Raw genomic sequence first — 93832 nt, forward strand, 5'->3', positions numbered from 1 at the left:
CCCGAGACACGACAGACGAAAAGCGTGTCCGAGTTGACACCCCTCCCTGGGCGCGGCGAGCGATCAGGCACGACTCGTGACGGGACCCACCCCACCAGCCCGGTATGCCAAGGACTGCTCGGCTGCGCCATCGCGTGCCTCGCTTCGCCTCGCCTTCGGTGACCCGTCCTATCATCCACAGTGGACAGTCTCGCCCCGAGTCCGCGTGATCGGTGCCCCTGGGACACGAACTCGCCCGAAGCGCCCGCCCCTCTGCCGGTGATCGTTCCCGTGGGACGGTGGGCGTGTCGCTCAACGTGAACCCGGTGGATGCGGCGGGTAACCCCGTTGGGTGGACGACGATCTGTGCCCCGGCATAAATCGCTCTCTGGGGTGAGATGTCGTCTGACAGCTTTCGTCACGGCGCTGGACCGCAATGATCTCACGGTGGACGTGGATTCCCACCTCGCCGCGGTGGAGCAGGCGCTGATCGCTGTGCGGCGCAGTCAGTCACGCCGGGCACTTGCCGAGTTGGCCGTGCCGGCCTTCGAGGTGCTGGACGTTGTCGAGATGGCTGAGCGGAGTGGTGCGCAGGCGACGGTTTCCAGTGTGGCGTCGGCGTTGCACGTGGATCAGCCGCGGGCCAGCAAGCTTGTCACGAGCGCGGTTGATGCTGGGCTGGTGTCGCGGGTTGCGGACAGGGCGGATGGGCGGCGGGTGTTGCTGGTGCGGACGCCTCGGGGGCGGGCTACGTCGGCTGAGCTGCATCGGGCGCGGCAGTCTGCCTGTGCTGCGGCCATGGCGGACTGGACCGATGAGGAGCGGGTGATGTTCGCGGAGTTGCTCACGCGTTTCGTGTCGGTGTTCGGCGGGCGATAATTCTGCTGTGACACTGGACGAGCTGATCGCCTACTGCGCGGGGAAGCCTGGCGCGGAGGAGACGTATCCGTGGGGCGACGCCGAGCTGGTGTGCAAGGTGGGTGGCAAGGCGTTTGCCTTCATCGGCCTCGACTCGCACACCGTGGGGCTCAAGTGCGGGGCCGATGCTGAGGCTGCGGCGCCGTGGCGCGAGCGGTTTCCCGAAGACATCACCGTCAGCGGGTATGTGGGGCGCTACGGGTGGAACACCATTGCGCTCAAGGGATCGGTGCCCGACGACGACCTGCTGGAGCTGGTCGACGGGTCCTACGAGGCCGTCGTCGCGCGGTTGCCGAAGCGGAAGAGGCCCGCTTAGCGCTCTTCTGGTTGCAGGATGCCGAAGATGTTGCCTTCGGTGTCCTTGTAGTAGGCGAGGAGGCCTACGCCGGGCATCTTGTCCTTGGGCAGCGCCACCGTGCCGCCGTTGAGGTCGATGGCGGCGATGGTGGCGTCGATGTCGTCGACGCCGATCGTCATGACGTAGCCGTGGACGGGTGCGTCGGGGGCCGGGTCGGGGCCCTGGCGCGGCAGCAGGCCGCCGTTGACGCCGGGCTGGTCTTCGTCGCCGGTCGTGATCACCCAGTAGGGGATGTCGCCCCACTGCTCGAACTTCCAGCCGAAGACGGACGTGTAGAAGCGCCGCGCGCGATCGGGATCTGCGGCGTGGATCTCGAAGTGCACAGGACGTGGCATGAGCCGGACGCTACTCCGGACAGTGGTTGTCCGCATTGGGTCTTACGGTTCGTTCATGGCAACCGAATTCCAGATTTCCTTCGACGCGAACGACCCGCCGAAGCTCGCCGGCTTCTGGGCGCAGGCGCTCGGTTACGTCGAGCAGCCGCCGCCTCCCGGCTTCCCGACGTGGGAGGAGTGGGCGACCAAGAACAACATCCCGTTCGAGTCCGCGGACGACTACGCGGCGCTCATCGATCCGGACGGCAAGGGGCCGCGGTTCTTGTTCCAGCGTGTGCCGGAAGGGAAGACGGCGAAGAACCGCATGCACCTCGACGTCCGCGCGGGGCTCGACTCGGTGGACCGTCTGGTCGCCTTGGGTGCCACGCGCGTGCGTGAGCACAACGACCAGACGGGCCACTGGGTCGTCATGCTCGACCCGGAGGGCAACGAGTTCTGCGTCAGCTAGTGATGTCCTTCGTCTTGAACCGGCGTGCCGCGAGCAGCGTGAAGATGCCGCCGTAGACGAGTGCGGAGAACGTTCCGCGCGTCATCTCCGACCAGTCCACATCGGTCGAGAGCAGGTCGGCCCACGCCATCGCGTAGTGCGTCGGCAGGTAGTTGCGGAGATCCTCGAGCGGTTGGATCTGGTCGAGGATCTGCGACAGGATCGACACGAGCACCGTGCCGCCCACCGCGCCGAGCGGTGCGTCGGTGGACACCGACAGGAACAGCGCGAGGCCCGCGACCCAGAACAGGTTGATCGCGATGTAGCAGACCGCGAGCGCGACGCCGAGCACGCCGTCGGCGAACGGCGCCGCCTCGCCGGTCGGGCTCACGACCTCGCCCGCGCCGTACCAGAGCACCCCGACGCCCAGCGCCACCGCGGGAAGCAGGGCGAGGGCGAAGACGCTGAGGATGCCCGAGGCGATCGCCTTCTGCCGCAACAGGCGGTGACGCGGGATCGGTGCGGCGAGCAGGTACTTGAGGCTCGACCACGACGCTTCGGACGCGATCGTGTCGCCGAAGAACAGCGCCACGATCATCGGCAACAGGAAGCTGCCGCTCACGAACAGCGTGAGCACCACGAAGTTGATGCCGCTGGCCGTCGCCAGGTCCACGAAGCCGCCGGAGCGGCGGTTCGGGCTGGCCTGACCGATCTCGAAGCTCAGCGCGAGGATGAACGGCAGCAGCACCAGAAAGCCCAGCACGAGCTGGGTGCGGCGCCTGCGGATCTGCCGTTGGAGTTCCACGCGGATGCGCAGCGTCTTGCGCGCCTTGTAGCCGACCGCGGAGCCGTCGGGGGCCACCTTCGTGTGCTGGTGGGCGGCCGCGTCGGTGAGCTCGGTGATCGCGCTGGGGTCGGTGTGGACGTCGTGCTCGTTCACCGGTCCACCTCCTGCCGGGCCGGCGCCTTCGTGCGGTTCGGGTTCGCGGTGAGGGCGGATTTGGCCGTGCGCGAAACGGTGTTGTGACGCGAAACGGTGTTGTGACGCGAAACGGTGTTGTGACGCGAAACGGTGTTGTGACGCGAAACGGTGTCGTGAACGGTCCGTTCGCGACGTGCTCGGCCCGGAATTGTCGGTGCCGGCTGGGAGAATGGAATCAGGGGTCCCCCTTGCCGGGTGGGCGGCGTGTGCTCGCTCGGCAAGGGGACGCCTGCGGGAGCGTGCTCGGTGTTCACCGGTCCACCTCCGCTCCGAAATTGTCGGTGTCGACTGGGATAATTGAGTCAAGGGGACCCCCTTCGCCGGCGAGCAACGTCTGCTCGCTCGACGAGGGGACCTCTGCCTCGGCCTGGGCGCCCGCCGTGGCGGACGCCGCTGCCATCAGGAAGTCATTCACCGACCAGCTCCAAGAACGCGTCTTCCAGCCTGCGGCGCGGGCCCGCCTGGTCCACCGCCACACCGGCTGCCACGAGAGCAGACAGTGCCGCGGCGCGCGGGACGCCGTTCATCGACGCGTGCACGGCGCCCTCGTCCTCGTGCACGTCGTGCACGCCTTCGAGGCCCCGCAGGACGTCGGCCGCCTTCGAGGGGGAGTCGACGCGGAACGTCGCCTCGCCGCCCCCTGCCGCGATGTCGGCCACCTCGCCCGCGGCGACGAGCTGGCCCTTGTGCATCACGACCACGTGCGAACAGGTCTGCTCCACCTCGGCCAGCAGGTGCGACGACACCAGCACCGTGCGGCCCGCCGCGGCGTAGCGGCGCAGGACCTCGCGCATCTGGTGGATCTGGGGCGGGTCGAGGCCGTTGGTCGGTTCGTCCAGGATCAGCAGGTCCGGGAGGCCGAGCATCGCCTGGGCGATCGCGAGCCGCTGGCGCATGCCCTGGCTGTACGTGCGCACGCGGCGGTGCACCGCGTCGCCGAGGCCCGCGATCTCCAGCGCCTCCTCGATGTGCGCCTCTTCCAGCGGCCTGCCGGTGGCGGCCCAGTACAGCTTGAGGTTCGCCGCGCCGGACAGGTGCGGCAGGAAGCCGGAGCCCTCGACGAACGAGCCGATGCGCGACAGCACGGGCGCGCCCGGCGTCACCTTGGTCCCGAAGACCCGGATCTCGCCCTCGGTCGGGTGGATCAGGCCCATCACCATGCGCAGGGTCGTGGTCTTGCCGGCGCCGTTGGGGCCCAGGAGGCCGAGCACCTGGCCGTGCTCGACGCGGAACGACAGATCGCGAACCGCGGTGAGGCCGCCGGGGTAGGACTTGGTCAGGCCGGAGATGACCAGCGGCACCTCGGACAACGACGGATCCGAGTCGTGGGCCAGGCGGCGGCGGAACAGCGCGATGACACCGGCGCCGATCAGCACCAGCAGCGCGATCACGATGCCCCACAGGGCGCTCGTCGGGAAGCCGGTCGTCACGTTGCGGCCGGGCACGACGGGCACCGAGACGCCCTCGGACGCCAGCGAGATCTTGTACGCGGCGGGCTGTTCGGCGTTCGCGAACGCCTGGTCCGTCGTCGACACGACCAGCGCCAGCTTGTGCGCGCTCTCGACGGGACGCACGGTCGGCGGCAGCGTCACGGTCACCTCGGTGGCCGAACCGTCAGGAGGCAACGCCACGCGGAACGGCGCGACGGCCGAACCCGGCAGGACGCGGGTGCCGTCCGCCGAGACGTCGTAGAGCTTCGCGAACAGGATCGCCTCGCCCGAGTTCTGGTCACCGCGGGCGACGCGCAGCCGGACCGTCGACGAGCCGGTCAGCAGCAGTTGCGACTCCAGGGCCTCCGAGGTGAACACCGCGGCCTGGCCCGGCAGGTCGATCGACAGGCGCGACGAGATCGCGGACGAGCGCGACAGCGCGGAACCGAGGCCGGGCAGGTTGCTGATGGCCGCCGGGTTGCCGCCCGCCGGGTTCACCGCGAGCTGCTCGCGTCCGCTGAGCTTCACCGTCCTGCGCTCGGTGGAGGCGCCGGACAGACCGGGGTACGAGGGCGCGACGACCGTGCGCAGCGACGGCGTGCCGGACGAGCGGAACGCGCCCTGCACCGCGTACTCGAAGCCGGTACCGGGGTCGGTTCCCTTGCCCTGCAGGTGGAACGCCATCCAGTCGGCGATCTCGCCGCGCAGCGAGGCGCCGGGGTTGCCGCCGTCGTGGCCGCCCGCGTACCAGACCATCTTCACCTTGCCGCCGGCCGCGGTGATCTGGCGCGCGGTCGCGTCGGACTGGTCGAGGCCGAACAGCGTGTCCTGCTCGCCCTGCACCAGCATCGTCGGCTGCTTGATCTGGTCGGTCACGGCGACCGGGGACGACTTGCGCAGCAGTTCCAGCGTCTGCTGCGAGGCCCGCCCGGTCGTGGCGACCTCCGTGTACGCGGCGCACACCTCGGGCGTGAAGCGGCCGCACGCGCCCAGCGAAGGCGTGGGTGGTGGCTGCGAGCCGGCACCCGAGTTGCCGGCCGGCTGTGGCTCGGTCGCGGGCTGGTTCGACTCCGTCTGCCCCATCTCCGGCGCCTCACCCGTGGGCGAGGCGAGGTCGATGGACGTCATGCCCGCGGAGAAGAAGATGCCCGCCCACGAACGCTTGAAGACGCCGTCCTCGCCGAACGCGGTGGCGGCGGGCGTGGTGTCCGAGCGCGGTGTCGCCAGAGCGGAGTTCGGCAGCAGTGCCTGCGCGAGGTCGTTGTAGGTGATGACGGGGACGAGCGTGTCGACGCGCTTGTCGACGCCGGCGAGCAGCAACGACAGTGCGCCGCCGTACGACGCGCCCGTCACGCCCACGCGCGGGTCGCCGCCGCTGTCCTTCTGCACCTCGTCACGGGTGCCGAGGAAGTCGAGAAGCTTCTGGGCGTCGCGGACCTCGCGGTCGAGCGAGTTGAGCGCGATCTGGCCGGTGCTGCGGCCGAAACCGCGCGCGGACCACGTCAGCACCACGAAGCCGCGCCGGGCGAACTCCTCGGCCTGGGTGTGCACGCTGCGCAGGCTGCCGCCGAAACCGTGCGCGAGCATGATCGCGGGCGCGGGAGTCTGCTGGGGGAGGTAAAGACGCGTCTCGATCGTCACCGTCTGAGTGCTGTCGGGGCTCTCGGGTGCGTCGATCTTCGCTTCTTTGAAGGGAACGGCCACGGGGTCGTCCCCGGATCGAGTGAAGTACACGCCGCCTGCGACGAGGGCGAGGACCACGATCAATGCGGGGATCGTCCACCTGCCGCGAAGGCGGGAGAGGCGGGACACATCGAAGACGATATGCGAGTTTTGCTGAGAACGACCTGTCGGGATCCGGCCGGGGTCTCAGCAAGAGTGGATCTTCAGCGGGCCTTCAGGTAGCGCCGGTTCCGGCCCGAACGACACGCTCCGTATTCCCGTTGCACCAGGTTGGGTGGGCATGCTCACCCTGTGTGGCGCTAACCGCACCTCGTGGCGCACAATATTCACGCAGCATGGAGGGGAGTACTCCCTAAGCGGCGGTGTCGTCAGTACGGAGCTCGGCGTGGAGCTTCCGGTGCCGTCGGTCGCAGAAGAGATCATCTTCGCGGCGGAGGAGACCTCCGGGTTTATTTGGCGTGCGCTAAAGGTCCCGGAGGTTGGGTTGTGAACGTCCCCGCATGGTTGTGGATCGCGACGATCGTAGGTCTGCTCGTTCTGCTCGCCGTCGACCTCGTGATCGTCGATCGAAAGCCCCATGAGGTGACGATCGGTGAGGCCGCCCGCTGGGTTGTCTTCTACGTGGCGGTGGCCGCCCTCTTCGGTCTCGGCATCTGGTACTTCTCCGGTGGTCAGTACGCCACCGAGTTCTTCGCCGGGTACATCACGGAATACTCGCTGAGCGTCGACAACCTGTTCATCTTCTTGATCATCATGACGACGTTCAAGGTGCCGGCGATCCACCAGCACAAGGTGCTGCTGATCGGCATCCTGCTCGCGCTCGTCATGCGTGGCATCTTCATCGCCCTCGGCGCGGCGCTCATCGCGAAGTTCAGCTGGGTGTTCTTCATCTTCGGCGCGTTCCTGATCTACACCGGCTGGCAGCTGGCGCGCGAGAACCACGACGAGGAAGAGGAGTACAAGGAGAACCTGATGCTGCGCATGGTGCGCAAGGTTTTCCCGGTGACCGACGACTTCCACGGCTCCAAGTCGTTCATCAAGCTCGACGGCAAGCGCTTCGTGACCCCGATGTTCATCGTGATGGTCGCGATCGGCTCCACCGACCTGCTCTTCGCGCTCGACTCGATCCCCGCGATCTTCGGCCTCACCAAGGAGCCGTTCCTGGTGTTCACGGCCAACGCGTTCGCGCTGATGGGCCTGCGCCAGCTGTACTTCCTGCTCGGCGGCCTGCTGTCGAAGCTCGTCTACCTCTCGATCGGCCTGTCGGTGATCCTCGGCTTCATCGGCGTGAAGCTGATCCTCGAGGCGCTGCACACGAACACCCTGCCGTTCCTCAACGGCGGCGAGCCCTTCCACGTGCCGACGATCGGCATCGAGGTCTCGTTGTCGGTGATCGTCGGCGTGCTGGCGATCACGACGATCGCCAGCCTCCTCAAGGTGAAGCGCGACCCGGAGGCCGCGAAGCACGTGGGCGCCAACCACTAGCTAGAGCACGGGGACGCCGTTCTGGTAGACGGCGCGGATGGCCTGCTTCAGCGTGCCGGCCTTCACGTGCTGCTCGGCGTCACCCTCCACGAGAACGAGATCGGCGAGCTTGCCAGGGGCGAGCTCGCCGAGGTCGTTTCCGAGGCGCATCAGCTCGGCGGCGGACGTCGTGGTCGCGTGGATCGCCTCGGCGGGCGACATGCCGTACTCGACCATCAGCGTGAGCTCGTTGAGGTTGTCGCCGTGCGGGCCGACACCGGAGTCGGTGCCCATCGCGATCTTCACGCCCGCCTGGTGCGCCTTCTGGAACGCCTGGAAGTGTTGCGCGACAACGGCTTTCGCCTTGTCCAGGATGACGTCCGAGATCGCCACGCCCGCCGCGGCCTGGTCGAGCACCATGCGCGGCGCCATCAGCGTCGGCACGAGCCACGTGCCGTGCCTGAGCATCTCCTCGACGCCCTCGTCGGTGAGGAACACGCCGTGCTCGATGGACCTGACACCGTTGCGCACCGCGGTGAGGATGCCGTCGCCGCTCATCGCGTGCGACATGACCGCGATGCCCGCGGCGTTCGCCTCCTGCACGATCATCGCGATCTCCTCGTCGCGGAAGTGCGCGTGCCGGGGGTTGCTGCGCGGTGACATCACGCCGCCGCTCGAAGCGATCTTGATGATGTCGGCGCCGTGGCGGACGAGCGTGCGGATGACCTTGCGCAGCTCCTCCGGGCCGTCGGCGACCGTGTTCGGCAGGCCGGGGTGCAACGGCGGCGAGATGTGCGCGCCGCACTGCATCCAGTCGTCGTTGTGGCCGCCCGTCTGCGACACCATGTTGATCGCGATCTGCATGCGCGGGCCTTGGATCAGGCCGCGCCGGACCGCTTCCGCGACACCGAGGTCGGCGCCGAGCGCGTCACGGACGGTGGTGATGCCGCACTCCAGCGTTGCCTTCATGTTCCCGATCGCCTCGTAGAATGGCAGCGAGAACGGCGTGTTCAGCGACCGCACCAGGTCGGCGCCGCTGAACATGAAGTGCACGTGACAGTCGAACAGTCCAGGCAGGACGGTGTGGCCGGTCGCGTCGACCACGGTGTCGCCGTCGAGTCCGATGCCCACGTCGACGATGCGGTCGCCCTCGACCACCACGTCACCCGGCTCGGTCGCCCGCCCGGTGAAGACCCTGCCCCCAGAGAACACGATGCGCGTCATACGCGGAAATCTATGCGGCGAGTCAATTTTTGTGATCGGTCATGTGACGAGCGGTGTTCATCAGGTTCTGGACGCTGCGCATTTAGTCCCAGTCGGTCCAGCCAGCGAGGCTTGATCTACCTCAGTCCAGCCACGTCTGTGAGACATGTGTGAGACGTCGGACTCTGGCGGCGGCTGATCGAGGCCTTTGGTTCCCAGGCGTTCGCCCAACCGAGCTTGGCGGCGAACGCCAGGGAGCCCGAGGGCAGATCACCCCTCGGGCTGGGCCCCTGTGTCGACCGCCGGCCGCTTCGGCGCCGGTCCCTGGCGTAGGTACCAACGCATGAAGGTGCGGAGCACCGTGGCGCGGTCGGCGCCAGTTGCCTCGCAGGCCTCGCCGAACTCGTTCCACAGTTCGTGCTCCACCCGGATGTTCTTGACCGGGGTCTTGCCCTCGCCGCGCGCCCTAGCTGCCATTGCCGCCTCCTGTGTCTTTACACGAAGATGCTATCGGTGCTTGACGTGTCATTACACGAAGGTCTAACGTGTCATTACACAAACAGGTACGGGCCAGGGAGAACAGATGTCGACCACCACCGCGCAGTGCGCCCGCTGTGGCCGGAAGCTCACCTCGGCCAAGGCGGTTGCGGAAGGCTACGGCCGCACGTGCAAGGCCAAGATCGCGAAGGCTGCGAAGGTCGTCGACCTGGCCGAGTACAAGGCGTTCCAGGTCGCCAAGGCGCAGGAGCTGATCGAGCTGCGCGCCATCGTCCGCACCGCCCCCGCGCTGTACCTCGCCGTCTCCTCGGACGGCTCCGTGAACTACGAGGTCAACACGGCCGCGCACAGCTGCTCCTGCAAGGCGGGCGAGCGCGGCCTCCGCTGCTACCACCTCGCGGCCGCCGACATCTTGGCCGCCGCCTGACCGAACGAAAGCGGCCCCGGCCGGTGCGGGAACACCGAGCCGAGGCCTTGACCCCAACCACCTGCACTACCAGGGAGTTGAGACCCAATGGCGAATCTTGCCAGCACGATCACCCGCGCCGACACCGCCGCCGTCGTCTACGGCCCGTACGGCGGCCCCCAGCCCACCCCCGCTGAGGCGGACGTGCGGCTGGAGTGCCTGCAGGGCTGCGACGACGCGCACAACCGCGGGCGCGGCAACGAGTGCCACGTCGAGCACGTCATCGGCACCACGAACGCCAGCTACGACGACGCCGAGCTGACCGTGCGCAGCTACTCGACGACCGAGGGCGCCCTGCGCTTCGCCGAGGTCGGGTTCCGCTTCGACGGCGACCACCCCGACTGCGAGCGGTTCCTGAACCCGGACGTCGCCCGCAAGCTCGCGCGGCTCCTGCTGGAGGCCGCCAACGTCGCCGAGCGCGTCGCGGCCGGCGGGACCCGATGAGCGGCGAGAACATCGCCGCCGTGCAGCCGGGCTGCTTGCCCGGCTGCACCACGCGGCACGCCACCACCGTCAGCGGCTGCGAGGTCACGACCAAGGTCGGCGCCGTGAAGGCGCTCGGTGAGCCCGACCTGGTCGTGCACAGCAACGTGGGCGCCGAGGGCACCTGGCGCTACACGGAGATCACCGTCGCGGTCGACGACCCGGAGCAGGCCGCGCCGCTGCTGGTGCTCGACGCCGACCAGGCGTTGGAGCTGGCGGCCCTGCTGGTCGCCGCGTGCGACCAGGCCGCGCAGATCACCGTCGACGTGACCGAGCAGCTGGCGGCGGGGGGCCCGCGATGATGATCGCCGTTCTGCCGACCGCAGACGACGTGACCGAGAACCTGGGCACGTTCGAGCAAGTCGACCGAAGCGAGCCCGCGGGCGAGGTCGTCGCCTGCTTCATCCGCAACAAGCAGACCGACGAGTGGGCGGGCTACGTCGAGGTGTGGCCGGTCGACGACAGCCGCAACGGCTACATCGTCGACCTGGAGAACGCCCGCCGTCTGGCGGCGATGCTCACGGCCGCCGTCGACCTGATCGAGGCGCAGGCCCGATGACCGCCGAGACGCGCACTCTTCACGGCGACGCCCTCGCGGACCTCATGGGCCTGTTGCGTGACGCTCTCCGGCAGGAGGGGGTGATCACCCTCCTGCCGGGCGGCATGCCCACCCAGAGAGGTAGCGACGTCCACCCCGGCGTGCTGCACCTGCCGGAGACCGCCGAGGGCGCCGAGCTTGCGCTGCACCTGGCACAGCGGCTGATCTACGTCCTGCGCGGACACACGTGCGACGGCAGCGAGGAGACCGCGGCCACGCTCGCCGAGGAACTGCTGTTCGGCGCGCCCGTGCTCACGCGGCCGTCGCTGCACCTGGTGCACAGCAACGCGGGCGGTACTTCGTGACCGCCGTCTTCCCGACCGGCAGACCGGCATCGGACCTCGTGACGGCACGGGACGTCGCCAGCGTCCGGCTGATGACCGTGCGGGACGGCGCGGGCCGTGAACGCAACCTCGGCGTCGGGACGACCGGAGACGGCCGCATCCCGTTGACCGCCAGCGGCCGACTCGTCGGCCTGCTCACCCCGAACGACGCCGCCGAGCTGATCAGCCTGCTCCGCGAGGCAATCAGCACCGCCGCACTGACCACTTCGGACTGACTTGAATCAGGAGAGCGTTATGGGCGCCAAGGGAAACGCTTCACCGTCGCTGCCGTTGAGCGCGTCGGCTCTGGACACCGTTCCGCATATGCCCGGCTGCGCCGGTCCGTGCGACATCACCGAGCACGTGCACTCCGGCGACGGACGCATCGAATACCCAGGCCGCTACCTGCTGCCGGTGCGGTTCAAGCGAGGCCGCAGCCCCCAGGTCGTGCACGTCCGCTGGTGCGTTCGTGCGGTGAGCGAGTCCCCCGAGGTGTGGATCGAGCGCCTGGCGTGGGCCGACAAGAGCGGCGTGCACGTCAGCCCGATCGAGATCGTCGTCAACGACGCGCCCGGCTCCACACCCGACGAGGTGCGCCACTTCGCGCGGCTCATGGAATCCACGGCCCAGCTCGCCGAGCAGATCATCGCCGCGGACCAGGTCGAGCGTGATGGCGCGCTCGACGTCGAGCTGCGCACGCTGCTGGAGGCGCAGCGGTGATCAGCGACGACCTGGTGCGAGCCGCCACCGGAGGTGATCGTCAAGCGACAGCCGAGCTGTTCGCCGCCGTGCGCCCGCTCGTAACCCGCTACGTCCGTCGTCGTGTAGCGCCGGACGCTGTCGAGGACATCACCCAGGACGTGTGCGAGCGCCTGTTCGCCGCGCTGCCCAGCTACCGCAACCACGGCCGCCCGTTCATGGCGTTCGTCTGCCGCATCGCGCTGAACCGGATCATCGACGTGCGGAGGTCGGCAGCGCACAACCTCGTGGTGCTCGTGGACGAGCTGCCGCCTGCCGCCGACGACGAGCCCGGGCCCGAGCAGCTGCTGCTGCGGGCCGAGCAGGCCGAAGCAGCGCGGTTGCTGCTCGACCAGCTGACCGACGAGCAGCGCACGGTCGTCGTGATGCGGATCTTTGGCGACATGTCGTTCGTCGACATCGCCACCGTCACCGACTCGAACGCTGGAGCCGTGAAGGCCCTTCAGCACCGTGCGCTCGACCACCTCCGCAAGCGCGTGGCTCGAAGCCAGAGGCGAGCCCGCGCATTCACCTCTCTGCCGGCAACGCCGTGCAGCACCTCGAAGGAGTCAAGGTGACCACGAACGGCACCAAGCTCGCCACGCTGAACACCATCACCGAAGGCAGCGCGGAGGAACGCCGCGAGGCGGCACGCCAGGTCTACCGCGCTTCGCTCGAACTCGGCGAACCGATGTCCGCGGCTGCCCTCGCGGAGATGCACGACAGGTCTCGCGCCTGGGCTCGGGAGCGCATCGACGAGGTTCGCGCGGCGGGCGGCATGCCACCCCTCGACGAGCCCGCAGCCGCGACGGGTGAAACCGCAGATCACACGGTGGCACGCCACCCCGTCGGGCAGGTACCCGAGCAGGCCGTTGCTGCGGTCGTCGACGAGCCCGTTGAGGAGCCGCCTGGGGCAGGTGGCATGCCGGGCACTGCCGAGCACTCCAAGGTCGCGGGTGCGTGGGGCATGTACTTCGTCGCGCTGATGGCCACGGTGATCAGCGCGAACACCTCCTACCGGTTCTTCGGCGAGCGGCTGAACATCAGCGGCATGCCGTTCACCGTGCCCTCGTTCGGGCCCCTGCCGGGCTTCACGCTCGACCTCGAACGCGTCGCCCTGTTCGGCGTGATGGAGGTCGCGCTGATCGTCTTGGCGTACGCCATGCGCGCCAACGTGATCCGCATCGGCCGGCCTGGTCCCGCGCAGTGGGTGGCCTGGGGCGTCTGTGGGTTCGCGGCGTTCGCGGCCTGGGAGCTGTCCGGTCCGGTCGAGGGCACAGCCCGAGTCATCCTGGGTCCGGTGTTCGGGCTGGTGATGCTCCACCTCGCGCTCGGGATCGAGGTCAAGGTTCGGCGCGGCCAGTCCACGGGCGTGTGGTCGCAGGCGGGCCGCGAGCTGCGCGAGCGGGTGCTGTCCCGCCTGGGGCTCGGCAACGACCAGCGAGACGCGCTGGCGCGTACCCGTGATCGGGCAGCGCTGCGGGCTGCCCGTCTCGCGGTCGAGGTGTCGGTGATGGACAAGGAGGCCGCGGGCTACGGGGCGAAGGTCGACAAGCTGCGCAAGGCCCTGCACGCCTCGAACCTGGCGCACGACCCGCAAGTGAGGGACCGCATGCTGCGGGAGCTGGCCACTCTCAAGCACGCGGAGACTCTCGCCGAGGTTGACCAGCCGTCGCCGTGGTGACTGTTCGTGACATTCACGGGTGAAATTCACTCGCGCTCAGGGAGGCGAGTCGGCGCCCAAGGCGCGCGGGCGCGCTCGCGCGCACGAGGCGGACGGTAACTGTGATCACGGGCAGTGGTCAACTCGGCGCCGCCCAGCAGGCACACGAACGGCGCGGCAGCGCTCCAACCAGCGGCTGCTCCGGCGTCGAACGAACCTGGCTGGCATGACGACAACACGCCTAGTCGAGGTAGCTGCTCGGCTGTCTGCTGCGGCGGAGGAGCTTGCGCTCGCGACCGCCGCACTGATCAACATCGTTGACGCCACTCAGACCGAGGAGAAACCGGTGGCCGATCAGTTGTGGCTGTCGAGCGCTCAAGCCTCAAAGCGGTCGCACCGGACGGCATCCACCGTCTCGCACGCGGCGGTGAATGGGCTTCTCCACGGTCACCAGGCGGTCCCTGGTGGCAGGTGGGTCTTCCACGCTGACGCGATCGACGCATGGCTGCGAGGGCACGACGCCACACGTCAGCGAGAGGCCTGCGGCTGCGACGGGTAAGCCTTCTCGAACGTCCCGCACCGTCGATAGGCTGGGACGCACATCCTCGCCGGATGTACTGCCCCCGGTTGGCCGCCGGGGGCGCCGGCGAGGACGTATCCGGCGAAGAGGTGTCGACGTGCCCAGTCACGACGGGATCGGCCGTACCGTGCGGCAGATCCGCCACGCGAAGCGCAAGAGCCTGGCGGTCATCGCAGGCCGCGCAGGGATCTCCGTGTCCTACCTGTCCCGCATCGAGTCCGGCGAACGCGCTCTCGACCGACGCTCCCTGATCATCGCTCTCGCTGAGGCGCTCGAAGTCGCGCCGAGCGAGCTGACCGGCGCCGGGTTGTCCTCGCCCGGCCTGCTCGACGAGGACGCCACGCTGCCCGCTGTGCGGCGCGCCCTGCTCGCTGTCTCGCTGGGCGCGCCGCAGGGGCAGGTTCAGCCCGCGACGCTGCTGGAGGCGCGAGTGGGCGCCCTGCTTGACGACCAACGGGACTGTCGGTTCACCGCGGTCGGTGAGACGCTGCCCGGCCTGATCCGCGACCTGCACAGCACTCTCGATGCCGGCCGCGACGTCGAGCACGTGCTGCGCCTGGTTGCACTGCTGCACGTGCAGGGCACCCAGGCGTGGCTCGGCGACATCGGCGCGAGCATGGATCTGGCGTGGCAGGCCGCCGCGCTCGCCCGCCAGGCCGCCGAGCGCCTCGACGACCCCGTGACATCCGCAGTGGCCGCGTTCGGCTCCGCGCACGGCCTGCTCGCCGCCGGAGCCGTCGACCTCGCTCAACGGCAGCTCAGCACCGCGCACCCCGGCACCGGCACCCCCGCGGCGCTCGCCGCGACCGGCATGCTCACGCTGACCTCCTCGCTCGTCGCCGCCACCGCGGGCGACCGTGCCGAGCAGGGCGCCGCGCTCGCCGAGGCCGCAGCCCTCGCCACGGCCGCGCCGGACGGCCTGGACGCGCTGTGGTTCGGCTTCTCACCCGGCAACGTCGGGGTGTGGCGCATGTCCGTGGCCAACGAGTTGGGCGAGCACGCCGAAGCCGCTCGCATCGGCGCGACGGTGAACGCCGAGACGCTGCCCTCATCGACGCGGAGGGCGGCGTTCTATCGCGAGTTGGGCAGGGCGTTCGCCCGGCTGCCCAAGCGCCACGAGCAGGCTGTGCAGGTGCTTCGCATCGCCGAGGACCTCGCCCCGGCCCGGATGCACCGGCACCCGTTCATGCGCTCGGTGCTCGCCGAGCTGCTGGCCAAAGCACGCCGCGACGCCGCCGGCCGCGAGCTGAGGGGCATGGCCTACCGGGCGGGGCTGCTCGGGTAGCCCGTCCGGGGGTGTTTGCCACACAGGCAAAAGTCCACACCGGACCGTTCCTAGCGTGCCGATCATGGCTGAACTGCTGATTCCCGCCAGCGCATGCGACCACCCGCGCGACAAGCTGCGCTGCGACGTTCGCAACGACGGCGACACCGTGCGCATCCTCGCCCAGTGCCTCCGGTGTACAAGCACCTGGAACGAGCACGACCTACCCGAGGACGTCGCGGACAAGCTCCTCGAGCTAGCCGAGATGGGCTGCTACCGCGAAGGCCGGCTGTAGTGCTTCCAGCGCAGGGACCGCCGCGCCCGGTTCCGGGCGTGTTCAGCTCGCTCTGGCACCTCGTCGACGCGGGTGCGTACGCCATCAACTTCGACGGCGCGCTGCTCATGGTGGCAAGGTGCGGCGCCATGACCGACCCCACCGCCCACCGGGGACGGCGCCCGTGGTGCCCGCGGTGCTGGCAGGAAGGCCTCTCGTGACCGAGATCCGCGCGAGCTACCTGATGACCGTCAAGGACGCCAAGGGCAGGCTCGTGAACATCGGCGCTGGTGTCGACGTACACGGCCGCGTCACGCTGATCGGCTCGGCGCTGCCCGTGCACCTCTCGCAGGACGAGCTCGACGAGTACATGAAGCTGATCCGGATGGCGCGGGTCAGCGCGGCAACGCTCGACCTTCGCGGGCGCGAGCAGCGCTGACGTCGGGCTAGCTGTAGCCAGCCTCCACCTGGCGTAGCCCTTCCCTGATCTTCAAGATCAGGTCGCGGGCAGCAGTGTTCATCGCAACTGGGTCGGTCAGGTCAACGATGCCGTTCACGTTGATCGTGATGTGGACGTCGCCGTACGTCGAGGTCCCTGCTGCAGCGGCCGTGGCACCAACGTCCACAGGTGTGGATGCCGCTGTGGGCAGGGTGGCACCGTCGCCGCCGACGAGTCCGTTGGTGACGGCGTTCGCCAGGCCCAGCGACGCGCGCCTGACGTCCTGGCTGCCGCCCTCCAGGCCGATCACCATGCCGGCGGGGACCTGGCTCGCGAGCTGCTCGGCGACCTTGGACGGCGACCTGATGTCGAGCGCCTGCGCGACCGGCTCCGGGATCACCCGCTTGACCCAGTCCCAGACCTTGTCGCGCAGCCACCCGCCCAAGGACGTGATGCCGTTCCACAGGCCACGTACGAAGTCCTGGCCCTTGCCGTACAGCGTGCTCGTCGCGTCGCCGATCGCGGCCGCGATCTTGCCCGGCAGCGCCCTGGCTTCGCCGACCAGCTCCCAGAACTTGTCCACCGCAGCCTGCTTCATGCGGCCGAGCCAGTCGCTCATCTTGCCGGGCAGTTCGCTGAACCAGTTGATCCCCTCGCGGATGAGGTCGACGTGCTCGCGGACCTTCGTCTTGATCCACTCCCAGGCGGCGGGGATCTTCTCCAGCGCCCACGCGATCGCCTCCGCGACCGGCCCGAGCACGGTGTTGTGCAGCTCGATCAACCCGGAGACGAACCACGCCACCGCGGGGATCACGACGCCCGCGACCACCGCCGCCAGCTCGATCAGCTGCGGGATGTGCGGCGCGACCGCCTCGACGATGCGCATGAAGTTCTGCGCCATCTCGGGCAGGTGCGGCATGATCTCGGTGATCGCCTTGGACAGCTGGTCAGCGAGCACCTCCGCGAGCTGCTGCACGGCAGGCCACATCGGCTCAAACGCCTCAAGCCACCGCACGATCAGGTCGACCAGCGGCGGCAGCAGGGCCGTCACCAGATCGGTCAGCGGCTCGGTCAGCTGCGCGAGCACCATCCACCACTCACCGAAGGCCTCCGCGAGCGGCGGCAGCAGCTCGCCGAGCTGGTCGCTGAGCAGCTCCGCGAGCGGCTGAAGGCAGTTCTCGATGATGTGCGTCAGCGCCGGGCTGAGCGCGTCGAGGATCGGGCCCGCCACCTTCAGCACGGCTTCGGCCAGGGACCGGACGACGGGCACCAGAGCGTCGAGCACCGGCGCCAGGGCATCGGCGAACATGCCGACCAGCTCGCCGACGGGGCCCAGCAGCTCGCCCGCGGCCTGGAAGACCGACCGCAGCACGTCGCCGATGGAGCCCATGTGCGGGGCGAGCGCGTCGAACATCGCGCCGAGCCCGTCGCCCAGGAAGTGCAGCCCGTCCGCGAGCGCGTCCGTGACCGGTCCGGCCTTCGAGCCAAGCTCGATCCAGTCCGCGAACAGCTGTAGCCCGACGTCACCGGCCGCCTTGACCAGGGGCATCGCGTTGGCGAAGTTCTGTGCGAGTTGCCCCTGGAACACGGGGTCTCGGAACAGGTCGCCGGCCTGGGCCGCGAGGTCGCCGATGACTCCGGAGATGTCGCCGATGCCCTGCTTGAAGATCGGGAACAGCGCCTCGGAGTCCTTGAACATCTTCGTGAAGCCCGGCAGCATCTCGCGCGCCGCCGTGGCGGCGAGGTCGTCAACGAGCGGCTTCATGCTGATCAGCTGCTCGACGAGCGCCCGCGCCTCCGGCGTGAGCTTCGCCATCGCGTCCGCGTACTGCGACGTCGCGCCACCGGCCGCGCCCGCCGACGCGGCCTGCTGCGCCTGGACATCCGCGAGGTGCTCGACGGCACGGGTGACGCGCTCGTCGGCCTGGCGTCGCCGCTCGGCAGCCTGCTCGTGGGCGTCCGCCAGCTCCTTCTGTGCGTCGGCAACGTCGCGCTCGGCGTCAGCGACACGCTGCCGCGCGTCGATGACGCGCTCGTCGCCCTCGATGCCCGCGGCGTTCGCCTCGTCGAGGTCGCGGCGCATGTCCGCGTTGTCTTCCTTGAGGCGCTGCAACCGGTTCTGCGCCTGCTTGACGTCGAACTCGGCGCGGCGTCGCTCCAGGTCGCTCGACAGCGGAGCGCCAAGCACCTCCTTCAACCGCTCCTGTGCGGACTCCAGCGCGAGCGTGGCGCCCTCTTCCGACAGCGCGGCGTCCTCGACACGGCGCCGGAGGTCGTCGAGCTGCTCGGCCGCCCGTCGGCGGGCGTCGGTGAGGTCGTCTTGGGCGTCGGCCGCCGACCGGTTCGCGTCCTCAACGCGCCGCTCGGCGGCGGTGATCTGGTCGGCGGCGTCCTCGTACGCCTCGACCTGGTCCCGCTTCGCTTCGGTGATCGCCCGGTTCGCGTCCCGGATCGCGATCGCGTCCGCGAGCTGGCTGCCTGCCGACGCGCCGGAGGCCGCCCCTGCTGCCTTCTGGTCGGCCGCGTAGCCCCTCAACGCGCCGATGACGCCACCCCAGGCCAGGCCAATGGAGGCGATGCCCGCAGCGGCGGCGAGAGCGGCCGGCGCGAGGGCTGCGATGGCACCCACGCCCGCGATCGCGAGCGGCGGCACGACGCCGAGACCGATCGCGGCGTACCGGCCGAGCGAGCCGAGGCTTGCGCTGGAGCGGTTCGCGGCGCCGCCCAGCTTGGACTCGAGGTCGCCCGCTGCGGCGCCGGTCTGCTGGCGGATGGCGCTCGCGGAGGCGCGCATCTCGCGCTCCATGTCCTTCGCCGCGTCGCCAACGGCGCTCTTCGCCCGGTTCAGCTTCGGCTCGTCGACCTCGACCGGGATCTTCGCCTTGACGGTGCGGGTGACCAGGTCGACCTCGTCGCGGACCTTGCGGCGCCACTCCGCGGCTTCGCCGACGTCGAGGGGGATCTCAGCCTTGAGGCTCTGCTGGATGCCCTGGACCTGCTCGCTGATGTGTCGGCGGATCTGCTCGGTGTCGGCGTCGACCGGGAGCTTGTCGAGGTCTCGCGCGGCGGCCCGGAGATCGGCGTTGACCTTGCTGCGCCAGGCCTCGTCGATCGGGTCCTTCAGCTTGGTCGGCAGTTCGACGGGGTCCTTGGCCGTCTGCTTCTCGGTCTGCTCCTTGTACCTCTTCTGCTCGGCGGGCGACGGCGGCTTCAGCGTGGTGGTCGCGGGCAGCTCGAACGGCTTCGAGTTCTTGATGCGCTCGCGCATCCGGCGCATGTCGTCGTCGGTGTGGTCGCGCAGGACGACGTCTACGAACGCCTCGGCGATGCGAAATCCCTCGGCCATGATCAGGCCGCCTTGCGCGACGGCAGCTGCGCGCCGGCCGGGGCGAAGAACGCCTCAAGTGGGACGTCGAGGGCGTGCGCTACCGCGGCGAGTGCGTCGGCGCTCGGCGTGCGGCTGCGACGCCACTTGTAGATCGAGCTGACCGAGCAGCCGGCGTCGGCGGCGAGCCGCGAGGCGGTCACGCCGCGCTGTGTGCACAGCTCGCGGAGGCGGGCGCTGGAGAACCGAAGAGCTGCCACGGCGTCGCTCCTGAACAACACGAACGCCGAGCGCCGGAGCAACATCGGGTTGCTCGCGGTGCTCGGCGTCGCGTGTTCGTCGCTGCGCGCCGTTCAGCGGTCGCTGCTGTTCTGGGGTCCGGACTACCGGTTCACGCTCGGTCCCTCGGGACCGGCTTCCCTTCAGCCAGCTCGCTTAGCGGTCGACGTTTCCGTCACCTTCAGGGTAACGCCGCAGCTCAGCGGGTGTCACCACGTAGATCAGCGATCAGCTTCCGCACGCTCTCTGCCGAAGGCTTCGCGCCATCCGGTACTTCGGCCTTGAGGCAGTCGGCGACCATGAACGTCAGGAACCACACGGCCACACGGAGCTCGTCGACCGACATGCCGTTGACCAGCAGCCCGACGCCCTCACTGTCCTCGTTCAGGACCGTTGCGACCAGCAAGTACGCCGAGGCCTGCAGCTCCGGGTGAAGGCCCGTCATCCCTGTCCTTCCTCGCTCTGGAGGTCGACCTGGTAAGTGATCACCGTGTGCGGCTGCCCGTGGCGGTCGGGCTCCTGCTCGTCGATCGACGCGACCGTCACGTCACCATCCGGGCGGAGGCCGCGCTGCTGCAACTCCCGTCGAAACGCGTCCGCGTTCGGCTCGTGGAACGGGGCGTCCTCCGTGACGCCGTGCCGTTCGACCGTGAACGTCCTGGTCGCCGTGCCGTCAACGATTTCGATCACAGCTGACTCCTTTTCGAAAGATTCAACGGAGAAAGACTCATCTCGCCGAATAATCTCCGGCACCGTTGGTGGTCGGCGGGATGTTGTTGCAGGCGAGCTGACGCTGCGCCGCCTCGCTCAAAGCTCGCGCTTTCCCGATGAGCTGCGGCAGCCTCTCCGCGTAGACACCGCTGGCGATCTCGGCGCGACGTTCCTCGATCGCTTCGGCGATCGTCTGTGTCGGCTCACCGCGGGCGGCGCGCACCATGTTGCAAATCGGGAGCGACAGCTCCAGGTCGCGGATCATCGCGTCGTCCAGCACGTGACGCGGCACGAACTCCTCAGCAGCAGCCTGAGCCCAGTGCAGGGCACCGTCGTGCGTGCTCATGACGCCGGGACCAGCGTGAGCAGGGCACGGGAGACGACCGCCGGCGCGGCTGCCTGCTGCTCGTCGGACAGCTGCAACTCGGTGAGGATGAGCTTGATCACCGAGGCGACCTGCTGCCCGATCGCCTCAGAGACCCGCACCCGGCGGTCGTCGAGCTGGAGCTTCGCCAGCACTTCGAGCGTTCGAGCCGCGGCGATCATCGACCTGCCGTACAGCTCGATCTCGACACGGATCGACTCCGCGCCCAGCGGCGACTGGCTCGTGATGGCGTCGAGGGCGTTGACGCGCTGCGCCCAGGCGTCCTTGTGGGCGAGCAGCTCTGCTGCGACACGCGAGAGCGCTTCGTACGGGTCAGCCACCCCGGAGAGACCCGCGTGCGCCAAGATCGCCGCTGCGTCAGCCTCAGCGGCCTGCACAGCCACCCGCTCGGCTGCACGACGCCGCACCTGGGGTGCCGCAGAACCGTGGCTGGCACACACGCTCGTGCCAGGCGTCTTGGGCTTCCGGCAGCGCGCACCGTTGTTCGTCGTGCTGCGGGCCGCGCACCGCTGCTCGTCGGGAACCTCGCGCATCGAGGACCTCCTTGGGTCCGGGAGGAGCCGTGAGCTCCTTGGGTCGTCGTGCACCGCCTGGCCGTCAGGGTCCCGGCCAGGGTCAGCCAGGCGGTGCGCACATGGGTCAGCTGGGGTCGGCTGCCCGCAGGTGCTCGTGGAGCGCCTCAGCCGCACTGTGAGCCGTGTGCACGGGCCCGGATCCGTCGTACCCGCCGACCCACCGGAACCGCGGTCCGTCGGCGATGCCCTTCTCGGTGCCGGCCAGCGCGTGATAGGTGCTGAGCTGCTCGATCAGCGTCCCGAGCGTTTTGATCAGCCGTGCGCGGGCCGCAGTGAGTTCCTTGGCGGTCACCCGAACCCAGTCGCCGTGATGGGCGGCGAGTGCACCGAGCAGGGCCTCGCGTGCGCGGCCTGGGGCCGCGTCGCGCTCGCGGGCGTCGACGATGAGCTTCGCGACCAGCTCCGCGTCTGCGTCGGGCGGGATCCGGTCGACGCGTTCGAGTCGCGCGGCCTCCACGGCAGCGCGGTACGCGGCCATGCTTGACGCGTACGCGTCGAGGGCGGCCGCGATGTGCGGCTCGACGACGCCGGCGCGGACGAGCTCGATCGTCGGGTTGAGGCTGCTGGTGTCGGCCGTGGGGAGAGGCACGTGTGCTCCTTCTGGGGTGTTCGAGTGGCTATGGGGTGGCCGTGCTGGTGGGGTGCGCGGAGTTCGGCGGACTCCGGCCGTGTCGGCGACGCACGATGTGGGCGAGGTGTGGCTTGCACGTCAGACACGGCACGGCACGGTCGTAGTCGATCCAGCCGTTCGCGCACCGCGGGTCGTGCAGCACGTCCGTGCCGGTCTCGGTGGGCTCGATCGGCTCGCCGTAGCGGTCACGGGGCATCGGGCACCTGCCCCGGCATGTCCGGGCCGCGCCAGCGGCGCAGCACGCCGTGGTGGCGCGTGGGGCGGGTGCTCGTGCCCCAACCGGTCTGGCGGATACGGCCTTGTCGGGCAGCGACGGCGATCACGGCGCTGATCAAGCTCGGCGCGGCGCGCAGGCGGGTGTCGTCGGTGAGCCGGGCTTGCAGGTCGTCGGCGGTGAACTCGGCCCCGCTGGCGATCAGCTCCTCGAGCACGCTCTCGATCTCGTCGCGGTAGCCGCGGTGCACGGCCTGGTCAGCGGCGAGGACGTCGGCGACGCCCGCGTCACGGAGCTGCGCGCCGGTCGGTTGTGGCTGGTTCATCGCGGTGTTCCCCTCTCTCCGTAGGCCTTGCCCGCCCAGACGCCGCTACGGCAGCCCTTGGGCAGGGCCTGCGAGGCGGCTCGGCACGCCGGCCGTGCCGGGCACGCGGTGCACACGGCGCGGCAGGCCTCAAGGCGCGCCGCACGGTCGGCGGGTGTTTCGCCGGGCACCACGTCGTCGAAGTCGGGCGCCTGCCCGGCACACCGGGCGCCGGGCAGGTCGACGCCGAGCAGCAGCCGGGTGAACCGGGAGCGATGTGCGTCAGGCGTCCGCCTCGCAGACTGCTGACGTGAGCCGGATGCCCGCCTCTCGGGTGCGGAAGGGGGGACCGTGGTCATCCCTTCCGCGCCTGCCGGGGCAACGACGAGTGTCGCGTCACGCTCCAGAGAGGCGTGACGCCGCAGGACATGCTCGCGGCCGTGCGGACCGTTGATCACGACGCGACTCCCCTGCGTGGATGGCATTGCGGGCAGCGAGCCGGGCGACCGTCGTCGAGTTCGACCTGCCGCGTGCGCTCGTCACACGTGCCACACCACCGTGTCCTGGTTCTTGCCTCCTTCAGCCCCGCCTCGACGTCTGGCGGGAATGCGGGCAGGTCCTTGCCGAGGGCGTTGACCAAGAACGTCGGGCTCTTGGCGCCGACGATCGCAAAGCGCAGATGCTGACGGACCTGGTCGAGGGTCCAGCCATGCTCAGCCACGACCGCGTCCACCGCTGATGCCAAGGCCTCGGCCTGCGGCAGCTTCGGAGACGGGCACTGACTCTGCGGACGCCACGGCAGCGATCGCACAAGCTCGAACGCCTCAGCGGAGTGGGGCTCGTCTTCTGTCCTCCCTCCCTTCCTACGGGTCGGGAGGACGGAAGACGGAAAGGGGTCTGCCACAACCGACCCTTCTGCGGCTGTGACCGACCCTTCTGCGGCTGTGACCGACCCTTCTGCTGGCACAGCCGACCCTTCCGTCCCAGAAGGATCGGCTGTGTCAGACCCTTCAACGCGTGAAGGGTCGGCTGACGCCAACCCTTTGCGTGGCTGCCTGCAGGCACGGCATGGGCATCCTTCGGGCGCTGGAAGCTCAGGAACTCGGTATCGGGGAACGCGGCCCCGGTAGGCGTAGACGGACCTGCCGTTCTTGTCCTCGCCAAGGGGTACGCGTACGTCGAGCTTCCGCTCCTTCGCCAGGCGTCGGAGCACATCCTGCACACCGTTGACCTTGAGCTTCATGCGTCGCGCCAGGTCCGTCGTGGAGCAGTCACATTCGCGGGCTTTGAGACGCGGATCCGCACCGCAGTACTCGGCGATCACGACTAGTAGCAGCACCTCGGCCGGAGTGAGATCAGCTGGCGCGTGGTCTAGCACTTCTTCGACGAGTTCCCACGCCATCAGCGAGCCCTCCTCCCTTCGTGCTCCTGGTCAGGGCACGCCTTGTCACGCTGCGCCGTGCTCCTTGGCGAGTGAGCGGGGGAAGGCAGTGGCCTCGGTGGAGGCCTGATCGTCCAGACCCAGGAACTTGAGCAGGTCGACCCGACGAACCTTCATGCGCGAGCCGACGAAGACCACGGGAACCGGAAGGCCTCCCGTCTTGGCCAGGGCGTAGACCGCCGCTTTCGACAGGTCGAGGTGTGGCGCAGCGACAGCAAGTCCAAACAGTGGGGGCAGCGTGCGCGGGTCCACCTTCGTGTCACCCATGGCGTGGTCCTTCCAAAAAAGAAGTTCGGGTCTTCCGGAATCGACCGTACCTCGCTAGACTGGTGGCGTCAATTCTGGACCTGTTAGCCTTCAAAAATGGAAGATTCGGCGGTGCATGGTGCTCCGATGCAAACCGTGATCAGTCGCATGAAGGCGCTTCGGACGCAGCGTGGGTTGACCGCGCAAGGTCTCGCCGAGGCAATGACGAAGGCGGGCGTGCCCTGGGAAGTGGGGGTGGTGACCAAGCTGGAGACGGGGCGGCGAAAGTCCGTTAGCGTCGCTGAGCTTTTCGGCTTGGCAGCGGCACTGCGTGTTTCGCCACTCACGTTGCTGCTGCCGGAGCTTGAGGCTGAGTATCACGTCACCCCGAGTCTCGCCGCGCCGGCGGCCAGAGTGGCGCAATGGCTGCAAGGCCTGCGCCCTTTGCCATCGCAAGATCAAGAAGACGAGTTCTACGACACGCTTCCTGGCTACGCGTTCCCTCCACCGACTTCTGATGAGGAGCAGCGGAAGGCGCTGGAGCGCTTGCGGGGTCTGCAAAAGCAAGCCCAGCGTGCGCTCGACGCGGTGATGCGGAGCGAGGGGTACATCACGTTCCCCGAGGAACCAACTACTGATGAGGACCACCATGAGCGATCCGATCAAGGAGATTGAGCTGAAGGACGGGACGATCCGCTATCGGTTCGTCGTCGACGTCGGGAACGACCCGCGGACCGGTAAGCGGAAGCAGCTGACGCAGACGTTCGACAAGCGCAAGGAAGCGGTCGCCGAGTACGAGCGCATCCGCCACCAGTGCCGCACGGGCGAGTACGTCATGCCCTCGAAGATGACCGTCGCGCAGCTCGTCGACGCGTGGCTTGAGCAGGCCACCGTGGATGTCGAGGAGTCGACGAAGCGCGGCTACACCGACTGCATGAGGTTGGTGCGCGAGCACCTCGGCCACAAGCCGTTGCAGCGCCTCGACGAGGCCGACATCGACGACCTGGTTCGGCACATGCTCACCGAGGGTCGGAAGGTCGGCGGCCAGCGCGGCACCGGCCTGGGAGTGCGATCCGTCGAGATGACGCTGGGACGGCTGCGCGCCGCGCTGAACCTGGCGATTCGCTGGCGTCTGGTCTCTCGCAACGTCGCGGCGTTCACGAAGATCCCGCGTGACGCCCGGAAGCAGGCGGCGGCGAAGCGCGCTACTCGGAAGCCTTGGGATGCCGAAGAAGTGCGGACGTTCCTGCTCGGTATCGCCCGAGAGCGCCTGTACGCGCCGATGCTGCTGTCGCTCATGGGCTTGCGCCCGGCCGAGGTGTGCGGGCTGAGGTGGTCCGATGTGGACCTGACCGCGGCGACTATCCGAGTCGGCGAGAACACTCGCACGATGGTGGCCGGCGTGGTCGTCGAGAAGACGGCGAAGAGCGAGAGCGGCAAGCGCACCCTGCCGTTGCCCGCGCCGGTGCTCGCCGCGCTGAAGTCGTTCAAGGCGGCCCAGGCCGCCGAGAAGTTGGAGCTCGGCGAGAGCTACACCGACTCCGGGTACGTCCTGGTCGATGAGGCCGGATTGCCCGTGAAGACCAACGCCCTGAGGTGGCGGGCCTACCGACTCATGGCCAAGGTCGGCGTGCGCGGCAAGGGTGAAGTGCGGCTGTACGACTGCCGACACTCGACGCTGACCTACCTCGCCGCGAACGGTGTCCCAGACGTCGTGCTGGCGAAGTGGGCGGGCCACGCGGACGGCGGCAGCCTCGCGAAGCGCGTCTACATCCATCCCGACGCCTCGCACCTGCGGGGCGCCGCCGACAAGCTCAGCGCTCTGCTCGGGTGATCCGCATTTCCTCGTCTTCCGGCTGGACACCGCAGGGTTGAGGATGTTCGTCGGGGTACGGATGAGCTCTCGTTTACAACTGCACAGTGAGATTTCGTGAGACGTGGCCCCGAAAACCCATGATCGGCCATTTCTCACAGGGGCAGAGTTGAGGCTCTGAACTGCGGATTTCCAATGTGGACGCAGTGAAGGGGCCGCCGAGGCTATGTGATCGGTCAACAAACGGTTATGAGCGTTGCTAACAAGTTCTGTTAACGTCCTGGCCGTGCGTCCAGAAGACCTGTCGCTGCTCACCACACCCGGCACCGTCGCCGTGTCCGGGGACCTGGTGCTGGTCAGCATCACCACGCCCGATCTCGACTCGAACACCTACCGGGGTGGTCTGCACCGGGTTTTCCCGGACGGCACGACAACGCCGTGGACACACGGTGACCGGGACAGTGCGCAGCGCATTTCCCCGGACGGTCGTTCGGTCGCGTTCCTGCGCGTGGCCGGAAAGTCCAAGCCGCAGCTCTACGTCATGCCGGTGGACGGCGGAGAGCCGCGCAAGCTGACCGACCTGCCGCTGGGCGCCAGCGCCCCGGTGTGGTCGCCCGACTCGACGCGGATCGCCTTCGTGGCCCGCGTGCCGGAGGAAGGCCGCTACGGCACGACCGACGACGGCCCCGAGGCCGAGGCCCCGCGCCGCATCACGCGCCTGGACTACCGCGTCGACGACGTCGGCTTCCTCGCCGACCGCCGCCCGCGCCTGCACGTGGTCTCGCTGGACGGTGAGGTCTCCGAGCTGACCGACGGCTCGCACGACGTGTCCGACCCGGCGTGGATCGACGACTCGACGCTGGTGTTCGTGGCGCCCCGCGACCTCGGCGCGGTCGAGACCCTGCACTGCGACCTGTACACGGTGCCTGCTTCCGGTGGCGCGGTGTCGCTGCTGGTGAGCGGCGCCGGCGAGGTCTCGATGCCGTTCGTGGCGGGCTCTTCGCTGTACTGGCTGGGCACCGAGTTCACCGGGTTCGACGCGGTGGCGCGCAACCACGGTCTGTGGAAGGCGTCGCTGGACGGGGCGGATCCCGTCCGGCTGACCGACGTGGAAACCGTTGACGTGGAACGGCTTTCCGGCCAGCCCGTGGCGGACGACTCGGGCGTGTTGCTCGTCGTGCGCAACCGCGGTGCCTTGGAGCTGCAGCGGATCCCGTTCGACGGCGGGCCCGGCGAGGTGCTCGTCGGCGGCCCCGTGGCGGTCCGCTCGTTCGCCACCGACGGGTCCACTGTGGTCGCTGTGGTGTCCACTCCGGACAGTCCCGGCCAGGTGGAGTTCGTCGGAACCGGTGTGCGCACGGCGTTCTCGTCGGTGCCGGCGCGCCGCGTCGTGGAACTCTCCGGCTCGGCCTCGGACGGCTATCCGGTGCACGGCTGGCTCGTGCTGCCGGAGGGCGAGGGCCCGCACCCGGTCGTCCTGGCGGTGCACGGCGGCCCGTTCATGTACCACAGCTGGGGTTTCTTCGACGAGGCCCAGGTCTACGCCACCGCCGGGTACGCCGTCGTGCTGCCGAACCCGCGCGGCTCGGCGGGCTACGGCCAGGCTCACGGCCAAGCCGTCATCGGCAGGTTCGGCACGGTGGACGTCGACGACGTCCTGTCCCTTTTGGACGTCGCCCTTGCCCGTGACGACACCGATTCCGAGCGCGTCGGCGTGATGGGCGGCTCCTACGGCGGCTTCATGACGTCGTGGCTCTCGGCCCACCACGGCGAGCGCTTCAAGGCCGCGTGGAGCGAGCGCGCGGTCAACGCCTGGGACTCCTTCTCGGGTTCGTCGGACATCGGCTACTTCTTCACCGACGCCTACTGCGGCACCGACCCCGAGGCACACCGCGTGATGTCGCCGCTGACCTACGTGGAGAAGATCAACCTGCCGTTCGCCGTCGTGCACTCCGAGCAGGACTGGCGTTGCCCTCTGGAGCAGGCCCAGCGCATGTTCGTGGCGCTGAAGCGGCGTGGCGTCGAGGCGGAAATGCTGATCTTCCCCGGCGAGGGGCACGAGCTGACCCGCTCCGGTCAGCCGCGGCACCGCAAGCAGCGCTTCGACGCGGTGCTGGAGTGGTGGGGCCGCCACCTCAAGAGCTGACGCGCTCCGGGGTGATCCTGCGCAGCAACTCGTCTCGTGGCGGCCCTGGACGCGCGCGGGTGAGCCCCGCCCAGATCCGTTCGATGCGGCCGTGCAGGTCGCTGTCGGTGTCGAAGACGGAAACGCGGTCGAGCAGCCCGATGCGGCCGACGGTCCGGCGCAGCACGAGGTCGTCGTGCGGCGCCGCGGCCAGCGCCGCCGCGAACGCGAACAGCGGGTAGCAGCCGTCGCGGCGGCTGATGTCGACCGGCGTGCCGCTCCAGGCTTTCGCACGCGCCGCGTCGGTCTCGATCGCGAAGGTGTGGCGCTCGCGGGCCTCCGGGCCGACGTCGGCGAGGTAGGCCTCGGTGAGGTCGGCCGGTGTGGTGTGCGTGGCGCTGGCGCGGCCCAGGGCTTGGGCGTGCACCAGCGCGAACGAAAGTCCGTAGGCGAACGCGGGATCGGTGTGGCACAGCGCGTCGCCCACGGGCACGAGCCCCGGCACGCCAGAGCCTGCGGTGCGGTCGATGTTGGCCAGACCGCTCATCGGCATGACGTCGGTGATGGGGTACGCGTGGTCAGGCGAGGTCATCACGTCCAGCGGCGTGATGGCCCTCGCCGCGGCCATCCACGCGTGGTCGTCTTTCAACACGCGCAGGTCGTGGTCCGCGTTGGGCACCAGGAAGATCACGGCGAACGTGCGGTTGTCACCGCGGAAGGTGTTGAACCCCATGTACCCGAGGTCGCCGCGCGGGTTGAGCAGCCACGGCCCCGTGACGTGCTCGGCGCCGGGGTTGAGCGCGAAGTAGCGGCAGTAGTAGATCGCGCCGCACTCGCTGGGCCGGGCGGAGGCGCGCGGCCAGCCGGGAGGGCAGCGGTACCGGCCGAGCGCGTCGACCACGACGTCGGCGCACACCGCCTCCCCGTTGTCGAGGTGGAACCCGCTCGCTCCCGGTACCAGGCTCGTGATGTGCCTGCCCGCGACCAGCCTGATGCCGGGCTCGGCCGCGGCAGCGCGCCGCAACGCCCACTCGACCACCGGGCGCCGCACCCAGAGGTAGACCAGGTCCTCGTCGCCGGGCTGCCGCGGTCCGGACAGCTTGGCGGCCAGGTCCTGCTCCTCGGCGCCGGCGTCGAGGAGCAGGTCGATGACGTCCGGTGCGAGCTCGCGCAACACCTTGCGGCCGCGCGGCAGGAACGTGTGCGGCTGCTGGAAGTGCGGGATGCCCTTGCGCACGACGTCGAACGCGTCTTCCGGGCCGTCCTGCGCCGTCACGTGGTCGCGTTCCACCACGACCGCGGAGTGCCCGGCGCGGGCCACCGCCAGAGCCGCGGCCAGCCCGGCCACTCCACCTCCGGCGATCGCGAAACGCATCCGTTCAGGCTAGGCACGGGTCCGAACGGCGGACAGGGTCATCAGGCCCTGTCAGTCCCGAGTGGACTGCTCGAGGAGGTGGAAGCGGGCCAGGAGTTCCTTCGCGGGTGCGGACTCCGGGTCGAACGGCACCAGGTGCTGCCGATCGTCCGGTCCCCGCACACCCACCCAGTAGCACCCGTAGCAGAACTCCAGGTCGAACAGGTACTCGTCGTCAGCCGAGTACGCCAAGATCGCGTAGGCGGGGCTGTAGCACCGCATCGGTTCTGCGACCGGGAAGCTCGCGATGAGCGCGAGGACCGCGGCGGAGTCCGGGCCCACCCACGATCCGAGCAGGTCGCCCTGGACGGTCCACGCTTCGAGCTTGCGCGCCCTCGCCACGCTCACAGGCATCCGTGTGCTCATGCCTTCGCGTTCCACGTGATCACCCCAGCAGCGTGTAGTTGAGCTCCTCGCACACCCGCGCCAACGGCAGGTCGAGACCGGGGTGGTCCAACGGCAGCAGGACGTCCGGCGCGGCCGGCAGCCCGGAAGCCGCCGGCGGGTCCCACAGGCAGATGGCCGGGTCGCCGGAGTCCATGGACGAGCGGTACCAGAGGCCGTCGAGCTCCGGGTAGGCCGCGCGGATCGCGCGCGACCAGGCCTGGGTCACGTGCTTCGGGCCCGTGGAGATCTCCTGCGAGGCGCCGACGCGGGTGGGCCACAGGCCGCCGAGGTCCAGCAGTCGCAGCGTGCGGCGCGGGCGCAGGACCACGAGGAACGGGCTGCGGGTGCGGCGGTCGACGATCGAGGTGGCCTGGAAGACCTCGGCGATGGAGGTGCGCACGGACAGTCCGAAGTAGAGGACGCCGTTCTCGTGGTCCTGGACCGGGCTGCCGTCTGCTGCCGGTTGTTGTGCGTCGAAGCGGGCGTGGGGGAGCGGGCCCGTGTAGCGGAAGGTGTTCCAGCGCTGCGGGTGGGAGCCCTTGGCCGTGAAGACGCGGACCAGGCGGGTTGCCCTGTGCACCGCCACCACGTCCTCGGTGCGGCGCAGATGTGCTTGCAGCACGGCAGGGGCAGGCGGCTGCGGAAGCCGTGACATTCGGGTCCTGTCGGGTGTTCGGGAGCGCTCAGGCGGGTGTGCCGAGCACGGAGGCCAGATCGGCGACGCGGCGCGGGTCTCCTCCTGCGAGAAGCCAGTCGCGCGGGGTCGCGGGCTTGCCGTCGACGGGCAGGTCCTCCTGGAGGGTGGTCATGAACGCGGCGACGACCAGCGCCGGTTGGTCCGACGGGACCGCCGCCAGCACGGTTTCCAGGCCCGGTAGGACGCCGGTGCCCGCGAACTGCCACGCGGGCAGGCGCCAGCTGCCCCTGTCCTTCCAGCCCACGAGCCTGCCGACGCCGAGCCGGTGGCGGATGCGGCTCGTGTCGACCTGGAGCTGGCGTGCGGCCTCGGCGACGGTCAGCGCCGAGTCGCGCAGCACCGCGTGTGCGACGACCGTGCGGGTGCGCGGGCGGGCGTCGGCTGGACCGGCGGGGGACAGGTCGAGGCCCACGTCGGTGAGCGCCTCCTGCTGGTCCGGCGTGAAGTAGGTGGCCGGTTCCGGGTGTGGTGGAGCGAGCCTGCGTGCCGCGTCGGTCACGAGGTCCAGGAACTCGTCAGGGGTCACCTGCAGGCCGGCCTTGGCCAGCACCGTCTCCAGCGCGGGGCTCATGCGCACAGAATATCCCGTGCGTGCGCATTTGTGCGCCTGCTGAGGGGGTTGACCCTGAACGTTCGACGTTGCGCGCTCACGCAACGACGCTACGTGAGATTCCGCGCTCCAGAGCGGTGACGTGGGACTCATCCGACGCATCGCTACGATTCCCGGATGCAGCTGGACCGGGGCGCCAAGCGGGTCGTCGTGGCGTGGGCCGCCGTGATGGCCGCCACGCTCGCCTACGTGATGTCCCGTCCACCGGGTTGGTCGCTCGACCTGCGGGTTTATCGCAACGGTGGCGACGCGCTGCTGCAGGGTCTGCCGCTCTACGTCGAGGGCTTCGCGAAGCCCCTCGGTGGTCCTGACCTGCCGTTCACCTACCCGCCGATCGCCGCGGCGCTGTTCAGCCTGCTGGCGCTCGTGCCCCTGGTCGTCGCGATCCTCGTGGTGGCGGCGGCGAACCTCGCGATGCTCACGGCGTTGTGCCTGATCGCGGCGCAGCGCGTGCTCGGCTGGGGGTCAGAGGCGGTGAAGTGGGGCCTCGGTGCGGCGGCGGTGTCGTCGATCTTCGACCCGCTGCGCGAGACGCTCTGGTTCGGTCAGATCAACCTGCTGCTGGGCGTGCTGGTGATGGCCGACTGCCTGCTGGAACGCACGCGGTGGTGGCCGCGGGGCGCACTCATCGGGCTGGCGGCGGCGATCAAGCTGACGCCGGCGTTCTTCGCGTTGTACTTCGTGGCGCGACGGCAGTGGAAGCCCGTGTTCGTGTCGATCGCGTCGTTCTTCTTCTTCGGGCTGGTCGGGTTCGTGATCGCGTTCGGCGACGCGAAGGAGTACTGGACGCACGCGCTGCTCGACCCGAGCCGCGTCGGACGCCTCACCTACGCGTCGAACCAGGCGCTGCGCGGCACGCTGGCGCGGCTCGGGCTGGAGAACGGAGCCCAGGTCGCGGTGTGGGCCCTGCTGTCGGTGCTGGTCGTGGCGGCGGTGTGGTGGCTCGCCTCGCGCCTGGGCGACGTGGAGGCGTTCTTCGTCGTGGCGATCGGCGCGTTGTTGATCTCGCCGGTGTCGTGGGGGCACCACTGGATCTGGATCGCGCCCGCGCTCGTGCTGCTGTCCCGGGAGTCGTTGCGCCGCCATTGGGCGCCGTGGCTGGTCGTGGCGGTGTTCGCGGTCGGGCCGCACTGGCTGTTCCCGCGCGACAACGACGTCGAGCGGAACTGGGCGTGGTGGCAGCAGGTGATCGGCAACCTCTACGTGTTCGTCGGCGTCGCCGTGCTGGTCACGCTCGCGGTGCGGGTTGTACGAGACCGCCGTCGAGCTGCTTCAACCGCAGGCTGAACAGCACCAGCACCACGCCCCACAGGATCGCGAAGATGCCGATGGTGATCACGAACGCCATCGCGCCCGCGGCCGGGTTCACGATCAGGATGATGCCGAGCAGCACCGTCAGCGCGCCGGTGACGACGTAGAACCACTCGTTCGTCATCACCTTGCGCAGGCGGATGGCGTCGACGATCTGCAGCACGCCGGTGACCAGCGCCCACGCCGCGATGAGCAGCAGCAGCGCGGTCGCGGTGATGCCCGGCCAGAACAACGCGATCAAGCCCGTGGCCAGGCCGAGCACGCCGATGAGGCCGAGTGCCCAGCGTGCAGGCCACTCCTTGTGGGTGAGGGTCAGGTACAGCATCATCGCGCCGTCGACGAACGCGTAGGCGCCCCACAGGATGATCAGGGCGAGCAGGGTGAGGCCGGGCCAGATGAGGGCGGCTAGACCGAACAGGACAGCGAACACTCCGCGCACCGTGAAGAGCCACCACCGTTGCATGGTCCGGGATCGTCTCGGCTGTCGGTGGGGCCCGCAACCTGAGACCCTCGATCGGTGCTGATCCGAGTGGCTGACTGGCAGCGGATCCGGTCCGGCGAGATCACGCTGCAGTTCCGGCGGTGGAAGCGGCCGACGGTGCGGGCCGGCGGGACGTTGCGGACGTCGCTGGGCGTGCTGGCGATCGACGCCGTGGACGTTGTGTCGCGGGTGTCGCGCGCCGAGGCGCTGGCTGCCGGGTTCGCGACCGTCAAGGAGCTGATGTCCTCTGTGGACGGACGTGAAGGCTCGCTTTACCGGATTCGCTTGCACTTCGTGGGTGAAGATCCGCGGATCGCATTGCGTTCGTCGTCCGATGTGGACGGATTGCGGCTGTCGGACGCGGCGGTGGCGCTGCTGCGGTTGATCGCGGCGAACCCCGGTGTGCGGGCCGCTGACCTGGCTGCCTCGGTGGGCAGGGAGAAGCTGCCGTTCAAGGCGGACGTCCGCAAACTCAAGGCGAAGGGGCTCACCGAATCGCTCGAGGTGGGGTATCGCCTCTCCCCGCGGGGAGAGGCGTACCTGCGTTCGCTCGGCGGCTAGCCGGCCTGGCCGGTGATGATCGAGACCGCGCGGTCCTGCGCCTGGTCGCTGACCTCGCCGAGCTGGAAGCCGCGCGCCACCACGTGCGCGACCAGCTCCGGCTCCGGCGGCAGGCCGTACTTGCGCAGGTAGTGCGGTACGGCGCCGGCCCAGATCCAGGTGCCGTCGGTGCGGAAGTTGAGCGGCACGTCCTGCTCACCGCTCTGCGAGAACTCGTCGAGGTCGTAGCTGCGCGCGGCCAGCACGACCGGCGCCGACTCGAGGTAGTTGAGCAGGCCGTCCATCAGCTGCGGGTCGACCGGCTGACGGTTGACGATGATGCGGCCGTCGTCGCTCTTGCCGTCGTACACGCGCGCGGTGCGCAGCTCGCCGGACTGCTGCGGCTGGTCCTGCGGCGCGGCCTGGCTCGGCGGCGGAACCTGGAACTCCTGCTGCGGCTGCGGTTCCGGCTCGGGCGCGGGCAGCGGCGGCAGGCCGACGCGCTGGCGCCACCAGTCCGGGATCAGCCGGTCAGGGCGCGGGAACGTCTGCAGTTCGTCGCGGAAACCGATGGGTGGCGGCGTGTTGCGCCAGCGCGGTTCGTCCTCGGCGTTGAAGTCGACCGTGAACGCCGCGGGGGCCTCGATCTCGTACAGCGCGCTCAGCCACGTGCCGCGCTCCGGGTGGTACATGCCCGCACGCAGCTGCCCGAACATCTGCACCACGTCCATCGGCGGACGCACCGGCCGCAGCTGGCCGTCGGGACCCGAGAACGCCAGATCGACCTCGATGTGCCTGCCCGCCGCGCGGTACTCGGCCCGGATGCGCTGCCAGCCCTGCGGTACGGCCGGCAGCATGGCACGGCCGATCTGCCGCACCAGCTGCTGCTGGTCCTGCTCGCTCAGCGGTGTCGCCGGCTGGCTCATGTGGTCCTCGCCCCTCTCCCCGTGCAAAACACGCTGATCTTATCGGGCGGCTCGTGCCCGCGCGGGCGGGTCGCGGACCTCCGCCGGTTCAACCTGCTCCGCACGGGTGTGACGGTCCGCGGATGCCGGCCGCGTTCCAGCGGCCTCGCGCTTGATCGTCGGACGGGAGCGCGAGGCCTTGATCAGAGTTGCCGTTCGCCGACTTCGGTGGGGAATCAGTCGCGCACTGCGGAGGGCGGGGCCGGTCGGGTCACTCGGTCTTGGCCGCTTCGGCGAGTTTCGCGCGCAGCCAGTCCGGCGTGTTCTCCTCCGAGCGCGGGAAGTGCTCGAAGTCGAGGGCGTACACGTCGGCCTGCAGCGGCGGCTTGAAGGCCGGCTCGTTGTCGTAGTCGTACTCGACGGAGTAGCTGCCGGGCGGGTTGATCACGATCCTCGCCGTGAACCAGCTCCCCTTGCCCTCTTCGTACATCTCCGTCCGCAGGTCGCCGAGCGGGTCCATGGCGCTCATCGGGGGAGCGAGCTTGACCTCGCTCCCGTCCTGCGCCGTGACCTCGAACCTGGCGCTGTCGATGCCGACCGTCGAGTAGAACTCGAACCGGATCTGCTGCCAGCCGGCGGGAGCTTCGCTCACGAGGGCCGCGCAGACGTTCTGAACCACTTCCTCCTGCTCGGGAGGGGAGAGTGGACCGGGTTCCGACATGACGAGACAGTTCCTTCCCGTTGGCTACATCTTCCGGGGCGGGATGTTCTTGTAGACCAGAGGTGGCTCCGGTACCCCGTCGACCCAGTACTGCACTCGAATCTTGGTGGGGGTCTTCTTACCATCGGGGTACGTCATGTCGATCTGGACGTCCAGTTTCGGCTTCGGCGTCTGGCTGAGCAGGTCACCCCAGTGTTCTTCGAGCGCGCGGAAGTTGTTGGCCAGTGTGGTGCCGGCCTGACGCTGGTTGAGGTCCTCCAGCATCGGGACCATGTTGATGTACTCGCCGGGACCGTCGAACTCGGTGCCCGCGAGGTGGCCGCCGTTCCAGCCGACGTCCTCGTAGAGCGTGACCTCGTGCGGTTCCGGGTCGCGGCCGTGCTTGTTGCGGAACTCCTCGATGGTCTTCTTGTTGTGCTCGCGGTACTCGTCGCGACCCTCGTGGCCGACCGGCCCCTGGTCCGGGCTGCGGCGCGCGTCGTCCGAGCCGGTGTGCACCAGCTCACCCTCCATGCGGTGGGTGCGGCCGTCGGCGTCGGTGTGGAAGTGGTACACGCTGCCGTGCTGACCGGTGACGTGATAAGTGGCGTTCGGGAAGGGCTGCCGGCTGTCGGGCCGCCAGTTGCCCTTCTCGCCGGAGGTCGTGTGGACCTCCTTGATGCGCCCGTCGTCGCCCGTGATGAAGGTGCCGCGCTCGCGGCCGGCCTTGTCCGTCACCTCGTACCGGGTGTTCGGCTGCAGGACGCTGGGCGTGCCGTCGGGTTCACGGCCGAACGGCTTGCTCTTGAGCGGCGCGTCCGGGTGGCTCGCGTCGATCGTGACCTTGGGACGCGGGTCGTTGTCCGGCGGGTTGCCCGACGTGTCGGTGCCGTCGGCCGCGCGGTCCTTCGCGCCGGCGCCGTCGGTGTCCCGGTCGCTGCCGGGTGCGTAGCCGTCGTCGCTCGCCTTGGTCCTCGAGCCGTCCGGGTGGTGGGTCTCCCACTCGCCGTTGGGCGGGATCTTCGGCTGGCGGGTGCCGTCGGGCCGGATCTCGGGGTCGCTCGTGAAGACGCGGCCGTGGCTGTCGGTCCAGGCGGGCTTCGTCGGCGCGACCACCGGGGCGTCGAGGTGCTTGGACAGCTGCTTGGCGAAGTCGTTGCTGCCCGCGTCGCAGCCGATCAGGCGGACGGGCTTGCTGCCGTCGTAGCCGGAGCGGCGCAACATGTCGGCGTACTCGGCGGGGGTGTAGTCGTGTCCGCCGATGCGGGCCTTGCCGTCCGGGGTGATGTGGACGTCAGCGGTGAAGAAGCGGGGGTCGTTGGGGACCTTGTGCGGCAGGTCACCCATGTCCGGGTCGCCGCCGTGGTGGGAGACACCGGCCGGGGTGGTTTCGGCGTGCCGCTGGTGCGCTTCCTCCGGGGACGGGCGGTCGGGGTGCGGGTCGTGGCTGTTCGGGGCGTCGGGGTCGCCGTCGTGCGGCTTGTCGGTGTCCGGGCCGTCGTGCGGCTTGTCGGCGTCGGGGCCGTCGTGCGGCTTGTCGGCGTCGGGGCCGTGGTGCGGCGCGTCGGCGTCGGGGCGGTGGGGTGCATCCGCGTCGGGGCGGCGGGGTGCGTCGGCATCTGGACGGTGGGGCGCGCCGTCGGGACGGTGTGGGGTTGCGGCTTCCGGGCTGGTGGAGTCCGGGGCGCGGTGTGGGGCCTCGGCCGTGTCGGTGCCGCGGGAGCGGGGGCCGTCCGGGCTGTGGGGACGTGAGCCGTCGGGACGTCCGCTGTCGGGCCTGGTGCCGTCGGGCCTGGTGCCGTCGGGACGGGAGCCGTCGGGCCTGGTGCCGTCCGGACGGTTGCCGGGGCCGCCGCGGTCAGGGCGGGACGGGCTGTCCGGCCGGTGTGGCGCGTCCGGACGGTTCGGGGCGTCGGGACGGTTGGGGCCGCCGTGCGGTGCATCGGGGCGGTTCGGGCCGCCGTGCGGTGCGTCAGGGCGGTGGGGAGCATCCGGGCGGGACGGCGAGTTCGGGCCGTGTGGTGCGTTCGGCCCGCCGTGTGGCGCGTTCGGCCCGTGTGGCGCGTTGGGTGCGTGCGGTGCGTTGGGGCCGCCGTGGGGAGCGTTCGGGGCGTGGGGAGCGTTCGGTGCGTCTGGTCGCGATGGGGCCGACGGGCCGTTGTGCGGCGCGTTGGGGCTGTGGGGAGCGTCGGTTCGCGCCGACGGCATCGTGTTGTTGTGCGGTGCTCCCGGACGTGACGGTGCATCAGGACGCGAGGGTGCGTGGGGCGCGTCGGGTCGGGACGGGGCGGAGGGGCCGCCGTGTGGCGCGTCGGGTCGGGATGGCGCGGAGGGGCCGCCGTGGGGCGCGTCGGGCCGGGACGGGGCGGACGGGCCGCCGTGTGGCGCGTCGGGTCGGGATGGCGCGGAAGGGCCGCCGTGGGGCGCGTCGGGCCGGGACGGGGCGGACGGGCCGCCGTGTGGCGCGTCGGGTCGGGATGGCGCGGAAGGGCCGCCGTGGGGCGCGTCGGGCCGGGACGGGGCCGACGGGCCGCCGTGCGGTGCGCCAGGACCGTCCGGTCGGAAAGGCGTGCTGGGGCCGTGCGGGGCGGACGGGCCGCCCTGCGGAGTGTTCGGGCGCGTCGGGGTCGATGGCGCGTGTGGTGCGTTCGGGGCGCCGGACGACGGGGCGTGTGGCGCTCCTGCGGGGGTGCCTGCCGAGGGCATGTTCGGAGTGGACGGTGCGTGCGGGGCCGCCGCGGAAGGGGCAGTGGCGCGGCTTGGCGGGGTCGCGTCGGGGCGTCCCGGGGTTGGGGAGCCTGCGTGCGGGGTGCCTGCCGAAGGTGCGTGCGGGGTGCCGCCGGAGGGCATTCCGCCGCCGCTCGAGGGCATGCCGCTCGACGGGGAGAAAGGCGTCGACGGGGCCGAAGGAGCTGTCGGCATCGACGTCGGGCGTGCTGGGGCGTCGGCGCGGGAGGCCGCGGTCGACATGTCCGGGGTGCGTGGGGCGGGCGGTGTGTTGGGGGCCGGGCTGCCCGGGGTGCCGGTCCAGCCCTGGCCGCCGCCGGGCGACGGGCGGCCTGCCGCTGGGGAGGACGGGGCGTTGCCGGCGGCGTTCGGGGCGCCGCCACCCATCGGGGCGGCCTGCGGCGGGGTGGACGACGGGGAGCTGTCGGGGGTGCGCGACGGGGCGTGCGGGGCGTCGGCGCGGTGTGGGGCGTCGATCGGGGGTGCCATCGACGACTGGACGGTCTGGCCCGTGTTGCGGGTCGGGGCCGGGGTGTCCGGAGTGGACGATGTGTGCGGAGCGCCCGCGGGGGACGACGGAGAGCTGTCCGGAGTGCGGGCGGACGACGGGGAGCTGTCCGGGCGCGACGGGGCGTCGGGGGACGAGCTGTCCGGCGTGCGGGACGGGCCGTCCGGCGTCGACGGGCTGTCGGGCGTGCGCGACGGCGAAGGCGCGGACGACGGCGACGAGCTGTCGGGCGTGCGCGGCGAGGAAGGCGAAGGCGCGTCCGGCGTCGACGGAGAAGACGGAGAAGACGGCGAGGAAGGCGACGACGGCGAGGAAGGCGACGACGGCGAGGAAGGCGACGACGGCGAGGAAGGCGACGACGGCGAGGAAGGCGAACTGTCCGGTGTGGACGAAGAAGACGGCGAAGACGGCGACGACGGCGAAGAGTCCGGTGTGGACGGAGAGGAAGGCGTGCCGTGCGCGCCAGAAGGCGTGAGGTCCGGAGCGTCGGTCCGGTGGAACAGGCCGCCGGGCTTGATGGACTTCGTGGAGATCACGTCGAGGCCGGTCACCTTGCCGACCAGCTTGCCGACGACCTTCATGATCTTCGTGAAGATCTCGACCAGGCGGCCCAGCAGCGGCGAGACCTTCTTGATGGTCTTGATGAGCTTCTGGATCAGCTCACCGATCCTGGTCGCCCACTTGGAGATCGCGGTCACGGCCTGCGCCACGATGACCGGCGTGCCGAAGCCCAGCGTGAAGACGGCCTCCAGCACCCACGTGATCAGCTTGGCCACGAGGTCGGCGATCAGGTCGCGCACCATCTCGCGCACGAAGCCGACGACCATGCCCATCACGCCGACGACGGTGCCGACCGAGCCCGCCGTGGACGCCGCGCCGGACAACGCGTCCAGCTGCTCGCCCGCCGCCTTGCGGTAGGCGTCGGCGGCCGCGCCGGTCCACGGCGCGGTCTGGTCGACGGCGGCCTTGTAGTCGGCCGCGATCTTGCCGAGCTCCTGCGAGACGTTGTTCCACGTCGTCGAGTACGACTGGATCACCGGCGGGTCGCCCGCCAGCCAGTCGAGGGCTTCCTTCAACGGCTGCATGTGTTCCATCAGGAACGCGGCAGCGGAGGACAGCAGGGTGCCGAACGGGTCGATCGCCATCGAGGCGGCGTCGGCGACCAGGCCGACGACGCCGAGGCCGCCCTCGATCCAGCTGCCCTCGGAGATGCCCTTGTAGGCGTCGACCGCGGAGTCGGCGATCGAGAAACCGGTCGCCCAGCCGTTGTCGCCGGTGCCGGCGTTGAAGAAGCCGGATGGTTCGGCGGGGGCCTGCGCCACCAGCGGGTTCGGTGTGGACATCAGAAGCCCTTCATGGTCTGAGCGATCTGGTCCTCGACCTCCTGGTAGTGCTTCGCGGTCTCGGTGACCCGCTTCGCCGTGGCGTCCATCGCCTCAGCAGCACCCTTCAGCGCGTTCAGGCCCCACTGCTCGACGGGGTCGAGCAGCATGCGGAACGGCTGGCAGATGATGCCGTACGCGTCGGTCGGCATCGACACGGTGTTCGCCGCGTCCACTGCTCCCTGCAACCGGCCGTGCAGGCCCTCCAGGGCCTTGGCGTGCGCTTCCAACACGTCCGAGGTGACGTGGAAACCACCGGCAGTCATCGAACCCCCTCAAGTTCGAGCAGTGGACAGAAGATCAGGAGAGCACCGACTCGCCGCCGAAGTCGTCGTCATCCGACGGCGGACGGCGGCGCGCGGGCGGCGGTGTGGTGCGCGGAGGAGGCGGTGGTGCGTCGTCGTCCTCGACCCGGAAGTTGATTTCGTTGCTGGTGTACGGAGAACGCGCGGGGGCGTCCTCCGGCGGCGGCGCCGGGAAGTTCTTCTTGGCTTCGTTGAACAGCACGTTGGCCGTTTCGTCCTGGGTGCCGATGGTCTCCGCCATCGCCTCCTGCAGCAGAGCGGGGATCTTCGACTGCGCGCGCTGCAGCAGCTTCATGATCTCGCCGCTGATCTCGGACATCCGGCGCCCTGCGGCGGACTCGTTGATCACGAGGTTCTGCAGGATGCCGTTGGAGCCGATGGTCAGCTCGACCGCGCCGTCCGAGGACCGCTCGGAGATCGTCATGCCCTGAACACGCGTCGCCATCTCCTGGTAACGCGCGGCGCGTTCCTGGATGTTCTGGTTCCAGTTCGCGAGCATCTGCTCGGACCCGGCGATGTCCTCGGGCACCCGTGCTCCCTCATTCCAGCGGCGGCGGACTCAAAGGATGACGCAGCCGCGGCTGATCCAGTTCCCCCGACCTGGCAAATCGACCACACAGACCAGCGGCGTTCCACTGAGCGGACCAGTGGAACGCCGCTGGTCGATGATTTCCTACGAGACGCCCAGCAGGTCGACGACGAAGATCAGCGTCTCGTTGGGCTTGATCACGCCACCGGCGCCGCGCGAGCCGTAGCCCAGGTGCGGCGGGATGACCAGCTTGCGGCGGCCACCGACCTTCATGCCGGCCACGCCCTGGTCCCAGCCCGCGATGACGCGGCCGCCGCCGAGCGGGAACTGGAACGGCTCGCCGCGGTCCCAGGACGCGTCGAACTGCTCACCGGTCGAGTGCGAGACACCGACGTAGTGGACCATCACGCGCTGGCCGGCCTTGGCTTCCTCGCCGTCACCGACGGTGAGGTCCTCGACCAGCAGGTCGGCGGGCGCCGGGCCCTCGTGCGGGTCGACGACGGGCTTCGTGGCAGCCATCACAACTTCCTCTCGGAACGGGGTTGTTCGCGCTCGATCCAATCACGCGCGCGCGGACGCGGCCGAATGGCCTACGAAGACCAGCCCTACCCCGTCTCGAAAAGGCGTGTTGATCTATACGGACTCCCGGCCCTGCACCGGGGGTTCACAACAGAAGAAGGAGAATGATCATGGCGGCAACCCTGCACCGCCTCCGGTCATGGCTCGGCGCGGCATTGGCAGCAGCGACGCTGTCAATGGCGTGCGTCAGCGTGGCCGAAGCAGCTCCGACCCCCACCACCGACGGCGAGTTCGGCGCCCAGATCGTGGGCGGTACGCGCGCGAGCACGTCCACCTACCCGTGGGTCGTCTACCTGGCGACGAGCAGCGGGTTCCAGTACTGCGGTGGCACGCTCGTGGCTCCCAACAAGGTCGTCACGGCCGCGCACTGCACCGTGGGCGACTCGGCGTCCGCGGTCCGCGTCGTGGCCGGCCGCGACGACAAGCAGTCCACCGCGGGCACCGTCGCCCGCGTCACGAAGATCTGGATCCACCCGAGCTACACCGACGTGACCCGCGGCTACGACGTCTCGGTGCTCACGCTCGACCGCAACCTGTCGCAGACCCCGCTCAAGTTCGCGACGAGCGCGGACAGCACGCTGTACGCGGCGGGCACCAGCTCGACGATCCTCGGCTGGGGCGACACCGCGTCCGGTGGCACGGACTCGCGCTACCTGCTCAAGGCCACCGTGCCGCTGACCAGCAACTCCACCTGCGCCAACGCGTACGGCAGCCGCTTCATCGCCACGGCCATGGTGTGCGCCGGATACACCCAGGGCGGCACCGACACCTGCCAGGGCGACTCCGGTGGCCCGCTCGTGGCCGGTGGCAAGCTGATCGGCATCACGTCGTGGGGCGACGGCTGCGCAGACCCCGGCATCCCCGGTGTCTACACCCGCGTCTCCACCTACGCGACGCAGATCCAGGCGCAGATCAACTCCTAGCAACACCTGCCGGGAAGGGTTGTCGCCGGCGGCGCGCAACCCTTCCCGGCCCTGTTTCCGTCCTGGTGGCATGAACGGCAGAAAGCTGTTGGCCGGCGCCGCCGTGCTGGCCGTCGCCGGAGTGTGTGTGAGCTCCGCGGTGCGGGACGAAACCTTCGCACCACCACCGATCGTGGACTACGGGCCGGTGCGCCTCGTCGCGTTCGATTCGTGCGACAACGCACTGACCGAACTGCGCCGCGCCATGGCCCCGTACGTCAGCGCGTACGGCCTCGGGGGCAACGACCGTCTCCTCACCATCGAGGGCATGGCGACGGACTCGAGCGCGGGCGTCGCGCAGAAGAGCATTCCCGACGCGCCGACGGTCGCCACGCCTCCCGCGCAGCAGCAGGAGCACTCGACGACGAACGTCCACGAACAGGGCGTCGACGAGCCGGACATCGTGAAGACGGACGGAAAACGCGTCTTCTCGATCACCGACGGCAAGCTGCGCGTGATCGACGTCGCGAGCAAGGCCGTCACGGGCACGGTCGACCTCGGTGAGCGCCGCGCGAGCCAGCTGCTCGTCTCCGGGGATCGCGCGCTGGTGGTCGTCGACGGTCCTGGTCAGATCATGGAGAAGATGCTGCCGCCCGACCGCCCGTACCTCCCGCAGACCGGCACCGAGCTGGTTCTCGTGGATCTCAAGGCGCTCAAGCAGATCGGCAGCCTCAAAACCGACGGCTTCTACCTCGACGCCCGCCAGATCGGCGGTACCGCCCGCGTCGTCGTCCGTTCGCAGCCGCGCCTGCCGTGGGTGTACCCGAACGACACGATGAACGAAGCGGGAGCCTTGCGCCGCAACAAGGAGATCCTGCAGGGCGAGCCGATCACCTCGTGGCTGCCGCGCTACGAGCTGGACCAGAACGGCGCCAAGAGCAGCGGAACCCTCGTCGACTGCGCGAACGTGAGCCACCCCGCCGTGCACTCGGCGACGTCGATGCTGACCGTGCTCACGTTCGAGCTGTCCGGCCAGCTCGGGACCGGCCAGCCGGTCTCGATCGTCGCCGACGGCGACACGGTCTACGGCACCGACCGCAGCCTCTACATCGCCGACGACCACCGGCTGCTGCCCGAACTTCCCGGCAAGCCACCGGTGCAGCGCCCGATCACCACGGCGATCCACCAGTTCGACATCAGCCAGGCGGGCCCGCCGAAGCACGTCGCGTCCGGTGACGTGAACGGCACGCTGCTGAACCAGTACTCGCTGTCCGAACACGACGGTGTTCTGCGCGTCGCCACGACAACGGGCACCGAAACCCGTTGCTGCTGGCGCATTCAGTCCGACGTGGCGCCGCAGCAACAGCAACCGCCGCAGTCGGAGAGCTTCGTCACCACGTTGCGCCGCAACGGAAACCAGCTGACGAAGGAAGGCCAGATCGGCGGCCTCGGCAAGGGCGAGCGCATCTACAGCGTCCGCTTCATCGGCAAGATGGGTTACGTCGTCACGTTCCGGCAGACCGACCCGCTCTACACGCTGGACCTGAGTGATCCCAAGCAGCCCAGGGTCACCGGCGAGCTGAAGATCACCGGCTACTCCGCCTACCTGCACCCCGCCGGCGACGGCAAGCTGATCGGCGTCGGCCAGGAGGCGACCGGCCAGGGCCGCACCACCGGAACGCAGGTGTCGCTGTTCGACGTGAGCAACCCCGCGTCACCGCAACGGCTCGCGCAGTACCACCTGCCGGACTCGAACTCCGAGGCCCAGTTCGACCCGCACGCGTTCCTGTACTGGCCGCCCGACGGCACGCTCGTGATCCCGGTGGCGCAGCACAAGACGACGTTCGAGGCGTCCTCGCTGGTGCTGAAGGTCGAGGGCAACCAGCTGCGGGAGACCGGCAGGATCGTCGAGCCGTTCAGCCAGAACTACGGCGGTGCCAGGCGGACGATCGTGATCGGCGACCAGCTGTGGTCGGTCTCCGCGGCCGGTGTGCAGGTCAACGCGCGCAACGGCCTGGCACAGCAGGCCTGGTTGCCCTTCTAGGCGACCGGACGCTCAGTGGTGAGCAGGCGGTACGACAACACCGTGCCGCCTGCCATCGCGGCCGGGAGCACGACGATCGCGGCCAGCGGGATCAGGCACAGCAGGTACGTGGGCACGGCGAACCCGAGCACCATCGCGCGGCGCGTCGCGAGGACCTGCCTGCGCTGCTTGAACGACTTGCCGCGCCGCGTGAACGGGATGCCGGTCAGTTCGATGCCCAGCAGGTAGCCGTTGATGCACACGGCCAGCACCGGCACCACGGTCTGCCCGACCACGGGGATGAACCCGCAGAAGAACAACGGGATCGCGAACAGGATCGACGTGCCTACCAGCATGATCGTGCTGCGCAGCCCGACGGCGAACCCGCGCCACCAGCCGACCTGCTCCGCGCCGGGCACGCCGCCGAGCTCGTCCTCGACCTCCTCGGCGATGTACTCGTAGAACGGTCCGCCGATCATGATCGTGATCGCGGTGAACAGCAGCACGCTCAGGCCGAGCGTCACCGCGATCACCGAAATTCCGACGGCGACCTCCACGACGCCCCGCCAAGTCTCGCTCCACGAGTCCGCGAACCCCGTGAGCCACCCGGCGATCGAGTCGATGTGGGTGAACAGCAGCACCCAGCCGGTGATCATGAGCACTGCGGTGATGACCGCGGGCAACGCCCCGATGAGCACGCGCTTGGGTGAGCTGAAGACCAGCTTGAACCCGCGCAGCAGAAGTGCGATGCCAGCCCCGAAGTCCTTGATCACGCGCGCAGGATAGTCCGTGCCGGCCCAATTGAGATGGAGGAAGCGCGAATTCGCCGAGACGGGCATGATGCGACCGAGGGAGGCGTTGAGGTTGAGCAACCCAGCTAAGAACGCCGTCGTCGTCCCGGACGGGCCGTTGCCTGTGCTGCCGCCCGCCATCTGGGAGTCGAAGGAAGTGCGGGACGCGGTCGCCGCGGAGTCGCCCGGCGCCGTGGTCGCGATCGCGCGCAAGGCGCACGGCCTGCGTCAGGACGAACTGGGCACGCTGGCAGGGTTCTCGCAGTCCGCGATCTCTCGCCTGGAAGCCGGCAGCAACATCGCCTACGACATGCGCGTGCTCAGGACGCTGCAGCGGCTGCTCGGCATCCCCGCCCACCTGCTCGGCCTGACCGACCGCACGGTGCCGATGCGGTCCGGTGAGGCCAGGAGCCTGGGCGCCGGCGGGCTGGAGGCGCTGGCGAACGACCTGGTCGTGGGCATGGAGGGCAAGGCGCTGATGGCGTTGTGTGCCTCCGCTGTCTTCGGCACAGGGAACAGCAATGGCGTGATGACCGGCGATGCGGTCAGTCAGTTGCTCGTGCTGCGCAGGATCGTGAACGACGCGCACAACTGGCGTGGCACCGGCGCGCTGATGCCCGCTGTTCGCAACATGTACGACTTCATCGACGTACTGCGCCGCAACGCGCGCGGGGACGTCCGGCGGCGGTTGCTCGGCACCGGCGCGATGTACGCGGAGTTCTACGGCTGGCTGCACGAGGAGATCGGCGACATGCGCGGCGCGGCCGCGTGGACGTCCCGAGCCCTCGAACAGGGCCAGGCCGCGGACGACAGGGACGTCGTCGCGTACTGCTACGTGCGGATGAGCCAGCTCGCTGAGGTCGACGGCGACGACGACCGCGTCATCGGCCTGGCGCGCGCCGCCCAGCGCGAGACGGGGCTGAGCCCGATCGTGCGCGCGATGGCGTTGCGGCAGGAAGCACGTGGTCTCGCGCGTGCGGGCCAGGACGCGTGCATGCCGCGGTTCGACCTCGCGCAGTCGTTGGTGCTGAACGCCGAACGTCCGCAGACCGACGAGTACTCCATCGGCTACTGCTTCACGGAGCTGCACGTGCAGATGCAGCGCGCCGCCAGCATGGTCGACCTCGCCGACCACCAACGAGCCATCAACGCCTACACGGAGCTCATGCCCCGATGGGGCAGCATCTGCCAGTGGGAGCAGGGCGTGCACACAGCCCGGCTTGCCTACGCGCACGCCGCGAACGGTGACGTCGAGCAGGCCGTCGACTTCGGGTTCGCGGCACTGGACCTGGCACGGGCGACCGGGTCGCAGCTGATCGTGCACGAGCTGGACCGGCTCGACCCGTGGAGCGCGACGCCGGCGATCGCCGAGCTCGCCGCCGAGGTCAGCCAGCTGCGGTAACGCGTATGCGAGTTCCGCATACGCCACCCGCAATCCGTCTGCGACCCTCCCCATTTCCCGCCCCACCCCGCACGATCTAGGTGTGATCGACCTGACCGAACGAACGCCGCGCTCGGAAGAGGTCAACGAGCGGTTCTGTGCGGCAGTGGCAGAGCGGAACTCGGGCCCGTACCGGCTCAAGTTCTACGCGACCACACACGCTGTCGTGTGTGTGGTCGACGACGCCGAGGTGAAGGCATGAGCATTCAGGAAAGAACGGAAGCGCGCATGCCCGTGTTGCTGGTCCGCAAGCGTGCGGGTGTCGTGGGGGAGACACAACGCACGTGCCACCTCGTTCCCGTGCCCGACGACGACCGCACGCCGCTCGCGTTGACCGCGTACTGCGGCGAACTCATCCACCGCGGCGAGGCCGAACTGCTCACCCAGCCGTCCGGAATGCCGTGCGTCAGCTGCCTGTTCCGCGTACCGATGCCACGTGACGGAGAACTAGCCCACGACTGGTGACGCGATGCAGGCCGTCCCGACGTGCCTGAACCCGACCCGCTCGTAGACCCGAGCGATCTCCGGGCTCCCCGCCGACAGGAACACGAGCTTCGCGCCCCGATCCAGGGCGTCCCGCGCCAGTTCCGCAGTGACCGCACCACCGAGGCCACGTCGCCGTGCCGCCGGCAACGTGCCGATGCCCGCGATCTCCACGACGTCACCCGCCCGTTGCGCGGTGCCTACCGCCAGAACGCCCTCGCCTGGCAGGTCGGCCACCGCGTGGCGGTGCCGGGTGCTCGTCGGGACGGCCTCCGCGAGCGCCGCGTCCCGTTCCGCCACACCGACCTCGCCCGGCGAGGTGCCCGGCGACGAGAACGCGAGCTCGGCCACCACCGACACCTCGGCCGGCCGCGTGTCGAGCACGCGGACGTGCGGATGCGGCTCCGGGAGCTTCTCCGGGTCGAGCACCAGCAGTGGTGCCCGCAGCACCTCCAGGCCAGCCGCGACCGCCACGTCGTACAGGTCCGGCGTGGTCTCGTGCACCCACTCCAGCGCCTCGGGCACGCCGAGCTCGCGCTGCCGCGCCCGCATCTTCACCACGTCGTCGACCGTCGGCCGCCCGCCGGGGAAGCGCGGTCGCGCGTAGTACGGATGGCCGTCGCCCGCCTGGACGAAGAGCACCAGCTCGCCGTGATCCTCGACGCGAGATCCCGGTCGGGGCACGGAGTCGTAAAACTCCTCGAGAACGTCCCACACGAGAGATCACGCTAGCTAGGTTTGGCGGCATGACGCACGGCATTTCCTCATGAGAACTGTGGCGGCGCTGGTCGCCCTTCTCCTCGTCCTCACGGGGTGCGGTGACGACCGCGAGGACCGGTTCGCGCGCCCCGGCGCGCCCAGGACGTCGCCCAGCGGGAAGTTCGTCGCGCACGCCGAGAGCGAGAGCGAGGTGCGGGTGACCGACCGCGACGGCGGTGAGGTGTTCAGGAAGTCCTACGAGTACGCCACCAGCTACCGCGCCGACGGCATCGGCGTGGTGTGGCTGTCCACGAAGGACCAGCTGTGGATCCTCGTGCCCGGCGGGCGCATGAGCGAACGCGTCGAGCCGGGGCCCGACGGGGTCTGGACCGCGGTCGAGGCCGAACTACCCGGGGAGATCACGCGGCTCGGCTGAGGCGTCCTTCTCGCCCTGCGCGAGCCGGCGGCCGCGCTCCAGTTCCGCGTCGAACTCGGCACCGAGCAGCACGGCGATGTTCGAGATCCACAGCCACACCAGGAAGACGATCACACCGCCGAGCGAGCCGTAGGTCTTGTTGTACGACGCGAAGTTCGCCACGTAGACCGCGAAGCCGACGGTGGCGAGCGCCCACAGCACGATGGCCAGGAGGCTGCCGGGCGTGACCCAGCGGAAGGCGGGCTGCCGCACGTTCGGCGCCGCCCAGTAGAGCACCGCGAACGCGAGGGCCACCAGCAGCAGGATGACTGGCCACTTGACGATGTCCCACACCGTGACCACGGTGTCGCCGAGCCCCAGCAGGTTGCCGACCGTGTCCGCGACCCCGCCGGTCAGCACGAGCGCACCGAGAGTGAGCGAGATCAGCACCACCGAGCCCAGCGTCAGCAGGAGGCGCAGCGGCACGGTCTTCCAGAACGGCCTGCCCTCCTCGACGTCGTACACGGCGTTGCAGGCGCGCATGAACGCGCCCAGGTAGCCCGAAGCGGTCCAGAACGCCGTCAGCAGACCGATGATGCCGAGCAGCCCGGCGGCCCCCTGGCCCTTCTGCAGTTCCTCGATGGACGACTTCACCAGGTCACCGGCCTGGCCGGGCGCGACCTGGTCGACGTACTTCATCAGCTCCTGCGTCGTCGTCTCGCCGAGCAGCGCGAGCACGGACGTCAGCACGATGAGTCCGGGGAACAACGACAGCACCGCGTAGTAGGTGAGCGCTGCCGCCCAGTCCGTCAGGTTGTCGTCGTTGAACTCTTTGACCGTCCGTTTGAGAACGCCCCACCAGGCGCCCTTGGGCAACTTGGTGGGGCGTTCGATGGTCTCACCTGCGGGCACGGCGCCAGCTCCAGGAACGCGTGCCGGCTCCGACACCGGCCATGTGCAGGGCGAGGAGCAGCAGTCCGAGCACCACGAGCGTGTTGGCGGTGATCACGTCACCAAGAGCGGTCTTCGCCAGGTCGAGAATCAGGGCGAGACCGAACGCCACTGCGGCGATGAGGGCCAGCATGTCCACCTCCGAGTTCAAGTGACCAGCGGATACCCGTTTCGTTGCGGGGGAACCGCACCGTTCGGAGCAACGGGCGTGCCATGATCGGAGACCATGGACGTCCAGCGGTGGCAAGCGGCCGCGGTTCCGTGGTGGGTGACCAAGGTCGGGCTCGTCGGTGGATGGGTCGTCGCCTTCTACTTCGCCGCCAGTGCGAACGAGGTGCCGTGCACGACCGCACAGCCGTGCGTGCCGGACCCGATGTTCGCGCTGGCGGTCGTGCCGTTGCTGGCGACACCGCTGCTGCTGTTGTTCGGCCGTGTGCTCACGGGCTGTGCGATGGGCATGGTGTTCGGTGCGCTGGACATCGTTCTCGACGGTTCGGCCGCCGCCAACGTCGCGTTCGGGCTGCACGCGGGCGCGTGCGCGATCGTGGCGGCGTGGACCGTGAGGTCGCGCGCCGACCAGCACGCGGCGGCGGGCGCCACCCTCGTCTCGTTGCCGGACCTTCCACCGCAACGAGGCGTGCTGCGGATCATCGCGGTGTTGCTCGTCCTGTTCGGCTTCCTGACGTTCGTGCAGTACGACCTCACGAACGGCGAGATCGAGCAGCACGTCGCGAAGGCCAGCCGGATGGACGCCGAGGTCGTCGAGATCAAGAACACCTACGAGGTGTGGGTGGAGCTGCCGGACCGGCAGCGCACCAGCTTCGAGCCGCTCGCGCCGGAGACGTACCAGGTCGGAGACACGGTGCCGGTGCTGGCGGACGGCTCGTGGGTGCGCATGGCCAACGAGCCGGAGGACGTCACGTGGTGGCTCACGCTCGGTGGCGCCGCCGTGTTCCTCGCGATCATGCTGGCCGCGCGGGAACGCCGCCGCCGCGCGTTGTGGACGGGCCCGGTGAAGGCGATCCGCCTGCAGGCACATCCCGTCGGTCCGCGCCGGATCCTGTTGCGGCACAACAAGGACGACATCGCCACCGTCGCCACGCTCGCCGACCTCGGGCTGGAGGAGCCGCTCTACCACGACACCGAGCAGTTCGGCCGGGTGTGGCGCGGCGAGGAGGACCCGCCGGTGCAGCTCGACCCGACGGAGATCCTCGTCGCGGGCGAGTGGCACCACGGCGGCCAGGTCGCGTTGCTGGTCGAGGGCGAGGTCGTGGCCACCAGCACGTTGTCCAGGGTCCGCCCGCGCCACACCGTCCACAACGCACACCTGCCCGGCGAGCCGGTCACCGCGGCCAAGCCGGTCGACCTGCCGCACGCGCTGTGGCCGGGCGATCGGCGGCGCTCGGAGGGCGTCCTGCTGCTGCTCGGCGCGGCCGGCGCGATGATCGCGCTGAAGTACTACCCGGACCTGATCGTCCTCGGGTTCATGGGCGTGCAGTGCGTGTTGTCGGCCGTGAACAGGTTCCAGCCGTTGCTGCGCCTCGACCACCGCGGGGTCTCGCTCTACACGGGCGTCTGGACCTACCGCGTGCCGTGGTCGCAGCTGCACGGGGTGCGCCGCTCGGGTCCTCAGCTCATGCTCGCGTTCGGCCCGCACGGTGACGTGATCACCACTCCGCATCTGCCGGACGATCAGGCGGGCGAGAAGCTGATGTGGGCGCGGGCGAGGTCCATGATCGCCGACCATCCGGGGGAGAGGGTGAGCCGCCGGCTCAACGTCAGCGTGCTCGCCGGGCTCGGCTACGCGCTGCTGGTCGTGCTCATCTGAGCCGTGCCACGGCCTTGAGCAGACGGTCCACATCGGATTCGTCGTTGTACGGCCCGATGCCCGCCCGCACGGCGCCCTTGTCGCCGAGGCCGAGCCACCGGGAGCACTCGATCGCGTAGAAGTGGCCCGCGGGCGCGTTGACACCCTCGGCGCCGAGCCTGCGGTACACCTCGGCGGGCTCCAGCCCGTCGACCGAGAACAGCACGGTCGGGGTGCGCGAGGACGCCTTGCTGTAGATCCGCACCCCGAGTTCCCGCAGCCCGGCTTCCAGCTGGTCGCGCAGCCCGAACTCGTGCTCCTCCAGCCCGTCCAGGCCGCGCAGGAACTCGACGGCCGCGGTCGTTCCCGCCAGCAGCTCGTACGGCAGCGTGCCCAGCTCGAACCGTTCCGGCACGGCGTTCGTCGACGGCAGCAGCTTGTCCGGCCGCAACGTCTCCAGCAGCTCCGGCGCGGCCGCCAGCACGCCGAGGTGCGGGCCGAGGAACTTGTACGGCGAACACACGAAGAAGTCCGCGTCCATCGCCTCCACGTCGACCGGCAGGTGCGGGGTGTAGTGCACGCCGTCCACGTACACGAACGCCGCCATCTCGTGCGCCGCCGCCGCGATCGCCGCCACGTCCGGACGGGTGCCGAGCAGGTTCGACGCCGCCGTGATCGCGACGACGCGGGTGCGGTCGGACAGCAGGTTCGTGACGGCTTCGATGGGCAGCTCACCTGTAGTGCGGTCGAACGGCGCCCATCGCACCGTGGCCCGCGCCGCCTCGGCCGCCTGCACCCATGGCCTGATGTTCGCGTCGTGGTCGAGCCTGGTGACGATGATCTCGTCACCCGGCCGCCAGTTCTTCGCCAGCGTGCGGGAGAAGTCGTAGGTCAGCTGGGTCATGCTGCGGCCGAACACGATGCTGCCCGCGTTGAGGAACTCGCCCATCGTGCGGCGCGCGGTCCGGACGATCTCCTCGGCCCTGCGCTCGGCCGCCGTGACCGAGCCGCGGTTGGCGACCGCCGACGTCAGCGTCGCCCTGACCGCCTCGGCGACGACGTCCGGTGTCTGCGAGCCACCGGGTCCGTCGAAGTGCGCGGCACCCTCACGCAACGCGGGGAAGTGGGCGCGTACGGCGGCGACGTCGTAGACCATGCCCTCATGGTGCTTGAGCACCCACGAAACGGGAAAGGATCAACCGGAGGGTGCTCACCTGTCCGGACGCGTCGAAGTCCGGGTCGACGAGCCTGCCGAACAGGCCGTCGACCAGGCCCTGCACCCAGGTCGCTGCCGTCCGTGCGCTCACCGGGAGCGTGATCTGACCCGCGTCGTGCGCCTGCTGCAGCAGCACGGCGAGTTCGTCGCGGACCACCTGCTCGTTGCGGGCGATCAGGTTCCACAGCTCCGGGTCGCGGCTCGCCTGGGCCACGACCTCCAGCACCAGCCCGGCCACGGACCGGTCCAGCGCGGGCACGCACAGGTGGTCGACGACCATCAGCACGCCGTCCCACGGGCTGAGGGTCTTGGCCTGCGCGAAGACCTCGGCGTTGTCCCTGCCGTCCTGTTCGAAGATCTCCAGGAAGATGGCGCGCTTGGTGGGGAAGTAGTGGAACAGGCTGCCCGTGCTGATGTCGGCGGCCTTGCAGATGTCCGCGACGGTCGTCCGGTCGAAGCCCTTCTCCGCGAACAAGCCCGCAGCCGTGTCGGTGATGTGTCGCTTCTTCGCCGCGTGCTTGACCGGATCTACCGTTCGCACCTGTAGTACTGCCTCTTCTTCTCGTCCTTGACGTAGACGCCGCGCCTGCGGATCTCCCTCGCCAATTCTGCGGCCTCCTCGTGCTCGTACTTCGAGATGGCCTTCTTCCGTGCCGTGAACAGCGCGTTCACGTCCGGCGGCAGCTCGGGCGCGTGCTCGACCCACATCCGGAACTCGCTCGCGTACGGGTCTGCGTCGCGCCACCGGTAGCCGTGGCCGGTGAAGGCCTGTTCGAGCTTCGCCCTGCTCAGATCCGAGGTCTCGCGGGCCAGCTCGGCGCCGCTGGGCGACAGCAGCACGAGCTGCTTGCCGTCGGCGAACGCCGACTCGACCTGGTTGCGGCCGAAGTCGAAGCTCTTGTCGTCCTTTCTGAGCGTGACGCGGTCGTGCGAGACCTCGACCGTCATCATGTCCGCCGCCCACAGCAACGCGAGCACACCGCCGGCCAGCGCCCCGATCGCCGGCGCCGCGATCGTCACCCACGGCTCCGGGATGTCCGTGACCAGCTCGAACACGCCCTGGAACGGGAACCAGCCCAACGTCGTGATCCACCCGGCTGCCAGCTTGAGCCCCCACCCCGCGGCGGCTCCCAGCGCCGGGCACACCACCCAGATGCCGTAGCGGACCGCCGCGGTCTCCTGCACAGTCGTCATGACGCCAATACTAGACCGAGCGCTCGGTTTATTAAGTCCAGGACAGTCGTTGTCCGCAATCGGTTCTACGGTCGTCGGCATGGACTGGAACAAGCAGTTGACGGACCAGCTCGACTTCCACTGGCGGGTGCAGCTGCGGCCGCGGCTGGAGGGTCTGACCGACGAGGAGTACTTCTGGCAGCCGGTGCCCGGCGCGTGGACCGTGCACGAGGACGGCTCCATCGACTGGGAGTACCCGACGCCGGAACCGGCGCCGGTCACCACGATCGCCTGGCGGATGGCGCACATCATCGTCGGCGTCCTCAACATGCGCACGGCGTCGCACTTCGGTGGCCCGCCCGCCGACTACCAGACCTGGCAGTACGCGACGAGCGCCGACGAGGCGCTGAAGCAGCTTGACGACGCCTACGCGGCCTGGACGGACGGTGCGCGCAAGGCGGACCTCTCGCGGGCCGTCGGTCCGGCGGAGGGGCCGTTCGCCGAGGAACCGATGGCGACCCTGGTGCTGCACATCAACCGGGAGGTGATCCACCACGGTGCGGAGATCGCCCTGCTCCGTGATCTCTACCTACGGGAGAGCTAGTTACCGAAAAGTGCCTACTTTCTAGAAGTGGGCGCTAACTGCAAGATGGTCCCCGTCGAGAACATCGAAGGGGGATCATGATGCGAGTCATCACGCAGAAGACCGTCGGGGACGCGTCCGTGCTGGAGGTCGCGGAGGTCGAGCGCCCGGTGCCCGGCGCCGGTGAGGTGCTGGTCAAGGTGGGTGCGGCCGGGGTCAACCCGATCGACACGTACGTCCGGGCCGGCGCGTTCCCCCTGCTCGGGGAGCCGCCGTTCACGGTGGGCTGGGACGTCGCGGGCACCGTGGAGCAGGTCGGTGAGGGCGTCGAGAAGTTCGAGGCCGGTGACGAGGTGTACGGGCTGCTCGCCTTTCCCGGCACCGGCGGTGGCTACGCCGAGTACGCCGTGGTCAAGGAGTCCGACCTGGCGCGCAGGCCCTCCCACCTGACCGTCCAGGAAGCGGGCGCGCTGCCGATGGTGGCGCTGACGGCGTGGCAGGCGCTCGTCGGACGGGCCGGTGTCTCCGCCGGTCAGCGCGTGCTGATCCACGCGGCGGCCGGTGGCGTCGGGCACGTGGCGGTGCAGATCGCCAAGGCGCGGGGCGCGTCCGTGATCGGCACGGCGTCGGCCGCCAAGCACGACTTCCTGCGCTCGCTCGGGGCGGACGAGGTCGTCGACTACCGGCACCAGGACTTCACCGAGATCGAGCCGGTCGACGTGGTCTTCGACCTGATCGGCGGTGAGTACGCCGAGCGGTCGGCCAAGGTGCTGAAGCCCGGTGGCGTGCTCGTGTCGGCCATTCCGAGCAACCCGGGTTTTGACGTTGACCGAGCTGTGGACCTCGGGATCCGGTTCGAGCTCTTCGGCAGCCTGGCACCCTCCGGCGCCGACCTGGAGGCGTTGCCGCAGCTCAAGGTGCAGCTCGACCACGTCGTGCCGCTCGCGGACGCCGCGAAGGCGCACGAGCTCGTCGAGTCGAAGAGGACCACGGGCAAGGTCGTCCTGGTGCCGTGACACCGCGTTTACCGCGCGTTGACCATCTCACCTGATCGTGTGCACAACATCGACACGATCGGGGAGAGCACATGACGCGGTGGAGTCCACTGGCGTTGGTCATCGGTTTGTTGGCGGCGGTCAACCTGTACGGGTCGACCGCCGCTTCCGCAGCAGGTCCGCTCACTGTTGCTCAGGCGATCAGCCAGCAGAACGGGGCGTCGGCCACCGTTCGCGGCTACGTCGTCGGTCAGCCCACGGCCACGAACACGGTCGTCCGTTCGAACTACCCGAGCGACTACGCGCTCGCACTGGCCGACTCGGCGTCCGAGACCGGCACCTCGCGCATGCTCTACGTGCAGATCCCGACGGCTTTCCGCTCGTCGTGGGGGCTTCGCACCAACCCGTCGTTGCTGGGCAGGCAGATCGACGTGACGGGCACGTTGAGCGCGTATTTCTCGCACCCCGGCATGACGTCGTCCACGGCGTTCGCGTTCGCCACCACAACACCGCCGCCCACCACACCACCTTGTGAGAGCTACTACACGGTGGCCTGCGACAAGACCGGCGCGGCGTTGAAGTCGGCGCTGAACACCATCATCAGCAACCAGCGCAAGCTCAGCTACGAGCAGGTCTGGGACGCGCTGAAGGTCACCGACCAGGACCCGGACAACACTTCGAACGTGATCCTGCTGTACAGCGGTATTTCGCGCGCGAAGTCGCTGAGCGGCAGCACCAGCGCCAACTGGAACCGCGAGCACGTCTGGGCCAAGTCGCACGGTGACTTCGGTATCGCCACCGGTCCCGGCACCGACCTGCACCACCTGCGGCCCGAGGACGTGGACGTCAACGCCACGCGCGGCAACCTGGACTTCGACAACGGCGGCTCGCCCGTCCCGGAGGCGTCCGGCAGCTTCGTCGACGGCGACTCGTTCGAGCCGCGTGACGCCGTGAAGGGCGACGTCGCGCGCATGATCTTCTACATGGCCGTGCGCTACGAGGGCACCGACGGCTTCGCGAACCTGGAGCTCAACAACTCGGTGTCCAACGGCACCGCGCCGTACATGGGCAAGCTCTCGGTGCTGAAGCAGTGGAACGAGCAGGACCCGCCGGACGCGTTCGAGCAGCGGCGCAACCAGGTGATCTACGACAGCTACCAGCAGAACCGCAACCCGTTCATCGATCACCCGGAGTGGGTCTCGGCTATCTGGCCGTGAGCCGGTCGAGGAAGGGGCGTTGCGCGGAGACGATCTTCGCGCTCGCCTCTTCCACGGTGAACCACTGGACGCGGTCGACCTCGGGGAACGTCTTCTTCTGACCCGATTTCGGCGGCCACTCCATCTCGAACGTGCCCGGCGTGACGGTCTCCGGGTCGAGGTCGCCCTCCAGCGCCCACACCGTGATGACCTTGCCGGAGCCCTTGGCCTCACCGAGCGGGATCAGCTCGCCCTGCGGCACCTCAAGCCCGAGCTCCTCCGCGAACTCGCGCCGCGCGGCGGCTTCGGGTTCCTCCTCCTCGGTGTACTCGCCCTTCGGCACGGACCACGCGCCGGCGTCCTTGCGCGCCCAGAACGGGCCGCCCATGTGCCCGAGAAGCACCTCCAGCTGCTCGTTTCGCCTGAAGAGCAGGATTCCCGCCGACCGTTTCATACTGTTCAGCATGGCGGACTGGGTCCTGCACGTGGACCTCGACCAGTTCATCGCGGCCGTGGAGGTCCTCCGCGACCCGTCGTTGCGTGGCAAGCCCGTGGTGGTGGGCGGCAACGGCGACCCGACCGAGCGCGCCGTCGTGGCCACCGCGTCGTACGAGGCACGGGAGTTCGGCGTGCACTCCGGGATGCCGTTGCGGACGGCGTTCAAGAAGCTGCCGGACGCCGTGTTCCTGCCTGCCGACCACGCGCTGTACGAGGCGGCGTCGGCGGACGTGATGGCCGTGCTGCGGTCGTTCCCGGTCGTCGTCGAGGTGATGGGCTGGGACGAGGCGTTCGTCGGAGCCTCCGTCGACGACCCCTTCGAACTGGCCCGGTCGCTGCAGGCCGCCGTGCTCGAGTCGACCGGCCTGCACTGCTCGGTCGGCATCGGCGACAACAAGCTGCGCGCCAAGCTCGCGACCGACTTCGGCAAGCCGGCGGGCGTGTTCCAGCTGACCCGCGCGAACTGGGTCGAGGTGATGGGCCATCGGCCGACGTCCGCGCTGTGGGGCATCGGCACGAAGACCGAGCGCAAACTGGCCGAACTGGGCTTCTCGACGGTGACCGAGCTGGCGTCGGCGTCTGTCGAGGCCTTGGCCGCGAGGTTCGGCCCGCGGATGGGTCCGTACTTCCGGACCCTCGCACTCGGAGCGGGCGACACGGTCGTGAGCGCGACGCCGTGGGTCGTGAAGTCCCGCAGCCACGAGAAGACCTACCAGCAGGACCTCACGTCGTTGGAGGACATCCGGCGCGAGGTCGTGGCACTGGCCCACCAGGTGGCTCTCGACGTGGCCGCGGAGGGACGCCCTGTCGTGCGCGTGGGCGTGAAGGTGCGCTTCGTGCCGTTCTTCACGAAGGTGCGCCTGATGAAGCTGCCGGCACCGGCGTCGTCCGCCGCCGAGCTGGCCGAGGCCGCGCTGACCGTGCTCGACCGCTTCGAACACGGCCGTGCCGTACGTCTTCTGGGTGTACGCGCGGAATTCTCTGCCGATGATGTCGAACCGAAGCCTTCTTCTTCGACGTATCAGTAAGTAGAAGCTTTACCGCGAGGAGAAGAAGATGACCGCCTCATCGCTGACACACCGCGACCGAGCAGTACTCAGAGCCGTTGCCGACGGCCGCTGCGAGATCGCCGGAAGCTCACTGCTCGTCGACGGCCTGTGCTGCGCCGACCAGTTCGTCGGGCTGCGCCTGACCTCGGCAGGCCTGATCAGCGCCCGTCCCGGCCCCGCAGCCCTCACCACGGCGGGCTACGAGGTCCTCTCCGCGGCCTGATTCACGTTCTGGGGTTCTTGCGGAAGATTGACATCAGGTACTTGTTCGCGAACCGATAACCGCCGTCCGCGGTTCGGAACTGTTCGGTCGCGGCCCTGATCTTCTCCGCGACGCTTTCTTCACCTTCGCTCTCGATGAGCCGTTGGTAACCGCCTGTGCTCAGCACGGCGCGCAGCATCGTGTCCTCGTCCGGATGTTCCTGAGGAATGTCGATCGTGAGTTTCTCCTGCGGCTCCGGCGTCTTCGCGCTCCGGCGCCCGCTGCGTCCCCGTACGGCCCACGCGACGGTGAGGATGTCGCTCGGGTGCTCCGGATGCCAGTCGCACACGACCACGTAGTCCTTGCTGACCCTGGTCGCCTCCGCGAACGCGGCCTCGGGGTCGGGCGCGAAGAACAACGCGTTGAACGCCGTCACGACGTCGAACGTGCCGTCGTCCCAAGGCAACGGTCCCAGAGCACGCACGTGGAACTCGGCCGCGGGCGCGGCCTGCCGGGCAAGTTCGATCATCTTGTGCGACGCGTCGATGCCGGTCGCTCTCGCGCCCGCTTCCGTTGCCAGGGCACAGAACTCGCCGCTGCCGCACGCCAGGTCGAGCACCGTGGTGCCGGGTCCGATGTTCGTGCGCTCGACGGCGGTTTTCCACGCGGGCATGGACATCTTGGCACCGAGGGCGGCGCGTTGTGCGGCACAGCGGCCCCACAGCTCGCCCTCCTGCGTGGCATCGGTCATGCCTCGACCCTAGCCAGGTGATCCCCCGGCGCGCCCGCGGAAAATCCGCTGGCCGGTCCGCGGATCATGGTGGGCATGGGTGCCTTGTCGCGGGTGTTGCGGTCGTTGGGCGGTGAAGAGGCCCTCGAGCGGCTCGCGCGCCTGCCCGGCAGCGACCTCACCACCGTGCTGCTCGCGTTGATGCGACGGCGGGCGGGAACGTTGAGCGGGCCGGACGTGTTGCGGCAGTACCGTTCCGACCGCTTCGTCGCGCCGGCTTCCGTGCCGTTCCCCGTGTTGCGCGCCGCCGAGGACCGCCTGCTGGCCGCTCTGCCGCCGTCGTTCTCCGTGCTGGGCCTCGCTCCCGTGGCACCGCTGGGAACCTGCTCGGCCGTGGCGGAGATGGACCAGAACAACGTGCTGTCGACCATTCGCGGCACCGAGGTGGCGGCCGACCCGACGAACGCGCTGGCGCTGGAAGCCGCGGTGCGCAGGCAGACCGGCCCGTCCGACGTGCGGCTCGCGACAGTGCAACGCGTGGTGCGAGCCCAGCTGTTCGAGGGCGCCGGCCGCTTCGCGCACTTCACGTTGTTCGCCGCGGTGTCCGCCGGTCGCGACCGCGGGTCGCTCGCCTTCGAGCGGCACCACTTTCACGAACACCTCGACTTCCTGCGTGAGGCGTGCGGTGACGTCGAGATCCGTGTGACGGTGCTGGATCCCCGGTTCGAGGTGGTGCGCGGAGATCTGCCCACGGACCCGTCGCGGCGCACCGGGTACTACAAGGGCTTGTGCTACAAGGTTTTCCTCGACGGCGTGGAGATCGGCGACGGCGGGTTCGTCGACTGGACGCAGACCTTGCTGGGCAACCGCAAGGAACGGCTGCTGATCACCGGGATCGGGGTAGACCGGCTCTCACAGCTCGTGCGGACGGATCACCGCTCGGCGTAGCGCTGGACGAGTTCCTGCTCCCGGTCGGTGGGCCACGGGCAGCGGGTCTCGCCCTGGGTGGCCGCGAAGAACAGCTCCAGGTGCACGTGCCAGGCGGCGAGGGCTTGCGGGCCGTGGGCGTTCTCCTGGACCAGCGTGACCGTGGTGCCCTGCAACGGCACGTGCTCGAACTCCCAGCGCACCACGCCCTTCGGCTCGCCGTCTTGGAGCCATTCGAACTCCAGCAGGCGCGGTGCCTCGGACCGCGTGATCTTGCCAGGGGTGAGGCCGGGGTGTGCGGCGCGGGTCGGGACCGCGTCTTCCGTGCCCTCGGTGAGGAGCTGCCAGACCTCGTCCAGCGGCTTCCAGACCAGGTCGCGGACGAAGTGCACTCCGTCGGGCTGATCGGTGCCCTCGTCGAGGCCGAACTTCGCGATGTAGTGCTCGATGCGCGGCAGCCAGTCCGTCGACGGCTCGAACTTCGTGCCGTCGGCGTGGGCGACCAGGGCGTCGAGGCAGGTGGTCCAGCCGGGGGCGTCGCGGCCGATGGACAGCTTGTTCGCGACCACGGCGGTGAAGACCAGCAGGCAACCGTCCTCGCGCGGCAGGATCTCGAAGCGCAGCACGTCGTTCAGCCAGCGGAACGCGAAGACCTTCGGCGGGTCGGACTCGAGCAGTTCGCCCTCGCCGCCGTCGGCGTCGACCGGGGCCGCGTCCGGGAACGTGAAGCGCATCCTGCGGCCGTCGATCTCGACCTCGGCCGGGAACCAGTGCTTCATCTCGGCCGGTTCCGTGACCACCCGCCAGACCTTCTCCGGCGAGTGCCGCAGCCTGCGCTCGAAGCGCAGGACGGGCTTGCCCTCGATCATCCGCAGTTCGGCGTCCACGGGTCAGTCCCCTTCGATCTCGTCGAGTCGTCGTTCGAGCGCGTCCAGGCTCTGCTCCCACATCCGGCGGTAGGGCGCGAGCCAGGCGTCGACCTCCGCCAGCGGGCCGGGGGAGAGCCGGTACCAGCGGCGTTGGGCGTCGGTGCGCACCTCGACGAGACCGGCCTCGCGCAGCACCTTGAGGTGCTTCGAGACGGTCGGCTGGGTGAGCGTCAGCCTCTCGACGAGGTCGCCGACCGGCCGCTCGCGTTCCCGCAGCAGGTCGAGGATCTCCCGGCGACTCCGGTCGGCCAGCACGGCGAAGGTAGATGCCATGCCAGCAATATAGCTCGATCGGCATATACGCGCGAGTTCAGTTCGCGAGGCGGATGGCCACCTCCGTCGTCCACTTGGCGGGGTCCCGCTCGACCGCGGGGTCGGTGAAGAACGTCTCCAGGCGGGCACCCCACCTCTCGCCGGCGCGGTCGAACGTCAGCGAGTCGTCGGCGAGGATCCGGTCGGCGACGGCGCTCAGCCCGTCCGGGTGGCCCTCGTGGACCTCCACCGCGTACCGGCCGCCGGGCAGCGTGGCCGTGTACACCTCACCGGCCGCGGGCACCTCCGCGATGGTGGGGATGCCGGCCTCGACCTCGAACTCCTCGCCGGCGACGCGCAGGTAGCGGAGGAACGGCGCGCCGGCGACGGGTAACTCGCGATCGGCGAGCCAGTGCATTATCTCGGGAAAGCGGTCGGCGATCTTGGCGAACGTCTCGTGCGTGACCGTGGCCTTGACCGCGGCGTAGGGCTGGGCTGCACGTGTCTCGATGTCCATGCCGACCACGGTAGTCACGGGCACTGACAGGAAATCCGCGTTCTGCTGGAGGCCTGGCCGATTAACGTGAAGTTCATGCACCGCACCCTCTCCGTGGCCAGCTCCCCGGTGCGCGACCTGCTCGCGCTGACCTCCCGTCCCGAGGTGATTTCCTTCGCGGGTGGACTTCCCGCCCCCGAACTGTTCGACCTGGACGGTCTGCGCGCCGCCTACGACCTCGCGTTGCGGGACCGCTCGGTGCTGCAATACGCGCCCACGGAGGGAAATCCGGCTCTGCGCTCGCTGGTCGCCGCCCGGCTGACCGGTCGCGGGCTGCCCACTTCGGACGTCCTGATCACGACGGGTTCGCAGCAGGCGCTGGCGCTGGTGGCCACCGCGTTGCTGGAGCCCGGCGCCGTCGTGGCGGTGGAGGAGCCGACGTATTTGGCCGCACTGCAGTGTTTCCAGATGGCGGGAGCCCGGATCGTGCCGGTCGCGAGCGACGACGAAGGGCTGGATCCCGCGGCGCTGCGATCCGTTGTGGAGTCCGAACGGCCGGCGATGCTGTACCTGGTGCCGACGTTCGCGAACCCGACCGGCCGGACGCTGTCGGCCTCGCGTCGCGCGCAGATCGCCGCGTTGGCCGCGGAGCACGGCTTCTGGGTCGTCGAGGACGATCCCTACGGAGAGCTGCGGTATCAGGGTTCCGCCGTGGCACCACTCGCATCCATCAGCGATCGAACCGTCTACCTCGGCAGCTTCTCGAAGATCGGCGCGCCGGGCATGCGGCTCGGATGGCTGCGCGCACCGGCGGATCTGCCCCGGACGCTGGTGATCGTGAAGCAGGCGGCGGACCTGCACACGTCCACTGTGGACCAAGCCGCCGCCGCGGTGTACCTGACGCACAACGACCTCGACGCCCACGTTGCCCGGTTGTGCGTCGAATACGGGGCACGGCGCGATGCGATGATCGCGGCACTGCCCGCCACGGTTCCCGACGGCACGACGTGGAGTGATCCGGACGGTGGCATGTTCGTGTGGCTGCGGTTACCGGGTGACGTGGACAGCGCCGTGCTGTTGAAGGAGGCGTTGCGCCACGACGTCGCGTTCGTGCCGGGCGCGCCGTTCTACGCGACCACGCCGGACCACGCGACGTTCCGGATGTCCTTCACCACCAACACTCCTGAGGAGATCGCGGAAGGCATGGCACGCCTGGCGAAGGTGCTCAGGTGAGCCTGCTGGACGACGAGACGCTGTGGCGCTCCTCGGTTGTCGCGAACTGCGAGATGAACCGGGATCGAGGCCTGGCGAGCTACCGCCGCGAGCTGGGGATCGACCTCGCGCCGTTACCGGGCTCGCGGTGGGTCGACCTGTGCTGCGGGTCGGGAAAGGCGCTGGCCGAGGCGGCGCGGGAGGACGTGACGATCGTCGGCGTGGACCTCGTCGACCACCACGTGGCCGCCCGCCCCGGCTTGAGCTTCGTCGTCGCCCCGGTCGACCAGTGGGAGCCCGACGCGCCCGTCGACCTCGTGACGTGCGTGCACGGATTGCACTACGTGGGCGACAAGCTCGGCCTGCTGGTGCGCGCGGCGTCCTGGCTCGTGCCCGGTGGTCAGCTCGTGGCGAACTTCGACGTCGCCAGTGTGCGGCGCGCCGACGGCACCCCGTTCGGGCGCACGCTGACGAAAGCCTTGCGGGACGCGGGATTCACCTACGACAACCGCAGGCGCCGCGTCGGCTACCTCGGCCAGGGACGGCCCCAGCTGCCGTTCGTCTACCTGGGCGCTGACGACAGGGCCGGCCCGAACTACACGGGCCAGCCGGCCGTCCACTCCTGCTACGAGCTCTAGGAGGCCCAGGGACCGACGCCTGCCACGCGGTCGACCTTGATGCGCGTGATGAAGCCGGGCGGCGGGTTGTCGAACGGCGGGAACTTGACGTCCGGGCCGAGGTAGGTGTGTGCGAGGCGCTGGAGCAGTTCCGGCGCCCCGCCCTCGGTGATGCGGGCGGTGCCGTAGACGACGAGGTACTCCTGCAGACCCATCTCGTTGATCTTGGGGGTTTCCAGGGAGAGCACCACGCGGCCGTCGTTGCGGATGTTGCGGATCTTCTGGTGCTCCATGAGGTGCCCGGAGACGATCTCGTCGCCGTCGAGGCCCACCCAGACGATGGTGACCTGGGGCGAGCCGTCCTTGCCGAGCGTCACGAGGTGGGCGAGCGCGTTGGATTCCAGCACTGCCCTGGCGGAGTCGGGAAGCATGACGGTGACGCTACGCCGGTTCACCGGGTTCAGCCTGGTCCTGGCAGACCTGGGAAATGGCGGGTCTGGTTGCGGGGTGCCGGGGCGTGGAGTGTTTCGGCCATGAAGAAGTTTCTGATCACGGGTGGCGGTAGTGGCATCGGGCTGGCGACGGCGCGGGTGCTGGTCGAGGAGGGTGCGCGGGTCGTCGTGGCCGGGCGTTCGCAGGAGCGGTTGGCGTTGGCGCGCGAGCAACTCGGCGTCGAGACGGTGGTCGCGGACGTGTCGAAGCCGGCCGACGTCGAGGCGTTGATGGACCAGGCCGGCGAGATCGACGGTCTTTTCGCGAACGCGGGGATCGGCGTGTTCACCGAGTTCGGGAAGATCACCGAGGAGGACGTGGACCGGGTGCTGGCCACGAACTTCAAGGGCGTGTACTTCACGGTGCAGCGGGCGCGGTTGAAGCCGGGCGCGTCGGTGGTGATCAACGCGTCGTGGACGGTCCATCGGGGGCTCGTCGGGGCGTCGCTCTACACGGCCAGCAAGGCGGCGGTGCACAGCCTGGCGCGCACGCTCGGGGCGGAGATGCCGGGGGTTCGGGTCAACACGGTCAGTCCCGGGTTCATCGCGACGGACATGTTCACCGGCAACGTCGTCGACGACGAGCCGTACCGGCGGCAGGTCGTGATGGGGCGGCTGGGCGAGCCGGAGGACGTGGCGCACGTCGTGTCGTTCCTGCTGTCGGACCGCGCGGGGTACGTGACGGGGCAGGACTTCGTCGTGGACGGCGGACTGGTCGGGGCGATCCCGGCATGATGGGGGCCGTGAGCGAGTTGGGGGAGTTCCTGAAGGCCCGGCGTGCGGCACTGGACCCGCCGGAGCGGGCCACGCGGCGGCGGGTGCCAGGACTGCGGCGCGAGGAACTGGCGCAGCTGGCCGGGATCTGCGTCGACTACTACACGCGCATGGAACAGGGGCGCGCCTCCAACGCGTCCGACTCGATCCTGGACGCGCTGGCGCAGGCGCTCGGCCTGGACGCGGCCGAGCGCGCGCATCTCTACCGGCTGGCGCGGCCCACTCGGGTGAAGGCGCCGTCGGAGGAGGTGCGGCCCGCGTTGCGGTGGTTGCTCGACGCGCTGCAGGGCGTGCCCGCGATGGTCCTCGGCCGGCGGCTCGACGTGCTGGCGTGGAACCCGCTCGCCGCGGCGCTCGTCACGGACTTCCGCGAGCAGCCGAACATGGTGCGGTACATGTTCACCGACCCGGCCGCGCGGGAGCTGTTCGTCGGCTGGACGGACTGCGCGCGCGAGAACGTCGGCTACCTGCGTGCGGACTACGGCGTGCACCCCGACGACCCGGCGCTGCTCGCGCTGGTCGAGGGGATGTGCGAGGCGTCGCCGCTGTTCCGCGCGCTGTGGGCGGAGCACCCGGTGCGCGACCGGCAGCCGATGTTCAAGCGCATGAACCACCCGCAGCTCGGACCGCTGGAACTGGCCGCGGAGCCGCTGACCTCGGACGCGGGGCAGGTGCTGGTGACCTACGTGGCCGCGCCGGGGAGCCCGTCCCAGGACGCGTTGCGGTTGCTGGCTTCGCTCGCCGTCACGTGAACAGTTCCAGTGCGTCCTGGTGGTACTCGCACCGGCCGCCGCCGGTCGCGATCGTGCAGGGTGTGCCCTTCTTCGTGAGGGCACCGCACTGCAACGCCGGGTCGTGCACGTGACACAGTCCGCTCGGCCCGGCGGTGATCGGACACGGCGTGCCCTTCTTCGTGGGCGCGCCACACGGTTCGCCGGTCAGCTCGCGTGGTTGCTTCGGTTTGGCCGCCTTCTTCGGTTTTGCCTGCGGCTGCGTGATCTCCCGCCCCGTCACCTCCTCCACTCCGCGCACGGCCAGCCTGTCCGCGCGCTCGTTCTCCGGGTGGCCCGCATGGCCCTTGACCCAGTGCCACTCCACCTCGTGCCTGCCCGCGGCTTCTTCCAGGCGGCGCCACAGGTCGGCGTTCTTGACCGGCTCACGGGCCTTCGTGAGCCAGCCGTTCGCCTTCCACCCGTGCACCCATGAGGTGATGCCGTTGCGGACGTACGTGCTGTCCGTGTAGAGCCTCACGGTGGATGGTCGCGTGAGGCTTTCCAACGCCACGATGGGCGCCATCAGTTCCATGCGGTTGTTCGTCGTCGGGCCGATGTCACCGCCGTACATGTCCTTCTCGTGCTCGCCGTAGCGCAACACGGCACCCCAGCCGCCCGGACCGGGATTGGGGCTGCACGCACCGTCGGTGTAGATCTCGACCTCCATGCGCCATGAGGTTACCGACGGGGTCCGACACTCCTCCGCTGACGGTTGTTGGCGATGATGTGGCGGAACATCTCGACGAGCGCCGGCGCGTTGATCGGCTGGTCGCGGTACACGGAGATCATGCGCGCGGTCTTGTTGCCGTGGCCGCTGGTGATGATGTTGTGCGGGTCCGGCACGATCGCCTTGTCGTAGAGCATCACGTTCACGTGGTCCTTGGTGCCGAGCAACGCGCAGATGTTGCCGTCCAGCACGAAGTACGGCCGGTTGGTGAACTTGATCGTCTCCTCGACGTCCGGGTCGGCCTCGTGGACGAGCCTGCGGACCTCGCGGCAGATCTCCTGCTGCCACTCGGGCAGTCCGGCGATGTAGTCGTCAACGCGTGTGTCGGTGTTCATAGCCCTATGTCGCAGCCCGTCGTCGGTTCTCGACATCATGCCCGTGCAGAAAGACGCGGACACCTGCCGCGATGTCGTCGTCGTCCGGACGCGTGCCCCTGATGCTGGGCTCGCCGGTCAGCGTGAGCAGCATGAGGTGGACGGCGGCGCGCTTCGGGTCCTTGAAGCCGAGCTTCTCCAGTTCCGCCGCCAACGCCCGCCTGACCTTGCGCGGCCCGGTCTCCTGCCACGCCTCGACCGCCTCCGCGGGGATGTGGGTGAGCTCGGCGTTGATCTGCCGCACCAGCGCGAAGTGCTCGGCGTGCCCCTGCTGGGCGCCCATGGCCTTGCCGAACGCGATGAGGTCCTGCTCCAGATCCGTGATCTTGTGGAAGTGCCGCTCGACGAGCGCGATCTGGTCCTGCGCCGCCTCCTCCGCGCTGGCCTGGATGACGTGGCGGAACAGGTCGGCCTTGTCCGCGAAGTGGTTGTAGAGCGTGCGCGTCGAGACCTCGGCCTCCTTGGCGATGGCGTCGATGCTGGCGCGCGTGTAGCCGTCCCTGGCGAACACGCTCAACGCTCCGCGCAGGATCGCCTGCCGCTTGTCCGGTCGCATGGGATCGATCGTAGTACAACGCCCGTTGCACTAAGTACCACGAGCGTTGTACTTTGGCGGCCATGCGAATTGCAGTGATCATGGGGAGCACGCGTCCGGGCCGCCGTTCCGAGGCCGTGGCGGAGTGGGTCCTCAACGTCGCCAACGCCCGTACCGACGCGACGTTCGAGCTCATCGACCTGGCCGAGGTGAACCTGCCGTTCCTCGACGAGCCGGTGCCGGCCCTCTTCGGCGAGTACGCGCACGAACACACACGGGCCTGGTCATCGGTGGTGGCGTCGTTCGACGGCTTCGTGTTCATCACGCCCGAGTACAACCACTCGTTCCCGGCCGTGCTGAAGAACGCCCTGGACTACCTGCACTCGGAGTGGCACGACAAGGCCGCCGGTTTCGTCGGCCTGGGCGGCGACGGTGGCCTGCGCGCCGTCGAGCAGCTGCGGCTGGTGCTGGCCGAGCTGAAGGTGGCGACCGTGCGCACCCAGGTCGCGCTGGGGCGCGGCGCGTTGGAGGGCGGGCTTCAGCAGGACGAGGAGCTCAACGCGATGCTCGACGAGGTCGTGGCGTGGTCGTCGGCGCTGCGGTCGGTGCGGGCGGTCGCTGCCTAGCGCGGCAGCCAGCTCGCCAGGTCCGCCACCGCGTCCAGCACCTCACCGCTGACCTGACCGGACGCCGTCTCCGCCTCGGCGATCACGACGGTGCCGCCCTCCGACCTGGACCGGTAGTGCAGGCCGGTGAAGCGGATGTCGGCCAGGTCGAGCAGCGGCGTGGCGAGCGGGGTGATGTCGCCGGTGCCGTGCACGTCGATCAGCTTCTTGAACTCGCCCGCGTCGCGGCGGCTCCGGAAGCCGACGTGCGCCACGGACACCACCGCGGCGTTGCCCCGCTCGTCACCGATCGCGAACAGCGTGCGGTCGAGCGACTTGCACGGGTTGTGGACGAAGTGGTCCCGCACCTGGCCGAACGAGTGCGACACGCACTCCAGCGCCGGTTTGGCCGTGCGTTTCAGGGTGCGCATGTTGAGGTGCCGCCACGCGCCGTCCGCGTCGCCGTTGCGGGCGGACTTCCTGCCCTCGGACTTCGCCTTGGTGAGGTTCGTTCCCGCGGGCTCGACGGCACCGCCTCCGAGCGACAGGCCTCCGCTGCCTGCGGCGACCGAGAGCGCCAGCACACCCGCCGCTACCACCGCGCCCGCCTTGCCCCCGGCGGGATCCGATCCGCCTTGTGGACCGCCGATTCGTCGCTTCATCGGTGCCTCCTCGGTCGACGAGGAGACCGCAGACGAGGTGCCCGACGAGGTGGATTGGGGTCAAAACACCCGATCGGACGCCAGGACCGCGCGGGCCGCGGCGATCAGGTCGGCCTCCCGCCCGTGCCGTGCCACGGCCTGGAGCCCGACCGGCAGGCCCTCGGAGTCGAACCCCGCCGGGATGCTGATCGCCGGGTGTCCGCTCAGGTTGAACGCCCAGGTCAGCGCGGTGTTGATCCGCGATCCCGGTCCGTCGTGCCCGTGCGGCGGTCCGGGCGTGGCCGGGGTGAGCAGCAGGTCCGTGGTCTCGAACAGCTCGTCCAGCACCGGGTTCGGGCCGCAACGGTGCGCGAACCAGTCGTCGGCCGGATCCGGCAGCACCAGGTCGACCGGCCGTGGCCGCAACGGCGCCGCCGCCCGCCGGGCGATCTCGATCTGTTCGTCGTCCACCTCGGCGAAACCGAGGTCCGAGGACCAGACCGCGGTGGGCGAGCTGACCTCCGACGTGCCGAGGTAGATCGCGAGCAGATCGGGATCGCGGGTGAAGACCCCGACCGCGGCGCGTTCCGCCGACGTGGTCTTGAGACCGAGCACACCGCACCACGCGGCCGGGATGCGGATCGAGCCCGCCCCGTCGACACCCGTGGCCAGCGGCACCACTCCCGCGGCGACGGCGACGGCCGAACCGGCCGAGGAACCGCCGGGCGTGCGGTCCAGGTTCCACGGATTCCTTGTGACGCCACGAGAGTTGCGGCCCCACGTCTGCCACGGGGTGCTGCCATCGGGCGTGGTGGTCAGTCCAATGGGGACACAACCGAGGGCGGTCAACGCTTCGCGGTGGCTGCGGCGCTCGCCGTGCTTCACCGCGATGGGCATGCCCGCCAGAGGAAGTGACGGGTCGACCGGGGCGAACGAGCGGAAGACCGTGTGGAAGGCGCAGAGCACGGGCTCCACTCGGTCGAGGCGGGCCAAGGCCTCGCCAACCAGGTCAGGCATGATCCACCTCGTGAAATGGACTCGCGCTGTGCACCACCTGGCCGAGCTCGCCGAGAAGTGCGGCGAGCTGCCTGCCTCGTTCTTCCGGTTCCAGGTGGTCGAGCTGTGGGTCTTCGGTGATCTGCTGGACGTGCCGAAGGACGTCGACGTCATCGAGGTCGCGCTGGTCACGGACCTGCCGGTGGACGAGGTGCCGTGGCTGGACGAGCCGAGCGGCGCCGAACACTGGGCGAACTCGACCCGGTTGTCGCGCAACCCGTTCAAGGCGGTGTGGCGGTCCAAGGACGCGCCGGTGTGGAACCACCGCATCGAGCGGCCCGCGCTGATCTGGAGCGCGGCGGACGGCATCAACGAGGAAGCACTGGTCGCCGTGAGCGACGGCACAGGTGAGCTGGTGCGCCTGGCCGCGCCGTCGCCGGAGGAGCTCGGGAAGCGGGTCGAGGACGAGCTCGCGGTGAGCCTGCGGGCGTTGCGGCGGGCCAACCAGGACTACGCCGACCGGCGGTGGAGTCCCGGCAAGCTCACCCCGTACTCGGACGCCCTGTGGCGGACGACCACCGGCTACCTCGACCTGCTGGACGTCCGCGCCGAGTGACGGTGGATTCGGCATGTGGCCCCTAGGAGCGGTCGTCACAGCTCCGACGGCGCTCGTTGTGCGAGATGTTCCAGATGGTGCGACATGGCGATCGCGACCCAGCGTGAAACCTTGTTCGCGGTCCGCCCTCCTCCTCGTCGGCATCCCATCAGTTCGCGATCGCCCCACGAGTAGTCGCTGCCGGCGAACTCCGGCCGCGCCACGAGTTCGTCGGCCAGGTCCGTGAAGGCCTCGCCGGCCGCGCCCTGTGCGATCTTGCCGTCCTCTCTGCTGAGTTGCCGGCGCATCGCGATCATGGAGTTCGGCACCGTGTAGTAGAGGTACGGGTTGATCGTGCGTGGTCCCGGGGGACCTGGTGCCGGAGGATTGGGATGCACCACGCCGTAGTCACCGTAGTTGATCTCTGCTCCGCTCACTCCTCGCGCGACCTCGCGCCACAGGAGAACTTCGGGCCGGTCCCGGACAGCCGTCACGAAACCGTGTCTGTCGGCGGGGATCGAACCGGCGAGCAATGTCGTCGAAGCAGGACCGAGTCGATCCGTCAGCATCCTGGCGAGCGCCAGCGTCAGGGTCAGCTGACGCGGGTGAACGGTTTCCACGTGGCCCAGGTCGATGACGGCGTGCATCGGGTTGTCGGCGACTCGCGCCCTCACGGCGATGCGTCGCAGGTCGTCGTCGAGCCGGCGTTCGGAGAGCTGGAGATTCCGGAACCGGATCACGATCGGTCGTGGCCGGTGCTCCTGGAGCAGTGCGATTTTTCCGAGTTGGTCGTCCGTCGCTGACGCGGAGATGACGGGGATGAAAGCCGGGACATCCGGAGCGAGCAGGCCGAACTCGTCGAACAGTGCAGATTCGATTCGATTGTCGAGGTGTTCGAAAGGTCCGCCCGGATACAGGGAGAGCGCAGCTGCAGAGCTCAGCAGATGTGTGTCGATCCATATGGGTTGTCGGCGCATTGCCATCTGCACGGCGGCTTTGACCAGGGCCGGCATGAGTTGCCCGCGACCTTCTGGCTTAACCGAGTCGAGCAGTTCGACGATGACTCGCGGTGTGGAATCTTCTCGATCGGCGATGTGTCGCAGAGATTGGAATTCGCCCATCTTGCTCTTCATCGCGACCAGAGGCCTGAAGGACATACCCCGCCCTTTCCGCAGTGGCAGTGCGGACGACTTCGATCATGCGGGGCGGTGAACCGGCGTGTGGCCCGCCGGACGAGTGAATTCGGTGTGGCTCCCCGGCAACAACGCCTCGGCGGGGAGCCACACCAGAGGTCACCAGCCGCGGGCGCGCCACTCCGCGAGCGACGGGCGTTCCTTGCCGAGCGTCGAGTCGTCGCCGTGGCCGGGGTAGAACCAGGTGTCGTCGGGCAGGACGGCGAACAGGCGGTCCTCCACGTCGTTGATCAGGGAGGCGAAGTTGTCCGGGGACGTGGTCTTTCCCACACCCCCCGGAAAGAGTGAATCTCCGGTGAAGAGGTGCGGGTGGCCCGCCGGGTCGTCGTAGAGGACGGCGATGGAGCCCGGCGTGTGGCCGCGCAGGTGGATGATCGAGAGCGGGACTTCGCCCACGTTGATGGTGTCGCCGTGGTCCACCAGGACGTCCGGTGGGACGGGGAGGACGGCGGCGTCCAGTTCGTGGGCGACGGTGTTCGAGCCGTGGGCGCCGGCCAGGGCTCCCAGCGCCTGCCAGTGATCGGCGTGCTGGTGCGTGGTCACGATCGTGCGCAGGCGCGGGCGGTTCGGGATGTGGCCGAGCAGGTCGGACAGGCGCTCGTAGTCGTTGGCCGCGTCGATGAGCAACGCCTCGTTCGTGGACCGGCAAACGAGCAGGTAGGCGTTGTTGTCCATCGGTCCGACGGAGATCTTCGTGATGGTCAGCGCGGCCAGGGTGCGGCGGGCCGCGGGGCCGTTCGGCTCAACGTGTCCGGTGTAGTTCTCGAGTACGTCCACGGTGGCAGACGGTAGTCGCTCGAAGGGGCGCAACGCACACCTTCAGGTTGCATACAGGTCTCACTCATAGGGTAAGTAAGGATCAAGCTTCGAGCCCCGAGTACGCCGAAAGAACCAACGAACAGGTCCCCGCCTCTCGTGATTCCAGCGCAACGACAAAAGCCCAGGACGGCCCGCAGGGTCAGCTGGGACGTCCTCCGAGTCGTCGCCATCGGGTGCGTGTTGCTTCACCACGCCACGCTCACGAGCGTCAGCAGCCACCCCGATCTCGGGCCGCTGCCGTTCGAGTTCCCGATGTCGATGGGCGCCAGCACGTTGATGGTCATCTCGGCCTTCTTCGCCTGCGCCTCGCTCGACAGCGGCCGGCCGGGGCGGTTCCTGTGGAGAAGACTCGCGCGTCTGCTGCCGGCGTACATGGCGGCCGTGCTGCTGACATATGCCGTGCAGCGGTGGATCGCGCCTGAGGGGTGGAATCAGCTCGACGGCAGAGATGTCGTCTACAACCTGCTGCTGATCAACCAGTGGCTCCCGGACGTCAACATCGTCGACTTCGCGTACTGGACCGTGCCGGTGCAGATCGCCGCGTTCATCGCCGGTGCCGTGCTCGTCAAGCGCATGAGGGGCAGGAAGCTCCGGGTCTTCCTGTGGGCGCTCGTCGTCACGCCGCTGCTCCTGCGACCGTTGCTGGACCACTCGCACGCGCTTTTCGTGTTCTACAACGGTTTCGCGCTGCACAGGGCGCAGCTGTTCGCCGCAGGGATCGCGATCTGGTTGTGGCACAAGCACCGGATGAGCACGCCGCACTTCGCCGCGCTGCTCGTTGCCACACTGATGGCCCAGGCGATTCACACGACCGAGTACGGTTCCACGCTCGGCTTCGGACTACTGCTACTCCTGGTGTGCGCCGCCGCGGCTGGACCCGATTGGGTGTTCTTCGCGCCGATCGCCACACCGGTCACGTGGCTCGCCGGCATCTCGTACGGGGTGTACCTCGTCCACCAGCAGATCGGCACCGTGGTGATGGACCGCATGCACGCCGTTGGGCTGCGGTCCTGGTGGCTGGTCGCCGGTTTCCTCACCTCGGCACTGGTGCTGGGCTGGCTGATGACGAAGTTCGTCGAGCGGCCCGCGTACCGCCTGCTGACTCAGATCCAGTCGGGCAGTTCCGGCAGCTCACCGCGCAGGCCAGCGCCGCCGGTCCTGCCGGTCAGCCAGCCCAGGACGGCGCTGGCGGACCCGCTCACCGAGCTGCGGCTGGTCGGGCCGTTGACGGTCCAGATGCGCTGAGAGCCGTCGGGCAGGGTCACCTCGACGCTGAACGGGTCGACCCTGCCCTCGAACTGCTTCACGGCGTCGTCGAGGAACTCGTCGACGAAGTCGGCGGGCAGGTCGTCGAACCCGATGCCGTGGTCGAGGTCGATGAGGTGGATCCAGACCTCGCGCAGGCGGAACAGCGGCACCTGGGACGCCGGGATCGGCTGCCCCTTCGGTGCCGTGACCTCCGCGCGCCACGAATGCGCAGGCATCTCGCGGCACGCGGTGTCGAACCGCACGCACGCGGCGTCGAGATCGGCGCGCATCAGCTGCAGGTGGCGGCGTGAGCCCTCCTCGATGTCGGCGTCGCGATCGGCGCGCGACGCGTACGCCTGGTGCTCGACCCCGGTCCGTGCCCAGGTGAGCAGGTTCACCAGCGCGTCCGCGTTGCGCGCGAGGTGGGTGATGACGTGTCCGCGGGTCCATCCGGGGAGCAGGCTCGGACCGCGCACGGCGGTCTGGTCCAGCTCCTCGACGACCTCGTACAGCACGTCCGTCGCCTGGCGAACCGCGTTGATGTGCCGGTCGGGCACTCCGCGCGGTGCCGGTACGGAGGTGTGCTGCGTGGACGGCGTGTAGGTCATGTGCTGCCTCTCCCCGACGTTGAGGCTTGAGATCGAAGTGACCAGCCTAGGAGTAAACCCAGCTCAGGGGAATGCGCCAGGCACCGGAACCGTTTTTGTCAGGGGTCGCCCCTAGCATGGTTGGCGGGTCGGTCGCAGACTCCGAATTGATGCTAGTACGCTTCGAACGCTTGTTCGGAAGAGTGTGGCGTGAGTGACCCGCCGATCGCAGCCGAAGGGACCCCAGTGGCAGACCGTCTTGTCGTTCGCGGCGCCCGCGAGCACAACCTGCGCAGCGTGGATCTCGACCTGCCGCGGGACAGCCTCATCGTCTTCACGGGGCTGTCCGGCTCCGGCAAGTCGAGCCTCGCGTTCGACACGATCTTCGCCGAAGGTCAGCGCCGCTACGTGGAGTCGCTCTCGGCGTACGCGCGTCAGTTCCTCGGGCAGATGGACAAACCGGACGTCGACTTCATCGAGGGCCTGTCGCCGGCGGTGTCGATCGACCAGAAGTCGACCTCCCGCAACCCGCGGTCGACGGTCGGCACCATCACCGAGGTCTACGACTACCTGCGCCTGCTCTACGCGCGCGCCGGCAAGCCGCACTGCCCGCAGTGCGGTGAGGCGATCGGCAAGCAGACTCCGCAGGAGATCGTCGACCAGGTGCTCGCGATGGAGCAGGGCACCAAGTTCCAGGTCCTCGCGCCGGTCATTCGCGGCCGCAAGGGCGAGTACCTCGACCTCTTCCAGAACCTGCAGGGCCAGGGCTACTCGCGCGCGAAGGTCGACGGTGTCGTCTACGCGCTCGCCGACGTGCCCAAGCTCAAGAAGCAGGAGAAGCACCACATCGCGGTGGTGATCGACCGGCTCACGGTCAAGGCGTCGTCGAAGCAGCGCCTCACCGACTCGGTCGAGACCGCGCTGCGCCTCGCGGACGGCCTGGTCGAGCTCGAGTTCGTCGACCTGCCGGAGACCGACCCGAAGCGCATCAGGGGCTTCTCCGAGAACCTGGCCTGTCCGAACGGGCACCCGCTCGCGATCGAGGACCTGGAGCCCCGGTCGTTCTCCTTCAACTCGCCGTACGGCGCGTGCACGGTCTGCACGGGCATCGGCGTGCGCAAGGAGGTCGACCCGGAGCTCGTGGTCCCGGACGACGAGCTGAGCCTCGAAGAGGGCGCCATCGCGCCGTGGGCGGGCGGGCAGACCGCGGAGTACTTCACGCGTCTGCTGCAGTCGCTCGGCGAGACCATCGGCTTCCGCATGGACCAGCAGTGGCGGCTGCTGCCCGCCAAGGCGCAGAAGGCGATCCTGCACGGCATCGACGAGCAGGTGCACGTCCGCTACCGCAACCGCTACGGCCGCGAGCGCTCCTACTACGCCAACTACGAGGGCGTGATCCCGTTCCTCGAGCGGCGTCAGGAGCAGACCGAGTCCGAGTACATGCGGGAGAAGTACGAGGGCTACATGCGCGAGGTCCCGTGCCCCGCGTGTGCCGGCACGCGCCTGAAGCCCGAGATCCTCGCGGTCACGCTGCACCACGGCAAAAAGGGCGACAAGTCCATCGCCGAGGTCTGTGCGATGAGCGTCGCGGAGTGCTCGGAGTTCCTCGACGGCCTCAAGCTCGGCAAGCGCGAGTCGATGATCGCGGGCGCGGTGCTCAAGGAGATCCAGGCCCGCCTGCACTTCCTGCTCGACGTGGGTCTCGACTACCTGTCGCTCGACCGCGCGTCCGGCACGCTGTCCGGCGGTGAGGCGCAGCGCATCCGGCTCGCCACGCAGATCGGCAGTGGCCTGGTGGGCGTGCTGTACGTGCTCGACGAGCCGTCGATCGGCCTGCACCAGCGCGACAACCACCGGCTGATCGAGACGCTCACCAGGCTGCGCGACCTGGGCAACACGCTGATCGTCGTCGAGCACGACGAGGACACGATCCGCACGTCCGACTGGGTCGTCGACATCGGCCCCGGCGCCGGTGAGCACGGCGGCAAGGTCGTGCACAGCGGCCCGTACAAGAAGCTGCTGACGAACAAGGACTCGATCACCGGCGCGTACCTGTCGGGGCGCAAGCAGATCCCGATGCCCGCGAAGCGCCGCAAGATCGACAAGAAGCGCCAGCTGACCGTCGTCGGCGCCCGCGAGCACAACCTGCGCGGCATCGACGTGTCGTTCCCGCTCGGCACCCTGACCTCGGTCACCGGCGTGTCCGGCTCGGGCAAGTCGACGCTGGTCAACGACATCCTCGCCACCGTGCTCGCGAACAAGCTCAACGGCGCGCGTCAGGTGCCCGGCAGGCACACCCGGATCAAGGGCCTCGACCAGGTCGACAAGCTGGTGCAGGTCGACCAGTCGCCGATCGGCCGCACCCCGCGGTCCAACCCCGCCACCTACACCGGCGTGTTCGACCACATCCGCAAGCTCTTCGCGGCCACCACCGAGGCGAAGGTCCGCGGCTACCAGCCGGGCCGCTTCTCGTTCAACGTCAAGGGCGGCCGCTGCGAGGCGTGCGCGGGCGACGGGACGATCAAGATCGAGATGAACTTCCTCCCGGACGTCTACGTCCCCTGCGAGGTGTGCAAGGGCGCGCGGTACAACCGCGAGACCCTGGAAGTGCACTACAAGGGCAAGACGATCTCCGAGGTCCTCGACATGCCGATCGAGGAAGCGGCCACGTTCTTCGAGCCGATCAACGCCATCCACCGTCACCTGCGCACGCTGGTCGACGTCGGCCTCGGCTACGTCCGGCTGGGCCAGCCCGCGCCGACGCTGTCCGGTGGTGAGGCGCAGCGCGTGAAGCTCGCGTCGGAGCTGCAGAAGCGGTCGACCGGCAAGACCGTCTACATCCTCGACGAGCCCACGACCGGCCTGCACTTCGAGGACATCCGCAAGCTGCTGGGCGTCATCAACGGCCTCGTGGACAAGGGCAACACGGTCATCGTCATCGAGCACAACCTCGACGTCATCAAGACCTCCGACTGGATCGTCGACATGGGTCCCGAAGGCGGCTCTGGCGGCGGCATGGTCGTCGCGGAGGGCACGCCCGAGGAGGTCTCCGAGGTCGAGAACAGCTACACGGGCCAGTTCCTCCGGCAGGTCCTCGGCAACGAGGAGGTGCCGGTGGCGGGGTGAACCCGCTGAGACGCCCGGCCGCATGACAGGTCGTCAGGAATTGGCGATCGGTGTGAGTTTTTGCCGAGAACCTGTCACTCGATCGAGCTATCCGGGATGATGTCGGCCGTGTCACTCCACCGGTACCGTTTCCGCAGCGTGTGGCACGTCTGTGCGTCTCCGGCGGCCGTGTACGACGTGCTGTCCGACATCGCGAACTACCCGAAGTGGTGGCCCGAGGTCCGGTCGGCGACCAAGATCGACGACGAGTCCGGTGTGCTCATCTGCCGTTCGTTCCTGCCGTTCGACCTGGTCGTGCAGGTGCGGCACAGCATCGCCAACCAGCAGGCAGGTCTCCTGCGCGCGACGTTGTCCGGTGATCTCGAAGGCTTCGCCAGCTGGGAGATCACCGGCCGCGACGGCGGGACCGACCTCGTGTTCGATCAGGAGGTCGTGGTCAACAAGCCCCTGTTGCGACGGCTGGTGCTGATCGCCAAGCCGTTCTTCCGCGGCAACCACGACCTGATGATGCGCGGGGGCCTCAAGGGGCTGAAGCAGGTCCTCGCCGACCGTGCGGCCAGCGAGTCCTGACCTTCACCGCTGGTAGTCACCGATCTGGACGGCCAGCTTGTCGGTGGTGCGCACGCACTTCAGCGGGACCTGGGCGTGCGCGTAGCCGTCCTCGTACGGCCACGCGCAGGACCACTCGCCGGACTCCCAGAACAGGCCCTGTCCCTGGGGCTCGCCGGCCTTGATCGCGGCGTTGTAGCGATCCGCGATGTCGAGGGCGGCGGGGCAGCCGACCCCGTCCAGGTCGGTCACCTTGCTCTGCTCGGTGTCACGGCACACGACCGGCTCGAAGAGGCACGGGAACTCCCACGCCTTCCACACTTCCTTCGGCACGTCGCCGCACGGCATGTCGGTCTGCGCTTTCACGAACCGCCACGCGTCGTCCTTGTACTCGAACAGGGTCGGCATGTCGTTGGACTCGATCCGCGTGGTGCGCATCATCGCCAGCGTGTAGCGGTCCTGCTGGCACTTGACGTCGGCGTAGACCACGCCGTCCCCCGGCTTGTGCACCGCGGCCAGCACCTCCGGCGTCACGAAGTCGCACGGAGCGACCTTGACCTCCTTGACCGCCAGGTCGGCGGGGACCGAGACCTCCTTCATCGTGGTGACGAGCTCGTCGGAAGTCTTGGTGAGGCGCGGCTTCTGCGCGTCGGTCGCGGCCGCGAGCTCGGCGAGTACCTTGGCCTGCTCGGGGGTCAGCCGGTGGCCGACGAACCGGAAGTCGATCTTCACACCGGCTTTCCGCGTGTGCTCCTCGATGATCGCGCGCACCTCGTCCGCGTTCTTGCCGCACGCGTCGGCGCCGTTGCGCGCGACCACCACCACTCGGTTCGTCTTGTCACCGCGGAACGGGTACGTGCGCGAGAAGTCGTCGATCGCCGCCAGGATCCCGCTGAGCAGCGTGGCCTTGCCGCTGGGCGTGATCGCGCGCGCGGCGTCACCGATCTTGGCCGCCTGCCCGGTGCCGGGGGAGACGAGCTCCGCGGTGTTCTGGCCGTCGCAGGCGCCACCGAAACGGCGCAGTGCCAAGGAATCGTCGGCGGCCATGTTCGAGGCGGCGGCACCGACGGCGTCGGCCACCTCGCGGAAGTCGGCGGATTCCGACGCGTCGATCAGGAACGTCGTGCGGTGATCCGGCGGCAGGAAGACCCAGAGCCCTCCGGTGACCAGCCCCAGCACCACGACGACAGCGCCCGCCACCAGCAACCAGCGTTTCACGACGTTCCCCCTGGACCCTTCGACCGCAACGACGTCAGCTCGCCCGTCATCTCCTGCGCCTTGGCGTTGTACGCCTCGGCGGCCTTGGAGTAGACGGCGAGCGGCTCCGTCAGGTTCCGCCCCGAACGAGCCGCGTCGAGCAACGTGCCGGCCGCTTCGATCACCGCTGCCTGCAGGCTGCGCAGGCTGACTGCCATGTCCCGCAACCGAACAGCCGCCTCCGAGCTGGTGCGGCCGTCGAGGTCCTTGATCTCGACGTCGACGACGGCGTTGCGGGCCGCGGCCACCGCGGTCTCGGCCGTGTCGAACCGGCCGTCCTTCAGCGCGGCGGTGGCGGCGTTGAGCTTGTCCACGGTCGGGTTCAGCACGTTGACGACCGACTGCGACGACCGCAGCACCGGCTCGGTGATGGTGTACCAGTCGAGTACGCGCTTCAGATCGTCCGGCGAGTCCGTGAACGTCGGTTCCTGCGTCCCGAGCTGGGTGGTCAGCTTCCTCAGGTGCTCCCGGTCGCCGCTGACCTGGTAGCCGATGAACCGGAACTCGATGGTCAGGCCGGCGGCCGCGACCCGATCGCGGATCTGGGTCTGCACGAACTCGTCGTCGGGGTCGCACGCGTCCTTGCCGTGCCTCGTCACGACGATGATCCTGTTGACCTGCTTGGCGTTCTGCGACCACCCCGAGGTGAAGTCGCCGACCGCCTCGACGATTCCGCGCTGCAGCGTGGCTTTCGTGCCCTGCCGCACCGAGCGGGCGGCGTCGGCGATCTGCTTGCGGTTTCCGGTGCCGAACTCGACCAGCTGCTTCGTGTTGTCGTCCGCGCCGCACTCGCCGCCGAAACTGCGCAGCGACTGGGAATCGCGCTCACCCGAGTTGCCGACGACGGCGCTGAGCGTGTTCATGACGCTCGTGAGGTCGCCCTCGGCCGAGTCGATCAGGAACGTCGTCTTGTAGAGGGGCGCGAACATCGGCCGCACCCAGCGGAAGAAGACGAACACCCCCGCGGCGACCAGAACGACGACGAGCAGGATGATCAGGATCCGGTTCCGCCTGCGCCTCGCCGCGGGTCCGCCGATCTTCTCGTGCTTCTGCTCGATCGCGGACGACGTCGCCGACGACAGCTGATCTGCCGCGCTGACGGACAGCCGGATCTCGTCCATGCACCCGAAGATATCGAGTTCGGGTGCAAAAGAAGTCAGGTTCGGCCGGACAGGTGCCGCACCAGCAACGCCAGCTGGGCCGCGTACTTCTCGGCGAACTCCGGTGTCGCGGGGTCTTCGCCGGTGATCTGGCTCGCGGTCTGCCGCAGGGTCAACGGTGCGGCGGCCGCGGCCATCAGCGCCAGCAGCAGCAGGCCTGGATCCAGGTCGGAGGGCAGCTCGCCGGCGGCTTGGCGGTCGCGCAGCTGGTCGACCTGGGCGCGCAGGAACTCCTCGTCGGTGGGTGGGCTGTCGCCCGCGAGGTTCGACCACGCCCACACCCGGCCCTGGTCGGTGAGCGCGGTCGCGACGAAGCTCGCCAGCACCTGGTCGAGCGGCTGGTCCTGGTGCGCCATCTCGGCGGCGGTGCCGTGCCAGCTGGTCGCGAGTTCCTTGTACAGGCCCTCTTTGCCGCCGAAGTAGTACGAGATCAGCTGCTTGTTCACGCCCGCGCGCGCCGCGATGTCCGTCGTGCGCGTGGCCGCGTAGCCCTTCGCGCCGAACTCCGCCGCGGCCGCCTCGATGATGCGGGCCCGCGTGCGTTCGGGGTCGCGTTTGCGCTCCGAGGCGCTGGGAGAGCGGCGTTGATCCACCGTCACACGGTAGCCGACGGGCTGCGTTCAACCAACAGGTTGACTTAATCAACCGGCTGGTTGAAACTAGGTGACATGAGGATCGCAGTGGTTGGTGGAGGAATCGGCGGGCTGTGCCTGGCGCACGGGTTGCGCAAGGCCGGCGTGGACGTGGCGGTGTACGAGCGCGATCTGTCGCGCACGGACCGCCTGCAGGGGTATCGGGTGCACATCAACCCGCACGGGGCCGCGGCGCTGCGGGAGTGTCTGCCCGCGGCGAACTGGGAGCGGTTCGAGCGCAGTGCCGGGCACAGCGGCAACGGCTTCGGGTTCCTGACCGAGCAGCTCACACCGTTGCTGGTGCTCGATCCCGAGCAGGAGCAGCACTACTCGGCGAGCCGGATCACGCTCAGGCAGGTCCTGCTCGACGGGCTCGACGTGCAGTTCGGCAAGCGGTTCGAGCGGTACGAGCAGGGCGACGACATCACGCTGCACTTCGAGGACGGCACGACCGCGTCGTGCGACGTGCTGGTCGGCGCGGACGGCATCCGGTCGCGGGTGCGCAAGCAGTACCTGCCGCACGCCGGCACCGAGGACGTCGGCGTCACGGCGATCGCGGGGAAGCTGTTCCTCGACGAGAACCCCTGGCTGCCGTCGGAGCTGGTCGTGCGTGCGAACTCGATCATCCCGACGGGCCGGGCCGGCATGTTCCTGGCGGCGCACGACGGCCTGGGCGTGACCGACAATCCGGACGACCCGTTGTTCGACAACGTGCGTCCCTACCTGATGTGGGCGTACGCGGCGGCGGACCTGACCGTCCACGATGGACTGGATCTGCAGCGCGAGGTGTTGTCCCGGATCTCGAGGTGGAGCCCTGAGCTGCAACGGATCGTCGCGGCCTCGCCCAGGGAGTCGATCAGCGAGTGGCGCATCCGCTCGTCCAGGCAGATCGACCGGTGGCAGCCGACCAATGTGACGTTGCTCGGCGACGCCATCCACGCGATGACACCGATGAGAGGCATCGGGGCGAACATCGCGTTGCGGGACGCGCAGCTGCTCGCGCGGTGCATTGCCGAAGGTGGCGACGCCATCGCCCGGTACGAGAAGGAGATGTACGACTACGGGTTCGCGGCGGTCCGCGACTCGCTGCGCGCGGCGAAGCAGTTCGCCGACGGCGGTCCCGTGGCGCGGACGATCTTCAAGACCGTGCTGCGGACCGCGAGTGCCGTCCCCGCGCTGAAGCGTGCGATGTTCACAGCTCAGGGGGACTGAAAAAAGTTTGAACCGACCTGGCGTCCCGTACGTGTGGAAGGCGTTGGAGGGACTGGCCAGGAGGTTCGAGATGATCCGCAGGGGTGTTGCGGCCGTCGCGCTGGGGTTGATCTCGCTCACCGCCTGCGTCGCCACGCCGGAGAGCAAGCCGGTCGCGCAGCAGCGGGAAAGCGTCGTGGCGCTCAACGTCGCGGAGATCGACGATCTCGGGCCGGTGGTCACCGACGTCAAGGGCTTCACGCTCTACCGGTTCGACGGCGACAGGCCGAACGAGTCCACTTGCGCCGGTGAATGTGCTGCCACCTGGCCTCCCGCCACGGTCGCCGACGAGAACTTCACGGTCAACGGCGTCCCGAGGAACCTGGTCGGCAGCATCGTCCGCAAGGACGGCAGCCGTCAGCTGACCGTCGACGGCATGCCGCAGTACCGGTTCGCCAAGGACGGCAAACCGGGTGAGACCAAGGGGCAGGGCCTGCAGGGCAAGTGGTTCGCCACCGGCCGCAACGGCGAGCGCACCCGGCTGGCCGCCCGCACCGGCGTGGTCGCGGGCCTCGGTGCGGTGCTGACCAACGACGCCGGACTCACGCTCTACCGGTTCGACGGCGACAAGCCCGGTGAGTCCACTTGCGACGGTGGGTGCGCCGAGACCTGGCCGCCGGTCTACGTCGAGGGTGAGCAGCCGCGCGTGAAGGGTGTCGACCCGAAGCTGCTCGGGACGATCACCCGCAAGGACGGCAGGAAGCAGCTCACCGTCGCGAACTGGGCGCAGTACACGTTCAAGAACGACACCAAGCCCGGTGAGGCCAAGGGCGTGACGGTGCCGAAGTGGTTCGCCACCGCCGCCGACGGCAAGAAGGCCCAGCAGAACAAGGCGATCGCGCTCACGAGTGCGACCGTCAAGGATCTCGGCGTCGTCGCCACCGACAAGGACGGCATGACGCTCTACCGGTTCGACGACGACTCCGCGAACCCGCCCACGAGCAACTGCTCCGGCGAGTGCGCGGTGCAATGGCCGCCCGCTTTCGTCGACGAGGGTTTCCAGGTGCAGGGCGTGGATCCCTCGCTCGTCGGCACGATCGAGCGGGACGGGAGGAAACAGCTCACCATCGCAGGACTGCCGCAGTACCTCTTCTCAGGTGACAAGGTCTGCGGCGATGCCAACGGGCAGGGCGTTGGCGGCAAGTGGTGGGCCACCAGGGCCGACGGAAGTCGCGCCGGCCAGTAAGGGGGAGAGCCCCGGCGGGAGAGTTCCCGCCGGGGCTTTCGCACGTCTAGCGCAACCGCATCAGGATCGCCTGTTCCGGTTCGAGCACCGGCAGCTGGATCCCGACGTCAGCGAACATCGAGCCGGGCAACGAGACCGGTTCCCACTTCTTGTCGTCCCGCCCGATCAGCCTCGGCAGACCGGCGGGCGCGTCGAACGTCAGCTGGTACGTCCGCGTGCGGTCGAGGCCGGGGAAGCGCACTCGCGCCGGCTTGTGCTGCACCGAAGTCGCGATCTGCGCGTAGCAGAACAGCGCCTCCGACTGATCGGCGGCGACCACGCCGTGCACCCACGCGGCCGGGTCCGGGTGGTCGGAGTGCACCGAGACACCGCTGTGCACCAACGAACGCACGTCCTTGTAGTACTCGATCGCGGCCTGCAGCCCCGCGCGCTCGGAGTCGGTCGCCGAGTTGATGTCCCACTCGATGCCGAAGTGCCCGAACATCGCCGTCGCCACCCGGAACGACAGGTCGTGCACCCGGCCGGTGGTGTGCGAGCGGGTCGGGCCGACGTGCGCGCCCATCAGCTCCGGCGGCAGGAACACGCCGGTCCACCGCTGGATGAGCTGACGTTCCAGGGCGTCGTTGCAGTCGGAGGTCCACACGCGGTCGGTGCGCGACAGCACGCCGAGGTCGATCCGGGACCCGCCGGACGAGCAGCTCTCGATCTCCACGTGCGGATGCCGCAGCCGCAGTTCGTCCAGCAGCCGGTAGAACGCCTCGGTCTGGTCGTGCACGCGCGCGCCGATGAGGTCGCGGTTGTGGTCCCACTTCACGAACGCGATGTCGTTGTCGGACAACACGGACGAGACGCGGTCGAGGATGTACGCGTAGGCCTCGGGGTGCGCGATGTTCAGCACCTGCTGGTTGCGCCACGACGGCGGCAGCACGCCGGGCCGCGGGCCCAGCACCCAGTCGGGGTGGGCACGGTAGAGGTCCGAGTCGGTGTTGATCATTTCCGGCTCGAACCACAGCCCGAACTCCATGCCGAGCGAGCGGACGTGCTCGATCAGCGGGGTGAGGCCGTCGGGCCACACGGTTTCGTCGACGTACCAGTCGCCGAGGCCCGCGGTGTCGTCGCGGCGGTGCCGGAACCAGCCGTCGTCGAGCACGAACCGTTCGACCCCGATGGCGGCGGCGGTGTCGGCCAACGCCGTCAGCCGCGCGAGGTCGTGGTCGAAGTAGACGGCTTCCCACGTGTTGAGCACGACGGGGCGCGGGCGGAGAGAACGCTCGCGCAGCTGGCGGTGGAAAGCCGCGCTGATGCCGTCGATGCCCTCGCTGGAGTAGGCCGCGTACAGCCAGGGCGACTCGTACTCCTCGCCCGGCCCGAGCACGATCTCGCCCGGCAGCAGCAGTTCGCCGCCGCCCAGGACGGGCGTCGAGTCGGGGAAGCTCTCGGCGTACGTCACGTGGTTGCCGCTCCACGCGACGTGCAGCGCCCACACCTCGCCGGAGCGGAACGAGAACCCCGGCGTCCCGGCGAGCAACCCGATGGTCGCGTCGGGCCCGGTGCGGCCGCGGCGGTTCTCGCGGACCCAGGAGCCGTAGTTGAACGCGTGCCGCTGCGGCGAGCGTTCGCGGGCCCAGCGGCCGGTGAAGTCGAGCAGCTCGCCTGCGTGGGCGGGCACCGGAAGCGCGGCCTCCAGCCCTTCCAGCGAATACGGCGTCGAGCCGTCGTTGCGCAAGGTGTGCCGCAGCCGCAGCATCCCGGACGACGCGAGTTCCACGACACCGGTCACGGTCAGCTCCGCCGCGGAATCCTCGGCCACGTAACGGAAGACCGAGCCCTCCACCGAGAACGACGTGACCGCGAGCGACGGCGCGAAGTGCTCACCGCCGCGATGCCCGCGCAGGCCGGGACGGCCGGAGTGCCCGGCGCCCGCCTCCGGCAGCAGCGCGACCGTGACCGCGTGGTCGGGTGAGCTGTTGGGAATGGTTCCCGTCAGCACGTCGGCCAGGGCGCGCAGTGCGTCCTGGCCGACGTCGCCGAGCGTGCGCCCCCAGTGCGTCACGACCGGGAGTCCGGTTCCCCGGACGTCGATCACGACGCTGGAGGTGGCGTCGTGCAGGTGCACGACCTCCGTGTTGTTCATGCGGGCCCCGTCCACATCAAACACAAATGAACATTGCGCCGATCCTGTGATGCGGGGCTCGCGTTGTCAAGCGTTCGAACTTGTTGGGTTGTGTCTGATTAAACGACCAGGCTGAGCAGGGCGGCAACCACGAAACCGACCACCGAGAGAATGGTTTCCAGCACCGTCCACGACTGCAGCGTTTCCTTCACCGAAAGGCCGAAGTAGCGGGAGACGATCCAGAACCCGCCGTCGTTGACGTGCGAGGCGATGATCGAACCGGACGCGATCGCCATCACGATCAGGGCGAGCTGGGGCTGCGAGTAGTTCAGGTCCGCCAGCACCGGTGCCACGATGCCCGCGGTCGTCACGATCGCGACGGTCGCAGAGCCCTGCGCGATCCGGATGACGCAGCTGATCACGTACGACAGCGCGATCACCGGCAGGCCGAGGTCGGACAGCTCGCCCGCCAGCGTCTTGCCGATGCCCGTCGCGGCCAGCACGGCGCCGAAGAAGCCACCGGCACCGACCACGAGCAGGATCATCGCGACCGGTCGCAGCGACGCGCCGGCCATCTCCGCGAGCTTCTCGCGCGTCATGCCGCGCCGGAAACCCAGCAGCCAGAACGCGAGCAGCACGGCGATCGTCAGCGCCACGGCGGGCGTGCCGAAGAACGTGGCGATCGAGTACGGCCGGGAACCCTTCTGCAGCAGGATCGAGCCGAACGTGCCGGCGAGGATCAGCACCAGCGGCAGGCCGATGATCGAGAGCACCAGCCCGAGCGAGGGCGGTTCGCGGTCACCGTTCTCCGCCTTGGCCTGCTCGGCCGCCACGAGCATCTCGTCGGGCACCGGAACGTTCAGGCGCTTGCCGATCCAGTACGAGTACAGGACACCGCCGACGAACCAGGACGGGATCGCCACCGCGAGACCCATGATGATGATCCAGCCCAGGCCGACCTTCAGCAGACCGGCCGCGGCGACGGGGCCGGGGTGCGGCGGCATGAACGCGTGCATGACCGACAGACCGGCGAGCAACGGCATGCTGAACAGCACGATCGACTTGCCGCTCTGCTTCGCCGCGACGTAGACGAGCGGTGCCAGCACGAAGATGCCGATGTCGAAGAAGACCGGCACACCGAAGATGAGGCCGGCCAGACCGATCGCGACCGGCGCGCGCTTCTCGCCGAACGCGCTCATCAGCTTGTCCATCAGCACCTGCGCGCCGCCGGACGCTTCGAGAATCGCGCCCAGCAACGTGCCGAGACCGATGATCGCCGTGATGTGGCCGAGGATGCCGCCGAAACCCTTCTCCAGCAACGAGTCCGAGGCCTTCTGCGCCGACCCGACCAGTGTCTCCGTCGGGACGCCCGCCGCCAGTGCGACGAGCAGCGCCACGACGAGCAGCGCGATGAACGGCTCGACCTTGAACCGGATGATGAGGAGCAGCAGGACTGCGATGCTGACTACCGCGAGGGTCAGCAGACCCGGTGTTGTGTGTTGCAACCAGTCGATCACGGGCGGCTCCTGAGTGAATGGCCTGGCAATGCGCCGGTGGCGGTTCCGTCGTCGATCACCGGCACCCCGTTGCAGAGCACGTACGGGATGCCGGCGGCCTGCTGCCGAGGCTGGTCGAACGTCGCCGTGTCGGCGATCGTCGAGGCGTCGAACAGCACCAGGTCGGCCGCGTAGCCCTCGCGGACCAGACCCCGGTCGGTGAGCCGCAAACGCTTGGCGGCGCGGCCGGTGAGGTGCTCGACGCACTCCTCCAGGCTCAGCACGCCGAGTTCGCGGACGTAGCGCGCGAAGTAGCGCGGGAACGTGCCCCACGCGCGCGGATGCGGGCGGTCGCCGACGAGCAGCCCGTCGCTGCCACCGGTGTGCGCCGGGTGCTTCATGATCGCCTGCACGTTCTCCTCGTGGCCCACGTGCATCAGGCAGGAGGTGCCCAGGCGTTCGTCGACCAGCACGTCGAAGTACAGGTCGGCCGGGTTGCGCCCCAGCCGTGCGGCGGACTGGAGAACGCTCGCACCGACCAGATGCGCGTTGCGGTCGTTGCGCACGCCGTTGATCTCGATGGAGTCCCAGTCGACCGGCACGCCGTGGCACCCGTCCGAGCCGATCTCCTCGATCTCCTCCCGGATGCGCTCACGGGTGTCCACATCGGACAAACGGGCCAGCGTGCTGTCCGGGCCGCCTTCCGTGGCCCACGACGGCAGCAGTGCTGAAAGGTACGTCGCGCCCGGCAGGTACGGATAGGTGTCCAGCGAGATGTCGGCGCCATTCGCCATCGCGTCGTCCAGCAGTGCCAGCAGTTCGCCGGCCCTGCCCTTGTTCACCGGGAAGTTCATCGTGGCGTGGGCGAGGTGCAACGGACAGCCGGACCGCTGGGAGACGTCCACCATCTCGGCGTACGCCTCCAGCGCGCCCGCGCCGTAGCTGCGGTGGTGCGGGCTGTAGTAGCCGCCGTAGTTCGCGACGATCTCGCAGAGCTGCACCAGCTCGGACGTGTCCGCGTACATGCCAGGCGTGTAGGTCAGCCCCGACGACATGCCGAAAGCGCCTTCCACCAACGACTTCGCCAGCTTGTTCTTCATGACGAGCATCTCGGCGTCGGTCGCCGGCCGGTCGTCCCAGCCCACCGCCAGCATCCTGAGCGTTCCCTGCGGCACGAGGTACGCGGCGTTGACCGCGATGCCCTGGTCGAGCCGGTCGAGGTACTCGCCGACCGAGCGCCAGTTCCAGTCGAAGCCCGGCGGGTCGTCGTTCCACCCGGCGAGCTGGCCTCTCAGCGTGGCGAGCACCTCGTCGTTCACCGGCGCGTACGACAGGCCGTCCTGGCCGAGCACCTCGGTCGTCACTCCCTGCGAGACCTTCGCGAGGTGATCCGGCTGGGCGAGGATCTGCAGGTCCGAGTGCGAATGCATGTCGATGAACCCCGGCGCGAGCACGAGCCCGTCCGCGTCGATCGACCGCCTGGCCGTCAGGCCGTGCTCGATGGACGAGATCACGCCGTTCTTGATCGCCACATCCGCGCGGTAGCCCGGTGTGCCCGTGCCGTCGACGATCAGCGGACCGCGCAGGACGATGTCGTCCATCGTGCACTCCTCTGCTAGAAGTAGGTGCGGATGAGGTCGACCACGGTCGTGCCCTCGACGACCGGGATCAGCTGCCACTTGTCGAACACCGTGCAGGGGTGGGAAAGGCCGAGCCCGACCCAGTCGCCGACCCGGACCGTGGCCTCGGCGCCGAGCTGGAGAAACGCGTGCTGGTCGTTCAGCGCGGTCACCTTCGCCTGCGACAGCGGGGCGATCGCACCGTCCCGGCGGCGCACGAGCTGCGGCTCCGGCAGTCCCTCGTCGAACGACGCGTCGCGCTTGCCGATCGTGAGCAACGCGAGGTCGCGCTGCGGTCGTGACGTCACCTGGGCCCAGGCGCGGAGTGCGCTGCGGAACGGCTCGACGCCCTCGATCCGGGAGAACGGCGAGATCCCGCGGTAGAAGCCGTCGTCGTGCGTGATGTAGGCGCCGCTGCGCAGCACCGGCGTCACCGGCACCGGCCACGGTTGCGCCAGCGTCGCGGCGACCTGGTCGAAGTACGCGCTGCCGCCGGCGGTGACGACCACCTCGTCCAGCTCGTCGAGCATGCCCGCGTCGGCCATGCGCAGCACGAGGGAGCGCAGGTCGGTCAGGTATCGGTCCACAATGGACTGCGACGACTCGGACGCGTCGTGCGCCAGCGCGCCTTCGTAGCCGCTGACACCGGCCAGTCGCAGCACCGGGCTCTGGTCGACCGCGCGTGCCACCGCCAGCGCGGTCTCCAGGTCGCGCGCTCCGGTCCGTCCGCCGGGAGCGCCGAGCTCGACCAGCACGTCGATCGGGCGTGCCGGCTGCAGCTCCTGCAGCGTCTCGGTCATCAACGCGACGCCGGCCTCGGAGTCGGCCCAGCAGCTGAACCCGAAACGCGGGTCGTGGTCCAGCTCGGTCACCAGCCAGCGCAGCGCGGCCGGGTCGAGCAGCTGGTTCGCGAGCAGGATCCGGCTGACGCCGAACGCCCGGTACACGCGCAGCTGCGACGCGTTGGCCGCCGTGATGCCCCAGACGCCGTGCTCGACCTGCCGCTGGAACAGCTGCGGTGCCATCGTCGTCTTGCCGTGCGGTGCCAGCTTGACGCCGTGGTTGTCACACCACTTGGACATCGTCGTCAGGTTGTGCGTCAACGCGCCCGCGTCCAGCACGACGAGCGGGCCGACGAACTCGTCGGCGAAGAGGTCCAGCCGCCGGTCGGCGATCTCGCCGATGGTCGAGCCGAACGTGCTCGACGGAAGGCCCTTGAACCGCCAGTTCACCCGTTCCTTGCGGATGTCTGCGACGGCCGAGAGGTCCATCTCCATCAGTTGTTGCATATTTTGCAACTCCCATTGCGCGATGTGATGCTGGAGTGTGTAGCATTCGGGTGCGCCGCCGTCAACGAACACCTCTGGAGCAACGCATGCGGTTCGAACACGTCGGCGGTGTCGTTTGCCTCGGCGAGACCATGGTGATGATGGTTCCGGCTGAGCCCGGTCCCGTGCATCTGGTGCGCACCTGGCACCGGGCCATCGGCGGCGCCGAGTCCAACGTCGCCTGCCACCTCGCGCGCCTCGGCGTCAGCTCGTCCTGGGTCAGCGCGGTCGGCGACGACTCGTTCGGGCTCGCGGTGCGCGACACCGTCGGGAGCTACGGCGTGGACGTGTCGCGGGTGCGCGTCGACCCGGCCCGTCCCACCGGTCTCTACGTCAAGGAGGCCTCACCGCACGGCAGCCCGGTGCGCTACTACCGGCGCGGCTCGGCGGCGTCGGGCATGGGCCTGGAGATGATCGACCGGCTCGACCTCGGTGCCGTGCAGCTGGTGCACATCAGCGGAATCACGGCGGCGTTGTCCGATTCGTGCCTCGCGCTGATGCGCGAGCTGCTGCGACGCCCCCGGCACGGGTTCAGGATCTCGTTCGACCTGAACTGGCGGCCCGCGCTCTGGACCGACCGCGACCCGTGCGTGCTGCGGGAACTCGCGGACATGGCCGACATCGTGCTCGCGGGTTCCGACGAGGCGGAACTGGTGTGGGGCACCGGCGACCCGGCCGGGCTGCGTCAGCTGCTGCCCGGCCCGGCGTCGCTGGTGGTGAAGCAGGGCGCGGACGGCGCGACGCTGCTGGAAGGCGGAGCGTCGCACTTCGAACCGGCGCTGAAGGTCGAGGTAGTCGAACCGGTCGGCGCGGGCGACGCGTTCGCGGCGGGGTTCCTCGCGGCAACGCTGGCGGGTTCCTCGCCATCGGTCCGGTTGCGCGCCGGACACCTGCAAGCGGCCGCCGCTTTGCTCACCGCGGAGGACGTCGGAGATCCTTTGCCGGACGACGTGACAGATCCGCTGCTGCACGCCGACCCGCGGACCTGGGCGTCCGCCCGCCTGGAGGTGTAGATGAGCCAGAGCCTCGACCGCGCGCTCACCCTGGTGAGCCAGCTCGCGACGGGACCGAAGACGCTGGACGAGCTGTCCGGCGTGATCGGCGTGCACAAGTCGACGACGCTCCGGCTCCTGCGCACCCTGGAGTCGCACCGGTTCGTGCAGCGCGACGGCGTGCACCACTACCGCCTCGGCACAGCGCTCTTCGACCTCGCCAACAGAGCCCTGGAGGAACGAGACGTCCGCCGCGCCGCCGAGCCCGCGTTGCGCGACCTCAACTCCCGCCTGGGCTACACGATCCACCTCGCGTCCTACGAGGACGGTGAGGTGATCTACATCGACAAGTACGAGTCGAGCCACCCGATGCGGATGTACTCGCGCATCGGCCGCCGCGCACCGTTGCACTGCACCGCCGTGGCCAAGATCCTCCTTGCCGACCTGCCTCCCGCGACACTGCAGAAGGTGTTGTCGACGATGGAGTTCCCCCGCCTGACGGCGAACACCATCACCAGCCCGACGGCCTACCTCGCCGAACTGGAACGCGTGCGCGCCAACGGTTACGCCGTCGACAACGCCGAGCACGAGGACTTCATCCACTGCATCGCCGCCCCGATCCGCGGTTCCCGCGGCGAGGTGCTCGCCGCCGTGTCGATGTCGGTGCCCAAGGTGCTGCTCGACTTCGACGGCCTGCTGTCCCACCTGCCCGACCTGCTCGCCACCGCTGAAGCCGCCTCGGTGGAATGCGGTTACGTTCCAAGATAAAAGGGGAAGATCCGTTGTCCAAGGTTGAGATCAAGACCGCCGACGCGCCGCAGCCGGTGGCGAAGTTCTCGCAGGGTGTCCGCAAGGGCAACATCCTGCAGGTGGCCGGCCAGGTCGCGTTCGACCCTTCGTCGGGTGAGATCGTCGGCACCACCGTGGCCGAGCAGACCCGCCAGACGTTCAAGAACCTCAACGCGGTGCTGGCCGCCGGTGGCGCGTCCATCGACGACGTGGTGATGATCCGGGTGTATTTGACGGACACCGCGCACTTCGCGGAGCTGAACGAGGTCTACGGCGAGTTCGTGACGGACCCGGCGCCCGCACGGACGACCGTCTACGTGGGACTGCCAGCCGGTCTGCTGGTGGAGATCGACGCGCTCGCCGTCGTGGACTGATCGGGTGTGAGGGTCTGCAGGGCGGATCCAACGCGCGGACTCTGATCGTCGGGTGCTTTGCTGTGGCGTGCCTCCATCCGGAGGCACGCCATCGGCAGTTGGAGGCCACCGTTGATATCGGAGAAGGCCAACCTCCGCATGCGAGCAGCCCTGCACGCCATCAGGCCGGACGAAGCACCCCTCCCACCCGCTTTGGCCGCCACGGTCGCAAAGGGCTGGATCGAACACGGGTCCGGTGCCTACCTCCTGCGCAACCTCGCCGACCACGCCACCACCCGGACCAGCGACCTGCACACGTACGAGGCCGAAACCAACAGCCAGGACATCCCACGCGGAGACGACCTCGCTGAACTGCTGGGCGTCTCACTGGCCTATGCCCGCGCATGCCTCCGACAAGCGCAAAGGCCGGTCACCGCACTGTTCTCCATCTCGGAGCCCCACGACGACGTCATTCCGGTGACCACCAACGTGACGTTCTGGACGGCAGAGCGCACAGAGCCCGGCTTCGAGCACGACATCCGTCCGCTGATGTTGCTCAGCAACGCGAAGACCGACTTCCTGTACTCCTCCACCGACGAGCAGGAGAAGGTCATGGCCGACACCGTCCAGGCCCTCACCGACCAGGGGTTGCCGTGGGACGAGTCGGTGCGCAAGGTCAACGAGTTCTGGGGATTGCCGAGCAGGCGGTGGGCGCTGCTGTACGGCGACTGGATCGGGCAGCGGCCCGGCGAGCACTGGGCGAGGCTCATCACCACGGCGTAATGCGTTCTGCCTGACGGACGACGGCGAACCGGCGGTTTGTTGTTTGTGAAACCATCCGCTTCATGAAGTGGTACGCGGACAGACCTGTCAGGCTCACGCGTCAGCTGATCGCCGACCTCCTCGCCGTGGGGTGGGTGGCGCTGTGGATCTGGGTGGCCACCACCGCCCACGGCTGGGTGCTCGAGCTGAGAGCGCCGGGGGACGGACTGGTCAACGCGGGCGGCGACATCCGTGACGTCTTCACCAACGCCGCAGGCAAGGCCAGGGGTGTGCCGTTCGTCGGTGACGAACTGTCGGGGGCGTTGGGCAACGGCAGCAAGGCCGGCGAGACGCTGATCGGGGTGGGCAACACGCAGATCGGCGTGGTCGAGGACACCGCGTTCTGGCTGGCGACCGCTCTCGTCGTGATTCCGGTGCTGTTCCTGCTGATCACGTGGTTGCCGGTGCGGCTGCGGTACGCCTTCAGGGCGGCTCACGCCGTGAAGCTCAGGGACATGCCGGACCTGCTCGCGCTGAGAGCGCTTACCAGCTTGAAGTCGAAGGAGCTCGCCAGGTTTCCGCACGACCCGGCGGCGAAGTGGCGCACGGGGGACACCGACACCATCGAGGAGCTGGCCAGAAGGCAGCTCGCGGCGCTGGGGGTGCGGGCATGATCGCGCTCTCGGTGATCGCCGCCGTCGTGGCTATGTGCGCTACGGCGGTGGCGCTGTGGCAGGCCCGCGAGGCGAAGAACGCCCAGGAGGCCGCTGCCGCGGCGCACGAGGCCGCCGCCAAGGCGCAGGAGGAGGCGCAGGCCGCGCGCAAGGCCGTCGAGCAGGCCGCGACGAGTGCGTTGCAGGCCAAGACCGCGGCGGAGGAAGGCAAGAAGGCCGCGGGGCAGGCCCAGGAGGCGGCTACGGCATCGCGGATGCTGGCCGACGAGGCGCAGCTCACCGCGCAGCAGGCGACGCAGCAGGTGAGCGAGCTCACCGAGATGCTGGCCGCTGAGCGCAGCAGGCGGGGCATGCCGACGTTCGCCATCACGCCCGGCGCGCCCGACGAGTTCCGGCTGAGCTACTTCGGAGGGCCCGCGGTGATCGAGCAGCTCACGGTGTCCGTGGTGCCCGGCAGCAGGGTGCTCGGGCTCTCACAGCACGACGAGCCCCCTGCCGAGCACCTGGAGATCGGGCCGCTGTACAACGGCAGCGCCATCACGTTCCGCGCGGCCACCGGGCAGCGGGCCAGCGCGGTGTTCCAGATCAGGGCGGAGCCGTGGGAGCCCGTCGTGGTGCGAGCGGATCAGTAGACCGGGCCGGTGTACTTCTCGCCGGGACCCTGACCTGGCTCGTCCGGCACGACGGAGGCCTCGCGGAACGCGCGCTGCACCGACTGCAGGCCGTCCTTCAGCGGTGCGGCGTGCGGGCCGAGGTACTCGGAGGAGGCGGTGACCAGGCCGGCCAGGGCCGTGATCAGGCGGCGGGCCTCGTCCAGGTCGCGGCGCGGGGAGTTGTCCGGGTCCGGGTCGGCGAGGCCCAGGCGCTCCGCGGAGGCGGACAGCAGCATCACGGCCGCGCGGCTGATGACCTCGATGCTGGGGACGTCCCCGAGGTCACGGATGCTGTCTTCAAGGGGCTCAGTCACGGCACCATTCAAGCAAGCGGACGTCACAGGCCCGCGATTCGGGGTGCTTGGTTCGGAGCTCGGCCAGGCCCGAGCCGAGGGAGTCGTTCAAAGGTTCGATACGATCACCCACATGGCGGAGCGAGTGTTGCGTGCAATCGCACCGTCGTTCGTTGCGCAGGGTGCGTCCGGTGTGTCGGTTCGAACCCGGCTGAGAGGTCTGACCGACCTGGACGAGCAGGTGCTGCGCGTCGTGGGTGCGCACTTGGGATCCCTGGCCTCACGGGATGTCAAGATCCGTTGTGCTGACGGGTTGGAGCACTCCAGTCAGCGCTGGGCGGAGCGAAAACGGGAACTCACGTCGGACTGGTGTTTTAACCAGGAGGCGCTTGGGTTTTGACATGGGCACGGCCACCGCTTGATCA

The 93832-nt window shown here is 69.2% G+C and carries 108 protein-coding genes and 2 pseudogenes; 53 read left to right on the forward strand and 57 right to left on the reverse strand.

What is annotated here, in order from left to right:
• The first annotated feature begins 426 nt into the window (after positions 1–426).
• Entirely contained in the window at positions 427–858 is a 432-nt protein-coding gene (locus tag IEZ09_RS30745) for a MarR family winged helix-turn-helix transcriptional regulator (RefSeq protein WP_229813104.1), read from the forward strand.
• A gap of 7 nt (positions 859–865) precedes the next feature.
• The gene (locus tag IEZ09_RS30750; RefSeq protein WP_189257299.1) at positions 866–1213 is read left to right on the forward strand and encodes an MmcQ/YjbR family DNA-binding protein; all 348 of its coding nucleotides are present in this window, start codon (positions 866–868) and stop codon (positions 1211–1213) included.
• Here the strand turns inward: IEZ09_RS30750 and IEZ09_RS30755 are convergent.
• On the reverse strand, positions 1210–1590 hold the full coding sequence (locus IEZ09_RS30755) for a VOC family protein (protein WP_189257300.1): 381 nt from the start codon (positions 1588–1590) through the stop codon (positions 1210–1212). The genes IEZ09_RS30750 and IEZ09_RS30755 overlap by 4 nt on opposite strands.
• A 55-nt stretch (positions 1591–1645) precedes the next feature.
• Between IEZ09_RS30755 and IEZ09_RS30760 the strand changes: the two genes are divergently transcribed.
• Positions 1646–2038, forward strand: coding sequence for a VOC family protein (locus IEZ09_RS30760; protein WP_189257301.1), 393 nt, complete (start codon positions 1646–1648; stop codon positions 2036–2038).
• On the opposite strand, the gene IEZ09_RS30765 is transcribed toward IEZ09_RS30760, so the two are convergent.
• Positions 2031–2957, reverse strand: coding sequence for an ABC transporter permease (locus IEZ09_RS30765; RefSeq protein ID WP_189257302.1), 927 nt, complete (start codon positions 2955–2957; stop codon positions 2031–2033). The two genes, IEZ09_RS30760 and IEZ09_RS30765, sit on opposite strands and share 8 nt — an antisense overlap.
• 449 nt (positions 2958–3406) lie before the next feature.
• A complete protein-coding gene (locus tag IEZ09_RS30770; protein WP_189257303.1) occupies positions 3407–6241 on the reverse strand; it encodes an alpha/beta fold hydrolase in 2835 nt (944 codons plus the stop codon).
• 357 nt (positions 6242–6598) lie between these two features.
• Here IEZ09_RS30770 and IEZ09_RS30775 point away from each other — a divergent pair, with 357 nt between their 5' ends.
• Positions 6599–7597, forward strand: coding sequence for a TerC family protein (locus IEZ09_RS30775; RefSeq protein ID WP_189257304.1), 999 nt, complete (start codon positions 6599–6601; stop codon positions 7595–7597).
• On the opposite strand, the gene IEZ09_RS30780 is transcribed toward IEZ09_RS30775, so the two are convergent.
• Positions 7598–8800 carry a metal-dependent hydrolase family protein gene (locus tag IEZ09_RS30780; RefSeq protein ID WP_189257305.1) on the reverse strand — a complete coding sequence of 401 codons (1203 nt, stop codon included), beginning with the start codon at positions 8798–8800 and terminating at the stop codon, positions 7598–7600.
• A 249-nt stretch (positions 8801–9049) separates the two neighbouring features.
• Positions 9050–9256: a hypothetical protein gene (locus IEZ09_RS30785; protein WP_189257306.1), complete on the reverse strand. Its 207-nt coding sequence runs from the start codon at positions 9254–9256 to the stop codon at positions 9050–9052.
• A 106-nt stretch (positions 9257–9362) separates the two neighbouring features.
• Between IEZ09_RS30785 and IEZ09_RS30790 the strand changes: the two genes are divergently transcribed.
• From IEZ09_RS30790 to IEZ09_RS30850, 13 genes are all read left to right on the forward strand, one after another.
• On the forward strand, positions 9363–9704 hold the full coding sequence (locus tag IEZ09_RS30790) for a DUF6011 domain-containing protein (protein WP_189257307.1): 342 nt from the start codon (positions 9363–9365) through the stop codon (positions 9702–9704).
• Positions 9705–9791: 87 nt separating this feature from the next.
• Positions 9792–10187 carry a hypothetical protein gene (locus tag IEZ09_RS30795; protein ID WP_189257308.1) on the forward strand — a complete coding sequence of 132 codons (396 nt, stop codon included), beginning with the start codon at positions 9792–9794 and terminating at the stop codon, positions 10185–10187.
• Positions 10184–10528 (forward strand): hypothetical protein, encoded by a 345-nt coding sequence (locus IEZ09_RS30800; RefSeq protein WP_189257309.1) that lies wholly within the window; start codon positions 10184–10186, stop codon positions 10526–10528. Before IEZ09_RS30795 ends, IEZ09_RS30800 begins: the two co-directional genes overlap by 4 nt.
• The gene (locus IEZ09_RS30805; protein ID WP_189257310.1) at positions 10525–10785 is read left to right on the forward strand and encodes a hypothetical protein; all 261 of its coding nucleotides are present in this window, start codon (positions 10525–10527) and stop codon (positions 10783–10785) included. The genes IEZ09_RS30800 and IEZ09_RS30805 overlap by 4 nt, the downstream gene beginning before the upstream one ends.
• Positions 10782–11129 (forward strand): hypothetical protein, encoded by a 348-nt coding sequence (locus IEZ09_RS30810; RefSeq protein WP_189257311.1) that lies wholly within the window; start codon positions 10782–10784, stop codon positions 11127–11129. The genes IEZ09_RS30805 and IEZ09_RS30810 overlap by 4 nt, the downstream gene beginning before the upstream one ends.
• A complete protein-coding gene (locus IEZ09_RS30815; protein ID WP_189257312.1) occupies positions 11126–11383 on the forward strand; it encodes a hypothetical protein in 258 nt (85 codons plus the stop codon). The genes IEZ09_RS30810 and IEZ09_RS30815 overlap by 4 nt, the downstream gene beginning before the upstream one ends.
• A gap of 19 nt (positions 11384–11402) precedes the next feature.
• Entirely contained in the window at positions 11403–11867 is a 465-nt protein-coding gene (locus tag IEZ09_RS30820; protein ID WP_189257313.1) for a hypothetical protein, read from the forward strand.
• Positions 11864–12463 carry a sigma-70 family RNA polymerase sigma factor gene (locus IEZ09_RS30825; RefSeq protein WP_189257314.1) on the forward strand — a complete coding sequence of 200 codons (600 nt, stop codon included), beginning with the start codon at positions 11864–11866 and terminating at the stop codon, positions 12461–12463. The genes IEZ09_RS30820 and IEZ09_RS30825 overlap by 4 nt, the downstream gene beginning before the upstream one ends.
• Positions 12460–13569 carry a hypothetical protein gene (locus IEZ09_RS30830; protein ID WP_189257315.1) on the forward strand — a complete coding sequence of 370 codons (1110 nt, stop codon included), beginning with the start codon at positions 12460–12462 and terminating at the stop codon, positions 13567–13569. Before IEZ09_RS30825 ends, IEZ09_RS30830 begins: the two co-directional genes overlap by 4 nt.
• Before the next feature lie 656 nt (positions 13570–14225).
• Positions 14226–15413, forward strand: coding sequence for a helix-turn-helix domain-containing protein (locus IEZ09_RS30835; protein ID WP_229813105.1), 1188 nt, complete (start codon positions 14226–14228; stop codon positions 15411–15413).
• Between the two features lie 64 nt (positions 15414–15477).
• The gene (locus IEZ09_RS30840) at positions 15478–15687 is read left to right on the forward strand and encodes a hypothetical protein (RefSeq protein ID WP_189257317.1); all 210 of its coding nucleotides are present in this window, start codon (positions 15478–15480) and stop codon (positions 15685–15687) included.
• Between the two features lie 38 nt (positions 15688–15725).
• On the forward strand, positions 15726–15887 hold the full coding sequence (locus IEZ09_RS30845; protein WP_189257318.1) for a hypothetical protein: 162 nt from the start codon (positions 15726–15728) through the stop codon (positions 15885–15887).
• Positions 15884–16105: a hypothetical protein gene (locus tag IEZ09_RS30850; protein WP_189257319.1), complete on the forward strand. Its 222-nt coding sequence runs from the start codon at positions 15884–15886 to the stop codon at positions 16103–16105. The genes IEZ09_RS30845 and IEZ09_RS30850 overlap by 4 nt, the downstream gene beginning before the upstream one ends.
• Positions 16106–16112: 7 nt before the next feature.
• Here IEZ09_RS30850 and IEZ09_RS30855 read toward each other — a convergent pair whose 3' ends face one another.
• The 12 genes from IEZ09_RS30855 to IEZ09_RS30910 form a co-directional block, all read right to left on the reverse strand.
• Entirely contained in the window at positions 16113–19451 is a 3339-nt protein-coding gene (locus IEZ09_RS30855; protein ID WP_189257320.1) for a hypothetical protein, read from the reverse strand.
• Between the two features lie 2 nt (positions 19452–19453).
• Positions 19454–19690, reverse strand: coding sequence for an XRE family transcriptional regulator (locus IEZ09_RS30860; protein WP_189257321.1), 237 nt, complete (start codon positions 19688–19690; stop codon positions 19454–19456).
• 218 nt (positions 19691–19908) lie between these two features.
• The gene (locus tag IEZ09_RS30865) at positions 19909–20154 is read right to left on the reverse strand and encodes a hypothetical protein (protein WP_189257322.1); all 246 of its coding nucleotides are present in this window, start codon (positions 20152–20154) and stop codon (positions 19909–19911) included.
• The gene (locus IEZ09_RS30870; protein ID WP_189257323.1) at positions 20151–20399 is read right to left on the reverse strand and encodes a hypothetical protein; all 249 of its coding nucleotides are present in this window, start codon (positions 20397–20399) and stop codon (positions 20151–20153) included. Before IEZ09_RS30870 ends, IEZ09_RS30865 begins: the two co-directional genes overlap by 4 nt.
• A gap of 37 nt (positions 20400–20436) precedes the next feature.
• The gene (locus tag IEZ09_RS30875) at positions 20437–20766 is read right to left on the reverse strand and encodes a hypothetical protein (RefSeq protein ID WP_189257324.1); all 330 of its coding nucleotides are present in this window, start codon (positions 20764–20766) and stop codon (positions 20437–20439) included.
• Positions 20763–21338 carry a hypothetical protein gene (locus tag IEZ09_RS30880; RefSeq protein WP_189257325.1) on the reverse strand — a complete coding sequence of 192 codons (576 nt, stop codon included), beginning with the start codon at positions 21336–21338 and terminating at the stop codon, positions 20763–20765. The genes IEZ09_RS30875 and IEZ09_RS30880 overlap by 4 nt, the downstream gene beginning before the upstream one ends.
• A 106-nt stretch (positions 21339–21444) precedes the next feature.
• Entirely contained in the window at positions 21445–21969 is a 525-nt protein-coding gene (locus IEZ09_RS30885; protein ID WP_189257326.1) for a hypothetical protein, read from the reverse strand.
• 28 nt (positions 21970–21997) lie between these two features.
• The gene (locus IEZ09_RS30890; RefSeq protein ID WP_189257327.1) at positions 21998–22207 is read right to left on the reverse strand and encodes a hypothetical protein; all 210 of its coding nucleotides are present in this window, start codon (positions 22205–22207) and stop codon (positions 21998–22000) included.
• A complete protein-coding gene (locus tag IEZ09_RS30895) occupies positions 22197–22550 on the reverse strand; it encodes a hypothetical protein (RefSeq protein WP_189257328.1) in 354 nt (117 codons plus the stop codon). The genes IEZ09_RS30890 and IEZ09_RS30895 overlap by 11 nt, the downstream gene beginning before the upstream one ends.
• Entirely contained in the window at positions 22547–23014 is a 468-nt protein-coding gene (locus tag IEZ09_RS47990) for a WhiB family transcriptional regulator (RefSeq protein WP_368856202.1), read from the reverse strand. The genes IEZ09_RS30895 and IEZ09_RS47990 overlap by 4 nt, the downstream gene beginning before the upstream one ends.
• Positions 22984–23262, reverse strand: coding sequence for a hypothetical protein (locus IEZ09_RS30905; RefSeq protein ID WP_189257330.1), 279 nt, complete (start codon positions 23260–23262; stop codon positions 22984–22986). Before IEZ09_RS30905 ends, IEZ09_RS47990 begins: the two co-directional genes overlap by 31 nt.
• A gap of 714 nt (positions 23263–23976) precedes the next feature.
• The gene (locus IEZ09_RS30910; protein WP_189257331.1) at positions 23977–24237 is read right to left on the reverse strand and encodes a helix-turn-helix domain-containing protein; all 261 of its coding nucleotides are present in this window, start codon (positions 24235–24237) and stop codon (positions 23977–23979) included.
• Between the two features lie 96 nt (positions 24238–24333).
• Between IEZ09_RS30910 and IEZ09_RS30915 the strand changes: the two genes are divergently transcribed.
• The 3 genes from IEZ09_RS30915 (at position 24334) to IEZ09_RS30925 (ending at position 28175) form a co-directional block, all read left to right on the forward strand.
• A complete protein-coding gene (locus tag IEZ09_RS30915) occupies positions 24334–24891 on the forward strand; it encodes a helix-turn-helix domain-containing protein (protein WP_189257332.1) in 558 nt (185 codons plus the stop codon).
• Entirely contained in the window at positions 24866–26050 is a 1185-nt protein-coding gene (locus IEZ09_RS30920; protein WP_189257333.1) for a site-specific integrase, read from the forward strand. The genes IEZ09_RS30915 and IEZ09_RS30920 overlap by 26 nt, the downstream gene beginning before the upstream one ends.
• 265 nt (positions 26051–26315) lie before the next feature.
• The gene (locus IEZ09_RS30925) at positions 26316–28175 is read left to right on the forward strand and encodes a S9 family peptidase (protein ID WP_189257334.1); all 1860 of its coding nucleotides are present in this window, start codon (positions 26316–26318) and stop codon (positions 28173–28175) included.
• Here the strand turns inward: IEZ09_RS30925 and IEZ09_RS30930 are convergent.
• The 4 genes from IEZ09_RS30930 to IEZ09_RS30945 are packed head-to-tail and all read right to left on the reverse strand — an operon-like array spanning position 28165 to position 31223.
• Positions 28165–29529: an FAD-binding protein gene (locus IEZ09_RS30930; protein ID WP_189257335.1), complete on the reverse strand. Its 1365-nt coding sequence runs from the start codon at positions 29527–29529 to the stop codon at positions 28165–28167. The genes IEZ09_RS30925 and IEZ09_RS30930 overlap by 11 nt on opposite strands.
• 51 nt (positions 29530–29580) lie before the next feature.
• The gene (locus IEZ09_RS30935; RefSeq protein ID WP_189257336.1) at positions 29581–29916 is read right to left on the reverse strand and encodes a hypothetical protein; all 336 of its coding nucleotides are present in this window, start codon (positions 29914–29916) and stop codon (positions 29581–29583) included.
• A gap of 37 nt (positions 29917–29953) precedes the next feature.
• On the reverse strand, positions 29954–30610 hold the full coding sequence (locus IEZ09_RS30940; protein WP_189257337.1) for an RES family NAD+ phosphorylase: 657 nt from the start codon (positions 30608–30610) through the stop codon (positions 29954–29956).
• 28 nt (positions 30611–30638) lie between these two features.
• On the reverse strand, positions 30639–31223 hold the full coding sequence (locus tag IEZ09_RS30945) for a DNA-binding protein (RefSeq protein WP_189257338.1): 585 nt from the start codon (positions 31221–31223) through the stop codon (positions 30639–30641).
• Positions 31224–31379: 156 nt separating this feature from the next.
• Here IEZ09_RS30945 and IEZ09_RS30950 point away from each other — a divergent pair, with 156 nt between their 5' ends.
• Positions 31380–32549, forward strand: a complete 1170-nt coding sequence (locus IEZ09_RS30950) for a glycosyltransferase 87 family protein (protein WP_189257339.1) — start codon at positions 31380–31382, stop codon at positions 32547–32549.
• Here IEZ09_RS30950 and IEZ09_RS30955 read toward each other — a convergent pair.
• Positions 32491–33036, reverse strand: coding sequence for an HdeD family acid-resistance protein (locus tag IEZ09_RS30955; protein WP_189257340.1), 546 nt, complete (start codon positions 33034–33036; stop codon positions 32491–32493). The two genes, IEZ09_RS30950 and IEZ09_RS30955, sit on opposite strands and share 59 nt — an antisense overlap.
• 54 nt (positions 33037–33090) lie before the next feature.
• On the opposite strand from IEZ09_RS30955, the gene IEZ09_RS30960 reads away from it, so the two are divergent.
• Entirely contained in the window at positions 33091–33615 is a 525-nt protein-coding gene (locus IEZ09_RS30960; protein ID WP_189257341.1) for a hypothetical protein, read from the forward strand.
• On the opposite strand, the gene IEZ09_RS30965 is transcribed toward IEZ09_RS30960, so the two are convergent.
• From IEZ09_RS30965 to IEZ09_RS30990, 6 genes are all read right to left on the reverse strand, one after another.
• On the reverse strand, positions 33612–34520 hold the full coding sequence (locus tag IEZ09_RS30965) for a hypothetical protein (protein ID WP_189257342.1): 909 nt from the start codon (positions 34518–34520) through the stop codon (positions 33612–33614). The two genes, IEZ09_RS30960 and IEZ09_RS30965, sit on opposite strands and share 4 nt — an antisense overlap.
• A gap of 250 nt (positions 34521–34770) precedes the next feature.
• Positions 34771–35178, reverse strand: a complete 408-nt coding sequence (locus IEZ09_RS30970) for a hypothetical protein (protein ID WP_189257343.1) — start codon at positions 35176–35178, stop codon at positions 34771–34773.
• A 66-nt stretch (positions 35179–35244) separates the two neighbouring features.
• Entirely contained in the window at positions 35245–39777 is a 4533-nt protein-coding gene (locus IEZ09_RS30975; protein WP_189257344.1) for a DNA/RNA non-specific endonuclease, read from the reverse strand.
• Complete coding sequence (locus IEZ09_RS30980; protein ID WP_189257345.1) at positions 39777–40082, reverse strand: type VII secretion target; 306 nt, start codon at positions 40080–40082, stop codon at positions 39777–39779. The genes IEZ09_RS30975 and IEZ09_RS30980 overlap by 1 nt, the downstream gene beginning before the upstream one ends.
• 34 nt (positions 40083–40116) lie before the next feature.
• On the reverse strand, positions 40117–40650 hold the full coding sequence (locus IEZ09_RS30985) for a YbaB/EbfC family nucleoid-associated protein (RefSeq protein WP_189257346.1): 534 nt from the start codon (positions 40648–40650) through the stop codon (positions 40117–40119).
• 144 nt (positions 40651–40794) lie between these two features.
• The gene (locus IEZ09_RS30990) at positions 40795–41169 is read right to left on the reverse strand and encodes an FKBP-type peptidyl-prolyl cis-trans isomerase (protein ID WP_189257347.1); all 375 of its coding nucleotides are present in this window, start codon (positions 41167–41169) and stop codon (positions 40795–40797) included.
• 170 nt (positions 41170–41339) lie between these two features.
• Here IEZ09_RS30990 and IEZ09_RS30995 point away from each other — a divergent pair, with 170 nt between their 5' ends.
• Together IEZ09_RS30995 and IEZ09_RS31000 are read left to right on the forward strand one after the other, a co-directional pair.
• Positions 41340–42152 (forward strand): S1 family peptidase, encoded by an 813-nt coding sequence (locus IEZ09_RS30995; protein WP_189257348.1) that lies wholly within the window; start codon positions 41340–41342, stop codon positions 42150–42152.
• Positions 42153–42222: 70 nt separating this feature from the next.
• Positions 42223–44175, forward strand: coding sequence for a beta-propeller domain-containing protein (locus IEZ09_RS31000; RefSeq protein WP_189257349.1), 1953 nt, complete (start codon positions 42223–42225; stop codon positions 44173–44175).
• Here IEZ09_RS31000 and IEZ09_RS31005 read toward each other — a convergent pair.
• Entirely contained in the window at positions 44172–44927 is a 756-nt protein-coding gene (locus tag IEZ09_RS31005) for an EI24 domain-containing protein (protein WP_189257350.1), read from the reverse strand. The genes IEZ09_RS31000 and IEZ09_RS31005 overlap by 4 nt on opposite strands.
• Positions 44928–45018: 91 nt before the next feature.
• Between IEZ09_RS31005 and IEZ09_RS31010 the strand changes: the two genes are divergently transcribed.
• The 3 genes from IEZ09_RS31010 (at position 45019) to IEZ09_RS31020 (ending at position 46851) form a co-directional block, all read left to right on the forward strand.
• On the forward strand, positions 45019–46347 hold the full coding sequence (locus IEZ09_RS31010) for a helix-turn-helix domain-containing protein (RefSeq protein WP_189257351.1): 1329 nt from the start codon (positions 45019–45021) through the stop codon (positions 46345–46347).
• 82 nt (positions 46348–46429) lie between these two features.
• Entirely contained in the window at positions 46430–46588 is a 159-nt protein-coding gene (locus IEZ09_RS31015; RefSeq protein ID WP_189257352.1) for a hypothetical protein, read from the forward strand.
• Positions 46585–46851, forward strand: coding sequence for a hypothetical protein (locus IEZ09_RS31020; RefSeq protein ID WP_229813106.1), 267 nt, complete (start codon positions 46585–46587; stop codon positions 46849–46851). Before IEZ09_RS31015 ends, IEZ09_RS31020 begins: the two co-directional genes overlap by 4 nt.
• Here the strand turns inward: IEZ09_RS31020 and IEZ09_RS31025 are convergent.
• Positions 46834–47586: a GNAT family N-acetyltransferase gene (locus tag IEZ09_RS31025; protein ID WP_229813107.1), complete on the reverse strand. Its 753-nt coding sequence runs from the start codon at positions 47584–47586 to the stop codon at positions 46834–46836. The two genes, IEZ09_RS31020 and IEZ09_RS31025, sit on opposite strands and share 18 nt — an antisense overlap.
• A 49-nt stretch (positions 47587–47635) precedes the next feature.
• Between IEZ09_RS31025 and IEZ09_RS31030 the strand changes: the two genes are divergently transcribed.
• On the forward strand, positions 47636–48004 hold the full coding sequence (locus IEZ09_RS31030; RefSeq protein WP_189257353.1) for a hypothetical protein: 369 nt from the start codon (positions 47636–47638) through the stop codon (positions 48002–48004).
• Here IEZ09_RS31030 and IEZ09_RS31035 read toward each other — a convergent pair.
• Together IEZ09_RS31035 and IEZ09_RS31040 are read right to left on the reverse strand one after the other, a co-directional pair.
• Positions 47975–48895 (reverse strand): YihY/virulence factor BrkB family protein, encoded by a 921-nt coding sequence (locus IEZ09_RS31035; protein ID WP_229813108.1) that lies wholly within the window; start codon positions 48893–48895, stop codon positions 47975–47977. The two genes, IEZ09_RS31030 and IEZ09_RS31035, sit on opposite strands and share 30 nt — an antisense overlap.
• A complete protein-coding gene (locus IEZ09_RS31040; RefSeq protein WP_189257397.1) occupies positions 48882–49067 on the reverse strand; it encodes a hypothetical protein in 186 nt (61 codons plus the stop codon). The genes IEZ09_RS31035 and IEZ09_RS31040 overlap by 14 nt, the downstream gene beginning before the upstream one ends.
• Before the next feature lie 93 nt (positions 49068–49160).
• Between IEZ09_RS31040 and IEZ09_RS31045 the strand changes: the two genes are divergently transcribed.
• On the forward strand, positions 49161–50762 hold the full coding sequence (locus tag IEZ09_RS31045; protein WP_189257355.1) for a hypothetical protein: 1602 nt from the start codon (positions 49161–49163) through the stop codon (positions 50760–50762).
• Here the strand turns inward: IEZ09_RS31045 and IEZ09_RS31050 are convergent.
• Genes IEZ09_RS31050 through IEZ09_RS31060 form a run of 3 tightly spaced genes read right to left on the reverse strand, consistent with a single transcriptional unit; the run spans position 50755 to position 53151 of the window.
• Positions 50755–51897 (reverse strand): cysteine desulfurase-like protein, encoded by a 1143-nt coding sequence (locus IEZ09_RS31050; RefSeq protein ID WP_189257398.1) that lies wholly within the window; start codon positions 51895–51897, stop codon positions 50755–50757. The genes IEZ09_RS31045 and IEZ09_RS31050 overlap by 8 nt on opposite strands.
• Positions 51898–51901: 4 nt before the next feature.
• Positions 51902–52498: a TetR/AcrR family transcriptional regulator gene (locus IEZ09_RS31055; protein WP_189257356.1), complete on the reverse strand. Its 597-nt coding sequence runs from the start codon at positions 52496–52498 to the stop codon at positions 51902–51904.
• Positions 52486–53151 carry a YqeB family protein gene (locus IEZ09_RS31060; RefSeq protein ID WP_189257357.1) on the reverse strand — a complete coding sequence of 222 codons (666 nt, stop codon included), beginning with the start codon at positions 53149–53151 and terminating at the stop codon, positions 52486–52488. The genes IEZ09_RS31055 and IEZ09_RS31060 overlap by 13 nt, the downstream gene beginning before the upstream one ends.
• Positions 53152–53230: 79 nt before the next feature.
• Here IEZ09_RS31060 and IEZ09_RS31065 point away from each other — a divergent pair, with 79 nt between their 5' ends.
• From IEZ09_RS31065 to IEZ09_RS31075, 3 genes are all read left to right on the forward strand, one after another.
• On the forward strand, positions 53231–53734 hold the full coding sequence (locus IEZ09_RS31065; protein WP_189257358.1) for a DinB family protein: 504 nt from the start codon (positions 53231–53233) through the stop codon (positions 53732–53734).
• 77 nt (positions 53735–53811) lie between these two features.
• Positions 53812–54729, forward strand: a complete 918-nt coding sequence (locus tag IEZ09_RS31070; RefSeq protein WP_308202438.1) for an NADP-dependent oxidoreductase — start codon at positions 53812–53814, stop codon at positions 54727–54729.
• 71 nt (positions 54730–54800) lie between these two features.
• Entirely contained in the window at positions 54801–55925 is a 1125-nt protein-coding gene (locus IEZ09_RS31075) for an endonuclease (protein ID WP_189257359.1), read from the forward strand.
• Here the strand turns inward: IEZ09_RS31075 and IEZ09_RS31080 are convergent.
• Positions 55912–56358 (reverse strand): NUDIX hydrolase, encoded by a 447-nt coding sequence (locus IEZ09_RS31080; protein ID WP_229813109.1) that lies wholly within the window; start codon positions 56356–56358, stop codon positions 55912–55914. The two genes, IEZ09_RS31075 and IEZ09_RS31080, sit on opposite strands and share 14 nt — an antisense overlap.
• Positions 56359–56368: 10 nt before the next feature.
• Between IEZ09_RS31080 and IEZ09_RS31085 the strand changes: the two genes are divergently transcribed.
• Together IEZ09_RS31085 and IEZ09_RS31090 are read left to right on the forward strand one after the other, a co-directional pair.
• Positions 56369–57430, forward strand: a complete 1062-nt coding sequence (locus tag IEZ09_RS31085; RefSeq protein WP_189257361.1) for a DNA polymerase IV — start codon at positions 56369–56371, stop codon at positions 57428–57430.
• Between the two features lie 28 nt (positions 57431–57458).
• Positions 57459–57674 (forward strand): hypothetical protein, encoded by a 216-nt coding sequence (locus tag IEZ09_RS31090; RefSeq protein WP_189257362.1) that lies wholly within the window; start codon positions 57459–57461, stop codon positions 57672–57674.
• Between the two features lies 1 nt (position 57675).
• Here the strand turns inward: IEZ09_RS31090 and IEZ09_RS31095 are convergent, their stop codons facing one another.
• On the reverse strand, positions 57676–58404 hold the full coding sequence (locus IEZ09_RS31095) for a class I SAM-dependent methyltransferase (protein WP_189257363.1): 729 nt from the start codon (positions 58402–58404) through the stop codon (positions 57676–57678).
• Positions 58405–58479: 75 nt separating this feature from the next.
• On the opposite strand from IEZ09_RS31095, the gene IEZ09_RS31100 reads away from it, so the two are divergent.
• A complete protein-coding gene (locus tag IEZ09_RS31100) occupies positions 58480–59331 on the forward strand; it encodes a hypothetical protein (RefSeq protein ID WP_189257364.1) in 852 nt (283 codons plus the stop codon).
• Here IEZ09_RS31100 and IEZ09_RS31105 read toward each other — a convergent pair.
• From IEZ09_RS31105 to IEZ09_RS31115, 3 genes are read right to left on the reverse strand one after another with little or no spacing between them, the layout of a single operon-like run.
• Entirely contained in the window at positions 59316–60197 is an 882-nt protein-coding gene (locus IEZ09_RS31105; RefSeq protein WP_229813110.1) for an SRPBCC domain-containing protein, read from the reverse strand. The two genes, IEZ09_RS31100 and IEZ09_RS31105, sit on opposite strands and share 16 nt — an antisense overlap.
• A 3-nt stretch (positions 60198–60200) precedes the next feature.
• Positions 60201–60512 (reverse strand): ArsR/SmtB family transcription factor, encoded by a 312-nt coding sequence (locus IEZ09_RS31110; RefSeq protein ID WP_189257365.1) that lies wholly within the window; start codon positions 60510–60512, stop codon positions 60201–60203.
• 37 nt (positions 60513–60549) lie between these two features.
• Complete coding sequence (locus IEZ09_RS31115; RefSeq protein ID WP_189257366.1) at positions 60550–61008, reverse strand: GyrI-like domain-containing protein; 459 nt, start codon at positions 61006–61008, stop codon at positions 60550–60552.
• 75 nt (positions 61009–61083) lie between these two features.
• On the opposite strand from IEZ09_RS31115, the gene IEZ09_RS31120 reads away from it, so the two are divergent.
• A complete protein-coding gene (locus IEZ09_RS31120; protein ID WP_189257367.1) occupies positions 61084–62220 on the forward strand; it encodes an aminotransferase-like domain-containing protein in 1137 nt (378 codons plus the stop codon).
• A complete protein-coding gene (locus IEZ09_RS31125; RefSeq protein WP_229813111.1) occupies positions 62217–62837 on the forward strand; it encodes a class I SAM-dependent methyltransferase in 621 nt (206 codons plus the stop codon). Before IEZ09_RS31120 ends, IEZ09_RS31125 begins: the two co-directional genes overlap by 4 nt.
• Here IEZ09_RS31125 and IEZ09_RS31130 read toward each other — a convergent pair.
• Entirely contained in the window at positions 62834–63247 is a 414-nt protein-coding gene (locus IEZ09_RS31130; protein WP_189257368.1) for a PPOX class F420-dependent oxidoreductase, read from the reverse strand. The genes IEZ09_RS31125 and IEZ09_RS31130 overlap by 4 nt on opposite strands.
• A gap of 102 nt (positions 63248–63349) precedes the next feature.
• Here IEZ09_RS31130 and IEZ09_RS31135 point away from each other — a divergent pair, with 102 nt between their 5' ends.
• The gene (locus IEZ09_RS31135; protein WP_189257369.1) at positions 63350–64042 is read left to right on the forward strand and encodes an SDR family NAD(P)-dependent oxidoreductase; all 693 of its coding nucleotides are present in this window, start codon (positions 63350–63352) and stop codon (positions 64040–64042) included.
• Positions 64042–64833, forward strand: a complete 792-nt coding sequence (locus IEZ09_RS31140) for a helix-turn-helix transcriptional regulator (RefSeq protein ID WP_189257402.1) — start codon at positions 64042–64044, stop codon at positions 64831–64833. Before IEZ09_RS31135 ends, IEZ09_RS31140 begins: the two co-directional genes overlap by 1 nt.
• Positions 64834–65083: 250 nt before the next feature.
• Here the strand turns inward: IEZ09_RS31140 and rnhA are convergent.
• The 3 genes and pseudogenes from rnhA to IEZ09_RS31155 all read right to left on the reverse strand — a co-directional run.
• Positions 65084–65521, reverse strand: a pseudogene (gene rnhA, locus IEZ09_RS31145) (ribonuclease HI); the annotation flags it as partial.
• An 11-nt stretch (positions 65522–65532) separates the two neighbouring features.
• Positions 65533–65916 carry a DUF1801 domain-containing protein gene (locus IEZ09_RS31150; protein WP_189257370.1) on the reverse strand — a complete coding sequence of 128 codons (384 nt, stop codon included), beginning with the start codon at positions 65914–65916 and terminating at the stop codon, positions 65533–65535.
• A gap of 4 nt (positions 65917–65920) precedes the next feature.
• Entirely contained in the window at positions 65921–66511 is a 591-nt protein-coding gene (locus IEZ09_RS31155) for a TetR/AcrR family transcriptional regulator (RefSeq protein ID WP_189257371.1), read from the reverse strand.
• A gap of 62 nt (positions 66512–66573) precedes the next feature.
• Here IEZ09_RS31155 and IEZ09_RS31160 point away from each other — a divergent pair, with 62 nt between their 5' ends.
• A complete protein-coding gene (locus IEZ09_RS31160) occupies positions 66574–67116 on the forward strand; it encodes an NADPH-dependent FMN reductase (protein ID WP_189257372.1) in 543 nt (180 codons plus the stop codon).
• Here IEZ09_RS31160 and IEZ09_RS46825 read toward each other — a convergent pair.
• Both IEZ09_RS46825 and IEZ09_RS48150 read right to left on the reverse strand, forming a co-directional pair.
• Complete coding sequence (locus IEZ09_RS46825; RefSeq protein ID WP_229813112.1) at positions 67113–67757, reverse strand: hypothetical protein; 645 nt, start codon at positions 67755–67757, stop codon at positions 67113–67115. The two genes, IEZ09_RS31160 and IEZ09_RS46825, sit on opposite strands and share 4 nt — an antisense overlap.
• 60 nt (positions 67758–67817) lie before the next feature.
• A complete protein-coding gene (locus IEZ09_RS48150) occupies positions 67818–68753 on the reverse strand; it encodes an amidase family protein (RefSeq protein ID WP_189257373.1) in 936 nt (311 codons plus the stop codon).
• A 10-nt stretch (positions 68754–68763) separates the two neighbouring features.
• Here IEZ09_RS48150 and IEZ09_RS31175 point away from each other — a divergent pair, with 10 nt between their 5' ends.
• Complete coding sequence (locus IEZ09_RS31175) at positions 68764–69348, forward strand: DUF7711 family protein (protein WP_189257374.1); 585 nt, start codon at positions 68764–68766, stop codon at positions 69346–69348.
• A gap of 35 nt (positions 69349–69383) precedes the next feature.
• Here the strand turns inward: IEZ09_RS31175 and IEZ09_RS31180 are convergent, their stop codons facing one another.
• Both IEZ09_RS31180 and IEZ09_RS31185 read right to left on the reverse strand, forming a co-directional pair.
• Positions 69384–70460: a beta family protein gene (locus IEZ09_RS31180; RefSeq protein ID WP_189257375.1), complete on the reverse strand. Its 1077-nt coding sequence runs from the start codon at positions 70458–70460 to the stop codon at positions 69384–69386.
• A 159-nt stretch (positions 70461–70619) separates the two neighbouring features.
• The gene (locus IEZ09_RS31185; protein WP_189257376.1) at positions 70620–71297 is read right to left on the reverse strand and encodes an MBL fold metallo-hydrolase; all 678 of its coding nucleotides are present in this window, start codon (positions 71295–71297) and stop codon (positions 70620–70622) included.
• A gap of 138 nt (positions 71298–71435) precedes the next feature.
• Between IEZ09_RS31185 and IEZ09_RS31190 the strand changes: the two are divergent.
• A pseudogene (locus IEZ09_RS31190) lies at positions 71436–72395 on the forward strand (acyltransferase family protein); the annotation flags it as partial.
• A gap of 47 nt (positions 72396–72442) precedes the next feature.
• Here IEZ09_RS31190 and IEZ09_RS31195 read toward each other — a convergent pair.
• The gene (locus IEZ09_RS31195; protein WP_189257377.1) at positions 72443–73195 is read right to left on the reverse strand and encodes a maleylpyruvate isomerase family mycothiol-dependent enzyme; all 753 of its coding nucleotides are present in this window, start codon (positions 73193–73195) and stop codon (positions 72443–72445) included.
• Between the two features lie 225 nt (positions 73196–73420).
• On the opposite strand from IEZ09_RS31195, the gene uvrA reads away from it, so the two are divergent.
• On the forward strand, positions 73421–76300 hold the full coding sequence (gene uvrA, locus IEZ09_RS31200) for an excinuclease ABC subunit UvrA (protein WP_189257378.1): 2880 nt from the start codon (positions 73421–73423) through the stop codon (positions 76298–76300).
• 108 nt (positions 76301–76408) lie between these two features.
• Entirely contained in the window at positions 76409–76870 is a 462-nt protein-coding gene (locus IEZ09_RS31205; protein ID WP_229813113.1) for an SRPBCC family protein, read from the forward strand.
• Positions 76871–76873: 3 nt separating this feature from the next.
• Here IEZ09_RS31205 and IEZ09_RS46840 read toward each other — a convergent pair whose 3' ends face one another.
• The 3 genes from IEZ09_RS46840 to IEZ09_RS31220 are packed head-to-tail and all read right to left on the reverse strand — an operon-like array spanning position 76874 to position 79859.
• Entirely contained in the window at positions 76874–78067 is a 1194-nt protein-coding gene (locus IEZ09_RS46840) for a vWA domain-containing protein (protein ID WP_229813114.1), read from the reverse strand.
• Positions 78064–79227: a VWA domain-containing protein gene (locus IEZ09_RS31215; protein ID WP_189257379.1), complete on the reverse strand. Its 1164-nt coding sequence runs from the start codon at positions 79225–79227 to the stop codon at positions 78064–78066. Before IEZ09_RS31215 ends, IEZ09_RS46840 begins: the two co-directional genes overlap by 4 nt.
• Before the next feature lie 35 nt (positions 79228–79262).
• Positions 79263–79859: a TetR/AcrR family transcriptional regulator gene (locus IEZ09_RS31220; RefSeq protein WP_229813115.1), complete on the reverse strand. Its 597-nt coding sequence runs from the start codon at positions 79857–79859 to the stop codon at positions 79263–79265.
• Between the two features lie 75 nt (positions 79860–79934).
• Here IEZ09_RS31220 and IEZ09_RS31225 point away from each other — a divergent pair, with 75 nt between their 5' ends.
• Together IEZ09_RS31225 and IEZ09_RS31230 are read left to right on the forward strand one after the other, a co-directional pair.
• Entirely contained in the window at positions 79935–81110 is a 1176-nt protein-coding gene (locus IEZ09_RS31225; RefSeq protein WP_189257381.1) for an FAD-dependent oxidoreductase, read from the forward strand.
• Between the two features lie 31 nt (positions 81111–81141).
• The gene (locus IEZ09_RS31230; protein WP_189257382.1) at positions 81142–82335 is read left to right on the forward strand and encodes a hypothetical protein; all 1194 of its coding nucleotides are present in this window, start codon (positions 81142–81144) and stop codon (positions 82333–82335) included.
• A 46-nt stretch (positions 82336–82381) separates the two neighbouring features.
• Here the strand turns inward: IEZ09_RS31230 and IEZ09_RS31235 are convergent, their stop codons facing one another.
• From IEZ09_RS31235 to IEZ09_RS31250, 4 genes are all read right to left on the reverse strand, one after another.
• Positions 82382–84469 carry an alpha-galactosidase gene (locus IEZ09_RS31235; RefSeq protein ID WP_189257383.1) on the reverse strand — a complete coding sequence of 696 codons (2088 nt, stop codon included), beginning with the start codon at positions 84467–84469 and terminating at the stop codon, positions 82382–82384.
• A 98-nt stretch (positions 84470–84567) separates the two neighbouring features.
• Entirely contained in the window at positions 84568–85965 is a 1398-nt protein-coding gene (locus IEZ09_RS31240) for a GntP family permease (protein ID WP_189257384.1), read from the reverse strand.
• Positions 85962–87545, reverse strand: coding sequence for an N-acyl-D-amino-acid deacylase family protein (locus tag IEZ09_RS31245; protein WP_189257385.1), 1584 nt, complete (start codon positions 87543–87545; stop codon positions 85962–85964). The genes IEZ09_RS31240 and IEZ09_RS31245 overlap by 4 nt, the downstream gene beginning before the upstream one ends.
• A 14-nt stretch (positions 87546–87559) precedes the next feature.
• Positions 87560–88840 (reverse strand): amino acid deaminase, encoded by a 1281-nt coding sequence (locus IEZ09_RS31250; protein WP_370467760.1) that lies wholly within the window; start codon positions 88838–88840, stop codon positions 87560–87562.
• Positions 88841–88938: 98 nt separating this feature from the next.
• Here IEZ09_RS31250 and IEZ09_RS31255 point away from each other — a divergent pair, with 98 nt between their 5' ends.
• From IEZ09_RS31255 to IEZ09_RS31280, 6 genes are all read left to right on the forward strand, one after another.
• Complete coding sequence (locus tag IEZ09_RS31255; RefSeq protein ID WP_189257387.1) at positions 88939–89904, forward strand: sugar kinase; 966 nt, start codon at positions 88939–88941, stop codon at positions 89902–89904.
• Positions 89905–90651: an IclR family transcriptional regulator gene (locus IEZ09_RS31260; RefSeq protein ID WP_189257388.1), complete on the forward strand. Its 747-nt coding sequence runs from the start codon at positions 89905–89907 to the stop codon at positions 90649–90651.
• 14 nt (positions 90652–90665) lie between these two features.
• Positions 90666–91046: a RidA family protein gene (locus IEZ09_RS31265; RefSeq protein WP_189257389.1), complete on the forward strand. Its 381-nt coding sequence runs from the start codon at positions 90666–90668 to the stop codon at positions 91044–91046.
• A gap of 138 nt (positions 91047–91184) precedes the next feature.
• Positions 91185–91808: a hypothetical protein gene (locus IEZ09_RS31270; RefSeq protein ID WP_189257390.1), complete on the forward strand. Its 624-nt coding sequence runs from the start codon at positions 91185–91187 to the stop codon at positions 91806–91808.
• A 62-nt stretch (positions 91809–91870) separates the two neighbouring features.
• Positions 91871–92461: a hypothetical protein gene (locus tag IEZ09_RS31275; RefSeq protein WP_189257391.1), complete on the forward strand. Its 591-nt coding sequence runs from the start codon at positions 91871–91873 to the stop codon at positions 92459–92461.
• Positions 92458–93093 (forward strand): hypothetical protein, encoded by a 636-nt coding sequence (locus tag IEZ09_RS31280; RefSeq protein WP_189257392.1) that lies wholly within the window; start codon positions 92458–92460, stop codon positions 93091–93093. The genes IEZ09_RS31275 and IEZ09_RS31280 overlap by 4 nt, the downstream gene beginning before the upstream one ends.
• On the opposite strand, the gene IEZ09_RS31285 is transcribed toward IEZ09_RS31280, so the two are convergent.
• A complete protein-coding gene (locus tag IEZ09_RS31285; RefSeq protein ID WP_189257393.1) occupies positions 93087–93428 on the reverse strand; it encodes a DUF1844 domain-containing protein in 342 nt (113 codons plus the stop codon). The two genes, IEZ09_RS31280 and IEZ09_RS31285, sit on opposite strands and share 7 nt — an antisense overlap.
• Before the next feature lie 112 nt (positions 93429–93540).
• Between IEZ09_RS31285 and IEZ09_RS31290 the strand changes: the two genes are divergently transcribed.
• A complete protein-coding gene (locus IEZ09_RS31290) occupies positions 93541–93807 on the forward strand; it encodes a hypothetical protein (RefSeq protein WP_229813116.1) in 267 nt (88 codons plus the stop codon).
• Positions 93808–93832 lie beyond the last annotated feature (25 nt).

The organism is Lentzea flava (genome assembly GCF_014648475.1).
GTDB lineage: Bacteria > Actinomycetota > Actinomycetes > Mycobacteriales > Pseudonocardiaceae > Lentzea > Lentzea flava.

Coding starts and splice junctions, on each gene's coding strand:
- IEZ09_RS31215 (WP_189257379.1), bottom strand. CDS start 79,227: ATGGACGAGATCCGGCTGTCCGTCAGCGCGGCAGATCAGCTGTCGTCG.
- IEZ09_RS31140 (WP_189257402.1), top strand. CDS start 64,042: ATGGGGGCCGTGAGCGAGTTGGGGGAGTTCCTGAAGGCCCGGCGTGCG.
- IEZ09_RS31075 (WP_189257359.1), top strand. CDS start 54,801: ATGACGCGGTGGAGTCCACTGGCGTTGGTCATCGGTTTGTTGGCGGCG.
- IEZ09_RS31095 (WP_189257363.1), bottom strand. CDS start 58,404: ATGACCGATGCCACGCAGGAGGGCGAGCTGTGGGGCCGCTGTGCCGCA.
- IEZ09_RS31110 (WP_189257365.1), bottom strand. CDS start 60,512: ATGGCATCTACCTTCGCCGTGCTGGCCGACCGGAGTCGCCGGGAGATC.
- IEZ09_RS47990 (WP_368856202.1), bottom strand. CDS start 23,014: ATGCCATCCACGCAGGGGAGTCGCGTCGTGATCAACGGTCCGCACGGC.
- IEZ09_RS30920 (WP_189257333.1), top strand. CDS start 24,866: ATGAGCGATCCGATCAAGGAGATTGAGCTGAAGGACGGGACGATCCGC.
- IEZ09_RS31245 (WP_189257385.1), bottom strand. CDS start 87,545: ATGGACGACATCGTCCTGCGCGGTCCGCTGATCGTCGACGGCACGGGC.
- IEZ09_RS31280 (WP_189257392.1), top strand. CDS start 92,458: ATGATCGCGCTCTCGGTGATCGCCGCCGTCGTGGCTATGTGCGCTACG.
- IEZ09_RS30915 (WP_189257332.1), top strand. CDS start 24,334: ATGGAAGATTCGGCGGTGCATGGTGCTCCGATGCAAACCGTGATCAGT.
- IEZ09_RS30880 (WP_189257325.1), bottom strand. CDS start 21,338: ATGCGCGAGGTTCCCGACGAGCAGCGGTGCGCGGCCCGCAGCACGACG.
- IEZ09_RS30785 (WP_189257306.1), bottom strand. CDS start 9,256: ATGGCAGCTAGGGCGCGCGGCGAGGGCAAGACCCCGGTCAAGAACATC.
- IEZ09_RS30790 (WP_189257307.1), top strand. CDS start 9,363: ATGTCGACCACCACCGCGCAGTGCGCCCGCTGTGGCCGGAAGCTCACC.
- IEZ09_RS30855 (WP_189257320.1), bottom strand. CDS start 19,451: ATGGCCGAGGGATTTCGCATCGCCGAGGCGTTCGTAGACGTCGTCCTG.
- IEZ09_RS30760 (WP_189257301.1), top strand. CDS start 1,646: ATGGCAACCGAATTCCAGATTTCCTTCGACGCGAACGACCCGCCGAAG.
- IEZ09_RS30930 (WP_189257335.1), bottom strand. CDS start 29,529: ATGCGTTTCGCGATCGCCGGAGGTGGAGTGGCCGGGCTGGCCGCGGCT.
- IEZ09_RS30795 (WP_189257308.1), top strand. CDS start 9,792: ATGGCGAATCTTGCCAGCACGATCACCCGCGCCGACACCGCCGCCGTC.
- IEZ09_RS30810 (WP_189257311.1), top strand. CDS start 10,782: ATGACCGCCGAGACGCGCACTCTTCACGGCGACGCCCTCGCGGACCTC.
- IEZ09_RS30910 (WP_189257331.1), bottom strand. CDS start 24,237: ATGGGTGACACGAAGGTGGACCCGCGCACGCTGCCCCCACTGTTTGGA.
- IEZ09_RS31080 (WP_229813109.1), bottom strand. CDS start 56,358: ATGAAACGGTCGGCGGGAATCCTGCTCTTCAGGCGAAACGAGCAGCTG.
- IEZ09_RS30950 (WP_189257339.1), top strand. CDS start 31,380: ATGCAGCTGGACCGGGGCGCCAAGCGGGTCGTCGTGGCGTGGGCCGCC.
- IEZ09_RS30945 (WP_189257338.1), bottom strand. CDS start 31,223: ATGAGCCCCGCGCTGGAGACGGTGCTGGCCAAGGCCGGCCTGCAGGTG.
- IEZ09_RS31195 (WP_189257377.1), bottom strand. CDS start 73,195: ATGACCTACACGCCGTCCACGCAGCACACCTCCGTACCGGCACCGCGC.
- IEZ09_RS31130 (WP_189257368.1), bottom strand. CDS start 63,247: ATGCTTCCCGACTCCGCCAGGGCAGTGCTGGAATCCAACGCGCTCGCC.
- IEZ09_RS30975 (WP_189257344.1), bottom strand. CDS start 39,777: ATGTCCACACCGAACCCGCTGGTGGCGCAGGCCCCCGCCGAACCATCC.
- IEZ09_RS31150 (WP_189257370.1), bottom strand. CDS start 65,916: ATGAACACCGACACACGCGTTGACGACTACATCGCCGGACTGCCCGAG.
- IEZ09_RS30800 (WP_189257309.1), top strand. CDS start 10,184: ATGAGCGGCGAGAACATCGCCGCCGTGCAGCCGGGCTGCTTGCCCGGC.
- IEZ09_RS30940 (WP_189257337.1), bottom strand. CDS start 30,610: ATGTCACGGCTTCCGCAGCCGCCTGCCCCTGCCGTGCTGCAAGCACAT.
- IEZ09_RS30780 (WP_189257305.1), bottom strand. CDS start 8,800: ATGACGCGCATCGTGTTCTCTGGGGGCAGGGTCTTCACCGGGCGGGCG.
- IEZ09_RS30755 (WP_189257300.1), bottom strand. CDS start 1,590: ATGCCACGTCCTGTGCACTTCGAGATCCACGCCGCAGATCCCGATCGC.
- IEZ09_RS31180 (WP_189257375.1), bottom strand. CDS start 70,460: ATGAAGAGCAAGATGGGCGAATTCCAATCTCTGCGACACATCGCCGAT.
- IEZ09_RS30895 (WP_189257328.1), bottom strand. CDS start 22,550: ATGAACCAGCCACAACCGACCGGCGCGCAGCTCCGTGACGCGGGCGTC.
- IEZ09_RS31115 (WP_189257366.1), bottom strand. CDS start 61,008: ATGGACATCGAGACACGTGCAGCCCAGCCCTACGCCGCGGTCAAGGCC.
- IEZ09_RS30875 (WP_189257324.1), bottom strand. CDS start 20,766: ATGAGCACGCACGACGGTGCCCTGCACTGGGCTCAGGCTGCTGCTGAG.
- IEZ09_RS30980 (WP_189257345.1), bottom strand. CDS start 40,082: ATGACTGCCGGTGGTTTCCACGTCACCTCGGACGTGTTGGAAGCGCAC.
- IEZ09_RS30820 (WP_189257313.1), top strand. CDS start 11,403: ATGGGCGCCAAGGGAAACGCTTCACCGTCGCTGCCGTTGAGCGCGTCG.
- IEZ09_RS48150 (WP_189257373.1), bottom strand. CDS start 68,753: ATGCCTGACCTGGTTGGCGAGGCCTTGGCCCGCCTCGACCGAGTGGAG.
- IEZ09_RS31255 (WP_189257387.1), top strand. CDS start 88,939: ATGCGGTTCGAACACGTCGGCGGTGTCGTTTGCCTCGGCGAGACCATG.
- IEZ09_RS31100 (WP_189257364.1), top strand. CDS start 58,480: ATGGGTGCCTTGTCGCGGGTGTTGCGGTCGTTGGGCGGTGAAGAGGCC.
- IEZ09_RS31155 (WP_189257371.1), bottom strand. CDS start 66,511: ATGCGACCGGACAAGCGGCAGGCGATCCTGCGCGGAGCGTTGAGCGTG.
- IEZ09_RS30990 (WP_189257347.1), bottom strand. CDS start 41,169: ATGGCTGCCACGAAGCCCGTCGTCGACCCGCACGAGGGCCCGGCGCCC.
- IEZ09_RS31040 (WP_189257397.1), bottom strand. CDS start 49,067: ATGCTGGCCCTCATCGCCGCAGTGGCGTTCGGTCTCGCCCTGATTCTC.
- IEZ09_RS31085 (WP_189257361.1), top strand. CDS start 56,369: ATGGCGGACTGGGTCCTGCACGTGGACCTCGACCAGTTCATCGCGGCC.
- IEZ09_RS30805 (WP_189257310.1), top strand. CDS start 10,525: ATGATGATCGCCGTTCTGCCGACCGCAGACGACGTGACCGAGAACCTG.
- IEZ09_RS30955 (WP_189257340.1), bottom strand. CDS start 33,036: ATGCAACGGTGGTGGCTCTTCACGGTGCGCGGAGTGTTCGCTGTCCTG.
- IEZ09_RS31000 (WP_189257349.1), top strand. CDS start 42,223: ATGAACGGCAGAAAGCTGTTGGCCGGCGCCGCCGTGCTGGCCGTCGCC.
- IEZ09_RS31250 (WP_370467760.1), bottom strand. CDS start 88,840: ATGGAGATGGACCTCTCGGCCGTCGCAGACATCCGCAAGGAACGGGTG.
- IEZ09_RS31235 (WP_189257383.1), bottom strand. CDS start 84,469: ATGAACAACACGGAGGTCGTGCACCTGCACGACGCCACCTCCAGCGTC.
- IEZ09_RS31020 (WP_229813106.1), top strand. CDS start 46,585: ATGAGCATTCAGGAAAGAACGGAAGCGCGCATGCCCGTGTTGCTGGTC.
- IEZ09_RS31120 (WP_189257367.1), top strand. CDS start 61,084: ATGCACCGCACCCTCTCCGTGGCCAGCTCCCCGGTGCGCGACCTGCTC.
- IEZ09_RS30995 (WP_189257348.1), top strand. CDS start 41,340: ATGGCGGCAACCCTGCACCGCCTCCGGTCATGGCTCGGCGCGGCATTG.
- IEZ09_RS31065 (WP_189257358.1), top strand. CDS start 53,231: ATGGACTGGAACAAGCAGTTGACGGACCAGCTCGACTTCCACTGGCGG.
- IEZ09_RS31135 (WP_189257369.1), top strand. CDS start 63,350: ATGAAGAAGTTTCTGATCACGGGTGGCGGTAGTGGCATCGGGCTGGCG.
- IEZ09_RS31070 (WP_308202438.1), top strand. CDS start 53,812: ATGATGCGAGTCATCACGCAGAAGACCGTCGGGGACGCGTCCGTGCTG.
- IEZ09_RS46825 (WP_229813112.1), bottom strand. CDS start 67,757: ATGAAGCGACGAATCGGCGGTCCACAAGGCGGATCGGATCCCGCCGGG.
- IEZ09_RS30865 (WP_189257322.1), bottom strand. CDS start 20,154: ATGACGGGCCTTCACCCGGAGCTGCAGGCCTCGGCGTACTTGCTGGTC.
- IEZ09_RS30965 (WP_189257342.1), bottom strand. CDS start 34,520: ATGAGCCAGCCGGCGACACCGCTGAGCGAGCAGGACCAGCAGCAGCTG.
- IEZ09_RS31050 (WP_189257398.1), bottom strand. CDS start 51,897: ATGGTCTACGACGTCGCCGCCGTACGCGCCCACTTCCCCGCGTTGCGT.
- IEZ09_RS31060 (WP_189257357.1), bottom strand. CDS start 53,151: ATGACGACTGTGCAGGAGACCGCGGCGGTCCGCTACGGCATCTGGGTG.
- IEZ09_RS31275 (WP_189257391.1), top strand. CDS start 91,871: ATGAAGTGGTACGCGGACAGACCTGTCAGGCTCACGCGTCAGCTGATC.
- IEZ09_RS31260 (WP_189257388.1), top strand. CDS start 89,905: ATGAGCCAGAGCCTCGACCGCGCGCTCACCCTGGTGAGCCAGCTCGCG.
- IEZ09_RS31270 (WP_189257390.1), top strand. CDS start 91,185: ATGCGAGCAGCCCTGCACGCCATCAGGCCGGACGAAGCACCCCTCCCA.
- IEZ09_RS31090 (WP_189257362.1), top strand. CDS start 57,459: ATGACCGCCTCATCGCTGACACACCGCGACCGAGCAGTACTCAGAGCC.
- IEZ09_RS31045 (WP_189257355.1), top strand. CDS start 49,161: ATGGACGTCCAGCGGTGGCAAGCGGCCGCGGTTCCGTGGTGGGTGACC.
- IEZ09_RS31160 (WP_189257372.1), top strand. CDS start 66,574: ATGCGAATTGCAGTGATCATGGGGAGCACGCGTCCGGGCCGCCGTTCC.
- IEZ09_RS31030 (WP_189257353.1), top strand. CDS start 47,636: ATGAGAACTGTGGCGGCGCTGGTCGCCCTTCTCCTCGTCCTCACGGGG.
- IEZ09_RS30890 (WP_189257327.1), bottom strand. CDS start 22,207: ATGCCCCGTGACCGCTACGGCGAGCCGATCGAGCCCACCGAGACCGGC.
- IEZ09_RS30840 (WP_189257317.1), top strand. CDS start 15,478: ATGGCTGAACTGCTGATTCCCGCCAGCGCATGCGACCACCCGCGCGAC.
- IEZ09_RS31290 (WP_229813116.1), top strand. CDS start 93,541: ATGGCGGAGCGAGTGTTGCGTGCAATCGCACCGTCGTTCGTTGCGCAG.
- IEZ09_RS31225 (WP_189257381.1), top strand. CDS start 79,935: ATGAGGATCGCAGTGGTTGGTGGAGGAATCGGCGGGCTGTGCCTGGCG.